Raw genomic sequence first — 113725 nt, forward strand, 5'->3', positions numbered from 1 at the left:
AGCCACCAACCTACACCACGCCGGCACGAATGGAATCCGGCGTCAGGGGACGCAGCGATGTTTTCCGGTTCAATCCCCGCACTTGTGACACCGTTCACCGCAGGCCAGGTCGACGAGGCGGCGTTTCGCGACCTGGTCGAATGGCAGGTCGCCGAGGGCTCCAGCGGCCTGGTGCCGTGTGGGACAACCGGCGAAGTGGCTACGCTCAATGCGGAGGAGCATGCCCGCGTGGTCGGCCTGTGCGTCGAGCAGGCACGCGGCCGGGTGCCGGTGATCGCCGGCTGCGGCAGCTATTCGACCGCGGCTTCGATGCGGATGATGAAGGTGGCGAAGGAGGCTGGGGCCGATGCGGCGCTGGTGGTCGTGCCCTATTACAACAAGCCGAGCCAGGCGGGGATTGCGGCCCACTTTCGCGCCCTGGCCGAAGCGTCCGACCTGCCGATCATCGTCTACAACGTGCCGAGCCGGACGGTGGCCGACATCAGCGTCGAGACGCTGGCCGAAGTGGCGAAGCTGCCGAGCGTCGTCGGGATCAAGGATGCCACGGGCAACCTCGCCCGGGTGACGGCGCAGCGGCTCGCCTGCGGAGTGGGTTTCTGTCAGCTCTCCGGCAATGACGACATGGCGCTCGGCTTCAACGCCATGGGCGGTGTCGGGTGCATCTCCGTCACCGCCAACGTCGCTCCGCGATTGTGTGCCGAATTCCACCAGGCGACGCTGGAGCGCGACTGGGACAAGGCGCTGGAGTTGCAGGACCGGCTCTATCCGCTCCACGCGGCGCTGTTCAGCGATGCCTCGCCCGGACCCGCAAAGTACGCTCTGGGCAAGGTGCGGCCCCGCTTCCCGCAGGATTTAAGGCTGCCGCTGACTGAAGCGAGCGAAGCGTCCCGTCGCGTGGTGGATGCCGCGCTCGCTCACGCGGAGCTTTAAGGCACGTTCTCCGTCAGCAGGTCGTAGGTCGCGACCAATTCATCGTTCTGGTTGAAGATCTCCACCGCCCACCGGACCACGCCCGTGTCCTCGCTTTTTAGCGACTTGGAGCGGACCGTCAGTTCGACTCGCATCGAATCGCTCGGATAGAGCGGCGTCAGGAAGCGGAGGTTCTCCAGGCCGGTATTGGCGAGCACCGGGCCGGGATCGGGATCGACGAACAGGCCCGCGGCAAAGCTCAGGATCAGATAGCCGTGGGCGACGCGGCCTTCGAAGATTGGCGAGGCCTTGGCCGCTTCGTCGTCCATGTGGGCGTAGAAGGTGTCGCCGGTGAAATGGGCGAAATGCTCGATGTCCTCGAGGCTGACGGTGCGGCTGGCGGTCTTCAGCGTGTCGCCGACCTCCAGTTCCGACATGCGGCGGCGGAACGGGTGGGCGTCGATGACGTGCTTGGGCCCGCCGGGGATGTACTGCTCGGTGATTGCGGCGATCATCGCGGGCGAGGACTGTATGGCGGTGCGCTGCATGTAATGCTTCACCCCGCGGATGCCGCCCATCTCCTCGCCGCCCCCGGCGCGGCCGGGACCGCCGTGGGTGAGCACGGGTAGGGGCGAGCCGTGCCCGGTCGAATCCTTGTGGTTGTCGCGGTCGATCACCAGCATCCGCCCGTGGAACGCTGCCGCGCCGAGCACGAAGTCACGCGCCGCCTCGGGTGAGTGGCTGAACAGCGACAGCGCCAGGCTACCCCGTCCCCGATTGGCGAGGCGGACCGCATCGTCGAGGTCGACATACGGCATGATGGTCGAGACCGGCCCGAACGGCTCGACGTCGTGCGCCGCGTCGCAGGTCCAAGGATCGTCGGTGCGGAGCAGCACCGGCTGAAGGAACGATCCGCCCGCCGGGCCGACTGAAGCTTCGGGATCGCCGGCAACGATCCGCGCGCCAGCAGCGGCAATCTCGGCGATGCGAGCCTTGACGTCGTCCCGCTGGGCACGGTTGACCAGCGCGCCCATCCGGCTGCCCTCGTCACGGGGGTCGCCGACCGTCGTTTTCGCCAGCCGGTCGCGTATCGCCGCCTCGACCGCGTCGAGGTGCTGCACTGGAGCAAGGGCGCGGCGGATGGCGGTGCATTTCTGGCCAGCCTTGACCGTCATCTCGGTGACGACCTCCCGCACGAACAGGTCGAACTCGGGCGTGCCCGGCGCCGCGTCCGGACCGAGGACCGAAGCGTTGAGGCTGTCCCGCTCGGCGATGAAGCGGACCGATTCGCGCGCGATCACAGGATGCGACTGGAGCTTCATCGCCGTGTGCGCCGAGCCGGTGAAGCTGACCACGTCCTGCAGCGACAGATGATCGAACAGGTCACCGACGCCGCCGACGATCAGCTGCACCGCACCTGGGGGAAGCACCCCGGCCTCGATCATCACACGGAACGCCGCTTCAGTCAGCCAGGCGGTGGCGCTGGCCGGCTTGACGATCGCGGGGACCCCGGCGAGCAGGGTTGGGGCGAGCTTCTCGAGCATGCCCCAGACCGGGAAGTTGAACGCGTTGATGTGGACCGCGACGCCCTGCAGCGAGGTGAAGACGTGCTGGCCGACGAAGGTACCGCTCTTGCTGAGCGGTTCCAGCGCGCCGTCGAGCAGGACATGCGCGTCGGGCAGTTCGCGGCGACCCTTGGACGAGAAGGAAAGCAGCGTACCGGCGCCGCCCTCGATGTCGATCCAGCCGTCCTTGCGGGTGCAGCCGGTGGCGTAGTTCAGCTCGTACAGCTCTTCCTTGCGGGCAAGAATGGCGAGGCCGAGCGCCTTGATCATCCGGGCGCGCTCGTGGAACGTCATCTTGCGCAGCGCGGGGCCGCCGACCTCCCGGGCGAACTGCGCCATTCCGGCGAAATCGAGCCCGCCAGACCCGGTCAGCGCCACCGGTGAGCCATCGATCGCGGACGGCAACTCCGCCAGGCTGCCGGCCTCTCCAGGAATCCATTGGTCGCGAGCGTAATTGAGAAGCTGGGGAGTTTTCATCGCATCGTCCTAGCCCGGATTGGCGGGAAAGAAAGGCCGAACCGCGCCCCGGTGATCCGCTCCGAAACGGTGGGAACTGCAACGCCTCCACAGGCATGACCCTGACACGCCGCACGCAAGGCTTCGTGAGGCAGGCGCAGAGATGACGGGACGGTTCAAGGCGCGCGAGGACCGGCGCAAGGTCCTGATCAAGGCGCGCATGCGGGAGGGATCACGCTGGTCCGACGTGTGCGTACTCAACATGTCGTCCCGTGGACTTGGCCTGCAGGCGGCGGATCCGCCGGTTCCGGGGAGCTATATCGAGGTCCGGCGCGGGGCCCACGTGGTGATCGCTCGCGTAGCCTGGGCGCGATCGCACCGCTTCGGGGTCGCGACCCAGGATCTGGTCCCGATTGATACGGTCGCGGAGGATGCTCCGGGGCAAGCGCGCAAGCCGACGCGGCTTCCCGTCGAGCGGCGCTCCGTTCCACGCCTCGCGGTTGCGCACGAGCAGAGCCGATGGAGGGCGCGGGCGATGGAGTTCGCCTGTCTGGTCGTGGGGGGTGGAGTCGCGGCGGTGCTGGCGTTCGGGTGGGTGGAGACCGTGCTCGCCGAGCCGTTGGCCCGGGTGGACAGCGTGCTCGCGTCCGGAAGCGCCGGGGCGCTTTAGCGCGACGCTCCGGAGGCGCCGGACACGACCCGGAAGGTCAGGGCGACCGGCTCGGCCGCGCGGCTGAGCTGGGGCGGGTAGACGAAGGCAGGCGATGCGCCGCCGCCGGATGCAAATGCGAAGTGGCTGTGATCGCCTTCATCCAGCGACTCGATCAGCCGGTAGCCGGACGCCCGGAATGCCGCCGCGATCTGGGCGTGAGTGACACCAGGACGACGAGCGATGTCGACAGCACGGCCCGAGAGGTGCCAGCTGTTGCGGACGCCCCCTACCGCGCGATTGTGCGCCGGAGTGCGCAAGGTGCTGGTCACCCGGCCGTAGCGGGCGCCGAGGCCCGCCACTCCGGAAAGTGAGAAGCGGCCGTTGCTCGTTCGGAGGGAAGATGGACCGGCGGCGGACGGACCGACGGACAAGGCGGTGGAAGGGGGCGGCGCTCCGAGAACGGCCGCTCTCGCAGGGGGCGGTGCTCCGACATAGCGGACGCCGAAGTCGGTGTTCGCGGAAGCGGCCGACGCGCTCACCAGCACGGCAACGCCGATCGATAGTCTCTGCATGACAGGGTCCCCCCGAGTCTGGCGGGGACCATAACGCATTAACCACGATCACGAAAGCTGAAGGTTAACGGCGTCCCGGGCTGGGTCAGCGGCCCACGAACCGTGCCGTCCGTTTCGCCAGGAACGCAGCGACTCCCTCGCGGTAATCCTCCGTGAAGCCGAGGCGCCTCATCTCGTCACGCTGCAGGTCGAGCTCCTGGTCCAGGGTTCGCTCGCCGGTAGTCCGGATGATCCCTTTGATCGCTGCCAGCCCCAGCGGCGGCAAACCGGCGAGCTTGCCCGCGATGGCGTCGACCTCCGCGTCGAGTTCGGCATCGTCCACCGCTTTCCAGATCAGGCCCCACTCGGCCGCCTTGTCGGCCGGCAGCGGCTCGCCGGTCAGCGCAAGGCCAAGCGCCCGGGCCTGACCGACGAGGCGGGGAAGATGCCAGCTTCCGCCGCTATCGGGAATGAGGCCGAGGGCCGAGAAGCTCTGGATGAACCGGGCCGAGCGCGCCGCCACCACGATGTCGCAGGCGAGCGCGATGTTCGCACCGGCCCCCGCCGCAACCCCGTTGACCCGGGCGATCACCGGCTGCGGCATGGATGCCAGGCGGCGAATCAGCGGGTTCCAGCTTTGCTCCACCGTCTCGCCGAGATCGACCGCTTCGCCGGGGGCAACGGCCCGGTCGTTTAAGTCCTGCCCGGCGCAGAACCCGCGCCCTGCGCCGGTGAGGATGATGACCCGCGAATCGGCGGCTTCGTCGAGCGCGGCGGCGAGCTCCCCATGCATTTGCCGGGTAAAGCTGTTCAGTCGGTCGGGGCGGTCGAGCGTGATCCGGGCGACACTATCCCGCTGGTCCAGGACGATGGTTTCGTAGCTCACATGGCCTCCGTCAGGCTGGGCGTGACCCGGTGACCCGGCATCCCGCCTTGTTCTGACGCGCATTGAAGGAAGGCGGACCCCGGCTCAAGGCCCGGGTGACGCGCGTTCAGGCCGAGACTGGCTCCATCGCTTCGGCCAGCAGGCTGTACGACCTGAGCCGCGCGGCAGGATCGAAGATCTGCGAGGTGATCATCAGTTCGTCCGCTCCGGTGCGTTCGGCAAAAGCGTGGACGCCGTTCCGAACGGTCTTCGGCTCGCCGATGGCCGAGCAGGACAGCACCTGCTCCAGGATGAGCCGGGCCTCCATCGGCAACCGGTCCGGAAAGCCGGCGCTTGGTGGTGGAAGCTGCGTCGGGTTGCCGGTGCGCAGATTGACGAACGCCTGCTGCACGGAGGTCGCCAGCAGTTGCGCCTCCTCGTCGCTGTCCGCGGCGAAGACGTTGAACCCCAGCATGACATAGGGCTTCTCAAGCTGCTCCGACGGCTGGAACTGCTCGCGATACACACGGATCGCGTCCATCATCTGACCCGGCGCGAAGTGCGACGCAAAGGCGTAGGGCAGGCCCAGCATCGCCGCCAGCTGGGCCCCGTACAGGCTGGAGCCAAGGATCCAGACCGGGATGGACAGGCCTTCGCCGGGGATGGCGCGGACGCGGCGGCCGCTGCCCCCGCGGAAATAGTCGATCAGTTCGACGACGTCGCGGGGGAACTGGTTTTCATCGGCCTGGAAGTTACGCCGCAGCGCATAAGCGGCGGCCTGGTCCGTCCCGGGTGCGCGGCCAAGACCGAGGTCGACCCGCCCCGGGAACAGCGATTCGAGCGTCCCGAACTGCTCGGCGATGGTGAGCGGCGCGTGGTTGGGCAGCATGATTCCGCCCGCGCCGATCCGGATCGTCCTGGTGCGGGTTCCCACGTAGGCGAGGGCGACGGCGGTTGCCGCACTCGCGATGCCCGGCATGGAGTGGTGCTCCGCCATCCAGAAGCGCCTGAAGCCGAGAGCTTCAACATGGGCGGCAAGATCTCCGGACTGGCGGAGCGACTCGGCGGCGGTGGAGCCGTCGGCAATGGGGGACAGATCGAGGACGGAAAGCTGAACCATCCCCGCAAGATGGGGGCACCCGGCTCGAATTGAAGCGCGCCGGTACAAGCGCTACATGTCGATGATGTACACGACCGAACTCAGCAAGAGCGCGACCGTCCAGTCGATCGAGGATCCCGAACTGCTCGCCGCCTTCGAGGCGCGCGTCGCAGCGGACGAGTTTATCGAGCCGAAGGACTGGATGCCGGAGGCGTATCGGCGAACGTTGACCCGGCAGATCAGCCAGCATGCCCATAGTGAAATCGTCGGCATGCTTCCGGAGGGCAACTGGATCACCCGCGCGCCGTCCCTGCGGCGCAAGGCGATCCTGCTCGCCAAGGTGCAGGACGAGGCAGGGCATGGCCTTTATCTCTATTGCGCGGCGGAGACGCTGGGTACCAGCCGCGAGGAGATGATAGAGGCGCTGCACTCGGGCAAGGCCAAGTACAGCACGATCTTCAACTATCCGACGCTCACCTGGGCCGATATCGGCGCCATCGGCTGGCTGGTCGATGGTGCGGCGATCATGAACCAAGTCCCGCTGCAGCGGACCAGCTATGGCCCTTATGCGCGAGCGATGGTCCGGGTGTGCAAGGAGGAAAGCTTCCACCAGCGCCAGGGCTATGAGATCATGATGGCGATGGCGAACGGATCGCCGGACCAGAAAAGAATGGCGCAGGACGCGTTCAACCGCTGGTGGTGGCCGTCGCTGATGATGTTCGGCCCGCCGGACGACAATTCGCCCAACACGGCGCAGTCTCTACGCTGGCGGATCAAGCGCGAGACCAATGACGAGCTGCGTCAGAAGTTCGTCGACATCACCGTTCCGCAGGCGGAGTATCTGGGGCTGACGGTGCCCGATGCCGACCTCAAGTGGAACGAGGAAAAGGGCGGCTATGAGTTCGGCGAGATCGACTGGGATGAATTCTACGCCGTGGTGAAGGGCGAGGGCCCGGTCGCCAGGGAGCGGATGACGGCGCGGCGCGAGGCGTGGGAGACGAACGCCTGGGTGCGGGAGGCTGCGGCGGCGTACGAGACGAAGCGCAAAGCACGCAGCGCCGCTTGACCTCGTCATTGCGAGGAGCGAAGCGACGAAGCAATCCAGTCACTTCGATCTGAGACACTGGATTGCTTCGCTGCGCTCGCAATGACGAGAGAGAGTTGAATGTCCGACTGGCCGCTGTGGGAAGTGTTCGTTCGTAGCAAGGGGGGGCTGGCCCACCGCCACGTTGGCTCCGTTCATGCGCCCGACGCGGAACTCGCACTCCGCCATGCGCGGGACACCTATACTCGCCGGCAGGAAGGCGTCAGCTTGTGGATCGTGCGCTCGGCCGACATCATCGCCAGCGACCCGGACGAGGCAGGCCCGTTGTTCGAGCCGGCCGCCGACAAGGTCTACCGCCACCCGACATTCTACGACATTCCAGACGTGGTGAAGCATATCTAGTGGTCATGCGTCGCCAATGTCCGTTCGGTCCGAGCGAAGTCGAGGACCCGAGCCGAGCGAAGCCGAGGCATTCTCGACTGCGCTCGAAAAGGCTTCTCGACTTCGCTCGAAGCAAGCGGAACCTTTAGTGCCCTCTCTCCCCCCCATCCGTCCCGAGGACGAAGCCGTGGCCGAGAAGATCCGGCCGCATGGCGCGTTCGATGCTCCCGCCGAAGCGCCACACGACCCGGTCCGCGTCGACTACCTCCTCAGGCTGGGTGACGACTCCCTGATCCTGGGGCAGCGCCTGAGCGAATGGTGCGGGCACGCGCCATCCGTCGAGGTCGACCTCAGCCTTGCCAATCTGGCGCTCGACCTAGTGGGCCAGGCCACTCTGCTGCTGGGCGAAGCGGGCGATGCGGACACCCTCGCCTTCAAGCGCGACGTGCTCGACTTCCGCAACTGCTGGCTGGTGGAGCAGCCGAACGGCGACTTTGCACGGACCATGGTGCGGCAACTGCTGTTCTCGACATACCAGCACCTGCTCTACCTGCGGCTGGAGCGCTCGGCCGACCCGCAGATCGCCGCCATCGCCGCCAAGGCAGTCAAGGAGGTTGCCTACCACCGCGAACTCGCCGCCGAATGGGTTGTGCGACTGGGCGACGGGACCGAGGAAAGCGCGCGCCGGACCGCCGATGCCCTTGCCTGGTGCTGGCGCTTCGTGCCCGAACTGTTCGAGGTCGACGAGCAGCTTGCGATGGCGATCGAGCGCGGCATCGCGGCGGACCCGCGCGGCTTCGAAGAAGAGTATCGCGCCGCGATCGCCGGAGTGCTGGCCGACGCGCGGCTCGATCAGCCGGCGGACCAGCGACCGATCCTCGGCGGCCGGCGGGGGCACCATAGCGAGCACCTCGGCCATCTGCTCGCGATCATGCAGTACCTCCCCCGGACCTACCCAGACGCCACATGGTGACCAAGGATTTCCACCGGCTGACGGTTGCCGAGGTCGTGCCCGAGACCGATGAGGCGCGATCCATCCGCTTCGCCGTGCCGGGCGAGCTTGCCGACCTGTATCGCTTCCGCGCTGGCCAGCATCTGACCCTGCGTACTTTCATCGAAGGTGAGGAAGTGCGCCGCAACTACTCATTGTGCACCGCGCCGGCGGACGGCGACCTGATGGTGACGGTGAAGCAGATCGCCGGCGGTGTCTTTTCCAACTGGGTGGCGCGGGACCTGAAGGCGGGCGACGAGATTGACGTCATGCCGCCGCATGGCTCGTTCACCGTCGACTTCGATCCGGGGCAGGCGCAGCGCTATGTCGGTTTCGCCGGCGGGTCCGGCATCACGCCGGTCATGTCGTTGATCCGGACCGCGCTCAGCACGGAGCCTGAGAGCCGCTTCACGCTCTTTTACGGCAATCGCGACGCCGGTTCGATCATCTTCCTGGAGCAGCTGGCGGCGCTGAAAGACCGCTATCTCGGCCGCTTCGAACTGTTCCACTTCCTGTCGGACGAGGAAGGCGACGTCCGCCTGTTCAATGGCATGCTCGACCGCGAAACCTGCGATGCTGCGATCGCCAGCCTGGTGCCGGAGCCGGAGGAGGTCGCCGCCTGGTTCATCTGCGGACCGGGACCGATGATGGACGCGGCGGAAGCGGCGCTGACCGAACGGGCCATCGCTCATGAGCGGATCCACGTCGAGCGGTTCACCGCCGGGCGGCCCTCCGCCGCGCTCGCCGCCGAGATGGCGCAGCTTCAGCAGCAGGCGAGCGGTCTGACGATGAGCGTCACACTCGACGGGCGCACCCGAAAGGTGCCCTTCACGCACGGCAACATCCTCGACAGCGCGCGCGAGTCCGGCTTGCCCGCGCCCTTCGCCTGCAAGGCCGGCGTCTGCGCCACTTGCCGCGCCCGGGTGACTGCGGGCGAGGTGAGCATGGCGGCGCGCTACGGCCTGACCGACGAGGAGATTGAGGCGGGCTATGTCCTGACGTGCCAGTCGGTGCCCAAGGGCGAAGGCGTGGCGGTGGATTATGATGCCTGACCGCGGTGCCTCCCGCCGGAAGCTTCCGCCAAGTCACAAGTCGCGCTAGAGCCCGCTCATGCTGAGCACTACCGCCGTTCCCGGCATCTCCGACCTCCCACCAATGCAGAGCGATTCGCTGCTGGCGCTGATTGCGCTGGCCGACGCAGACCCGCGGCCGGAGAAGATCGACGTCGGCGTGGGCGTCTATCGCGACGGACAAGGACGCACCCCGATCCTGCGCGCGGTCAAGGAAGCCGAGCGGCGCCTGTGGGAGCAACAGGAAACCAAGTCCTATCTTGGCAGCGTGGGCGACAAGAGATTTGCCGAACTGCTGCGCCCGATCCTGCTGGGCGACCATGCGGGGGACGAGCGCATCGCGGGGGTGCAGACGCCTGGCGGCTGCGGGGCGCTGTTCCTGGGCTTCAAGCTGGTCCGAAGCGCTAATCCCGACGCGCGACTGTTCGTGGGCACGCCGACCTGGCCGAACCATGTGCCGCTGGCACGCGGCGCGGGGCTCGAGCTGGTCGAATACCCGTATTATGACCGGGAAGCCGGAGAGATCCGCTTCGACGAAATGCTGGCCAGCTTGGGCGAAGCGCGGCGCGGCGATGTGGTGCTGCTGCATGGCTGCTGCCACAATCCGACCGGCGCGGACCTGACCGATGCGCAATGGGACGAAGTGACCCGGCTGGTTGCGGAGCGTGGGCTGCTGCCGTTCATCGACATTGCATACCAGGGGCTCGGCCGTGGGCTGGACGAGGATGCGCGCGGGCTGCGCGGCATGCTGGCAGCCTGCGACGAAGTTCTGATCGCGCAAAGCTGCGACAAGAATTTCGGTGTGTATCGCGACCGCGTCGGGGCCTTCTACCTGAAGGCCAAGCGTCGCGAAGCCAGCGCCACCGCCATGGCCCACGTGCTGCAACTCGCGCGCGAGGCCTGGTCGATGCCGCCCGATCATGGCGCGGCGGCGGTGCGGATCGTGCTGGAGGACGAGGGGTTGCGGGCCGACTGGCTGGCTGAACTGGACTCGATGCGCGAGCGGATCGCCCGCGTCCGCGAGCAGCTGGCGGCGGCGGACGAGCGGCTGGCCTTCATCGCCGACCAGTACGGCATGTTCTCCATGCTTCCGTTGAGCCGCGATCAGGTGCTGCACCTGCGTGAGCGCCACGCGGTCTACATGGCCGACAGCGGCCGCATCAACGTCCTTGGGATGGCGGACGAAGCCGTCGATCGCTTCGTGGCGGCGGTGGTCGAGACCCTGAACGACCCTGCCACCCATGGCTGACGCGGACCCGCAGTTTACGACCGACACGGACTGGCGGGAGGTTGCCCGGCTGGTCCTGACCAGCCGGGAAATGGACCGGATCGAGGAAGAGATCCTCGTTCCCGAGAAGAAGGTCCTCTACCAGTTCAGCGCTCGCGGCCACGACATGGCGCAGGTGCTGCTTGGTCTCAAGCTGCGCGACGGCGATGCGGCGTGTGGCTACTACCGCTCGCGGCCGCTGCTTCTAGCGCTCGGGGTGCCGCTGGCCGACGCGCTGGGATCCGGCATGGGCCGGGCGGGCGGTTATTCGGGCGGGCGCGATATTGGCGTGGTGTTCAACTATCCCAATCCGGGCGGCGCCCATGCCCTGCCGATGTGCGGCGGGGTGGGGGCGCAATATACGCCGGCGGCCGGCTGGGCGCAGGCGATCCGCTACAAGGCGGAGGTGCTCAAGGATGGTCCGGCGGACGCCATCGCTCTGGTGCTGGGCGGGGATGCCAGCTGCGCGACCGGCGGTTTCTGGTCGGCACTGACGATCGCTACGACGCAGGCGCTGCCGCTGCTCTTCTATGTGGAAGACAATGGTTACGGCATCTCAGTGCCTTCGACCTACCAGACGCCCGGGCAGGACATCGCCGCCAACCTGGCGAGCTTCCAGGGCCTGACGATCTTCAATGGTGACGGCACGAATCCGGTGGAGGCGGCCCGGCTGATCGATCAGGCGGTAGCCTATGTTCGCTCGGGCAAGCCGGCGCTGCTGCGGCTGACCGTGCCGCGGCTGGAAGGGCACAGCTACCAGGACACGCAGACCTACAAGCCACCTGAAACGATCGCCGCCGAATGGGCGCGCGACCCGCTGCCCAAGCTAAAGGCGCATTGCGCCGGGCTGCAGATCGGCGACAGCGACTGGGAGCAGTTGGAGAACGAGGTCGCGTGGGAAGTGGATCGCGCCCGCGAGGAGGCGGAGGGTCGTGGCGTGCTGCCGGCCGACCAAGTCGCCGACGACGTCTTCTTCTCCGGCAAGCATTCCGAGGTCGGGGGCCGCGCGGGGCTGGAGGCGGACGGCACCGACCAGCCGCGGCCCGAGGGCCAGCGGATCAACATGGTCACTGCCATCCGCCGAGTGCTCGATCAGGAGCTCGAAGCGAACCCCAAGGTGCTGGTCTTCGGCGAGGACGTCGGGCCCAAGGGCGGGGTTCATGCGGTGACGCTCGGGCTGCAGGAGAAATTCGGGCACGACCGGGTATTCGATACCTCGCTGAACGAGGAAGGGATCGTCGGGCGCGCCGTTGGGATGGCGCTCGCCGGCCTCATGCCGGTGCCGGAAATCCAGTTCCGCAAATATGCCGAGCCCGCCACCGAGCAGATCAACGATTGCGGGACGATGCGCTGGCGCACCGCCAACCGCTTCGCCGCGCCGATGGTGCTGCGGGTGCCGGGGGGGTTCTTCAAGTGCGGCGACCCGTGGCACAGCCAAACCAACGAGGTGCAGTTCGTGCACAACCCGGGCTGGAAGGTCGCGGTGCCGTCCAATGCCGAGGATGCGGTCGGGCTGCTGCGCGGAGCGCTCCGCGGTAACGACCCGGTGCTGTTCTTCGAACATCGCGCCATGCTGGACGACAGCTGGGCGCGGCGTCCGTGGCCGGGCGATGCGTACGTGCTGCCGTTCGGCCGGGCGAGAAAGACTCGGGAGGGCGACCGGATCACGATCGTCACCTGGGGAGCCATGGTCCCGCGCTGCGAAGCGGCGGCGGAGGGCGTCAGCGCCGACGTGATCGACCTGCGCACGCTCATGCCGTGGGACCGCGAGATGGTGCTCGACAGCGTCCGCCGCACCCGCCGCTGCCTGATCGTCCACGAGGATCTGCGCACCGGCGGTTTCGGCGCGGAGATCGCGGCTGTGGTGGCGGACGAGGCGTTCCTCGACCTCGACGCACCGGTGGCGCGAGTGACGATGCCGGATATCCCCTCACCGCATCATCCGGCGCTGCTGGAAGCGGCGGTGCCGAGCGTTATCCGCATCCGCGCGGAAATCGACCGGTTAGTGGGGTTCTGAAGTGAGCATCGAAGTCCGCGTTCCGGACGAGCAGGAAGGCACCAAGGCCGTCGTCCGCGCCTGGCTGAAGAAGGTCGGCGAGGCCGTGGCGGAGAACGATCCGCTGGTGGAGCTTGAGACCGATAAGGTCACGCAAGAGGTGCCGGCGCCGGCTGCGGGGGTGCTCAGTGAGATCTTGCTCGATACGGACGCAGAAGCGGTCCCGGGCGCGCTGCTGGGCCGGATTTCAGTGGGAGAAGGGAAGCCGACTCCAACTCCGTTCGTGTCGAGCGAAGTCGCGACACGTCTGCCTGCGCAAGGAGAACGTCCCTCGACTTGGCTCGGGACGAACGGTGACATCGAGACGCGGCTCTCTCCCTCCGTCCGCCGCGCGCTCCTCCAGCACGACATCGACCCGTCCCGCATCCACGGCACCGGCCGCAATGGCCGCATCACCCGCGAGGACGTCGACCGCGCCGTGACCATGGCGACCGTCAGCCATGTCGACGGCGGCGACAAGGCGATCGCCCAACCGCGCGTGGCCGAGCCGTTCGCCGCCAGCGACATCCCGCACGACCGCATGCGGTTGAAGATCGCCGAGAACATGGTCCGCGCGGTCGCCGATGCGCCGCACGTTACCGCCCTGTTCGAAGCCGATTTCTCCGCCGTCGCGGCGCACAAGAAGGCGCTGGCTGAGCGAGGCGTGAAGCTCAGCTACACCGCCTACATTGTCAAGGCGGCGGCCCAGGCGATGGCGATCGCGCCAGCGATCAACGGCCGCTGGATGGACGATCGAATCGCCGTTTCCTCAACCATCGATATTGGCGTTGGCACCGCGCTCGGCGACAAGGGGCTAGTCGTGCCGGTAGTCAAGGACGCCGGATCGCTTTCCCTCGAGGACGTCGGCGCCAAACTCGACGATCTCACCCGCCGCGCGCGCGAAGGCCAGCTGACTGGCGGCGATGTGTCGGGCGGGAGCTTCACCATTTCCAACCACGGCGTCTCCGGCTCGCTCCTCGCCGCGCCGATCATCATCCACCAGGGCCAGGCCGCGATCCTCGGCGTCGGCAAGCTGGAGAAGCGCGTCGTGGTGCGCACAGTCGGCGGCCAGGACGCGATCCTGATCCGCCCGATGGCCTATGTCACACTGACCATCGATCATCGCGTCGTGGATGGTCACCAGACGAATGCCTGGCTGACCCGTTTCGTCGAGATCCTCGAAAGCTGGCCGTCGGCATGAGCGAGAAAGCCGACTGGATAGCGATCCTGTCGGCGCTGTCGTCAATCGCCGTGGCGGTGATCGGCTTTTCGGGACTGCTGACGGCATTCCGTTCCGCCAGTGCGCCGCTGACGCGGCTCGACATGGTTTATATCCGCATCCTGCTGATCTTCGGCCTGGGGGCACTGACCTTCGCGCTCCTGCCATTGCCGTTTGCCGCCGTGGCCCCTGAGCGGCTCTGGCCGACGCTGACCATCCTGCTGGCGCTGTTCCTGCTGTTCTGGCCGGTCCGCAGTCCGATCTGGAACCGGGCCCGGGGCATCAGGCCCCGCAGACCTCGACTCTTCTACGGCATCCTTGCCGCCCAGGCTCTTCTCGGCCTCCTGTTGCTCCTGCTGGGGATCAGGGGCGACAGCGATGGCGGCGCCTACGCCGCTGGCGTCGCCTGGTGCCTGCTGGTCGCGATGGTGACCTTCGTCGCCCAGGTGTTCAGCATGTTGCCGGTCGACGAGGACTGATCCACCCCTGCTCGAAGCCGCTTCGTCGCTAATCGTCGGGACGGTGGCTGGCGGACGAAACCCTCTGGTAGCCGCATCGTTAACGCGGGGCAGTGAAGAGAGGCATACCGTCCATGGTTAACCAAACGCAGGATCGAGATCGACGAGCGTCGGTCGCAGACGAGGTCGCGCGCAACAATCGCGACGAGGCGGAGCGGGCGCATCGCAAGGGGCCGGATCGCAGCCGAGTCGATCGCGACACCGGATCGTCAGGTACGGGCCGCACGCTGATCGGCCTTGGCCTGGCCGCCGCGACCGCCGGCGCGGCGATCTTCTTCGCGCGCAGGATGAACGAGGACCAGGAGCCCAACGGCCCCTTGCTGTCCGACGCCCCGGACCATGTGCTGCGCGGAAAGGCCAGGCAGGGCTCCACCAACAACCAGGACGGCAAGGCGCTGATCGGGCGAACCCTGACCATCGGCAAGCCCCGCCACGAGCTCTACCAGGTGTGGCGGGACTTCACGCGCTTTCCCGAGTTCATGGATAATGTCCGGGAGATCAGCAAGCTCGACGAGACCCGCTCGCGCTGGACGATCGAGGCGCCGGCCGGCGCCACCGTCGAGCTGATCACGCGGATTGTCGAGGACAAGCCGGGCGAGACCATCGCCTGGGTGTCGGAGCCGGACAGCCAGATCGAGACCGACGGCCGGGTTGAGTTAGCCGACGCACCGCCGGGCCGCGGCACCTATGTCCGGCTGCTGGTCCGCTACAAGCCGCCCGCGGGTGCGGTTGGCCGCCTCGTCGCCAAGGTGCTCCAGCGCGAGCCGAACGTGCAGGCGCGCCGCGACCTGCGCCGCTTCAAGCAGCTGATGGAAACCGGAGAAGTGCCGGTCAACGCCTCACCGTCGGCGCGCAAGTCCGAAACCCCGACCGAAGCCCGGATCTAAGGAGTTCAATCCATGCGTGCAGTCACCTGGCATGGCCGTCACGACGTCCGCGTCGACACGGTCCCCGATCCGCAGATCGTCAATCCGCGCGACGCGATCATTAAGATCACCTCGACCGCCATCTGCGGGTCCGACCTTCATCTTTATGACGGCTACATTCCGACCATGCGGGCCGGCGACATCCTCGGTCACGAAAACATGGGCGAAGTGGTGGAGGTCGGCGCCAAGTCAACGCTGAAGAAGGGACAGAAGGTCGTTGTCCCGTTCACCATCAGCTGCGGCGACTGCTTCTTTTGCAAGAAGACGCAGTTCAGCGCCTGCGACAATTCCAACCCAGCCGAAACCTCCGACGCGTCCGAAACGCTGATGGGTCACCCCATGGGCGCCGCGTTCGGCTATGCCCACCTGACCGGCGGCTATGCCGGCGGCCAGGCGGAATATCTGCGCGTGCCGTTCAGCGACGTTGGGCCGATCGTCATCCCGGACGGGATGGAGGACGACAAGGTGCTGTTCCTGTCCGACATCCTGCCGACCGGCTGGATGGCGGCGGAGAATGCAGACATCGAGGAAGGCGATACGGTCGCCGTCTGGGGCTGCGGACCGGTCGGCCTGTTTGCCATCCAGAGTGCCAAGCTGATGGGCGCGCACCGGGTGATCGCGATCGATCACTACCCCAACCGGCTGAAGCTGGCCAAGCAGATGGGCGCGGAGGTGCTCGACTATCGCGAGGTAGAGGTGCTCGAAGCACTGACCGAGATGACTGGGGGGATCGGCCCGGACGCGGTAATCGACTGCGTGGGCATGGAAAGCCACGGTCTGGCGATCGACAACATCATCGATACGGTCAAGGCCCACACCTATCTCGGCACCGAGCGGCCGCATGCGCTGCGCCAGGCGATCCTTGCCTGCCGCAAGGGCGGGCGGGTCTCGATCCCGGGCGTGTACGGCGGGTTCGCAGACAAGTTCCCGCTTGGCCAGCTGATGGAGAAGGGGCTGACGCTCAAGTCCGGCCAGACGCATGTGCAGCGCTACACGAAGACGCTGCTGGAGATGATCCAGCAGGGCAAGCTCAACACCACCTTCATGATCTCGCACCGTGCGAGCCTGGAGGAGGCGCCCGACATGTACCGCCACTGGCATGACGAGCAGGACGCCTACACCAAGATCGTGCTCAAGCCGGAGATGGCGAAGCCCCGCACGGCCGCGGCCGAGCCGGCCATGGCGACCGCCTGAGGAGGACAACATGGCCAACAAACTTGCAATCGTGACCGGCGCCAGCAGCGGCATCGGCCTGGAGATTGCCCGGCTGGCCGCGGCGGACGGCTACGACCTGATCGTCGCTTCGGACACGCCGTTGGTGGATGCGGCCGCGGGCTTGGAGGGCAGCGTCCGCTCAATCGAGGCGGATCTGTCCACCGAGCAGGGCGTCCGGCAGTTGCTTGATGCCATTGGGGAGCGCCAGGTGGATGTGCTGGTCGCCAATGCCGGGCACGGGTTGGGGGACGCGTTCCTGACCCAGCAAGCGCGCGACTGGCGGCACGTGATCGACACGAACATCACGGGCACCTTGTTGCTGATCCAGCCGATCGCCAGGCGAATGGTCGAACGTGGGGAGGGCCGGATCCTGATCACCGGCTCGATTGCGGGTCATCTCGCCGGCTCGTTCCATGCGGTCTACAACGCGTCCAAGGCGTTCATCGACAGCTTCGCCGCGGCGCTCGGCAATGAGCTCAAGGACACTGGCGTGACCGTGACCTGCCTCAAGCCGGGGGCGACCGAGACCGAGTTCTTCGGGCGGGCCGGCATGGAGGACACCAAGGTCGGGCAGGCGAAGAAGGACGATCCGGCGGATGTCGCCAAGACCGGCTGGGAAGCGATGCTGAAGGGCGAGCATGCGGTGGTCCACGGCTTCAAGAACAAGGCACAGGTGCTCGCATCGGGCGTCTTGCCGGAGTCGGCGACCGCGGAAATGCACCGCAAGCAGGCGGAGCCCGGCAGCGACGGATAGCTCGTTGCGGAACCGCAAGGACTCTCAAGCGCTTCTCCTGCCGTAACTGGCGGGAGACACGTGTTGCGGGACGGGGTAGGGGCAGGGACCAGCGAAGCGCAGTTCGTCCGGCGAGTGCTGATCGTCATCGCGCTGGTCGCACTGGCGCTGCTGGCATGGATGCTGCGCAGCATCCTGCTGATGGTCTTCGGGGCTGTCGTTGTGGCGACCCTGTTCCGCGCGTTCGCAGAGGCGATCGGCCGCTGGACCCGCCTGCCGCCGAACCTTTCGCTCCTGCTGTCGGTGCTCATCGTCGCAACCGTGATCGGGTCAGCCGGCGCCCTGTTCGGCGGCCAGATCATAGCCCAGGCGGAGGGGCTGTCCGAGGCAATCCCGAAGGCATGGGAGTCGCTCAAGCAACGGCTCGCCGGCTTTGGCCTCGGCGGCCAGCTCGACCAGCTGACGGGGACCGCCAGCAAGGGCGGGGGCATGGCGTCAACCTTGGGCTCCTTCGCCATGTCGCTCGGCGGAGGGCTTACCGACGCCCTGTTGATCGTGGTCGGCGGCATCTTCCTCGCCGCGCAGCCTGCATTCTACCGAACCGGGCTGATCAAGCTGGTGCCCGATGGCAAGCGCGACCTCTTCGCCAATGCGCTGGAGGAGAGCGGGCAGGCGCTGAAGCTGTGGCTAAAAGCGCAGCTGCTGACCATGCTGATCATCGGCGTGCTGACCGGGCTCGGCTTGTGGCTGATCGGGGTGCCGTCGGCACTCGCGCTGGGGCTGCTCGCGGCCTTGCTGGAGTTCATTCCGTTCGTCGGGCCGATCCTCGCCGCGGTGCCTGCGGTGCTGCTGGCGCTCGCCATCGATCCGCAGCTCGCCCTGTGGACGGTCGGGCTCTACGTGGTCATCCAGCAGATCGAAGGTTACGCCCTGTCCCCGCTGATACAGCAATGGGCGGTCGATCTGCCCGGGGCGATCCTGATTTTCTCGCTGATCGCCTTTGGCACGCTGTTCGGAGCCCTGGGGATCGTCTTCGCCGCACCCCTGACGGTGGTCTGCTACGTCCTCGTAAAGCGGCTCTACGTTCGCGAAACGCTGCACACCGAGACCCCAATCCCGGGCGAGGAAAAGGTCTAACGTTCGCCGGCTGGGCCGTTCTCCTTCTCGCGTCCGCGGCGCTGCCACGGCCAGCAGCCTTCGATTTCGGTCTCCAGCGAGAAGCTCAGGAACGTGCGGATGAGCACGATCAGGCCAAGCAGTCCGACGCTCTGGTAGGTCAACGGCGCGGTGATCGTGGCGATGATGTCCGCTCCGACCAGCAGTTCCAGGCCGAGCAGGATCCCGCGGCCAAGGTTGGCGCGGTAGCGCTCATAGGCTGCGGTCCAGCCGATTCCGCGCGTTCCCTGGTGCACGAACAGCCCCGTAGCGAGCAGCACGCCGCCAAGGATGACGCCGACACCCGCAATCTCGAGCAGTCCGGCAAGCTGCTCGATCAGGGCATGAACATCGCTCACGCGCTCAAAACGCCCGCCGCTGCGCCGCGACCAGCATCCGCAGCAGCATGGCCACTGGCCGCGGGACGCCGACCTTGCCCTCCAGCCACAGGCTGACCGCGGACCGGCTGACCCCGATCGCCCCGGCAAGGTCGGCCTGTGTGCGGTAGCCAAGCGCGCGCATCGCCCGGCGGAGCTCTTCTGGGGACATGGAGGCGAGGCGGGGATCGCTGCTCATCGGCTAGATCGCATCTGCCCCCCGGTCGCCGGTGCGGATGCGGATCGCCTCGTCCACTGTCGAGACAAAGATCTTCCCGTCCCCGATCCGCCCCGTCCGGGCGGCGGCGGCGATCGCCTCGACCACATTGTCGACCAGGCCGCTCTCGACCACCACCTCGATCTTCACCTTGGGGAGGAAATCGATCACATATTCGGCGCCCCGATAGAGCTCGGTGTGGCCCTTCTGGCGGCCAAACCCCTTGACCTCCGTCACCGTCATGCCGGTCACGCCGACCTCGTGAAGGGCGTCCTTCACGTCGTCCAGCTTGAACGGCTTGATGATCGCCTCGACCTTTTTCATGCCTTCCCCCGAATGCCGGCCCAACCTCTTGTAAGGGTCGCCACCGGTTTGCCGCAATCGTCGCGCACATGGGAGGGGTGAAAAAGGCAATCATCCTTTCCGCCGGCCAGGGATCGCGGCTCGGAGCGCTGACGGCGAACCGGCCCAAGTGCCTGATCGAGTTCGCAGGACGAAGCTTGCTTGACCGGCAACTGGACACCCTGGCCGCCAATGGGGTCGATGAGGCGGTGGTCGTGACCGGCTTCCGCGACGACCAGATAGAGGCCGCGCTGCAGCGCCGCCGCGCGGCAGGCGAGGGGCCGCGCGTACGGACGCTGTTCAACCCCTTCTACAAGGTCGCCGACAATCTCGGCTCGCTGTTCATCGCCCGCGAGGAACTGGCGGGCGACCTGCTGGTGTGGAACGGCGACACGATGGTGTCGGAGGATCTGATGGCCCGGGTTGTCGCAAACCGCGGCGCCGGAATCTGCGTCACCATCGACCGCAAGGACGGCTACGACGCCGACGACATGAAGGTGATCGTCGCGGCCGACGGAAAGCTGCGCGCCATCGGCAAGCGGCTGAACGAGGGCGTGAACGCCGAATCGATCGGCCTGCTCGCCTTCCGCGATGGTGGCGCAGAGCGCTTCCGCGATGCGATCGAGCGCGCCATGCGGACTTCCGAGGGCACCAACATCTGGTACCTGCGGGTGATCCACCACCTGGCGCAGAACGGCCACGTCGGCACGCTGGACATCAGCGGTGATGAATGGGGCGAAGTCGACTTCCCTGCCGACGTCGAGCGCGCCGAGGAACTGGTGCAGGCATGGGATGCGGCCAACGAGCCGGAGCGCCTGACCGGCACCCGCTAGGCTCAGGCGTAGGGCGGCTTGTCGAGCTCAGCCGGGCTTTTCGTAAAGATCTCGCAGGCGTCTTCGGTGATGCCGATCGAGTGTTCGAACTGCGCCGACAGCGAGCGGTCGCGGGTGACTGCGGTCCAGCCGTCCTCCAGGATCTTGCAGTCGGCGCGGCCGATGTTGATCATCGGTTCGACGGTGAAGAACATGCCGGGCTTCAGCTCCGGACCGGTGCCGGGGCGGCCGGCGTGGACCACCTCCGGCGAATCGTGGAACAGCCGCCCGAGACCATGGCCGCAGAAATCCCGCACGACCGAGTAGCGGTGCTTTTCGGCGTGGCGCTGGATGGCGGCGGAAATGTCGCCCAGCCGGTTGCCCGGACGTGCCTGCTCCAGCCCGAGCATCAGGCATTCGTGGGTGATGTCGACCAGCTTGCGCGCCTTCAGGGACACGTCGCCGACCAGGTACATGCGGCTGGTGTCGCCGTGCCAGCCGTCGAGGATCGGGGTAACATCGATGTTGACGATGTCGCCATCCTTGAGCGGCTTGTCGGCCGGGATCCCGTGGCAGACCACGTGATTGATCGAAATGCAGCAGCTGTGGGTATAGCCGCGATAGCCGAGCGTCGCCGGAACCGCGCCGGCGCTGCGCATATGATCGTGGACGATCCGGTCCAGCGCGGCGGTGGTCACCCCGGGGACCACGTGCGGCACCAGCCCGTCGAGGATTTCCGCCGCCAGCCGGCCTGCCCGGCGCATTCCTTCGAAGCCGTCGGGGCCATGCAACTTGATCACGCCATTACGCGCCTCGCTGCGGTCGTCGGCAGCAACGGTGATATATTCGGTCATAGCGCTTAGATAGGGCGTCGGCGCGGAAAAGTCGAAGGGAGCGGGGACCGGTGAGCGAGCGAAAGACGGTCTGGACAGCTGCCCTGGTCGTGATCGGCGACGAGATCCTGTCCGGCCGCACCCAGGACCGCAACATCGCACAACTCGCTCGCTGGCTGAACGTGCAGGGCATCCGCCTGGAGGAGGTGCGAGTCGTGCCAGACCGGCAGGAGCGGATCGTCAAAGCGGTAAACGTCCTTCGCGCCGCGCACGATTACCTCTTCACCACCGGCGGGATCGGGCCCACGCACGATGACATCACCGTGGACGCGATCGCCGCCGCGCTCGGCACCAGCGTCGTGGTCCATCCGGACGCACGGGCGGCGCTGGAGACCTATTACGCGACGCGGGGCGGCATCAACGAAGGCCGCTTGCGGATGGCGCGGGTGCCCGAGGGAGCCGACCTCATTCCCAACCGCATGTCGGGCGCACCCGGCATCCGCATCGGCAATCTCTTCCTCCTTGCGGGGGTGCCCCACATCACGGCGGGGATGCTCGACGCGCTGACCGGTACGCTGGAGGGCGGGCGGCCCCTGGTGTCGGTGACGATCGGCGCAATGGCCCCGGAAAGCGAGGTCGCCGACCTGCTGCGAGAGGCGGAGCTGACCCACGCGGGGGTGGCGGTCGGCTCCTATCCCTTCTTCCGCGACGGGCGCGTCGGGGCGAATTTCGTTGTTCGTTCGGAAGACATGACGGAAGCGCAGGCCTGCGCCGACCTGCTCGCCTCTAGCCTGGAGAGCGCCGGCTATCCGGCCGTGCCCGGAGGGATCTGAAGCGCGGCATACCAGTCGGCGTAGGGAGTGTTGCCGACGAGGTAGCGGTTCCAGTCCGGTGCGCCGTCGGTCCACCATGGCTCGCCGCGTTCTCCGAGCGCGCGCTTGGCCCGGTCAACCGCTGCCTTGGCCGACTTGCCTGCCGCCCGGTCGCCCGAGCGGCGTGCCTCGCCCATCGCTCGCCGCGCACGCATCAGGTCGCGGACGAGCTCCGCCCGGCGCTCCGGCGCGAGGCCCGGGTTCGCGCATCGCCACACGCGGCCGCGCACGACGAAATAGCGCCCTTCGGGCGTGACGGCATGCTCGCTCAGGCGCGTCCACCGTCGCGGATCAACCCCTTGAGCGGAACGACCTGGCTGTGTTGCACCACCGTCCAGTCGTCATGGCCGCGTCGCCGCAGGGTCGAGCTGGCATAGCAGCGATAGCTCGCACCGCCTCGGCTGGCATCGACCTTGTAGCCGATCACGATCAGCCCTTCTGCGGGTCGCGACACCTTCTGGTCGGAGAAGCGGACCTGCTCCCACCGGGGCGTGTTCCTGACCGCGTCGATGGCCTGCTGGCGGGAGAAGATGAACGGCTCGGCCGGCAGGGCCATCACCACCTCCTCATCGACCAGCTGCTGGTAGACGTCCTCGCCGCCGTGCCACAGCTGTTCCTCCATCTCCCAGATCCGCCCGTCGTCCATGCTCGCCTCCTCGTGTGAGGGGAGAAAGGCTTCGGTGGGGAGAGGTTCCGGCCGGGCAGAGGAACTCGCACCGGAAGCGCTCGCGTGCCGGTCGCCGCCGGGCAACCCGCTTCGTGCAGGGCGCTTTCAGGCTGGAGCGGGTAGCGGGAATCGAACCCGCGCGTTCAGCTTGGGAAGCTGACAGGCTACCATTACATCATACCCGCGCTCGAGCCGGGGCCGATTGCCACAGGCCGGCCCGCCCGGTCAACGCGGCCCGACCATGGCAGCGCAAAAGAAAAGGCGCCGCTCCGGTGGGAGCGACGCCTTTCCCGCCTTGGCGGTTGGCTGAGCTTAGAAGCCCAGCGTCAGCGTGCCCTGGAAGGTTCGCGGCGAACCGACCGAGAAGCGCGGGTTCTGGGCCAGCGTGTTCTGGGTGTTGATGTTGCCGAAGTAATATCTGTCGAACAGGTTGATCACGCTGAAGCGCAGGTTCGACCCCCTGAGCGACGGGGCAAGAGTGTCGAGCGCGATCCGCATGTCGGCATCGATGACCGTATACGCATCCGTCCGGCCGCGATCGTTGATCGGCAGGTCGTCCGTGTTCGCCAGCCGGTTTACGCCCCGACCATTGTCGTCGGTCGAATAACGCTTACCGGTCCACTTGCCCTGAACGCCGAGCGAGACCGGGCCAAAGTCCTTCTGCACGCGGCCGCCGAAGCTGAACTTAGGCGTTTCGACGAACTCGGCGCCCTTGGTGTTGACGGCGACGATCTGGCAGGTCGTGCCGACCGGGGTCCCTGCCGGGCAAGGCGAGGTCGCAAGGGCGGTAGCAGTAGCGGTGCCGAGCACGTCTTCCTTCAGCTTGGAGTCGATGTACGACGCATAAGCATAGATGCTGAAGTCGCGGACCGGGCGATAGCTGACCTGGCCGTCCAGGCCGTAGGCGCGGGCATCGCCGACGTTGCGGTCGAGAGTCGAACCAAAGGTCTGGCTGGCCGGATCGAGATCCTGCGCAGTGACGATGCGGTTCTTGTAGTCGACGTAGTAGCTGGCCAGCTGCGCCTGGACCTTGCCCGAGCGGAAGCGATAGCCCGCTTCGTAGCTGTTGGTGAACTCCGGCTTTACGTCGATGTTGACCGAGCGATACAGGTTGTCGGTCGACGGTGAGGAGAAATTCCGGCCGTAGCTGGCGTACACGCTGTGACCGCCGTCGAAGTCGAACGACACACCCCCCGAGGGCAGGATCGGGCTGTACTTCACGGTCCGTTCGTACGGGCTGTAGAAGGCATTCGACGGGATGGCACCGGTCCGCGGCACGTTCGGGTCGATGATGACCACGCCGGCCGGAACCGGCTCGTCGGTGCAGCGAACGTTGCCGTTGGAGACCTGCGTAAAGCAGAACTGGTTCAGCTCACGCCGGAAGAACGGTGCCCGGATGCCGGCGGTGAAGGTCAGGCGATTGTCGAGGTAACGGCCGAAATATTCGGCGCTGACCTGGTTCAGCAGCGCGACCGACGCGCGATCGCGGTTCTGCAGGGTGGAACCATCGGCGGTCAGGATTCGGGCGCGGTCGTTATACTTGCCGCCGAACACGTCGATGGTGTCACCGTTGGCTTCGACCCGGCCGAACTCACCGGTCTGGCGGTGGTTGCCCCGGTCGTAGGTGTAGGCGACGCGGAACCGGTTCTGCTCGTTCAGTTCCCAGATGAGCGACGACAGGAAGGTATAGCGCATCGTCCGGGTGTTGCTGGGCTGATAGACCCGCACGCTGTCGAGAATGTCTCCGTCGCCATTCAGGTCGACACCGCGATTGACCACCTGGTTGATGCCGCGCAGGCGGGTGTCGTTCTCGGCGAGGGTGGTCGTGCCGCCGCCGTTGGCGACCGTGCTCTGGTAACCCGGATCGGCGGTGAGGGTGAGGTTGTCGGTCAGCGACAGCTTCACCGAGCCGCGGACGTTGCCGGTATCCGACGGATTGATCCGCAGGTTGTAATAATTGGTGCAGCTTGCCGGCGCGAGATTGTTGGTCGAGCTGCCGGCGCCGTCATTGTCGGCCACGCCCGCGGTCGGGGCGTCGCGGACGCAGGTGTCGATGTTGTCGAACTCGCGGTCACGAATGTAGTCGGCGACGGTTCCGTTGTTGTAGCTGTTGTTGCGGTTGCGATTGAAGTGCCCGGCGATCGAGACGAAGTCGCCGTTGGAGCCGATCGGCTGGTAGATGCGGCCGTTGAACTGGCGCTTCTTCAGCTCGCCCGGGCCCTTGAACTTGTCATACTTCTGGTCGGATGCGGCGATGAAGGCGCGGGTGCCCAACTCGTTCAGCTCACCCGACTGCAGCATGCCGAACAGCCGGTGGTAGTCGAACGAGCCGAGGCTGCCTTTCAGCATGCCGCGGAAGTCGGTCGAGGGGACAATAGTGCGATAGCTGACGACGCCGCCAGCGGCCGACGGCGTCGGGCTGTCGACATCGGTGGTGCCGAGGTTCACCGACACCTGGTCGATGATCTCCTGGTCCATCTGCTGGTTGGAGAAGATGGAGTAGTTGCCGGTGTCGTTCAGCGGCAGGCCGTCGAACAGCAGGGCGACGCGGTTGCCCGGGAAGCCGCGGATACGCAGGTTGCCGCCGGCCGAGCCGTAGGGGTCGGAGTTGGTGAAGTTCACGCCCGGAACGAGGTTGATCGACTGGAGGACCGACTGGCCTTCCGACTGCCGCATCAGGATCTCGTTCGTCAGGATCGAACGGGTCTTCGGCACGTCCGGAACCACCACGCCGGCGACGCCGCGGCTGCGGGTGCCGGTGACCACGATGGTCTCAGCGGCGTTCTCGGTCGCTTCGGTACCGGTGGACTGGGCATAGGCAGTTGCCGGCATTAGACAGACAGCGGACGAGCAGAGCAGGATCAGCTTTTTCACGTTCAACCCCAAGAGAAGGAAACCCGAGCTTCGTTTCAAGCACTTGGGGGCCGCTAGAGGGTGAGTATGACAGAAGGGTGACCCCCGACCGGGAACCACCCATCCGAAATCTCACTGTTGCAAAAGAACAACGTCTTGCCGGTCGCCACCCCCGCGACTCGCGGGGAGGAACAGCAGATCAGCCGTTGTTATTCAAGCCGAACGCCGGTCGAGCGACCGCCCGATGCCGACAAAAATGTAAATGAGTGGCGGAACCAACACAATCGACAGCACGACCTTGGCCAGCATCTGGCCAAGCAGCAGTTCGCCGATCGGGAACACGCCGTAGAAGGCAATGGTGATGAAGATCAAAGTATCGACGATCTGGCTGAGCACGCTTGCCACTGCCGAGCGCAGCCACAGCATGCGCGAGCCTTCGCTGCCCTTCAGCCGGCTGAAGATGGTGACGTTGAGCAGAGTCGAGATGCCGTAGGCCAGGATTCCCCCCAGCCAGATCCGCGGCGTCCCCGTCATCATCGTCTCGAACGCCGATAGCCGCGCCGGGTCCATCTCTTTTGCGGCGGGCGCGGCGAGCACCAGGATGGTCAGCGCAAGGCTGACCAGCAGGGGCACGAAGCCGATCAGCACCAGCCGGTTGGCGGTGTCGCGACCGTGCAGTTCGGCGATGGCGCTGGACGTCACCACCAGCAGGAGGAAGGCGAAGATACCTGCCTCCACCGCCAGCGGCCCGAGCGCGACCTGCTTGTTGCCGAGCACGCCCGCGATGCAGACCATCCCGCCGTAGAAGATGCCGAACGCGAACAGCGACGGCGATATCCGCCAGCCGCGGGTTTCGCCGGGATCGGCGGCGGAAAGCGGTTCGGCGTGGGCGGCGGCGGTTGCGGTGCTCATGGGCGGGGAGGGGTAGCGGGTTTGCCGCGCCGTTCAAGTCCCGCCAAATCAGGGACTTTCTTGACCAGTTCGTTCGCGGTCCTTACCCGCGCCGACTCGTGACTTCCCGAGCCCTTGATATCGTGGCCATCGGCGATGCGATCGTCGATGTCATCGCCACTTGCGACGACGCCTTTCTGGAGCAGCACAAGCTGCCCAAGGGCTCGATGCAGCTGTTGTCGACCCAGCAGGCGGACGCCCTCTACGGGGCGATGGGTTCGGCGCGCGAGACCAGCGGCGGTTCGGCCGCCAATTCGATGGCCGGGTTCGCCGCGATGGGTGGGCGCGCGGCATTCATCGGCCAGATCGCCGACGATCAGCTCGGCACCATCTTCGCGCATGACATGCGGGCGCTCGGCGTGGCGTTCGACACCGCGCCACTGACCAACGGCCATCCCACCGGCCGCTGCCTGATCCTGGTTACGCCAGACGCCCAGCGGACGATGCACACCTGCCCGGGCGCGGCGCATCAGCTTGCCCCCGAAGCGCTCGACGAAACGCTGATCCGCGATGCCGCCATCCTGTTTCTCGAAGGCTATTGCTGGGGTCCCGAGCTGCCGCGCAAGGCAATGGGCCGAGCGGTCGAGATCGCCCATGCCGCCGGCAACAAGGTCGCCTTCACCCTGTCCGAAAGCGTCTGCATCGCGGGCCGCAAGGAAGGCTTCCAGGGCATGATCGACGGCGGCGGGGTCGATATCCTCTTCGCCAACGAGGATGAGGCACTGCAGCTGACCGGCACCAGCGACCTCGACGGCGCGATCGCAGCCCTCGCGCCCAAGGTGCCGACGTTGGTGCTGACCCGCGGGGCGGCCGGAGCGCTGGCCTATGAGGGTGGGGTATGCACGGACGTACCCGCCGTGCCCGTGCGCGAAGTCGTCGATACGACTGGCGCGGGCGACCTGTTCGCCGCCGGCTTCCTCGCCGCGCGCTGCAGGGGGCACGGGACCGATCGCCAGTTGATGACGGGCGGGATCGCCGCCGCGGAAGTCATTTCTCACTTCGGCGCCCGCCCGATCGCGGACCTCGCCGAACTGGTGCGGCTGTGATCAAGCGCCTCGCGGTCTACTGCGGTTCGGCCATGGGCGCCGAGCCCGCCTTCGCCGATGCCGCGCGCGAACTTGCCCGCGAGATGGTCGGCCGCGGGATCGACCTTGTTTACGGCGGTGGGCGGCTCGGCCTCATGGGCGTGGTCGCCGACGAGGTGCTAGCCGCCGGCGGCCAGGTGTACGGCGTGATTCCCGCTGCCCTGGTCGACAAGGAAGTCGCGCACCTCGGCTGCACCGAATTGCATCAGGTCGCCAACATGCATGAGCGCAAGGCCAAGATGACCGAGCTGTGCGATGCCTTTGTCGCACTTCCGGGCGGCATCGGCACGCTCGATGAACTGTTCGAGGCCTGGACCTGGAACGCGCTCGGCTACCACGCCAAGCCGTTCTGCCTCCTCAATGTCAACGGGTTCTGGACTGCCCTCGACAGCTTCATGGACCATGTCAGCGCGTCGGGCTTCCTGTCCGCTGCTCGCCGTGAACAATTGCTCGTCGCACAATCGCCTGCCGAAGCCATTGAAAGACTGGACGAAGCAGCAAAGGCCGCTACGCAGGGCATGGTCTGGTAAGGCCGGGGGGCTTAGAAAAATGACTCAGTTGTTCGGCCTGGTCGGGGTCGTCGCCATTCTGGCGCTCGCGTTCCTGCTATCCACAGACAAGCGCGCCATCCGTCCGCGGGTGGTCGGTGCGGCGTTCGCGCTGCAGGCCGCGATCGCGTTCCTCGTGCTGTGGACGCCGTGGGGCCGTTCCGCGATCGCGGGCATGGCTCAGGGCGTCGCCAACCTGCTCGGCTATGCCGGAAAAGGCACCGAATTTCTGTTCGGGCCAACCGCGTCCAACCCGCTCGCCAACACCTTTGCGATTGCCGCGCTGCCCGTCATCATCTTCTTCGCGGCGCTGGTCGCGATCCTCTACTATCTCGGGATCATGCAGCGGATCGTGCGCTGGTTCGGCGGCGCCATCGGCTGGATCACCGGGGTCGGTCGGGTCGAGGCGCTCGGGTCCGCCGCCAACATCTTTGTCGGCCAGTCGGAATCGCCGCTGGTCGTCCGGCCTTACCTCGCCGCGCTCCGGCCGGCGCAGCTGTTCACCCTCATGGTGGTCGGCATGGCGGGTGTGGCCGGCACCATCCTCGCCGCATACGCCAGCCTGCTCGGCGAAGCCTATCTGCCTTACCTGCTCGCGGCCGCCTTCATGTCCGCGCCGGGCGGAATCCTGATGGCCAAGATCATGATGCCCGACGGCGCGTCCGCGGAGGGCGAGCTTCCGCTGGGTGATGAGGGCGACGGACAGGTCGACGTCGCCGAGACGTTCGAGGAGGGCGAGCGGCCGGCCAATATCATCCAGGCCGCGAGCGCCGGGGCCCTGACCGGGGTCCGGCTGGCCGTCGCGGTTGGAGCCATGGTGCTGGCGTTCGTCGCGCTGGTGGCGCTCGCCAATGGCATCCTGGGCGGGATCGGCGGCTGGTTCGGCTTTCCGAACCTCAGCTTTCAGCAGCTCGTCGGCTACATCTTCCAGCCGTTCATGTTCCTGATCGGCATTCCCTGGAACGAGGCGGGCGTTGCCGGCGGCCTGTTCGGGACCAAGATCGTCCTCAACGAGTTCGTGGCGTTCATCGACCTCGGCAACGCCACTGGCCCCGCCGCGGCGCTGACCGATCGCAGCCGCGCCATCGTGACCTTCGCGCTGTGCGGCTTCGCCAACTTCAGCTCGATCGCCATCCAGATGGCGGTGACCGGCGGCCTTGCGCCCAACCAGCGTCCGGTGATCGCGCGGCTTGGCATCCGCGCCCTGATCGCGGGCAGCCTCGCCAACCTGATGAGCGCGGCACTGGCAGGGATCATGCTGCCTTAGGCCGCGCTGCCTGCTCGCCCGTCTTGAGAAGTCGTCCTTGCGAGCGTAGCGGTTGGAACAGACCGTAGGGCAAGCAATCCAGTTCACTTTCGAAGAGCACTGGATTGCTTCGTCGGTCCGCTCCTCGCAATGACGGGAATACCATGACCGACACCCTCACCCCCGATGCCATCGCTTCCGTTTCCCTCACCGAAGCCGAGCGCGACCGCGACGCCTTTGCGCAGAAGCTCGGTCGAAGCTTCGAGGAATATGGTTTTGCGGTCCTCGCCGATCACGGCATCCCCGACGACCTGATCCATCGTGCCGAGGAGAAGGCGAAGGCCTTTTTCGCCCTCCCGGAAGAAGTGAAGCGCAACTATGCGCTTGGGCAGGGCGGCGCGCGCGGCTACACGCCGTTCGGGATCGAGACGGCCAAGGGTCACAAGGCGCACGACCTCAAGGAATTCTGGCATGTCGGCCGCGAACTGCCGCAAGGCCACAAGTTCAGCGACGTCATGGCGCCAAACGTGTGGCCCGACGAGGTGCCCGGCTTCAGGGAAACCTTCCTTGAATTGTACGACACGTTCGACCGCACCGGCCTGAAGGTGCTCGCCGCCATCGCCCGCTACCTGGGCGTGGACGAGGATTATTTCACCGACACTGTGCGCGATGGGAACAGCGTCATGCGCCTGCTCCACTATCCGCCGCAGACCGAGCCCACCGGCGAGCATATCCGCGCGGGCGCACACGAGGACATCAACACGATCACGCTGCTGCTTGGCGCGGAGGAGGCGGGGCTCGAACTGCTGACCAGGGACGGCCGCTGGATCCCGGTTTCGCCCAAGCCTGGCGAGCTGGTCATCAACATCGGCGACATGCTGCAGCGCCTGACCAACGGCAAGCTACGCTCGACCTCGCACCGGGTGGTCAACCCGTCACCCGACCGGGCCAGCAACGCGCGCTACTCGATGCCCTTCTTCCTCCACTTCCGCCCGGACTTCATCATCGAAGCGCTGCCCGGCACGGTCCGGGCGGGTGAGGAGCCGAAGTGGCCGCCGATCAGCAGCCACGATTACCTCATGGAGCGCCTGCGCGAGATCAAGCTGGCGTAAGACGATCCTTCCCGCCGTGCGGCGCAGGGTAGGGATCAGGGGGTGCGCACGGTGCCCGGGTTCCTTGCACAATAGGATTGCGCCTGCTTCAACGCTTTCGCGCTAGATCCGCCCGGCTCTTTCTCAACGTTGCACACCCTGCTGGCGCGACTGCACGAAACCTGACCCTTGCCTCAGCGTTGGCGGTTTTCCGCCCTCGTTACCGTGAACATTGTGAACATTCGCGGTGCAACGAGGACGGAAATTGGAAGCCTTAGCGAGCGCCGACCACCACCAACATCGCCACAGGTGGACCGATGGCCAGACCCGCCACCCTCATCTGCGCCTGTTTGACGGCGGCTGCGAACTGACCATCGGTGCTGCGAACTGCGTCCCACGAACAGGCCCCATTCTCGTAGAAACTGATGTAGCCGAGGTCGTCGCAGAGATCGCGTGCGGTGCCGTTGATCCGGCGCTTCAAGGCTTTCCGGTCCGAAGCGAGTGCCAGGTTGAGGTCCTTGTAGGAGACGATCCGCTGAAAGTCGGGGTCAATCCGGCGCCCCTCGACAATGATGTCGTGACCCTTGGGAGGTGCGCCGAGCACCGCCGTTGCGCTTGCCGCGAGCGCCAAGGCAACAAAGCTGGCGGCAGCGGCAGATGCTATCTTACGTCCGTCCATGGTACCCTCCACTGACCAAATGGTCCTTCATGGAGGCGACCTCTCACTGAATGCCCTTGGAATCATGCGCGTTTCGGTGAAGTTTCCCGGCTTTTCTTTTGGTCGACCGTCTTGCAGGCGAACTGCCCATGGTCTGTCGTTGAAGAAGGTGAAGAGGCCGATCGGGTCGACTGGTGGCCGTGCGGTGCCGCTTCGAACCTCCTAGCTCGCGCCCGCCAGGTTGGCCGGGCCGAAGCCATGCGGGATCAGGCTGAAGATGGTGTGCTCCTCGACCTCGTGACCGTCACCGCTGGCGCAGAGGATGGCAATGTCGCCGCCGCCGAGTTGCGCGGCTTCGAGGATCGCCTGCCGGCACCCGCCGCAGGGCGTGACGGGCTGCTCCCCGGTCAGTTCGCCCGCGACAACGCCGCCGGCCACCGCAATCCGGGCCACCTTGTCCAGCCCGAACGCATGCTGCGCCGCGGTCAGCGCGCTTTGCTCCGCGCAGATGCCGAGCCGGTAGCAGGCGTTCTCCATGTTGGCGCCGGTCACCACCTCGCCGTCGGCACTCAGGATCGCGCAGCCGACGTGGAAACGGGAGTAAGGGGCATAGGCCTTGAGCGCGGCAGCGCGCGCGCTTGCAATCAGTTCGTCATCGTTCATGGGCATGGCTCTAGGCCTGCCGCCGCCCTGACCGCAATCCAAGAGGTCGTTTTGTGACTCGTCTGCCCGTTCTGCTTGCCGCTTTGCTTCTGTCTGCGTGCACCACAGCCGATCAACTCGCCGCGCCGGTCAAGCCCACCGGTCCAGCGCCAGCGTCCGCAATGGAGGTGCAGCTGCTCGGCATCAACGATTTCCACGGCAACCTCGAAACCCCGACAGCGCCCGTCACGGTCGTCGGTGCCGGCGGCGCCAAGCAGGAGGGCCGCTTCGGTGGAGCCGCGGCGCTTGCAGCGACGCTTGAGCGGCTCCGGGCGGAGGGGCGGCCCAGCGTTACCGTCGCGGCGGGCGACCTGATCGGTGCAACGCCGCTGGTGTCCGCCTATTTCCTGGACGAGCCTACCATCAAGGCCCTGTCGCTGATGAAGCTCGACGTCGCTGCCGTCGGCAACCACGAGTTCGACAAGGGCAGCGCCGAGCTGCTCCGGATGCAGAACGGCGGGTGCGAGAAGCATGGCAGTCGCGAACCGTGCCGTCTCGAGCCGTTCGCCGGAGCTGGTTTCCAGTATCTCGGCGCCAACGTGATCAAGGCGGACGGCACGACCCTGCTGCCGGCCACTGCGATCAAGCAGGTCGGGGCGGTCAAGATCGGCTTTGTGGGGATGACCCTCAAGGAAACCGCGACCCTCGTTACGCCGGCCGGCGTCCGCGGGCTGGCCTTTGCCGACGAGGCGGCCACAGCCAACGCCTGGGCCAAGTGGCTCAAGGCGTCGGGCGCGCATTCGGTCGTGCTGCTGATCCATCAGGGTGGCCGCGTTCCGGAAACGTACAAGCTGGGCAGTTGCGAGGGCCTGTCCGGCGACATCCTGCCGATCCTCGCCAAGCTGGACGACACGATCGATGCCGTGGTCTCGGGCCACACCCACAACAGCTACGCCTGCCACGTTCCGGTGCGCGGCCGGAATGTCATGCTGACCAGCGCCGGCAAGAACGGCTATCTCGTCACCGACATTCGCCTGACCTTCGACCCGAACACCCGGAAGCTAATCGGCACATCGGCGGTGAATGTCCCGGTCACCGGTACAGGCAGCCCGGAAGTGTCAGCGCTTGTCGACCGCTACCAGAGGGCCTCGCGGGAAGCAGCTAACCGGGTTGTCGGCCGGCTTTCCGGTCCTGCAATGAGGTCGGAAACGGACGACGAATCGCCTGCAGCCAGGCTGATCGCCGACGCGCAACTCGCCGCCACGCGCAGCCCTGATCGGGGCGGCGCGCAGCTCGCCTTCATCAACGCCACCGGTGTGCGCACCAACCTTATCCCCGGAGAAGGCGGTGCGATCACTTACGAACAAATCTTCGCGCTCCAGCCGTTCGGCAACGGCCTGGTGGTGAAGACACTCACCGGTACGCAGCTGCTGGAGCTTCTGGAGCAGCAGTTCCGCACCGGTGCGGACGGAAAGGCCAAGACGATGCTGCTGGTGCCGTCGTCCAATCTCCGCTTCAGCTACGACCTGACGTTTCGCGAAGGGCAGCGGCTGCGGGACGTGCGGCTGGACGGCCGCCCGATCCGCCGCGACGCGACCTATCTGGTAGCGGTGAACAACTTCCTCGCCAGCGGGGGCGACGGCTTCACTCTTCTGTCTCAAGGGCGCGACCCGTTCGATGCAGGGCTCGATCTCGACGCGCTAGAGGCCTGGCTCAAGACCAACCCCAAGGTGCCGGCGGACCAGCGGACTACCGACCGAACGCCAAAGACCTAGCGCAGCGGCGGTTCGTCGAAGCTCCTGAGCTTGCGGCTGTGGAGGCTGTCGCCTTCGTCGCGCAGCAGGTTCAGGGTTTCGATCCCGATCCGCAGGTGCTGACTGATCGCCCGTTCGTAAAAGGCGTTGGCCTGGCCAGGCAGCTTGAGCTCGCCATGCAGCGGCTTGTCGGACACGCATAGCAGTGTGCCATAAGGGACGCGGAAGCGGTAGCCCTGCGCGGCAACGGTGGCGCTCTCCATGTCGATCGCGACCGCCCGGCTCTGGTTGAAGCGCAGCGCGGACTGCGTGTAGCGGAGCTCCCAGTTGCGGTCGTCGGTCGTGACCACCGTCCCGGTGCGCAGCCGCCGCTTGAGGCTGTCCTCGTCCTCGCTCGTGACCTTGGCCGCGGCGTTGAACAGCGCCGTCTGGACTTCGGCGATGGCGGGGATCGGGATTTCGATCGGCAGCACGTCGTCCAGGACATGGTCGTCGCGCAAATAGGCGTGGGCGAGGACATAGTCGCCGATGGTCTGGCTGGGCCGGAGGCCGCCGCAATGGCCGATCATCAACCACGCCTCGGGCCGAAGCACGGCGATATGGTCGCAGATCGTCTTGGCGTTGGACGGGCCGACCCCGATGTTGACGAGAGTGATGCCGTCATCCCCGTTCGGCCCAATGAGGTGGTAGGCCGGCATCTGGTAGCGGCGCCACGATCCGGCAGCGATCTCCGCCTCGGCATTGTCCGGCATCCCGCGATCATAGTGTCCCCCGGGGACCGAAAGCCCTTGGTAGGGTGTGTTCGGCATTCGCAGCGCGTCGGCGGCAAAGCGGACGAACTCGTCGACGTAGCGGACGTAGTTGGTGAACAGGATGTAGCGCTGGAAATGGGCGGTCGGGGTGCCGGTGTAATGCCGCAGCCGCGCCAGGCTGAAGTCGGTCCGGGGCGCATCGAACAGGGCCAGCGGCCGGGCCGAATGGATGGCGAAGTCCCACAGTCCGTCGGCAATCTCATCGCCGATGTGGACCAGCTCGGTGGTTGGAAACCAGCGGCCGAGCTCGGCGCTGGCGACAGCGCCGAGCTGCAGGTCCTCGCTTCCGTCAAGCACATATGGGTAAGGGATCTCGCTTGCCGAGCGGCCGACCGAGACGGTGACGTCATAGTCGCGGAAAAGGTGCTCCAGCTGGATGGTAAGATATTCGCGGAACAGGGCAGGGCGGGCGATGCTGGCGCTGTAGATTCCCGGCTGGTTGAGCCGCGCGAACGCCCGGGCCGGCACCGGCGGCGGCGTATCCGGATCATATTCGATCCGCAGCTCGGGGTACGCGAACGAGCCGTTGGCACGCGCTTCACCGTCGGGGCGGGTGCCGAGCTGAACGTACGCCAGCAAAGCCCGGCGGAGGTTGGCGACGGACTCGTCGAAGATGCTGCAAAGATCGTCGAGGATCTCCGGGATATGTTCGGCTTTGGTCGTCATCGGACATGCGATTGAGGCAGGCGGGGCGGACTGGCAAGCCCTGGGCACCAGCGGACGTTGCGGACAGCGCCTGGCTGCGCCACAAATGAGCGCAGGGGGTGCGGTCATGCGGAGACAGGAACGAAGCGGTGCCGGGGCGGGACTTGCCTGGCTTGCGCTGGCCCTGGCCGTGGGCGCAATCAGCGGCGCCCTGCTGGCCGGGCTGGGGACGGGCGAGGGCTGGTGGAGCTATGCTTCTGGCTTGTACGCGCTGCGCTACCTGTTCTTCATGGCCCTTGTCGGGGCGGTCGTGGGACTGATCGCACGCTTTCGGCGAAAAGAGGGACAGATGCTTGCAGTCGGAGCGGTGCTGCTAGGCCTGCTGTTCGCGGCCTACCTAGGCAACTACTACCGGATCGCGGGGTCGGTGCCGGCGATCCACGATGCGAGCACCGATCTTGCCGACCCGCCGCAGTTCCAGACGCTGAAACTGCGCGCCGACAATCTCGACAAGGTGCCCGACATGGGACGTCCGGGTTGGGCGCAGCTTGGTCCGCTTGAGCGCTGGCGGGCGGTTCACTCCGAAGCCTATGGGGACCTCAGGACGGTGCGCCTGCCGGTCGCTCCAGCCGAGGCGCTCCGCCGGGCAGAGCAACTCGCCCGCAGCCGGGGTTGGCAGATTGCCGCCGTCGACCCCGCAGCCGGTCGCCTCGAGGCGACTGCAACCACCCGTTTCTTCCGCTTCAAGGACGATGTGGTGGTCCGCATTCGCCCGGCACCAGGCGGCGGGAGCATCGTCGACGTCCGCTCCGTTAGCAGGGTGGGCGTGAGCGACCTTGGCGAAAACGCCAGGCGTATCCGCCGCTTCCTTGCGGACCTGACCGCATGACCCTCGCAGCACGACCGGAGCATTTGATTTACTAAGCCAGCTTATTATATGCGGGGCTATGGAAAGTCTCGGCTGGCAGATTGGTGAAACGGCGAACGCGCTGAAACGGCTGTTCGGCCGCCGCGCAGCGGAACTGGGTGTCACCAGCGCGCAGTGGCGCGTCATGGGGCAGCTCATCCATCATCCAGGGACTCGGCAGGCGGCGCTAGCCGAGCGCCTCGACATCGAGCCGATCACCCTCACCCGGACCGTGGACCGGCTTGAGGAGGCCGGGCTGGTGGAGCGCCGTCCAGACCCGGCCGACCGGCGGGTGCGCCAGCTGCACCTTACCGCCGCTGCGGAGCCGTTGGTAGAGAAGCTGCGCGCCATTGCGGCGGAACTGAACAGTCAGGTCTTTGCCGGGCTGCAGCCGAACGAGCTGGACGCCTGCCAGCGCATGCTGGCGCTGATCCGTGAGAACATCGCCGTGAGCGAATGCGTCAAGAAGGCCAAATCCGCATGAACAAGATGACCAGCGAGCCACTGATTGGCGAGGAAGTTCAAGCCGTTCGGCCCGCACGCAACTGGAAGCGGCTGGTGCTGCTGCTGATCGTGCCGCTGCTGCTGCTTGGCGGTGGCCTGTATGCCTGGCTGGCGGGCGGCGACACGGTTTCGACCGACAATGCCGCGGTGAAGCAGGACATCGTCACCATCAGCGCGCAGGTCAGCGGCCCGATTGCCCAGGTGTATGTTGCGGAAGGGGACCGCGTGAAGGCGGGCGACCTGCTGTTCCGGATCGATCCCGCACCGTTCCAGGTGGCACTTGCACAGGCGGAAGCGCAGCTCGCGGGGGCGCAGCTGCAGGAGCGCCAAGTGGTCGCCCAGGCGGCGGGGACAGGCGCGGATATCACCGGCGCCGCGGCGGCGCTAACGATCGCCCGGCGGGCGCTGGGCCGGCAGGCCGAGCTGCTGAAGCGCGGCTTCACCACGCGGGTCCGGTACGATGAGGCCTTGGGTGATCTGGAACAGGCCCGGACGGCGCTGGCCGACGCCCGCTCCCGCGCGGCCAATGCTCAGGCGGCCATCGCCCCGTCGGGCGAGCAGCCGGGCGAAGCCGCCGCCCGCGCGGCGATCGCCAAGGCCCGGCTGGACCTTGCCCGAACGAAGGTTCGGGCTCCGACCGCTGGCATCGTCGCCAACGCGGATCGCCTGCTGCCCGGACAGTCGGTCGTTCCCGGCATCGGCATGCTGGCGATCGTCCGCGGCGATGCGGCCTGGGTGGAGGCGAACTTCAAGGAAAAGGACCTCGCCCGCATGGTCCCGGGGCAAAAGGTGCAGGTCGAGCTGGACGCCTATCCGGGAGCCGACATCGCCGGTCATATCGCCAGTATCGGCGCTGGCACTGGCAGCGAGTTTGCGATCCTTCCGGCCCAGAACGCCAACGGCAATTGGGTCAAGGTGACGCAGCGTGTGCCGGTGAGGATCGTCTTGGACCAGACGCCGAAGCGACCGATGATCGCCGGCCTGTCGGCGACGGTTACGGTGGACCTGGGCAGCGGCCGCTAAGCCGATGGCGTTGCCGACGGCCGAGACGAGCGGGCACGTCCTGGAGCCCGGCAAACGCCTGCTGGTGACGGTCGCGGTGATGATCGCCGTGCTGATGCAGGTGCTCGACACCACCATCGCCAACGTCGCCTTGCCTCACATGCAGGCGAGCCTTGGGGCGACGCAGGAAAGCATCAACTGGGTGCTGACCAGCTACATTGTCGCTTCCGCCATCGCCATCCCGATCAGCGGCTGGCTGTCCGACCGCATCGGCCGCAAGCGGCTGATGCTGCTATCGGTGGTCGGCTTCACGATTGCCTCCCTGCTCTGCGCGATCGCCACGTCGCTGCCGGAGATGGTGCTGTTCCGCTTGCTCCAGGGAGTCAGCGGCGCGTTCCTCGTGCCGCTCGCCCAGGCCACGTTGTTCGACATCAACCCGCCGGAGAAGCACGGGCAGGCGATGGCGACGTTCGGCGGCGGGATCATGATCGGGCCAATCCTCGGACCCGTGCTTGGCGGATGGCTGACCGACAGCTTCGACTGGCGCTGGGTGTTCATCATCAACCTGCCGGTGGGCGTGCTGGCGACGGTCATGCTGCTGCGCTTCATGCCGAAAGGCGAAGTGACTCGAGAGCGATTTGACCTGTTCGGCTTTGCCTTGCTGGCTGTCGCGCTGGGCGCCTTGCAGATGTTCCTGGATCGCGGCGAGCAGCTCGACTGGTTCGAGAGTTGGGAGATCATTGTCGAAGCCGGCCTGGCGATTGGTTTCTTGTGGATGTTCGTGGTCCACACCCTGACCTCGGACCGGCCAATCTTCGACAAGCGTATGTTCGCCGATCGCAACTTCGTCACCGGCCTGCTGTTCATGGTCGTCACTGGCGTGCTGCTGCTGGCCGGGCTTGCGCTGCTGCCGCCGCTGCTGCAGCGCTTGTACGGTTATTCGGTACTCCAGTCGGGCATTCTGACCGCGCCGCGCGGGATTGGAACGCTGATCGGGATGCTGGCCGCGGGCAAGCTGATCGGGCGTATCGACCTGCGGGTGCTGGTCACGCTCGGGCTGGCCCTCATGGGTGTGTCATTGTGGATGATGACCGGCTTCGCACTCGACCAGCCGGCCGGACCCGTCATCTGGAGCGGCTTGGTCCAGGGCCTGGGCCTGGGCCTGGTCTTCGTCACCATGCAGAGCCTCGCCTTTGCGACGCTGGTGCCGCAGTTCCGCACCGATGCGGCAAGCCTGCTGAACCTGGCTCGCAACATCGGCGGCTCCGCCGGCATCGCGCTGGTCGGCGCTCAGCTGGTTCGCAATACGCAGATCGCCCATGCCGACATGGCCAGCGGCATCACCGAGAACACGATTCCGATGGCCGATCCGAACCTCTTGGCCCGGATCGGTCAGCAGGGGGATATTGCGCTGGCGATCATCAATGCCGAGATCAACCGGCAGGCGCTGTTCATCGCCTATCTCGACGACTTCAAGTTGATGATGATCCTGACCTTCGCCGCACTTCCGCTTGTCGTGCTGATGCGCAAGGCCCGGCCCGGCGGAGCTAAGCCGCAGATGGTGGTGGACTGAGGCTTAGGTCTCGTCGGAGATCAGGCTCATGCAGGTAAGCCCTGCTTCGGCCTTCTCCAGCTCGCTGATGTCCACCTCTTCCACGGCGAAGCCAGCTGTGCGCAGGCGCTCGGCGGTGCGCGGGTAAGCGGCAGGGTAGATGAGTCGGTCGCCGGCCCGCAGGGCATTGGCGGCAAATGGCTCCAGCGGATGGTTGGGGATCAGGGCGACATCCTCGAACACGGAGGGGTCGATCCAGTCCGGGTTGATCAGCACCGTCGGCCGGCCCGCGTCGTCGGGACCGACGAATGTCGCTCCGGTCTTCAGGTGCAGGCAGCGGTCGTGCGGCACCGCCACCACCTCATAGCCGAGCGGCGCCGCGGCGTTGGCTAGGGCAACGATGCCGGCGCAGTCGGTCCGGCGGGACTGGCCGACGTAGATAGTCCTTCCGATGCGTAACACGTCGCCGCCATCCAACGTTCCCCGCTTCAGCCGGTGAACGGTGAAGCGACCGGCCAAAGCCCGTGCGGTGGACTCCACTTCGGATCGGCGCGTTGGTGCGCCGGGGCGGGTCACGATGGCATGGTCGTCCAGCAGGATGGCGGTGTCTTCGACGAATACCGCATCGGCATGCTCTTGCAGTTCGGGCAGGCGGCAGACCTCCAGGCCGCTGGCCCGGAGCGCACGTTCGTAAGCGGCGTGCTGGGCGGCGGCACGGTCAGGATCGATGGGAGATCGGCTGAGATGGGTAAGCTCGCAATCGGCGATGCGGGGACTGACGGGCCGAGTGAATGCGATGCTCAAGCTGCTCTCCTTTGCGTTGCATGAGGAAAGCGGGGCCTCGACGTATGTTCCGGTGTTCCGGCGGAAACAAAGAAAAAGGACGGCCCCGCGGAGGGTCGTCCTTCTTCGTTTGCGGGCGGGCTGCACGGGAATGATCCCGTGCCAATCCACCGATCGGAGACTTAGCGCTTTGAGAACTGGAAGCTGCGGCGAGCCTTGGCGCGACCGTACTTCTTGCGCTCGACGACGCGCGGATCGCGGGTCAGGAAACCGGCGCGCTTCACAGTGGTGCGCAGGGCCGGTTCGTACCGCGACAGGGCCTGGGCGATGCCGTGGAGCACGGCGCCAGCCTGGCCGGACAGGCCGCCGCCCTTGACGGTCGCGATGACGTCGAACTGGCCGACGCGATCGGTGATCCCGAACGGCTGGTTGATCACGAGGCGCTGGGTCGGACGAGCGAAGTAGACGGCCTGGTCGCGGCCGTTGACTTCGATCTTGCCCGAGCCCGGCTTCAGCCAGACGCGCGCAACGGCGTCCTTGCGGCGGCCCGTCGCATAGGCGCGGCCGAACTTGTCGAGCTGCTGCTCGCGAAGAACGGCTTCGATCTGCGGGCCTTGCGTCGAAATAGGAGCTTCATCGACGGCGTCAGCGGCCGAGGCGTCGGTTGCGTCGGCAGCGGGTGTTTCGGCCGGAGCGGCTGCCGGCTCGGCAGCGGCTTGGCTGGTCAGCGCGCCCAGGTCGGAAAGAGACTTCTTGTCGGCCATGTTATGCGCCCACCTTGTTCTTGCGGTTCATGCCCGCGACGTCGAGGACTTCCGGGCTCTGTCCGGCGTGCGGATGCTCGGTGCCGTTGTAGAGGTGCAGGGCACGCATCTGGTCGCGGCCGAGCGGACCGCGCGGAATCATACGCTCCACGGCCTTTTCGAGCACGCGTTCCGGAAAGCGGCCTTCGAGCACCTTGTCGGCCCGAGTTTCCTTGAGGCCGCCGGCATAGCCGGTGTGCTTGTAGTAGATCTTCTGCTGCAGCTTGCGGCCGGTGAAGCGCACCTTGTCCGCGTTGATGACGACGACATGGTCGCCGCAATCGACGTGCGGGGTGAAGCTCGGCTTGTGCTTGCCGCGCAGGATGTTGGCGATGATCGACGCGACGCGGCCAACCACCAGCCCGTCGGCATCAATCAGATGCCACTTCTTTTCGACCTCCGCCGGCTTGGCCGACTTGGTGGTCTTCATCAGCGCCTTCATGGGGCTTGGACCTTTTGCTAAACGAAGGAGCGCCGCCATTGCGGGCAGCGACTGTGGCCGCGCTATTTGCCGGCAAGGGCAAGAAAGTCAAGCAAAAGTGGGACTTTGCAGACGGGTAAAATGATACCCTCCTTCTTCCCGAGGCGTGTTGCGGACCAGCCACCGCCCCAGCGTCCACAAGGCGAGAACGCTGCCGACCATCGTCGAAAAAGCTAGGAGCGCGTTCCAGTCGGCCGGTCCCTTATAGTTGGCTCGGCTGGCCGCAAAGCCAAGGGCGACGCAAAAAGCCCCGAAACGCGAGGGGTGCAACGGAGCGAACAGTTCAAGGAAAACCTTCGCAACCGCACCAACCGCGAGGGTCGACAGGAGCGAGACGAGAAAAGCAAATAGAAGGGTCATGAGCGCGTCTCCGCTTCGACCCAATCGCCATAGCTGGCAAGCAGCTTGTCGATCGGCCAGACGGTGATCGCGGGCACGTCGTAGCTATGGAGTTCGGCGATGCGGGCGATCAGCGCGTCGGCTTGCTCCCTCGTCGTCTTGAAGATGGCGGGCACTTCCTCGGCTTCCTCGACCTCGCCTTGCCACCGGTAAATGCTCCGGCACGGGGCAAGGATGTTGATGCAGGCGGCTAGGCGGTCTTCGACGGCAGTTCGGCCGATGCGCTGTGCTTCGTTCGCGTCGGCGAAGATGCAGTAGACGGAAACGATGGGCATTGCAGTTCTCGCACAGCGTCCCTCGACTACGCTCGGGACGAACGGATCTCTTGATCAGTCACTATCCCGTTCGTGTCGAGCGTAGTCGAGACACCTTGGCCGCCTGCCACAGCTAAGCGGTGCGCCGCCATCAGCGTGGTGGCGATCAGGAGGACGGCGACCGCTTGGTGGGCCGCCGCGACGTGCAGCTGCATGCCCGACAGGAGAGCCCAGATGCCGAGCAGGATCTGGGTGCCGATCGCCGAATGGACGAGGATCGATTCGCGCCGTCCGCCTACACGCTTCACCTTCCGCGCGAGCACCACGACGAAGGCCAGCACCACGAATGCCCACCAGCGGTGAACGAATTGCACGATGATCGGATTGTCAACGAAGTTGCGGAGCAGCGGCTCGAGCCAGGGCGCCTCGGCCGGATACAGGCTGTCGCCCATGAGCGGCCAGCTATTGAAGGCGTAGCCGGCATTCAGCCCCGCGACGAACGCACCGAACATCAGCTGCAAGGCCAGCGCCGACAAGGTCCAAATCGCCAGTGTGGGCATTCGGCGGCGGACCGAACCGGGGGAGAGCAGGTCGAGCGCGGTCCACACGATCAACCCAAAGATGAACAAGGCCAGCAGAAGGTGGACCGCCAAGCGGACGTGGCTGACGTCGGTGCGCCCGACGAGCCCGCTGGCCACCATCCACCAGCCGATTGCTCCCTGAAGGCCGCCAAGGAGAAGCAGGACCAGGAGCCGCGGACCGTAGCCTTGCGGGATGGCCTTCTTCGCGGCGAACCACAGCAAGGGCAAAGCGTAAGCAAGCCCGATCAGCCTGCCAAGCAGCCGGTGCAGATATTCCCAGAAGAAGATCGTCTTGAACTCGCCCAGGCTCATCCCGCGATTGATCTGCTGATATTCGGGGGTCTGCTGGTAGAGCGCGAAGGCGGCGTCCCACTGCGCCTGGGTCAGTGGCGGGATCGCCCCGGTGATCGGCCGCCATTCGGTGATGCTGAGCCCACTCTCGGTCAGCCGCGTGATGCCGCCAACCACGACCATCAGGAAGATCAGCGCCGCCACGGCCAGCAGCCAATGAGCGACGGCTCGTGACCTTGCCGTGGACAGTGGTTCGGCTGACCCGGTGACGGTCGGAGCGGCGGCGGTCATGGGCGGCGCATATGGCCCGCTGGGCGATCTCCGGCAAGCGCGGCAGTTCGGCTCAGTCGCTGGAATGTGATGTTGTAACTTCGTGGATGAGGCAGTATATCAATTCCCGGGATGCTGCAGCTTACGTCCTCGACTCACCGGCTCGACCGGATGGCGATCGGCCTGTCCGGCCTGTGCCTGGTCCACTGCATCGCCACCACCGTCCTGCTCGCTTTCCTGTCCGCCGCGGGCGGCTTCTTGGGAGCGCATTGGGTTCATGAGGTAGGCCTGAGCCTGGCGATGATCCTGGGTGCGTTCGCGCTTGGGCGTGGGATCGTCGACCACGGCTTCATGATGCCGAGCGCGGTCGGAGGCCTTGGCCTAGGGGTGATGGGCGGGGCCTTGACGCTGCCGCACGACGGGACGGAGGCGGCGTTCACCGTACTCGGCGTGTTGATCCTCGCGCTCGGCCACGACCTCAACCGCCGAGGGACCCAGCACCCATTCTAGGGTCTAGGACTCCACTTCTCCTTCCACGACGGGCGCTTCGGTGACGTAGCGCGGAGTCGCCGGTGGCCATAGCAGCGACAGCGTCAGCAGGCTGGATAGCGCCAGCCCGATCCGCCAGTCGAAGAAGACGAGGGCAGCCGCCACCGTGTTCAGCGCGGCAAAGGCGACGTACCGCCGGTTGAGTTGCTTGACGTAGTTCGCCTCCAGGCGGGCATCGACCTGACGGCGCTTCCAGCCGACGGTCCACTTGAACACCCACGTCCAGGCCAAAGCGGCGAGTCCCACCACCCAATATCGGGTGGCAGCCTCTCGGGCGGCAGTGTCGGCAAGATGTTCGGCGAAGACGCGGGCGGGAAAGGCGATGAAGCCGATTCCGGCGAGGAACACCACGGTGGCAATCAGGAACCAGTGGCCGGTCGTCCGGTAGATGGCACCCGAGAAATGGTGATGGACCCAGTAAAGGCCGATCACGAACGAGGCGAGCAGGTAGCCGAGGTACGACGGCCACAGCTTCAGCAACTCGGAACCTAGCTTCGCATCTTGGCCATCGAGCGACGGCAGGACGATCTCCACCACCGGGAGAGTGAAGGCGATGGCGAACACTCCGTCGGCAAAGGCCTCCATCCGTGCCGTCCCGCGCACTGCCCCTTCGCCTTGATGCTCGTCGCGTCGGGCGGGGGCGTTCAAATCGGCGACAGGACTGGCGGCTTGCGTTGACATGGGCTGCTGAACGCAGCGGCGAGTCGCTTGTTCATTGGCCTCCAAGCGCTTATTTCCCGACCATGGCCGGGCACGATCACAATCTTCATCACGGCGAGTCCCTTCGGGATGCCGCCAAGTCCCAGCTGACCGAGCAGGGCGAACAGTGGACCGGCATGCGCGAAGCGGTGTTCGATGCTCTGGCCGGGTTCGATCGGCCGGCGAGCGCTTACGACATCGCCGAAGCCGTCTCCAAAGCCCAAGGCAGGCGGGTCGCGGCCAACAGCGTCTACCGGATCCTCGACCTGTTCGTGACCAACAATGTCGCGATGCGGGTGGAAAGCGCCAACGCCTATGTGGCGAACGCCCATCCGGGCTGCCTCCACGATTGCATCTTCCTGATCTGCGACACGTGCGGCCAGACCACCCATCTGGACGACGATCGCCTGGCAGGCGGCGTGCGCCAGGCCGCGGCCGATACCGGCTTTGCACCGACCCGGCCGGTGATCGAGGTCCATGGCAAATGCGAGGATTGCAGCTGACGCGACGGTTCGACATGCCTCGCTCGTGCGTTTACAGGCGTTGACATGTCCGATCGCCCGCTGACTCCGCTCCTTGACACCATTCAAAGCCCGGCTGACATCCGGGCGCTGACCAAGGAGCAGCTGCCCCAGCTCTGCGAGGAGTTGCGGCAGGAGGTGATTTCCGCCGTGTCGGTCACCGGCGGGCACCTCGGCGCCGGGCTGGGCGTGGTCGAGCTGACCGTCGCGATCCATTACGTGTTCGACACGCCCCACGACCGGCTGGTGTGGGACGTCGGCCACCAATGCTATCCGCACAAGATCGTCACGGGCCGGCGCGAGCGCATCCGGACGCTTCGGATGGGCGGAGGCCTGAGCGGTTTCACCAAGCGGAGCGAGAGCGAGTACGACCCGTTCGGAGCGGCGCACAGCTCCACCTCCATCAGTGCGGCGCTGGGCTTCGCAATCGCCAACAAGCTGGCCGGGGACAAGGGCCGGGCAATCGCGGTGATCGGTGACGGCGCCATGACCGCAGGCATGGCTTATGAGGCGATGAACAATGCCGAGCCTGCGGGCAACCGGCTGATCGTCATCCTCAACGACAACGACATGTCGATCGCGCCTCCGGTGGGTTCGTTGCGCAACTCGCTCGCGCGGCTGGTGTCTTCCGGTAAGTATCTCACCCCGCGCCGGCTGGCAGCCAAGCTGGCGAGCCATATGCCGAAGCCCGTGCAGCGTGCCGCCGAGCGGTTCGAGGAATATGCTCGCGGGATGGTCACGGGCGGGACCCTGTTCGAGGAATTGGGCTTCTACTACGTCGGCCCGATCGACGGGCACGACGTGATCAGCCTGGTCGAGATCCTGGAGAATGTCCGCGAGGCGCCGAAGGGTCCGATGCTGATCCATGCGGTCACGCAGAAGGGCAAGGGCTACGCGCCAGCGGAGAGCGCGGCGGACAAGTATCACGGTGTGGTCAAGTTCGATGTCGTCTCCGGCAAGCAGGACAAGGGGCCGTCGGGTCCGCCGAGCTACACGCAGGTGTTCGCCGATGCCCTGGCTCAGGAGGCCGAGCGGGACGAGAAGATCGTTGCCATCACCGCGGCGATGCCGTCGGGGACCGGGCTCGACCGGTTCGAGCAGCGCTTTCCCAAGCGCACCTTCGACGTCGGAATCGCCGAGCAGCATGCGGTGACCTTCGCCGCCGGCCTCGCCGCGCAGGGCTACCGGCCGTTCTGCGCGATCTACTCGACCTTCCTGCAGCGCGCCTACGATCAGGTCGTGCACGATGTGGCGATCCAGAACCTCCCGGTGCGCTTCGGCCTCGACCGGGCGGGGCTGGTCGGCGCTGACGGCGCGACCCACGCCGGGTCGTTCGATCTGGCGTACCTCTGCACGCTGCCGAACTTCGTGGTGATGGCGGCGGCGGACGAGGTCGAGCTCACGCACATGGTCCACACCATGGCGTTGCACGACAGCGGGCCGATCGCGGTCCGCTACCCACGCGGCAACGGCAAGGGAGCGGACCTGCCAAGCCAGCCCGAGCAGCTGGAGATCGGCAAGGGGCGGGTCGTGCGGGAGGGCAAGACGGTTGCGATCCTGTCGCTCGGCACCCGCCTGGGGGAGGCGGAGAAGGCGGCCGAGCAGCTGGAGGGCATGGGACTGAGCACCACGGTCGCGGACATGCGCTTTGCCAAGCCGCTCGACGAGGCGTTGATCCGCAAGCTTCTGACCACGCACGAAGTCGCGGTCACCGTCGAGGAGGCGGCGGTCGGTGGGTTCGGCGCCCATGTCCTGACGCTGGCCAGCGACGAAGGCCTGATCGACGCCGGTCTGAAGCTTCGCACCATGCGCCTCCCCGACCGCTTCCAGGACCAGGACAAGCCCGAGAAGCAATATGACGACGCCGGCCTGAACGCCCCGCACATCGTCGATACGGTGCTGAAAGCGCTCCGGCGGAACAGCGTTGGAGTTGAGCTGCAAGAGGGCTTCCGCGCCTGAAACTGCGTGCCGACCAGTTGCTGGTTGCCCGCGGCCTGACCGACAGCCGCACTCGCGCGCAGGCGTTGATCATGGCGGGCGCGGTGTTCGCTGGCGAGCGCAAGGTCGCCAAGGCGGGGGAGATGCTCACCGAGGACGCTGCGCTGGAGGTGCGGGGCAAGGATCACCCGTGGGTGTCGCGCGGCGGGATCAAGCTGGACCATGGTCTCGCTCACTTCGGCATCGACGTGACCGGAGCCGTGGCGCTGGACGTGGGCAGCTCGACCGGGGGCTTCACCGACGTGCTTCTCACCCGCGGCGCAGCGAAAGTGTATGCGGTGGACGTGGGGACGAACCAGCTGGCGTGGAAGCTGCGGCAAGACCCGCGCGTCATCGTTCACGAGCAGACCAATGCGCGCACCCTGTCTCCCGAACTCGTCCCGGAGCCGGTCGACATCGTCGTGTGCGATGCCAGCTTCATCAGCCTCGCCAAGGTGCTCGATGCGGCGATCAAGCTCGCCCGGCCGAGCGCGCATCTGATTGCGCTTGTGAAGCCTCAGTTCGAAGCGGGACGTGCCGAGGTCGGCAAGGGCGGGGTGGTCCGCGATCCTGCCGTCCACGAGCGGGTGTGCGCCGAGGCTGCGCAATGGATCGCAAGCCGCGGCTGGCATGTTCTGGGGATTACGCCCAGCCCGATCACCGGGCCCGAGGGCAATATCGAGTTCCTGCTGGCGGCGAGGAAAGAGGATAAAGATGGCGACACAGGCAGGTAAGCGGAGGCCGTGGTGGAAGGTGGCGCTGGTCGCGGTCCCAGCCATCGTGGTTGGCGGCTCCCTGATCGGCTATCTGTCGAACAGCGGCTTTGCGAACCACTGGTACGGGCCTCTCGCAAAGCCGTCGTTCCAGCCGCCGAGCTGGGCATTCGGGGTCGTTTGGACGACGCTGTACGCGTTGATGGGCGTTGCACTCGCGCTCGTGTGGACCAGCCCGCCTTCAAAGCCGCGGAGCAGGGGGCTGACCCTGTTCTTCGCGCAGCTTGCGCTCAACTTCCTGTGGTCGCCCGTGTTCTTCGGCGCGGGAATGATCGATGGTGCGTTGCTGATCATTTTGGCCATGAACGTGCTGGTGACGGCAACAATCATCGCCTTCTGGCGCGCGAGGCCACTGGCGGGACTTCTCCTGCTGCCCTATCTGGCATGGTTGTGCCTGGCGACCGCGCTTAATCATGAGACGGGCCGGCTCAACCCAGGCGCCGATCGAGCGCCGCTGGGCTTGACGGGAGCTTGAACAATGCAGTCGCAGAACCGTTTCTTCGACGATTTCGTGAAGATCATGAACGGAGCGGCCGGAACGGTCGCGGGGATGACGCGCGAGGCGCAGGACGGCATGCGCGAGCGGATGCGAGAGTTCGTCGGCGGGATGGACTTCGTGTCCCGCGACGAGTTCGAAGCGGTAAAGGCAATGGCCGCGGCGGCGCGTGAAGAGGCCGAGAGCCTGAAGCTGCGCATGGCCGCGCTGGAAGCGGCAGGCGGCGGCAAGGCCCCACGCAGGACCCCCGCGGGGGATGCGAAGACTCCTCCCGCCGGAGTCACGGGCATCGAGACTCCGGAGGAGTGAGCGCCGGCTTGAGCGACGAGGATGGCCCGGAGGAGCGCGACGACGGCGCTCCGATCGAGGTGCTGGAAGCCTATTTCGAGGCACGCGGCTGGGCCTGCGAACGGTCCGGGGAGGGCGAGATCATCGCCTCGGCGCCTGGCAGCTGGGCGCAGTACGAACTCCGCGGCGTGTGGCGCCCGGACGATCAGGTCCTGCAATTCCTCACCTTTCCCGATATCAAGGTGGGCGCGGAGAAGCGTCCCGCCATCTACGAGACGATTGGCCTGATCAACGAGCAATTGTGGATCGGCCATTTCGAATTGTGGTCGGGGTCCGGGCTGATCGTGTTCCGGCACGCCGCACTGATCGATGCGGGCGAGGAGGATGGCTTGAGCTTCGAACAGGCGGAGGCCATCGCGGAAGCCGCGATCGAGGAATGCGAGCGTTTCTACCCGGTGTTCCAGTTCGTCCTCTGGGGCGGCAAGTCGCCGTCGGAAGCCATTTCGGCGGCGCTGATCGATACGGCCGGCGAGGCCTGAGGCCGCTTCTCCCAAAAAAAAGGATGATCCGATGGAAGTTGTGAACCTGACTGGGTCCTCGCCCGAGCGGGGGCACGATCCTGATGCCCTCTGGCTCGTTGGGTGCGGTAGCATGGCGGGGGCGATGGTCCAGGGGTGGCGGACGGCGGGCCTCGACCTGTCACGGACCGCAGCGATCCGGCCGAGCGGAACGCCGGTTGAGGGCGTCCGAACCGTTCGCAGCATCGGCGAGGCCGGCGTTGCGCCGGGCGTCGCCCTGCTCGGTTTCAAGCCGCAGAAGCTTGGGGACATCGCTCCGGAACTCTCGGCCGCGATCGATGAGCGGACGATCGTGCTGTCGATGCTCGCCGGAGTTGAGCTCGCAACCCTTCGCGCTCGGCTTCCAAGCGCGGCAGCCATTGTTCGGATCATGCCGAACCTTCCGGTTTCGATCCGGCGCGGCGTGGTCGCGGTGTTCGGTGAAGAATTGGAAGCGGCCTCGCGCAACCGGGTGGCGGCGCTGCTGGTGCCGCTCGGCTTCGTTGCCTGGTGCGACCGCGAGGCTGAGCTGGGCGCCGTCGGGTCGGTCGCCGGCGCTGGCCCCGCGTATGTTGCAAGGTTCATCGCGGCGCTCGCGGCTGCGGGCGAGGGGAAGGGGCTGAACCCCCAGCTGGCGCTGACCGTCGCCCGTGAAACCGTGCTCGGCACCGGGTGGCTGGCGGCGGCGACCGGCGAGCCGATGGACGAGATCGTGCGTGGGGTTAAAAGCCCCAACGGCACCACCGAGGCCGGCCTCGCCGTGCTGGATGCCGAGCTTCCGGATCTGGTCGAGCGCACCATCGCTGCGGCAGGGCGGCGCGCCGCCGAGTTGGCCGCCGAGGCTCGCGGCATTGATTCGCCCGTGACCCCCCTCTAAGCCCCGCGCGACTTTCCAACGGGGACCTCATGGCGGACACGCGCAGCTTCGACGATCGCGACGGCTCGATCTGGATGGACGGCAAGCTCGTTCCCTGGCGCGAGGCCAACGTCCACATCCTGACCCATGCGATGCATTACGCCAGCTCGGTGTTCGAAGGGCAGCGCGCGTACGGCGGCACCATCTTCAAGCTGCACGAACATAGCGAGCGTCTCCGGCGGAGCGCTTCCATCCTTGGCTTCGACCTGCCCTGGTCGGCCGACGAGATTGACGAGGCGTGCAACGCGGTGCTGGCGGCGAACGGCCTCACCGACGCTTATGTTCGCCCCGTGGCATGGCGCGGGTCGGAGCAGATGGGCGTCTCGGCGCAGCGGACCCGCCCGCACCTGGCGATCGCAGCCTGGGAATGGGGCAAGTATTTCGACCCGGCGCTGGCCGCGAAGGGCATTCGCCTCGACATTTCGCCGTGGCGCCGTCCGGCGCCGTACACCGCGCCGACGGAATCGAAGGCCGCGGGCCTGTACATGATCTGCACCATGGCCAAGCACCATGCGGAAAACCGCGGGTACAACGACGCGCTGATGTTCGACTGGCGCGGCCGGATCGCCGAGGCGACCGGGGCCAATGCCTTCTTCGTCAAGGACGGCGCTCTGCACACGCCCACGCCCGACTGCTTCCTCGACGGGATCACCCGGCGGACGGTGATCGATCTGGCGCGCAAGCGCGGGATCGAGGTGATCGAACGAGCGATCTGGCCGGAGGAGCTGGAAAGCTTCCAGCAATTCTTCCTGACTGGAAGCGCGGCGGAAGTGACCTTCGTCGGCTCCGCGGGGCCATGGAATTTCGAGGTCGGCGATCTGTCTCGTCAGCTTGCGCGCGACTATGACGATCTGGTGAACCGCCGGCAAGTCTGAGCAGGCGCGAGCACTTGTCCCATGGCGCTCCGCACGCCTAAGCTCCCCGCGGGGGGAGTGGTGATGAGCAGCAATGCAGCCGTGAATGCAGCCGCCGCGGCGTCGGCGGACTATGTCGTGGACCCAAAGCGCGACCGGTTGGTGATCACCGCCTCGGCGCTCGGCACCGTATTCGAGTGGTACGATTTCTTCCTGTACGGCATCCTTGCCGCGCTACTCGGCAAATTGTTCTTCCCGACTGACAATCCTACCGCGGCAACGCTGGCCAGCCTGGCTGCGTTCGGAGCCGGGTTCGGCGTGCGGCCGTTGGGCGCTCTGTTGTTCGGCTGGTTCGGCGATCGGGTCGGGCGCAAATACACGTTCCTCATCACGATTACCCTTATGGGCGGAGCCACTGCGGCGATCGGCTTTCTGCCGACCTACGCCAGCGCCGGGTTGCTTGCCCCGACGCTGCTGGTGCTGCTGCGGCTGTTGCAGGGACTGGCTCTCGGCGGGGAGTATGGCGGGGCGGCGATCTACGTCGCGGAGCATGCGCCGCCCGGCAAGCGCGGGCAGTTCACCAGCTGGATCCAGGTGTCGGTGGTCGGCGGCTTCCTGCTCTGCCTGTTCATGGTGCTTGCCTGCCGGTACGCGCTGACCCCGGAAGAGTTCGATGCCTGGGGATGGCGGATCCCGTTCCTGGCGAGCATCGTCATGCTCGCCATCTCCCTCTACATCCGTCTGAAGCTAGCCGAGAGCCCCGTGTTCCAGGCGATGAAGGAGGCCGGGCAGACGTCGCGCAACCCGTTTCGCGACAGCCTGACCTACCCGGGCAACAAGGGCCGTGTGCTGGTTGCATTGTTCGGCGTCGCTGCGGGGTTGACGGTCATCTACTACACCTCGCAGTTTGGAACGCTCTACTTCCTGCAGGGCACTGCCCGCGTCGGTGAGCAGGAGGCGCTGCTGTACATGGCCCTCGGCGCAGCCTTGGCAGCTCCGTTGTATGTCGGCTTCGGCGCGCTCAGCGACCGGATCGGGCGCAAGAAGATCCTGCTGACCGGATACGCACTTACCTTGCTGCTGCTGTTTCCATTGTTCCACATGATGGCCGACGGGGCCAACCCGGCGTTGGCGCGGGCTGCCAAGGCCGCGCCCGTGACACTGGAACTCCCCGGCGACTGCCGCTTCAACGTCTTCTCGAGCAAGCATAGGACGCCGTGCGGCCAGGCGCTCAACTACCTCAGCAAGCGCGGCGTGCCCTACACCAAGGTCACGGCGCCCACCGCCTCACTTACGGTGGGACAGCAGCGGATCGAAGGCTTCAACCAGGACGCCTACACCGCAGCTCTGGTCGCAGCAGGATATCCGGACAAGGCCGACCCTGCCCAGAAGACGCCGTGGAAGATCATCCTGGCGATCGCGATCATGGTAGCGCTGTCGGCGATGACCTACGGCCAGGTCGCGGCAATCCTGGTGGAGATGTTCCCGGCGCGTATTCGCTACACCTCCATGTCGGTGCCCTACCATATCGGCAGCGGCTATTTCGGCGGGTTCCTGCCGCTCATCTCGCAATATATCGTGGTCCGCACAGGTGATCCTTATGCCGGTCTCTGGTACACGGTCGCGGTGGTGGCCATGGCATTGGTTGTGAGTGCCATCTGGCTTCCGGAAACTTACCGGAAGGCGCTGGATTAAGGCTGGGGCGGGCGGCCCTTCACCATTTGTTTGGTTATCCCGCGCAAGAAGAAGCTGCCCGTTGAGTTACAAGGTGTGCGTTCGCTGGGGGTTGAGGTGGTTCCAGGCAGGTTGTCGAGACTCCTCAGCCCATTCCGTCGTCGGGCGGAAGATGTGGACTCAACTGCGACCGACCTGACCCTGGGAGCGCTGCTGAGCTCGGCCGAGCCGACCGACGAGACATCTCGCGCCGTGCGCCGGGCTCAACTGGCGGCGCTTGTCCGCCTGGGTCCGGCGACGATCAGCATTCAGCTGCTTGCGGCGGCGATCGTGTGTGTGGCGCTCAGGGGCGAAGTTCCGGTCTGGGAGCTCGCGCTGTGGCTCGTCTGCTCCTTCATGATCTGTGTCACTCGCGGAATGCGGGCCTGGCGGCTGCGGCAGGACGAGGACTATGCGCGCCGCCGCCCGGCGGAGTTGCGCGCCGTGACTCTGGTCATTGCTGCTCTTGCGGCCTTGTGGCTGGTTCCGCCGCTTGTCTGGTTTGCGCGGGTCAGCCTGGATCTGCAGTTGCTGGTCTGCCTGCTGTGTGCCGGCCTGATGAGCGCGGGGAGCGTGACCCTGGCGACCGTGCCCCAGGCCGCCACCATGTATGTGGCGATCCTTACGGTGGGGACCACCGCGATGGCCCTGCACTTCGGCAACAGCGCGCAGGTGCTGCTTACATGGCTTTATGGCTTTGTGCTGTGCTGGGGAGTGCTCGCCAACAGCCGGCAGTTCGTGTCCAACGTGCGCGCGCGGCTGGAACTTCAGGAACAAGGCGAATTGATTGCTCTCCTGCGGGAGTTCGAGGCGAGCGGCAGCGATTGGCTGTGGGAACTGGATGCCGAAAAGCGGGTCGTTCACGTGTCGAGGGCCATGGCGGAGGCGCTTGGCTGCACGCCCGACCAGCTGGTCGGTCGGCCCGCGGCGAGTGTCCTCGACCCGGACGGCGCGGTCGCACGAATATCCGCCGGCATGCGAAGCCTGTTCGATCACGCCCGCCGCGGCGCTGCCTTTCGCGATGTTGCCGTGCCGATGTTCGGCGGGCGGCGCTGGTGGACCCTGTCAGGCAAGACCCTGGTCGATTCCACGGGCCGCTTGATCGGATGGCGGGGAGTGGGTTCGGACATCACCGACGTCCGGCTGACCGGATCGGACGCCGTTCGGGCCGCGCGAAAGGACCCGCTGACCGCGATCGCCAACCGCTTGCTGGTGCGCGAGCAGCTGGAGGAAAGTCTGTTGCAGCAGGCCGGCGGGGGACCCTGCTGCGCACTGCTGCTGGTCGATCTCGACCGGTTCAAGCTCGTCAATGACACGCTGGGCCATGCGGTTGGCGATGAATTGCTTTGCGAGGTCGCGAGTCGGCTGGAGGGTGCCGCCGGCGGCGCAACCGTGGGGCGGCTGGGCGGCGACGAATTCGCCATCGTTTGGACCGGTTCCTGCGACAGGGCCGAGCTCGGTGGACTGGCCGAGCGGATCATGGCCGAGCTGTCGCGCGCCGTTCCGGTGGGTTCGTCCGCGCTGCACGTCGGCGCCACCATCGGGATCGCCACCGGCCGGGATGCGGCGTCCGAAGACCAGTTGATGCGCTGTGCCGACCTTGCGCTCTACAGCGCCAAGCGGGCAGGGCGGGGCAGCCATGCCTTCTTCGAGCAGGCGATGCGCGAAGAAGCGGAAGAGCATCGTCTGCTCGAGAACGACGTGCGCGATGCCCTCAATTCCAATGCTCTGCGGCTGGTCTATCAGCCGATCGTTGAGGCGGGGAGCGGCCGTCTGGTCGCGCGCGAGGCGCTGCTGCGCTGGGACCACCCCGTCCGCGGCGAGGTGTCCCCCGATGTGTTCATCCCCGTGATCGAGGATGCGGGGCTCATGCACCAGATCGGCGGGTGGGTGCTTCGCCAGGCCTGCACGGAAGCGGCAGAGTGGCCGAGCGAAGTGTCCTTGTCGGTGAACGTGTCCGCCTCGCAGTTGAACGGGCCGGGGCTCGCCAACACCGTCGTGAACGTGCTCGCTGCCACCGGTCTGCCCGCGTCCCGGCTGGAATTGGAGGTGACAGAGAACATCTTCATTGGCGACGATCCCGCCACCCTGTCCGCTCTCGATGCACTGCGACGTCTGGGGATCCGGCTGGTGCTGGACGATTTCGGCCGCGGCTATTGCTCGTTCGGCTATCTGCGGCAGGCGCGCTTTGCCAAGCTGAAGGTCGACCAGAGCTTCGTCCGGGCCGCCGCCAACGGCGATGCCGACTGCGCTGCCATCGTGAGGGCGATCTTCGCCCTTGCCCGAAGCCTCGGCATCTGCACCACCGCCGAAGGGGTCGAAAGCGACCGGGAAGCCGAATTGATGCGGCAACTCGGCTGCGACCAGTTGCAGGGCTTCCACCTCGGCCGTCCGGAACCCGCAGAGGTGTTTCGCCCCCCGACGGAGGAGTGGCAGCATAGGCGTTCCGGCAAAGGCGCCTGACCTCTTTCCCCAGCGGCGATCATCGCTATAAGCCGCCCCGCTGGTGGGGCGTCGCCAAGTGGTAAGGCACCGGTTTTTGGTACCGGCATTCGCAGGTTCGAATCCTGCCGCCCCAGCCAGCTCACGCCTGGTGATTGACCGGCCGGGGGAGCCGGGTGCAGAGCCGCTTCTATGGCGGACACCAAGGGCAACCAGATGTGGGGCGGACGGTTCGCGGCGGAGCCGTCGGCTCTGATGCAGCGGATCAATGCGTCCATTCCGATCGACAAGAGATTGTGGCGGGATGATGTGGCAGGCTCCCGGGCGCACGCAGCGATGCTGCGCGATTGCGGGATCCTCTCGGCGCAAGATGCAGAAGCGATCCTTCGTGGGCTCGACACGATCGCCGCCGAGTTCGAGCGGAACGGCGTTGCCGAAGACCTCGCGCTCGAAGACATCCACATGCATGTGGAGCATCGCCTGGCCGAGCTGATCGGGCCTGCGGCCGGAAGGCTGCACACCGCCCGTTCGCGCAACGACCAGGTAGCGACCGATTTCCGGCTCTGGGTACGAGAGGCGAGCCGGGAAGCCGTTGCGGTGATCCGGCATTTCCAGGCCGTGCTGGTCGAGTTGGCGGACGCGCATGCCGACACCGTGATGCCGGGCTTCACCCACCTGCAGACAGCGCAGCCGGTCACCTTGGGCCACCACCTGCTGGCCTATTACGAAATGCTCCGCCGCGACGCCTCGCGCTTCGCCGCCGCGCTGACGCGGCTGGACGAGTGCCCGCTGGGAGCGGCGGCGCTGGCCGGCACCGGCTTTCCGATCGACCGGGAGGCGACGGCCCGTGCGCTCGGCTTTGCGCGGCCGACAGCCAACTCGCTGGACAGCGTCTCCGATCGCGACTTCGCGCTCGATTACCTTGCCGCTGCCGCCCAGTGCAGCCTGCACCTATCGCGATTGGCGGAAGAACTGATCATCTGGTCGAGTGCGCCCTTCGGCTTCGTCCGCCTACCCGACACGTTTTCGACCGGATCATCCATCATGCCGCAGAAGCGCAACCCGGACGCGGCCGAGCTGGTGCGGGGACATAGCGGGCGGATCAGCGGTGCACTGGTCAGCCTGATGACCACCATGAAAGGGCTGCCGCTCGCTTATTCGAAGGACATGCAGGACGACAAGGCGCCGGTGTTCGAGGCGCACGACCTGTTGATGCTGTCGCTGGAAGCGCTGGCTGGAATGGTCGGGACGACCGAGTTCGACAAGGCACGGCTGCGCGCCGCCGCCGAACAAGGCTTTTCCACCGCCACGGACCTCGCGGACTGGCTGGTCCGGGAAGCGAATGTGCCCTTTCGCGAGGCGCACCACATCACCGGGCGCGCGGTTCGGGCAGCCGAGGAGCGGGGCCGTGGGCTGGCGGACCTCTCGCTGGAGGAGTTGCGCGGGATCGACCCGCGCATCGACGAACGCGTGTTTGGCGTTCTGACCGTCGATGCGTCGGTCGCCAGCCGCCTCAGCTACGGCGGAACGGCACCCCAGCGGGTTCGCGAGCAGGTTGCGGCGGCGCGCCAGGCGCTGGCCGCCGCCACCCCCTAACGCAACGCGCTTTCCTTGGCGCCGCTACCCTGCTCGATCATCTTTGCAAGCAGGGGCGCGTCTCGCTCGTAGGGATCTGCCCGGAACGCAATGGCGCCATTCTCCACACCTACGGTGAGATAGGTAAGATAGACGGGGAGCGGCTCAGGCAGGTCGACCCGTTGCTCCGCATCGGGGCTCTGTGCGCGCGGGATGTCGCCGAAGATCCATCGGGCCAGTGCTCGGGCGTCCTCCAGCCGGACGCAGCCATTGCTGATGAAGCGGTTGTCCTGCTCGAACGGAGCACGATTGGGCGTGTCATGCAGGTAGATGCCATATTCGTTCGGCATCATGAACTTGATCTCGCCCATGCTGTTGGTTCCGCCGGGCAGTTGGCGCACCCGCAACTCCAGCCGGCCGGCGGCGACCGCCTGCCAGTCGACTTCGCTCGGGTCCATCACCCTGGCGTCCTCTTCCCAACTGTCGAGTACCTGATAGCGGCGGTCGGACAGGTAGGTTGGGCCTTCCGCCAGGACCTTGGGGGCGATCAGGGCCTGAACCAGGTCCGGCGGGATGTTCCAATAGGGATTGACGTTCACGTAGCGCATCAGCGCGGCCATCATCGGCGTGCGGGATGCCGCTTTGCCGACAACCACCTTCATGCTCCCTACGGGGCGACCGTCTTCCATCATCCACAGCCGCGCGGCACCGGCGTCCACGAGGATGTACCTACGGGCGGTACCGGGAGCGGGAAGGCGGCGCGCCCGTTCCATATTGAGCACGATCAGGCGTTCGTAATAGCCAGCCCCGCGATTGAGTGACCGAATCGTCCCGCTTCCAGCGACCCCGTCGACCGGAAGACCATGTGCCTGCTGATACTCGCGCAGTCGTTGCTCCAGCCCGCCATCGAATGGGGCGGGAGACAGCGGGTCGGCCGCACCGAGGCCGAGCCGCTTGCGCAGCAGTTCGGCACGTTCTCCGCTGGCACCGGCCTTCAGCGGGGCGCCCGCCGGGATCGCGACCTGCGGAAGGCTGCTCCATTTGATTTGGTAGCGGACGAGCCCGCGGCGAAGCTCAGTGTACAGCGGATTGATCGGCCGCAGCAGGTCGACCGGCGCGCCGCTCCATTGCTCGTCGGGTGTTTCCGGCATGTCGCGAGCCAGTTCCGGCTCCTGCGGCATACCTTCCGCATCGACCATGATCATGTCCAGACCGCGCTGGCCGCCAGGGGGCAGGGCTGCCGCGCTTGGCACAGGCTGGGCCCGGGCGAGCGCCGGCTGCGCGGCAAGGGAGGCAAGCAGGACTAGTTTTACGAAGGTCATGGGACCGGTCTGGCGGCTCGCATCTGAACGGAACCGGAATCCTGCGGACGCCTTGATGCACAGTCAATTCGTTTCAACGCTGGCAACAGACAATTAACCTCCCACGGCCATAGCGGTCGGATGCAGGCTGCAGCCCAACGTACCTCCGCCGCGGTGGAGACGGTTGCCCGGTCGCCATCGCCGGCGGCTGACGACACATTGCTGTTCGCCTTGCCGATCGCCGCGGCCATCATTGGCCGCGAAGCGGATGAAGGACTGGTCGTCCTGGCCAACAACAGTCGGTTCACCTCCCTGGTGGAGGGCTCGACCTGTATTTCCGACGATTGGAACAAGGCGGAATGCCTGACGAGTGGCGCCATCGGCCGGCTGGTGCATGCCTATTTCGACGGCGAGGCCGGCGACGAACTCGACTTCCGCGACCGCGAGGGGATCGAAGCGCGCTTCTATCGGGTGAAGCTGGCTCCCCTGTCGCCCCTGGCGTCCGGCGTGCCTCGGTGTTTGCTGTCGATTGTCGACCGGACGGTGGAAGTGCAGGCCGAACGCAGCCTGCGCGCCGAGATGCTCCGGGACAGCCTAACTGGTCTTCCCAACCGACTTGCCTTTTCGGAGATGATCGAACAGGCCGGGCAAGCGCCTGCGATGGGCGAGGCACAGGCCCTCGGGTCCGCCTGCGGTCATGCGGTGCTCGTCGTCGACATGCTCCGCTTCTCCCGAATCAACGAAAGCATGGGCAGCCTGGCAGGGGATGAGCTGCTGATCACCTTTGCCCGGCGCTTGATCTCGGCGCTTCGGGCCGGCGACTGCCTGGCGCGGACCGGCGGCAACGAGTTCGGGATCATGGTCTCGCTCCGCCGCGGGATCGACGACGCGATGCGTGCCGCCCAGCGGATCCAGGACGTGATGACCGCCCCGTTCAAGCTGAGCGAGCTGGAAATCCGCATCGAGTGCGCCATCGGCGTCGCCCTGATGCACCCCGGGCAGGAGCCGGAGGAGCTGTTTCGCAACGCGCAGTTCGCAGTCAAGCAGGCCAAGCAGGCCGGACGACCGCAAGTCTACGAGCCGCGCGAGGCCAGCCTGGCGCGGCGGCGCTTTTCCATCGAAACAGAGCTTCGGCGCGCGCTCGACAATGACCAGCTCAAGCTTTGCTACCAGCCGCTCATCGATCTCAAGAGCGGCCAGGTCGCCGGGTTCGAGGCACTTGCGCGCTGGACGCACGCTGATCGCGGCGAGATCAGCCCGGCCGAATTCATCCCGGTAGCGGAGGAAAGTGGGCTCATCCTGGCGCTCGGCCGGTGGGCGATGGACAAGGCGGCGCGGACCCTCGCTGACTGGGACCAAAGCGCCGGTGAGGAGTTGCCCCTCTATGTCGGAGTGAACCTCAGCGCCATCCAGGTCGCGAGGGACGACATCGCAGACGTGGTGTCCAGCGCGCTCCGCTCGAGCGGCCTGTCGGGCAAGCGAGTGACCCTGGAGCTGACGGAAAGCTCGATCGTCCAGGACCCCGGCCGCGCTACCCGCGTGTTCGATGCCTTGAAAGCGCTCGACACGACAGTCGCCATGGACGACTTCGGGACGGGCTATTCCAGCCTCGCCTATCTTCAGCGGCTACCCATCGACGTCCTCAAGATCGACCGCAGCTTCGTCAGCGGCATGATGGTGGACCGGGACAGCGTCGCGATCGTGCGCGCGGTCCTGAGCCTTGCCGAGGCGCTCGGCATGTCCACCACCGCCGAAGGGATCGAATCGCAGGAACTGGCGACCACCCTGGCAACGTTGGGCTGCGCTTCGGGGCAGGGGTTCTACTTCGCCCGGCCGCTGGAGCCGGAAGCCGCGCTGGACTATTGGCGGTCGGGCCGCCAGACGGCGCAGCGCCGTGGCGTGGCGGTCACGCCCGTTCACTAACTTCTCCCCGACGGCCGGTTCACTTGCCCGTCAGGGTCCGCGCCCTAGATAACGTCCTGTAGTGGAGTGATCCAAGGGGCGTTGAACCGTGAAACATGTATTGCTTGCCGCGACTTTGCTGACTGCCCTCGTGCCGGCTGCCGCCGACGCGCGGAAGCGGCCTGCTCCAGCTCCTGCCTATGTTCCGGCCGCCCGGCCTGTCCCGAGCGACCCGGTCGATGCCGTCTATTTTCACCGCAATGAAGCCCGCATCTGGTTCCGCGATGCCGCGACCCGTGCGGCGGCCGCTTCGGTGCCCTCCCTTCTCCGTCGGGCCCAGATCGAGGGCTTTGCCGCCGGTCCGCAGCTTGCCGCCCAGATCGACGCCGCGATTCAGCAGGCTTCGAGCGGCAACCCGGCCGCCATCGCGGCGGCAGACCGCGCCGTGTCGCGCGCCTGGGTCACTTATGTGCAGCATTTGAAGCGGCCCACCCCGGGGATGGATTACGCCTACCCAATGCTGAAGCCGCAGGGCGCACGCCCGGACCAGATCCTGCTGACCGCCGCCGCCGCTCCCTCCTTGCAGCAGCACGTGGTGCAGGCGTCGAACGTCAATGCGATGTACGCCGGCATCCGCGATGCGGCGTGGGCGGAGGCGCAGGCCAGGGGCAACGCCGCGCCCGATCCGCGGGTCCTGATCAACCTGGATCGCGCGCGGTCGATCCCCGGTGCCGGCAAGTTCGCGGTGGTGGACGTCGCGGCCAAGCGCTTGTTCATGTTCGAGAATGGCCGGCCTGTCGATTCCATGCGGGTGATCGTGGGTGAGCCCAAATACTTCACGCCGATGATGGCGAGCTATATCCATTACATCACGCTCAACCCTTACTGGGATGCGCCGGACCACCTGGTGCGCAAGAACATTGCGGACAAGGTGCTGAAGGGCGGGCGGGCTTACTTCGAGAGCAGCGGCTATGAGGCGATGGCCGACTGGACCGCGAACAGCGCGGTGATCCCATTCGAGCAGGTCGACTGGAAGGCGGTGTCCGCCGGCAAGACTCAGCTTCGCGTTCGCCAGAAGCCGGGGCCCAAGAACTTCATGGCCAGCATGAAGATCCCGTTCGTCAACGATCATGACATCTACCTGCACGATACGCCGGCCAAGGAGGCGTTCGCTCGGCCTGAACTGGCTCAGAGCAACGGCTGCATCCGGCTGGAAGATGCAAAGCGTTTCGCCCGCTTCCTGACCGGCGGTTCGGACCCGACCACCGCGTCCCGCGAGCCTGAGCAGCACATGCAGCTGCGGCAGGGCATTCCGATCTACGTGACCTACCTTACGGCTCAGCCGAGGGACGGCAAGCTGGTCTACGTGTCCGACGTTTACGGTTGGGACAAGGCTGGCGGAGCGAGGGTCGCCGACGCTCGCTGATTGACTCCCTTCCCGGGATCGGAAAGGCCGCTGCGCTGGTGCGTGGCGGCCTTTTTCGCGACTGCGCGCGGTGCAGGGATGCGTTTTGCTGCGGCTCCGTGCCGATGGTTCTGGCGGTCCTGGCGCACCGCCAAGGCTCTACCCCCGATCTCGTGTCATACCCGCGAATGTAGATAGCGCGGTTCTGCCTTCGTAAAGGCTGCGGTCACAGGCATACATACAGCCTTTGTCGTCCTGCGCTCCTGCCGGGCCTCGCAATCCGCGCAGGTCGATCATGCAAGCACAAAGAAAAACCGGCCCGGGATCGCTCCCGAACCGGTCTTTCTTGTCCCTGCCGTCAGCCCGAGCTGACGCCAGCGCACTTACCCGCGGACGGGTTGCGGCGGCGGCGGCGGCGGCGGCGGCGGCGGCAGCGGGCAGCTGTCCGTCGCCAGGATCACCGAACCGTCCGGGCACGTCTGCGTCGCCGGAGGCGGCGGAGGCGGCGGGGGCGGGGGCGGCGGGGGAGGCGGCGGCGGCGGCGGAGCCGCACCGAAGTTGAAGATCAGGCTGGCGAGCAGCGAGTGCGAACGGAAGCGGGTGTCGAATTCACCGCTGTCGTCGAAATCGAAGTCGTCGGCGCCAAAATCGTCGTTAAGGTCGGCGTTGAAGAAACGATACTTCAGGCCGAAGTCGATGTTGTCGCTGATCGGGCGACGCACGCCCGCGATCAGCTGCCAAGCCAGGCCAGTGTCCTTGAGCCGGCCGGTGTCGACGCCGTCGTCAAAGCGAGCCTTGACGCGAGCAACACCCAGACCGCCGCCGACGTAGCCATTCCAGCCGTCGTCGTCACCGAAGTCGAGCAGGACGTTGCCCATCAGCGACGCTGCGGTGCTGCGGCCATCAGCCTCAGTACCTTCGTCGGTGATGCCGAACGAATATACGTCATGCTTGGCGCGCTTGTAGCCAAGCTCGGCTTCGGCACGGATCATGCCGAAATCGTAACCGGCGATCAGGTCGACGTCGTAGCCAACCTTGTGATCGACCGTCGCGAAGTTGTCGACAGTGACGTCGCCAGCATTCGCATCGATGTTCATGTCTTCGACGATCATCAGACCGCCCTCGACGCCGACATACCCCGAGCCGTCTCGGGCCATGGCGGGCGTCGCAATTGCGGCCGCAGCGACTGCGGCCATGAGGTAATTGCGCATTGGTTCCCCTTCTCGCTCCTGTTGATGGCGCTTGGAACCTGTAGAGCAGATGGAAAGTTTCCGCCAAGCGAAAGCTGCAATGCAATGGTCTAAACACCGTTGCAGGAATGTCACAGTCCCGCGAGGCCCAGATCCGACGTTCCCGGTGCCAAGTTGCGGGGCTCAAAAGGTTTTGTGGCATTTCTCGCCGCCCTGGCAGGGCCCAGGTGCCGACAGAAACGCTTAAACTGGCCTAGCCCAGTGCGGAGGCGAGCGCCTCGTCCACCAGTTCGGCAAGGCGACCTTCGTCGGGAAACCCTTCGGCGACCCAGCGGGCCTCGATAGCCTTCAGGGTGCGTGCCACGGCCGGTCCGGGGAGGAGCCCGCGCTTGATCAGCAAGCCGCCACTGAGCGGCAGCACTGGCACCGCCCAGCCCGCGATTGCACGGGCCTGAGCCGCGTCGCCGGCAAGCAGCAGCCGATCGACGGCCGCTTCCTGCCCGATCGAGTAAGCGAGGGCCCGCGCATCCGCTCCGGATGCCGCCACCGCAGCGCTGGCCAATCGTTGCCGCGCCCTGTTCGAAAGTTTCAGGCGAGCCGCGATCTTCTCCGCGACAGGCGGAACGGGAGGCAGCAGTGCGGCAAGGCGGCGCAGCGGATGCGCCTGGATGCCCGCCTCTCGCTCCGCTGCGAGCAGCCGCTCCAGCCGCTGCGCACCCGCTTCCTCGATTTCCGGAAGCACGGCGCGCAGTATGCTGTTCGCAAGCATGACCCGCACGGTGTGGGACGGATCGGGCAGGGCGAGCAGCTTGAGCAGTTCGTCGGCGATTCGCTCCCGTGACAAGGCCATGAGATCATTGGCCCGGGCGGCGCAGGCTGCGAGGTCCGCCGGCTCCGGGTCGCCCGATCCAAAGCGGGCGTGGAAGCGGAAGAAGCGCAGGATGCGCAGATGATCCTCCGCAATCCGCTGCAGCGGCTCGCCGATGAACCGGACTCGGCGCTGCTCCAGGTCAGCGAGGCCGCCGACCAAGTCGTGGATCGCACCGGTCATAGCCTCGGCGAACATCGCGTTGATGGTGAAGTCCCGCCGTTCAGCGTCGGCCCGCCAGTCGTCGGTGAACGCGACCTTCGCTCGGCGGCCGTCGGTGCTGAGGTCGCAGCGCAAGGTGGTGATCTCAACAACGGTGCCGTTGCTGACCGCAGTCACGGTGCCGTGGTCGATGCCGGTCGGGATCGCCTTGATGCCAGCCGCCTCGAGCCTGCTCACCACCTCCAGGGGAGGGATGCGGGTGGCGAGATCGAGGTCGTTGTGCGGAAGCTGGAGCAACAGGTCTCGAACCGCGCCCCCGACCAGGCGGGTGGAATCCCCGCCGGCGTCAAGCGCTTCCAGCATTTGCGGAACCCCCGGCCGGCTGGTCCACAGGGCAGGGTCCAGTCTCACGTCCATCCGATCCGCCGCGACAGGTTGACCAGCATTGCCGCTGTCGCGCCCCAAACCCGGCGACCCTCCCATTCGATCTCGTGGCAGGTACGCATGCGCCCCTGGAACTCCGCGGTAACCGCGCGCTGATTGGCCGGGTCGAGCAGGAAGGCAAGGGGCGCTTCGAAGACTTCGGCGACCTCATGCTGATGCGGGGTGAGCGGCAGGTCCGGAGCGACGGTGCCAAGGATGGGGATGACCCGGTAACCAGTGACGGTGCGATACGGATCGGCCGCTCCCCACAGGGTCACGGCATCGGGCGCCAGGTCAATCTCCTCCTGCGCCTCCCTCAGGGCAGCAGCGGCTTCACTCGCATCACCGGGATCGACGCGGCCGCCGGGGAGGGCGATCTGGCCGGCATGCTGGCGCAGATGCTCCCGCCGCAGTGTCAGGATGAGCCCGGGGTTCGGCCGCCGGGTGATCGCCACCAGCACTGCCGCGGCCTTGGCTGGTGCAGGATCGCCCTCGATCAGGTCGCCAGTCAGCAGGCCCGCCGGCGCGGGGGCAGCGAGGGAGGCGCGAAGCCGCTCGAGCAGCGTCATTGCGCCGACAGCGAGAAGAAGGCGCCGTCGCTCCACACGCCGGGCGCGTCGCCACCCTCGGCAAGGGCCAGCTCGGCAAGCTCGTAATACACCGGCCGCGCAAGGCTCGCTTCGAGCCTACCACGAACGCCGATCAGCGGCACGGGCCCGGTCGGCTCGGACACCAGGCGCAGTGGGTGCTCCGGGCCGAGCAGCACGGCGTCGCCGCTGTTCAGCTCAAAGGCGATCCGGCGGTCCCGGCCGTGGCCTTCGGTCCTCATGGCTGTCGCGACAAAGGGGGCGAGATCGACCTCGATGGTCAGCTTCTCGGTCGGGGTGACGAGCACGTGGCTGCCGTCCTCTTCCCGCCGCAGCACGGTGGAGAACAGCCGAACCATCCCCGCACGCTCGATCCGATGTCCCTCATGGTACCAGGTGCCGTCGCGAGCGATCCGCATCCCGCTGTGCCCACAATGGCTGGGGTTCCATTGCTCGACCGGTGGTAAGCGACGGCCTTCCATCGCGCGGGCGATGTCTGCCAGGGATCGTCCGGCAATCTCCAGGGGTGGGCGGCTTTCGGGCATGCCCGCTTGATGGTGGCTCATGTCCCGCGTGTCGAGGGGCGAGCCGGCCACGCAGGTTCGACAAGCCGGCGGGGGCGGGTATGAGTGGCGCTATGGACATGGCCGCCAACCGGACTGCAATCGTGACCGGAGCCGGAAAGCGGGTCGGCCGTCACATCGCCGAGCAGTTGCTCGCCAAGGGCTGGACGGTGATCGCTCATGTGCACGGGCCAGCGGACGAGGTGCCCGCCGGAGCAGTCCGGGTCGTGGCGGATCTGGCCGAGCCCGACTGCGGAACGACCGTCATGGCGGCGGCGAAGGGCCTTCCGCCAGTCACGCTGTTGATCAACAATGCCGCGCGCTTCGCCCACGACACGCTAGACAGCTTCTCGCCGGAGGAATTCGACGCCCACATGGCCGTGAACGTGCGCGCCCCAGCCTTGCTGATCGCGGCCTTTGCCCGGCTGGGGGGCGAGGACCGCTCGGTCGTCAACCTGCTCGATGCCAAGCTTGCCGCCCCGAACCCCGATTTTCTGAGCTACACCCTGTCCAAGGCGGCCCTGGCCAGCCTGACCGAACTGGCCGCGCGGGCGCTGGCCCCCAAGCGGATCCGGGTCAACGCGATCGCCCCTGCGCTGATGCTTCATTCTGCCGGGCAATCGGCGGAGAATTTTCGGCTCGCCCACGTCTTCAATCCGCTGGCTCGCGGCGTAGAGCCCGCCGACGTGGTCGCCGCCATCCAGTTTTGTCTGGACTCCCCCGTGCTGACCGGCGAGGTGCTCACCCTTGATGGCGGGCAGCGCTTCTGGAGCCTGGATCGCGACGTGCAATTCCTGGATTTCGAGTGAACGACATCATTCCCTTCACGCCTCGCCTCACCGGCCTCGTTCCGGAGCATCTGTCGCCGCGATCGGTGAAGATCCACCTCGATTCGCTCGACGTCATGGCGGACATCGGCTTTCACGAATTCGAAGTCGGGGTGCCGCAGCGGCTGTTGGTCAGCGTCGAGGTATGGCTGGAGGACGCCACGGTTCCGGCCGACGACGAGGCGGGCAACGCGTGGAACTACGATTACCTCAAGCAGGAGATCGAGCGAATCGCGGCTTCGCGACGGTTCAACCTGCAGGAAACCCTGGCCGCGGAGGTCTACAACTGGATCGCCGCGCGGGCTGGCGTGAAGGGCTTGCGGGTCGGTACCTGCAAGCCGGACATCTACCCGCACGCCAAGGGGGTCGGGGTGGAACTGGCCTCTTTTGAAGGGGCTAGACCATAAGCATCGCACAACATGCTTGCAGAGGTGGAACAATATCGTTGCGCCGCCATTGAGGCATGATTAAGGAAGCGCGCCGGCCGCCGATGATATGTTGATACGTCGGTACGCCTGACCGAATTCGCGGCTTCTCCATTGCTGCGGTTCGGACGGGTGCCGGGGCCCGCTTAAGGAGAATTGCGGCAGGATGTCTTACGCCAATCGCAGGCAAATGAGCTCGAACCGGACGGTGGCGATCGTCATCGTCGCGCTCCTGCACGTGTTGCTGGGGTACGCGCTTATCACCGGGCTCGCCTACAACGTGATCAAGAAGGCTGCGGAGGATCTGAAGACCTTCGACGTCGAGGACGAACCGCCGCCGCCGGAGGAGGTGCCACCGCCGCCTCCGCCTGAAAACGTGCCGGAAACTCCGCCGCCGGTCGTCAGCCCGCCGCCGCTGGTGCGCACCAACGTGGCCCCGCCGCCGGTGCAGACCACCAACGTGGCGCCGCCGCCGGTGGTGACCTACACGGCACCGCCAGCGCCGCCCGCGCCTCCGGCACCGCCGCCACCGCCGCCTCCGCCGCCCGTGCAACGGTCGGAACCGAAGAGCGCCTCCGGCAATCTGCAGGGGCTGATTCGGGCCGACGATTACCCGCAGAGCGCGCTCAGCAGCGAGGAGCAGGGAACGGTCACCGTATCGCTGCAGATCGGGACCAACGGCCGGGTGAGCGGATGTTCGGTCAGCCAGTCGAGCGGATCGCGGGCACTGGACAGCGCGACCTGCCGGATCCTCACTTCGCGAGCGAAGTTCACGCCCGCTCAGGACAGCAATGGCAATCCGACCACCGGCAGCTTCCGGCAGCGGATCACCTGGCGTTTGGAATAGCACATTCGATCAAGCCTGACCCAAGCAAGCATCAGAAGGAAAGACGAAGATTATGGCAGCTCCAGCAGCACCCGGTGGCGAAAGCCCCTATGGCCTCCTGGCGGCCCTCAACGAGGGCGGTCTCATTTCCTGGGCGACCTTCATCATCCTGGTGGCGATGTCGGTTTTCTCGTTCTACATCCTGTTCACCAAGCTGTTCGAGCAGCAGAAGATCATCAGCCAGGGCCGCAAGGTCCGGGCGAGCTTCTGGAACTCGCCCAACCTCAAGGAAGCGGCGACCAAGCTCGATCAGCGTAGCGCTTACCGCGCGATCGTGGACGATGCGCTCGTCGCGCAGGAGCAGCACAGCAAGCTGACCGATCCGATCGACCAGCACGACTGGATGGCGAACAGCCTGGCTCGCTCACAGGGCGGCATCGGCGCCCGTCTCGGCGAAGGCTTGGCCTTCCTCGCGACGGTTGGTTCGACCGCGCCGTTCATCGGCCTGTTCGGCACCGTGGTCGGCATCTACCGCGCGCTGATCAAGATCGGTGCCGCGGGTCAGGCGTCGATTTCGACGGTCGCCGGCCCGGTCGGTGAAGCGCTGATCATGACCGCTCTCGGCCTCGTCGTGGCGGTTCCGGCCGTGCTCGCCTACAACTGGCTGATCCGCCGCAACAAGTCGATCATGGAGGACCTCGCGGCCTTCACCAACGACGTGCACGGCTACATCATGTCGGACGGCCGGGTGAAGCCGGCGATGGCCGGAGCCGGTGCGCCTGCCGCGGGTTCGTCATCCGTCAGCCGCACCGCACAGACCCGCACGGGTGCTGCGCCGACCCCCGCCGGTTCGGAGCCGCTGCGCGCGGGCCAGACCCAGACCGGCCAACAGGCGTCGGGCACCGGCACTTCGACGGTGGATCGCCGCTAAGACCAACTGCTGCGCGGCCGGCGGTTCGCCGCCGGCCGTGAGATCAAGACGGCAAGTCGCAAGAGAAAGCGTCACTCCATGGCTATGAACGTAGGCAACGAAGGCGGCGACGACGTCCCGATGTCCGACATCAACACCACGCCGCTCGTCGACGTGATGCTGGTGCTTCTCATCATCTTCCTGATCGCCATCCCGATTGTGGTCGAGACGGTTCCCCTGACCCTTCCCAAGGTCGCCTACGAACCGACCGAGACCAAGCCGGAGAACGTGTCGCTGTCGGTGCGGTCCGCGCCGGATGGCACCTGCGAAGTCTATTGGGGCATGACCCGGATCAACTCCGAGGATCTCCTCGACCGTGCGGTCAAGAAGTTGGAGGACGAGATCGAAAAGCAGGGCGGTGTCGAGAACATCACTGAAGAGAATATGCCCGAGGCGCACATTCGCGGCGACGTGAATACCCAGTACAAGTGCATCGGGGGTGCGATCTTTACGATGCAGCGGGCCGGCTTCGCGCGGGTCGGCTTCGTCTCCGAGCCGCCAGCAGGCTACACCACCGGCCGCCTGTAAGAGAAGGAACTGCCGCGATGGCGATGCAGACCACGAGTAACAATTCCGAAGGCGAACCGATGATGGAGCTCAATATGACTCCACTCATCGACGTGATGCTGGTGCTCCTCATCATGTTCATCATCACGATCCCGATCCAGAGCCATGCGGTGAAGCTCGACCTTCCGCAGAACTCGGACCAGAACAACCCGCCCCCGATCGACCCGGTGAAGAACAAGATCGTGATCACCCAGGCGGGTGCGGTGTTGTGGAATGGCGCTCCGGTGAACCTCACCCAGCTGCGCCAGTACCTCGATATCACTCAGCAGATGAACCCGGTCCCCGAATTGCACCTGCAGCCGGAGCCGACCGCGCGCTACGAACTGGTTGACCAAGTGCTGGTCGTCACCAAGCAGGCACAGGTCCAGAAGATGGGCTTTGTCGGCAACGAGGCGTATAGCACGTTCTGACGCTTGAAGACACGATAGCCGGTTGTGGCTGACGTTTAGATCGGGCCATCCCGATCCAACTGGGGCGGCGCTCGCAAGGGTGCCGCCCCTTTCTTGTGTGGCCTCGCGAGTGGATCAGGTGCTTTGCCCTGCGCACTTTCGGGCCTGATCAGCAGAGAAAGCCTCTTTTCACCCCGTGCATGTTATGTAACAACATACCTGCCTGGCGAGGAGATGGATTATGCAGATGACGCGCAGTTCCGATGCTACTCCGATGGTGGAGATGAATACGACGCCGCTGATCGACGTCATGCTGGTTCTGCTTGTCATGTTGATCATCACGATCCCGCTGCAAAGCCATGCGGTAAAGCTGGATCTCCCAAACGGCTCGCCGCCGGAGATTGGCGTGAGGGCAACCAAGAACAAGCTGGTCGTCAGCAATGCCGGTCAGCTGTTCTGGAACGGCGCGGCGGTCGACCGTGCGCAGCTGCGCCAACTGCTGGACACGAGCGCGCAGATGACGCCGACGCCTGAACTCCACCTCCAGCCGGACGCTCTGGCGCCTTATGCGGTGTTGGATGAGGTGCTGGCCATAACCAAGCGCGCCCAGGTCACCAAGGTCGGCTTCGTCGGCAACGAGGCCTACGCGCGATTCTGAGGGTGGGGCGCTCCCTGCAACCTCCCTCCCATCTGCATCCCACCTTGCAGACGCTCGCTCCTTAGCTCCCCTTGTCAGCGCTAGCGGAAGGGGCAGGACTTGGCGGTTTCAGTGATCTGATCGACCGGACCTGAAGGCTTGTCAGCACGTCACGCCGCCTCACCCTGGAACTGCAGCCGCGCCAGCCGTGCGTAGAGGCCGTTCTCCCGCGTCAATGCGGCATGCGTCCCTTCCTCGACGATCCGCCCGTCGTCCATGACGATGATCCGGTCGGCGGCGCGGACCGTCGCCAGGCGGTGAGCGATCACTACCGTGGTGCGAGTGGTCATCAGCCGCTCGAGCGCGTCCTGAACAAGCGCCTCGCTCTCGGCGTCCAGCGCGCTGGTGGCTTCGTCGAGCAGCAGGAGAGGGGCGTCGCGCAGGAGCGCGCGGGCGATGGCGATACGCTGGCGCTGGCCCCCGGACAGGCGAGCGCCGCCTTCACCGAGGAAGGTATCGTATCCCTCGGGGAGCGAAGTCAGGAATCCGTGCGCATTGGCGGCGCGCGCGGCGGCCTCGATCTCTTCACGGCTTGCATCCCATCGCCCGTAGCGGAGATTGTCCAGCGCGGACGCGGCGAAGATCACCGTTTCCTGCGGCACCAGCGCGGTGCGCGCCCGGACCGCCGCCGGGTCCGCGTCGCGCAGGTCGACGCCGTCGAGCAGAAGGCGGCCGCCCTGCGGATCGTAAAAGCGTAGCGCCAGCTGGAACAGCGTCGACTTGCCTGCTCCCGAGGGCCCCACTACTGCCACTGTCTCTCCGGGGGCGACGGAGAGGCTTAGGTTGTGCAGCGCCTTGTCATCCGGCCGGGTCGGATAGCGAAACTCGACATTCTCGAAGGTGAGCGCGCCGCGGGCAGGCTCCGGGAGGGCAACTGGGTTGCCGGGAGCGCGGATCTCGGCCCGCGCGGCGATCAGCTCGGCAATCCGCGCTGCCGCGCCGGAGCCGCGCAGAAGGTCGCCGTAGGTCTCGGTCAGCGCTCCAAAGGCCCCGCCAACCAGCAGGCCCGTGAAGACGAACGCCGCGATCGAGCCGCCGGTCATCCGCCCCGCGGCAACGTCGCTCGTTCCTTCCCAGATGATGAGAACGATGGCTCCGAACACCAGGGCGATGATGGTTACGGTCATGACCGCGCGGAGCCGGTTGCGCTTTCGGGCGGTCACGAACGCACCCTCGACGGTCTCGGCGAAGCGTTGTTCCTCTCGATGCTCCTGCCCAAAGGCCTGGACGATCTTCATCGCTCCGAGCACCTCGCTGACGGTGGAGCCGACGTCGGCGATGCGGTCCTGGCTGGCTCGGCTGAGCGAGCGGATTTTGCGCCCGAACAGGAGGATCGGTCCGAACAGCAGAGGGATCCCAACCAGCAGCATCCCGGCGAGCTTCGGGGAAAGGAAGAACAGGTAGATCGTTCCGCCCACGCCGGTGACCAGGTTGCGCAGGGCGATGGACACGGAGGAGCCGACGACCTGCTCCAGGATGGCGGTGTCGGCGGTAAGCCGGGAAGCGATCTCGGAGGGGCGGTTTTCCTCGAAGAAACGCGGTGGGAGGGTCAGGAGGTTGCGCTGCACCTGGCGGCGGAGGTCGGCGACGGTGCGCTCACCCAGCCATGACACGAAATAGAAGCGAAAGCCGGTGGCAACTGCCAGGACGGCCACGATCAACAGCAGGTAGCGGAAGGCCTCGCCAACCGCGGCACTGCTGATCGCGCCGCCGCTGAACCCCTGATCGATGATCCGCTTGAATCCCGCGGGGATTGCGAGCGTCGCGCCGGAGGACAAGGCAAGGAAAAACAAAGCGGCGGCGATCCGCCCCGGATAACGGGCTGTGGCACGCCACACGAGCTTGAGATTGGCGATGCTGCGGCCTGACTTGTCGCCGTCTTTTGGATCGTCCGCGCTGGCCATGCGCGCCGGTTAGCAGGGGGGTAGGGAGCGGGCAATGCGACCTGCCCACGCCGCGGTTTGAGCCGACCTTTCCGCTTGCCGATGGACCCTTTCCGTCCCACACCGGTTTCTTAGGGAAACGCTTTTCGGGAATCTGGATGTTTTACGACGCGTACGAAATGCAGCGGTCATGGCTGGCGGGAGCAAGCCAGCTGGCAAATCTCTCCGCGAACTGGCTCAACAGCCCGGCAAATCCCCTCAGCTACAGTTCCATGGGCCCGATCGTCGCCGCAAGCCTGGATGTGTTCGCCCATGCATCGGCGCCCCGCGGCAAGCCCGCCTTCAACCTGTTCGATACGCCGATTGACGGCAAGCTGGTTCCCGTCCGCGAGGAGATCGTCCTGCGCAAGCCGTTCGGGCAGCTGAAGCATTTCCAGCGCGACGGTGCGCCCGAGGGGCAGCCAAAACTGCTGATCGTCGCCCCGATGTCCGGCCATTACGCGACGTTGCTGCGCGGGACGGTGGAACGGCTGCTGCCCGGGCATGAGGTGTTCATCACTGACTGGCGAGACGCCAAGTTGGTGCCGCTCGGCGAAGGCAGCTTCGACCTCGACGACTATGTCGATTATCTGATCGAATTCCTGGAGGCGATCGGCCCGGGCGCCCATGTCCTGGCAGTGTGCCAGCCGTCCGTCCCGGCTCTGGCCGCGACCGCGCTGATGAACGCCGACCGGCATCCGGCCCGGCCCAAGACGCTGACGCTGATGGGCGGGCCGATCGACACCCGTGAAGCTCCCACCGCCGTCAACACGCTGGCGACGCAGCGTCCGCACGCCTGGTTCCAGCAGAACGTCATCGCCACCGTGCCGCGGATCTACCCGGGCGGCGGGCGCAAGGTGTATCCCGGCTTCCTGCAGCTGGCTGGCTTCATGACGATGAACCTCGGCAGCCACCTCGTCAGCCATTGGGAAATGTTCAAGCATCTGGTGGTCGGCGACGACGAGAGCGCAGACGCGACCGGCGATTTCTACGCCGAATATCGCGCGGTGTGTGACATGACGGCCGAATTCTACCTGCAAACGGTCGACGCGGTGTTCCAGCGGCACCTGCTCCCGAAGGGCGAGTTCATGCATCGTGGCCGCCCGGTCGACGTCGCGGCAATCACCGACACGGCACTGCTGGCGATCGAGGGCGAGCGCGACGACATCTCGGGCCTCGGCCAGACAAAGGCCGCCCTGAAGCTCGCCACTGACCTTCCAGCCGCGAAGAAGAAATATCACCTCGCCAGGGAGGTCGGGCATTACGGCATCTTCAACGGCCGCAAGTGGCGCGAACGGATCGCTCCGGTCGTGGAGAACTGGATCGCCGCGAACCGCTAAAGCCGCTCCATCCGCAGCCAGTTCGGGTCGCCCATCCACGCCCGCCTGAGCGCGGCCTGCGCGGCGAGAGCCTGCGGCTTGTGGCCAAGCCTGGTCTCCGCCGCGGCGAGGCCGTAGAGGGCCCAGCCGTTGTTCGGAAATTGAGCCAGCGCGCCTTCAAACGCGTCGCGCGCCTCTTCGAAACGTCCCGCCCTGTACAGTGCAGCGCCGAGCGATTGCTTGACCGGATAATACCAGTAGGGCGGTTCCATGTAGGGGATGCGCTGCTCCAGCGCGGCCGCTTGCTCGAACAGAGTGACGGCCTCGCCATGCCGCCCAGCGGCGGACGCCAGCCGGGCGCGCGCAACTGTTTCCGCCAGCCCCAGCAGGTCGCGGGCGGGCACGCCCTGGTCGATCATCGTCTGCAGTCCCGGCGCTGCGGCGAGGGCGCGCAGGGCCGCAGTTTCCTTATCGAAGCCGGTGCGGTCGCCCTGCTGGGCGTGCGCCACAGCCCGGGCGTAGTGCCGCATGCCGGTCACATAGGTCAGCCGCGGGTCCGGCGCGGGCATCGCCAGGATGGTCGCTGGCCGGGCGAATTGGGCGGCGGCAAAGAAGGGCGCTGCGTGGATGGCCTGGGTCCAGGCGATCTTCGCGCCGGTTTCGGTATCGACGATTCCTTCCAGCCGTTTGGCTTCGCGGATGGCGAGGGGCAGATCGCCGGCCATCTGCGCCGAGGCGACGATGAAATGCACGTTGTGCGGGTAGTAGCCGAAGCGGACCATGCCCCGGTCGCCCGACTGCTTGATCCATGCTTCGTCGGCGCGTGCCGCAGCGATGTTCGCCTTGATCGAATCCTGCCACCTTCCGAGCCGGTAGTAGATGTGCGCGGGCATGTGGACGAGGTGCCCGGGCGTTGGCGCCAGCGGCTTCGCCAGCCGGTCGGCGGCGGCCTCGGCCTTCTTCGGGTCCGGCCCGTTCTCCATCAGGTGGATGTAAAGGTGCGCGGCTTGCGGATGGTCGGCGTTGCGGGCGAGAACGGTCTCGACCAGTTGCACCGCCTCACCGATGCGCGGATTGGGAGTGCGGCGGTCGGCCTGCCAGTAATCCCACGGCTTCGTGTCCATTGCTGCTTCTGCGGCGAGCAGCGCAAGGTCGTCGTTGGCCGGGTGGGCCGCTGCGGCAGCAAGCATGGCGTCGGCATAAGCGGCATCCAGTGCGGCGCGGTCCGCCTTCGGATCGGCGGAGTAGCGCTTTCCGATTGCCGCGATCAGTGCCTGTTCGGCGGGCTTGCTGCGGCCTGCGAGCGCCGTCGCGCGTGCAACGGCGGCGAGCGCCTGCCGGTTCGCCTCGGCATCCATCGGCGCGTTGATGTTCGGACCATGGGCTACCGCTTCGCCCCACCAGCACATGGCACAATCAGGGTCGCGCCGCTGCGCTTCCCTGAACGAGGAGATCGCCGCCGCATGGTTGAAGCCGTAGGCGAAGGCGAGGCCCTGGTCGAAATAAGCCTGTGCCTTTGGGTTGCTGGTGGTGACCGGGAAGTTCACCTTTCCCATGCCGTCGTAGATAGGCGGCGCCTTTGCTGCGGCGGGCGCCTTGCTGACAATGGCGGCAGCGAGCGCGAGTTGCGCCCGCATTCCTCGCCCGCCCTTGCCGCCGCACAGGCTCGCGAAGCGCGTGCTCGGGTCGAGGTAGGCCATCAATTGGGGTGAGTAACTCGGCGTCGGATCCACGCTCATCAGCGTACCGGCGGCCAGGACGAGCGCAGACACCCGCACCTTGCCAGTCATCGCCACCTCCACGATTTGGAAGCGGGGCACTATAGCAGATCAGGAAGCGAGTCGGCAGAAGGGTTAAGTGCCTGAAAGTCCTTGAAAAGGCCCGCTGCGGCCTTATCTGTCGACCAGTGTTCAACAACTGAAAGGAGGTGGTCGAATGTCTCATTGTCCCAGGTCGGTGAGCGTCGCCTCCGCCGGAGCGTTCGCTTAAGCGTCAGGCCCTCACCGGCTCGACAATGGAAAGGCCGCTCGGGTTCGCGCCCGGGCGGCCTTTCGACTGTCTGGCGGTCCCGCTGTGCTTCTCATCCGCAGCGAGGGCTGGTGCCCGAAGCCTTGTTGGCCAGTGCGTTCATTCCGCTTGCTTGATGGACGCTTCAACCATCCGCTGCCACACTTCCGCATCGCCGGCGGATGCGGCCGCGTCATCGGCTTCGCGGATCGCGTGCAGGACGGCGAGCGCCTGGTTGCGGTGCTTTGGCCAATGCTGATTGACGTGCTCGCCGGCGGAAGGCTCGCTGCCCTCCGCATTCTTGCTGTGCTCGGCCGCGCAGAGCACGCGTGCGATCCGTTCGACGAGGTTAGTGTTGGCGGTGTCGGCCACTGATGAATCCCTCCTGCTTGTGGAAGAGAGAACCTTCAAGCAGGGGTTCGGTTCACCGGCGGCAGGATCCGCCGCACCAGGCGCCGCGCCGCCAGCACCAGCCACAGCGAAAGCAGCACCAGGATCAGCGCGATCAGGGCAGCTGCGACCGGGTTCGCGATGGCAAGCGCAAGCAGCCCGCCGGTCGCGACATCCTCCGCAGTCGATACGGCAATATTGCTGAAAGGTTCGGGGCTGGCGTTGACGATCGCCCGGGCTCCCGCCTTGCCGGCATGCGCCACGAAGGCCGCCCCGCCGCCGAGCAGGAAGCTGCCGACCTGCCACGCCGGGTCGCCGGCATCGACGATCGCCAGGCTGAGCAATGCTCCGCCGATCGGCCGAACGACGGTATGGATGCTGTCCCATGCGCTATCGATCCAGGCGATCTTGTCGGCGAAGAACTCGAACAGCGCCGCGACGCCGGTCAGGCCGATCAGCCATGGGTTGGCGAGCACATCCAGGGCTGCGAGCTGCTGCGGAAGATCGACATAGCCCCATCGCATCGCAATGCCGGTGACAAAGGTCACGAGGTATAGCCGCCAGCCCGCGAGCAGGCTGGTCGAAGCGGCGAGGGCGAGCAGTTCGACGGCGGTCATGGGGGCAGCAACGCACCGCGATCGTTCCGGTGCCGTCAGGGTCTCGTCCCTCCGTTCGTCCCTTGATCGAACACGTGTTACGACGCCTCAGGACGTGCGCTACAGATGTAGCGTCTTCATCGGAGGTTCCCATGGTCGGTTTTCAAACCGCGCTTACGGCCGCGATCGTCGTGGCCGTCACATCCAGCACCGGCGCCGGCGCCCTGCACCTTCCGGCCGCGTCCGTGATCGCCGTGGGCCGTGGACCTGCTGTCGTCGGCAGCGGCCGGATCGTCAGTCAGCGCCGGCCAGTCGGTAATTTCAGGACAATAGAGGTGCGGGATGCCGCCGACGTCGCCGTGCGTGTGGGGCCAAGGCAGTCGTTGGTCGTCACCACGGACGACAATCTCCTGCCGCTCATCCGGTCTCAGATCCGGAACCGCGACAAGCTGGTGGTGGAAAGCGTGGGTTCTTATCGCACCGCGCGGGCGCCGCGGATAACGATCACAGTGCCTCGGCTCGCGGCCTTCGCCCTCCGCGGCAGCGGCGACGCCGTTATCGAGGGAGTGAACGGGGACAGCCTGGCGCTTGCGATAGCGGGTTCGGGAGACATCCGGGCACGCGGGCGTACCGGATCGCTCAGCGTGGCGATCAACGGTTCGGGCGACGTCGATGCCCGCCAGCTTGTCTCCCGAAACGCGGCCGTCGTGATCAGCGGCAGCGGCGACGCCACGGTCCGGGCAAGCGGGGCGCTGACCGGGGTGACGCAGGGCTCTGGCACCGTGAACTACATCGGCCGCCCGGCGATGATCTCCGTCCGCACTGCGGGAGCGGGCAGCGTTCGGCAGGCCCGGTGACAACCGCGCCTAGCATGATCTTGCGCGCCGACTCGCCTACAGGACCTCGAACAGCCCCGCTGCGCCCATGCCGCCGCCGACGCACATCGTGACCACGACGTACTGAGCTCCGCGGCGCTTGCCTTCGAGCAGCGCGTGGCCCGTCAGGCGCGCGCCGCTCATGCCGTAAGGATGGCCGATCGAGATGGCGCCGCCGTTGACGTTGAGCAGTCCGTCCGGGATGCCGAGCTTGTCCTGGCAATAGAGCACCTGCACCGCAAACGCTTCGTTCAGCTCCCACAAGCCGATGTCTTCGACCTTCAGCCCGAAGCGATTGAGGAGCTTGGGGACCGCAAACACCGGGCCGATGCCCATCTCGTCGGGCTCGGTGCCCGCGACAGCCATGCCGAGGTAGCGGCCGAGCGGCTCGAGACCCTTTTTCTCCGCCAGTGAGGAATCCATCACCACGCAGGCCGAGGCGCCGTCCGACAGCTGGCTCGCGTTGCCGGCGGTGATCAGCGCTTCGGGACCCATCACGGGCTGCAGGGAGGCAAGCCCTTCCAGCGTGGTCTCGGGGCGGTTGCCTTCGTCCTTGGCCAGCGTGATCTCCTTCATGGAGACCTCGCCCGTTTCCTTGTCCTTCACGCCCATTCTGGCGGTGACCTCGACGATCTCGTCGGCGAACTTGCCGGCGGCCTGAGCCGCCGCGGTGCGCTGCTGTGAGCGCAGGGCATATTCGTCGCAGCGGTCGCGGCTGATGTTGTAGCGGGTGCCAACCACCTCGGCCGTCTGGATCATCGGCATGTAGACGCCGTTATGCATGCTCAGCAGCTCGGGATCGGGGCCGACCCGCATCTCGGGGGTCTGGACCAGCGAGATGCTCTCCACCCCGCCGGCGACGCACACGTCCATGCGGTCGACGATGACCTGCTTGGCAGCGGTGGCGATCGCCATGAGGCCCGACGCGCACTGGCGGTCGATCGACATGCCGGCAACGCCGACACCCAGCCCGGCGCGGAGGGCTGCGGTCCGCCCGATGGTGGTCTGCACGCCCTGCTGAAGCGCCGCGCCGATCACGCAATCCTCGATCTCCTGCGGCTCCACACCGGCACGCTCGACAGCTGCGCGGATCGCGTGGGCGGCGAGGGTTGGCGACGGGGTGGCATTGAAGGCGCCGCGATAGGCTCGGCCGATCGGGGTCCGGGCGGTGGAGACGATAACGGCGTCGCGAGCGGCGGTGGGCATTGGTGGCTCCTTTCGAGAGGGTCCGCTGCCCTACGCCCGTGAGCGCTGAGCTTGCCGAAGCCCTGTCTTGGTACGGTGGCAGCTAGAGAAAGTAGCGCCCTTCGACAAGCTCGGGGCCATGGGCTTCAGACAAACAAGAGGCCCAGCCAGACTGCAGTCAAAGCCGGCTTGTCCCCGCCCTCGATCTCTACCGTCACGGCGTGGCGGGTGAGCAGCTGCCCTGGTGCCTTTTCGGTCGCGTCCTCCAGCACGAAGCGGCCGCGGACCCGGCTGCCGGAGCGTACCGGAGCCAGGAACCGGACGCGGTCGAAGCCATAATTGACGCCCATCTTGAGTCCCTCGGGCACCAGCATCACGTCATACGCCATCCGCGAAAGCAATGAGAGCGAGAGGAAGCCGTGGGCAATGGTGCCGCCGAACGGTGTCCTGGCGGCGGATTCGGGATCGACGTGGATGAACTGATGATCGTCGGTCGCGTCGGCGAACGCGTCGATCCGGCTCTGGTCGACCGTGATCCAAGCGGATACGCCGATTTCCGAGCCAACACGCGAGTGAATCTCATCTAGGCTGGCAATCGGCATTGTCGGTCCTTCTCAGAACGGGGCAAGCGGAGGCGGCGCTTCGGATGCTCGAAGCAGGGACAGCTCGCGGGCCTGCAGCGCGACGGCCAGCGCCCGGATGATATCGGAGCGGTGGCGCGCGACGCGATCGTTGTCGATCGTGCCGTCGTCATAGACCAGTTCATAGGCTGCTGCGCCCGCGCCGAAGCCGGTCACCGCGCAGCGGACCAGCTTGCATCCTTCCGGCGAGCCCACCGCCTCGGCGGCAGCCGTCTCTATTGCGTCCAGCTGTTCGATGCCGGTCTCGACCGCGAAGTGGATTGTGATCCGTCGGGCGCTGGCCTGCGCGAGATTGCGGATCTCACGTTCAAGCAGCTTCGTGTTGGCCATGATGACCTGCTCGCCCGAGAGCGAGCGAAAGCGGGTCGTCTTGAGACCAATCTTCTCCACCGTGCCGGTGGTCTGGTCGAAGCGGATGATGTCCCCGCGGCGGAACGGCCGGTCGAACAGTATGGCCAGCGCCGCGAAGAGGTCGGAAAAGATGCCCTGCGCCGCCAGGCCGATGGCGATGCCGCCGATGCCCAGGCCGGCGACCAGCGCGGTGACATTGACGCCCAGATTGTCCAGGATGACGATGATCGCGACAGCGAACAGCGCGACGCTGACCAGCACGCGGATCAAGCCCATCGCATTTTCGAGGGCATTTCCGCCGGGCTCGTCGCCGATCCGCTGGCTGATTGCTCCGAGGATCAGCTCGCGGCCCCACACGGCACCCTGCAGCGCGAACGCGACCACGAACGCCACATCGAACAAGCGGCCGATCCGTTGCGGCGGCTGCGCATAGCTGACGACGATCGCCAAGGCGGCGGAAACCATGAACAACAGGCTGGTCTTCGCCATCACCCGGCCGATTACCCCCCGCCAGCTTCGGCAGTTCGGATCCGAACGGACGACGCGATGGCCGACGTGGCGAAGCAGCAGCATGGCGGCAACGATGACGGCCGCGACGATGCTTCCGATCAGCAATGCGTCGAGGTTAAGGACGAGCCAGTCGAGGAAGCGGCGGAGTTTGATCATCGAGCGCGGGGATGACGGGCTTTGGCGGCGGGTTCAAGGGAGGCGCCGGTCACTCCGCGGCGAGCTTGCCTTCATCGATCTTCTCCGCAACCCGATCGACCTCGGCCGGTCCGCCAGTCTCCGCAGCCTGGATCGCGGCTTCGACCTCTGCGGGTACGGCCGCTTTTTTCGCTTTGGTCGCCCCGCGCTTGCGGCGGCCCTTCAGGAGGAAGTCGAGCAGGCCAACCTCACAGCTCGACAGCCACTTGCGCGCTCGCGGCCGTTCGAAGCCTCCCAATGGATCGAAGGGGTTGTCGCGAGTTGCCTCGATCAGCTTGGGATGGACGTAACTCTTGCGGCTGATCGCGGGCGTATTGCCCAGCGCTTCGGCAACCGGCTCCAGCATGGTCTTCAGGCTGAGCTTGCGCCGCTCCTCTTCCTGCGCCTCGAGCATCTGCTCAAAGGCGAGCACGCTGGCGCCCCAGGTCCGGAAGTTCTTGGCTGTGAAGTCGCCGCCGCTCGCCTCGCGAAGATATTCGTTCACGTCGGCCGAGGTGATCGCCACCGGCTCTCCATCCTCGCCGATGTACTGAAACAGGTTCTGGCCAGGCAGCTCGGCCACTCGGGATACCACGCGCTTGAGATTGGAATCGCTGATCGGGACTTCGTGGACAATGCCGTGCTTGCCCTTGAAGCGCATCTTCAGCTTGCTGCCTTCCTTCTTCAGATGGCGGTTGCGCAGCGTAGTTGCGCCGTAGCTCTTGTTCTCGCTGGCATATTGCTCGTTCCCGATGCGGATGAAGCTGGTATCGAGGAGGCGCACAACCGCCGCAAGAACGTTTTCGCGGCTGAGCTTTCGCTTTTGCAGATCGGCTTCCACCTTGCGGCGAAGCTTGGGCAGCGCGGCGCCGAATTCCAGCGTGCCGCTATATTTGTTCTTGTCCTGCCGGGCGCGGAAATCCTGGTGGTAGCGATACTGCTTCCGGCCCTTGGCATCGCGGCCAGTGGCTTGAATGTGGCCGTTGACGTAGGGGCAGAACCAGGCATCGGTGTAAGCCGGGGGCAGTGCGATCGCGTTCAGCCGGTCGATCTCGTCCCGGTCGGTAATCCGATTGCCGTCCGGCGAGAAGTAGGCCCACTTGCCTTTCACGAGCTGGCGGGTGATCCCGGGCTGGTCATCGTTGCAGTGCCGAAGCTGAACCATCTTGCCAGCACAAGTGCCGCTGAGGCACGGTTTGTTCCGTGACCGCCCCGAAAGTCCTGATCATGGCGAGCGACGGCTTCGAGGAGGCCGAGCTGTTTGTGCCGCTCGAACTGCTGCGCCAGCACGGCTGTAAGGTCGCCGTCGCCGCGCCGACGAACGCACCGATCCAAGCGACGGTGCTCGACGACCCCGGGCGAACGATCGCGCCCGACCTCTGCCTTGAAGAGGTCCAGGCCGCGGAGTGGGATGCGCTGCTGCTGCCCGGCGGGCTGATCAATCCCGATCATCTTCGGACCCGGCCGGAAGCGGTTGCGCTGGTCCGCAGCTTTGCCGAACTGGGCAAGGTGGTCGGGGCGATCTGCCATGGTCCTTGGCTGCTAGTCGAGGCTGACTTGCTGCGAGGGCGGCGCGCGACCTGCTGGCCTTCTATCCGAACCGACCTGCGCAATGCCGGTGCCGAGTTGGTCGACCTGCCGGTGGTGGCGGACGGGCGGATCGTCACTGCAGTTGGCCCAGCCGATTCGGCCCGGTTTGCCGAGATGATTCTCGACCTTCTCGACCAGGCCTCAACCGATCGGAAAGAATTGCCTGCCTAAGCCTCTCTTCATGGACGGGGCAGGGGAAGGCGGCATCGCTGCTTGGCTGATGGATGTGGCCGCAGCGCTGGCGTTAGCCTGCGCCTGCGGGTTTGCAGGCGCATCGATCAGCGGGGCGGAAGTGGGTCTCGCGGGCGGGAGCACGGCCATGGCGCTGACGCTTGTAGGCCTGCGCCGAATCACGCCGGAACCGCAGAGTTACGTCCTTCCGGCTATCGTTCCAGGGACCTTTCCCATCCGGGAACCAGACGTGCTTGAGCTCACGGAAGTCGAGCCGCTGCTGCTGGAAGACGCTTTGAGTGAGGTTGAGCCGGGCACCCGGGTGATACGGTTGTTTGCAGCTCCGACGATGCCGACCGCGGGCGAGTTGGTCAGGCGGATTGAGACCCACTTGGGCCGGCAGCAGGACGGCCCGCCAAGAGACTCTGCCGCGGTTGTGCACTTGGAGGCAGATGCCTCGGCTGCGCTGCGCGAAGCTCTGGCGAACCTTCGGCGATCGATCGGCTAGGCGGCCAGCGGGAGCGCTTCAACGACAGGTTGAACGCTCTGGCAGGGCAGCGTTCCCGCTATCGGTGAGGAGCAGTACCGCCGACGCAAGCTGACAGAGTCGGAGGATCGAACTCTGGCGGATAATTTTGTGCCGGGCTCTATGTTTGGTGGTGCGGAGAGCCGATGGCTCCATCGTCGGGAGGTGCCGCCACATCCAATTCCCTTTGGGTGAGACCTGAGTCTCCAACCTCGTTGAGGGACGCTTGAGGCGACTGGCTCTGATGCAACTCGAAACGAGCTACGGCTCGGACCCTCACGGAAGCGGCAATATCCTAATCGGCCCCCTCGATTGCGGAGCCCCGAATGCATGATGGCCGATCGCTGAGAGCCTTCTCAGCGAGGGGGGGTCATCCGGCGAGGCGGCGAATCACTTAATGGCGACGGTCCGCGAGCCACAGAAGGGCGGCAAGGGTGGCGCCCGCTAGCGTTCCAACCAGCACCCACCAGCTCGCATCTCCGAGAAGCAAGCCTGAGATGAAGCCGGCGAGCGCGCCGACGGCGATCAGGATGCCTGCTGCCCGAGGCGGTGGTCTTTGCATCAATCCTGCCTGCCAGATCCCTGCGGCGATCGCCAGCAATGGTGAATCAGGCGTTCAGCAAGCCTGTTGCGGCAAAAGGTAATGTCGCGTGCGATAACGGTCGCCGATGGACATGCTGTTTATCGCCGGACGCGCAACGCTAGCTGACGCCGCTGACCTGATGGACCGGTTTGGCGACGATGCGGGGTTCGAGGCCGCGAGCCGTGCCGAGACCAGCCGCGATGCAGGAAACCTGCTGCGCTTTTGCCACTGGCGGCAGATCGAACGCGTGATCGCGAGACTGTCGTGCGAAGAGATCGGCGGTACGCTTCACTGAATGCCTGCCTGCAACTCCACAGCAATAAAGAAATTTGGCACTTCGATCTATTCGCATGGTGTACGTGATTGCCCATCGGACATGATTTTGTGAAATCGGTGGAGGTCTAGAACTGATCGGCATGGGCTCGTGTATTCAGCAGTGTCGGGAACATCTAGGACTTGCGTATGCTGGTGATCGGTGTCCTCCAGCGGAACGGCTTCCCGGTGCGGCCGTGCTCTCGGACGCTGGGAGGGCCTCGCCCGATCGCTGCCGGCGGCGCTAGTCATCGGCAAGCCGCTGATCGGGACGTACTGGCCAATCTGAGATCGCGGAGCAGGAGCTACCGGACTGCGGCGTAAGGATCGGTTAACTTGATCGATGGCCAACACTAACCTGCACTACCTATCCTTGCCGAAGGGCGAGTGGCAGGCCATGGGCTGCGCAGCCGGCGTATCGCGGTGGAGCGGTGAAGCCAGGAGCACGTGATCCGGGCAGACCTTGAGCTCATCAATGCGTTTCGGGTCAAAGCATTTGGAGTTGAGCAAGCGTGTTAAGGCGGTTGTTGTTCACGGCGCGAAAGGCGGCGATGGGGCCCAAAGGTTGCCGCGCTTACGTCGTTGGAGACGTCCACGGCCGTGCAGACCTACTGGATACGTTGCTGTGGCGGATAGAGGAAGACAATCGGAGCCGCGCCCCGAAGGTCTGCTACCTGGTGTTTCTGGGCGATCTTATCGACCGCGGTCCGGCTTCGGCTCAGGTGCTTGAAAGGTTATGCAGCTACTCGCCTGAGGGGATTAAACCCGTATTCCTAGCGGGCAATCACGAGGAAGTGCTGCTTCGAGTGCTGAATGGCGACGGCGACCTGCTGCCGCGTTGGCTGCGTTTTGGTGGCGCTGAGTTCGCGGCCAGTTACGGGTTGAACCCTGATGCCCTTGTCAGAGTGGAGCCTGCCGAGGCAATCGATCGGCTGAAATCGGCCATTCCGCCCGAGCACCGCTCCTTTGTGGCGGAATTCGCCGATACGTTTCGCTTCGGGGATTACCTGCTCGTCCATGCAGGCGTGCGTCCCGGCGTGCATTTAGATGAGCAGGAGCACCAAGACCTGCGGTGGATTCGGGAGCCGTTCTTGTCCGACCGACGCGACCATGGGTTCGTCGTGGTGCATGGACACACCATCACGGAAGAGGTGCAGGAGCGGCCCAACCGCATCGGCATCGACACGGGCGCGTATCGCACTGGAGTTCTGACGGCCTTGGCAATCGAGGAGGGGGAGCGCTGGTTCATTCAGCAAAACCTGCCAGCGATCCCTGAGGTTGGTGAGTCGGTCGCTTTATGAGCGAAGCGGGGCTATGGGCGCTTGGCAAGCTCGCTGGCACGCTGGGCGCTCGCCCGCAGCGCTGGCTGGCGACCTGCGCTGCGAAAGCAATCGGCTGCAATCTGTTTGAAGCCCTGATGTTGCCGGCGCCGGAGGTGTTCCCCCCCGAAAATTCCGTGACTGGGCAGCGCCGCACCTTGGGTCACATGAGAACGCTGGTTGGGGAAGAGCGGTTCGACTGTTTCACACTGATCGATGGGGACACCCGCGGTCAGGCCGCTTGTGCAGTGGCGATCTGCTCTGACGGTCTGGAGACCGCGATTACATGGCCGGCCAAGGGGCCAAGACTGACGGTGTTCAATGCCGGCCGCGCCGCGCCGGCTCTTTCCTCCGTTGGTGCGGAGTTCTGAGGGGTGGAGCGGGTGCTGGTCACCGGCGGGGCGGGGTTCATCGGCAGCGCGGTCGTGCGGCTGCTGGTCACCCGGGGCTTGCGTGTCGTGACCGTCGACAAGCTGACCTATTCGGGGACGCTTAGCTCGCTGGGGAGCGTGGCGGGAGCGGCTAATCATCGCTTTGTCGAGGCTGATATCGCGGACGCGGAACGCATCGGCGCCTTGCTGCGTGAAGAGCGGATCCAAGGGGTAATGCATCTTGCCGCTGAAAGTCACGTTGACCGCTCTATCGACGGGCCGGCGGTGTTCGTGGAGACAAATGTCGTTGGCACGTTCCGGCTGCTCGAAGCGATATTGGGTTATTGGGACGCGCTTGCCGGTCAAGAGCGTGAAGCGTTTCGCTTTCACCACATCTCGACCGACGAGGTGTATGGCGACTTGCCGTACGACAGTGGCGTAATCACCGAGACAACGCCGTACGCGCCATCATCACCTTATTCCGCATCCAAGGCGGCTTCGGACCATCTCGTGCGAGCGTGGCACTACACGTACGGCCTCCCCGTGGTGCTGTCGAACTGCTCGAACAATTACGGGCCGTTCCACTTTCCGGAAAAGTTGATCCCGTTGGTTATCCTTAACGCGCTGGAGGGTAAGCCGCTGCCGCTATACGGCCGGGGCGAGAATGTGCGCGACTGGATGTTCGTCGAAGACAATGCTCGGGCCCTCGAGCTGGTGCTGACGCGAGGGCGGGTTGGGCAGAGTTACAACGTTGGCGGCCGGGCGGAACGCACGAACCTGCAGGTGGTGGAAGCGATCTGCGAGCTCCTTGACGAGCGGCTGCCGCTTGGCGGCGCACGCAACCGGCGCTCGCTCATCCGCTTTGTCGCGGATCGGCCCGGGCACGACCGACGCTATGCAATCGACCCCTCGAAGGCCGAGCTCGAACTCGGCTGGCAGGCGGAAGAAGGCTTCGACTCCGGGTTGGCGAAGACGGTCGACTGGTACCTGGACAACCCGTGGTGGTGGCGGCCATTACGAGAGAAGCGCTACTCAGGCGACCGTCTGGGGCGGACGATCCGGGCAGCAGGCCCGCAGCCGGGCAGAGGCTAGGGTCAATGACCGTGGACTGGAACTTGTCGCTTCGGGGCGCCCGAAGCTAAATATGGAGGTATTGGGCATCGGAGCTGCCGCTCTTGCAGAGCTGAAGCTGTATATTGTGGTTGATGCCGCCACTTAGGTCGCCGTCCACAATCGTGCCGGCATTGCCAGGGTGTGCACGGCCGAAACCGGTATCGACCTGTTCAACAAGCAGGAGCGGGCGGGCCGGAGTTCCCCGCTTCCCAGGGGCAGCAGGTAAAGGATTGCTGCTGGTCACCCCTACGCCCGCTGAAGCGCAGTTTGGACTGACCACCATCAACATGAGAGTTGGCGAGCTGATGCTCCGCTGCAGCGAGCACCGCATGTGTCAATTGAAACAGCCAGATGCGTTTGGGTGCTTGCGCGGGGGCGACGCTGCGATTAGAGACCCGCGACGCATCGTCCGTCGACACTGGTTCGGCGGGCCCCGGTGGGCGTGTAGCTCAGTGGTAGAGCACTGTGTTGACATCGCAGGGGTCGCAAGTTCAATCCTTGCCACGCCCACCATTTTTCCCGCGCCAAACTACTGAGCTGGCAGATAAATATCTACCCGGCTGCCCGGCCAGAAGCCGTAAGCTCGCGAGAGCTTGGGTGAAACTTGGGTGAATCATCACCGGCCAAGCATGGTATGGATGCGTTGTCGCACAATGTTGGCAAGCGGAAGGGCCGCTGGGCGCCGCACAGAATATACGGTCGCGATCGTGCTATTCGGGAAGACATTTTGCCTGTGCTTAGGGCATTTTGCAAAGGCTTTGATATCCCGGTAGCGACGACATGGATCAGCTGATCGCGATGTATCGGTCGGGTGGATCAGAGCTGGTGGAGTAGGCATAGCTCAAGAAGGCAGCGCTGCGACCAGAGCTCGATGACTCGCGACGATGGTCTCCGGGTTGATGACAAGGCGCTTCCCATAGTTCGCGCTCATCGCCTCCATCGCTTGGATGACGTCCTCGCCAAGCAGCTCCTCTTTCGTTGGCAGCGTGATGCGGTAGACCCGCTCCGCAAGCGGCTTCAGAAACTGATTCAGCCGCTTTCGCTCGGGCGCGGACAGAGGCGCATTAAGGCAGGCCTGCAGGCACCAATAGCATGTGGCCCAGCACTCGATGACGTCGTCTGGTAGCTGGTCATGCTCATTGCTGAGGTGCAGGGATTGTATCGCCGGCTGGTTGCCGCCGAACAGCTGGAACAGCGTACGGCCGATCAGCATTGGCCAACTCTCGGAATCGCCCTCAACCGGAAGCACTTGAAGGCCAGACTGCGGCCCGGTCGATCTGCTGGCGGGCTGAGGGTGGCCTGCCGTACATATGACCATCAGCAAGCCGCGAAGACGAATTAGATCGTGGCTGTCGAGCCCGCCGTTGGCCCGTCGGTCCCTAACCCGGTCGCGGAACGCGTTCACAGCTGCAGCGATGTGATCACTGGTCATCTTCCGGGCAGCTGCTCTCCGGCGCTCATCCGCGAGGCGGTCCTCTTCTTCGCGCTGCGTTCGCTCGGTGTCGAATTCCTCCCCACCCGCGAGAGCGCCTTCGGCATCGCCGGTTTCATCCCCCATGTCGAATGGGTTCGTCGTCCCATCCAGATCGTCCGAATCGTCGCTCGCGTCGCCCGTCGCCAAGCCTATGATGCGATTCAGAAACTTGCGGATGAGCGACACGTCGCTCCCGGCGAGACTGCTATGGGATATCTGAATGCCGGTGCGTTTGCGCCTGCCGGCGATGAACTGCTCATAGCTGAGCGTCTTGTATTCCGATTGAGCTGTTTCCTCGACCGGCCTCACCCGCCTGATCGAAAGCGGATCCCTCGTGGCATTGTCACTCTGTTCAAGTGTCTCGAGGAGGTTCAATATGTCGATCAGCAGAAGGCTCGCTTCGGTCTCCTGGTCCAGATCGCGTAATGCTTTGCCCGCGCGGCTCGATGAGCCGCCAACGCTGGCCCGCAGCTGCTCGATCAGCGTGACGATCGCTGGCGCCGAAGTATGTTCGCCGTGCTCGACCTTTGCAAAGGCCGGGTATTCCTGTGCGTCCGAAATCTGGTACCGCGCGGCACCTTCCTCGCCGGGCAGAGATGACAGCCGGCAGGGCAAGGACGCCCCATTCCTGTCGAACAGCATCACAGCGCTTGCTGACGGGTCATAAGATGCAGCCGGTCGCCAGATCAGCGTGTCGCCCCGGCATTCGAATGTCCCCGGCGTTCTTGCGGAGAGGTCATCGAGCGGCAATTCTTCATCAGCCTGCGGTGTCGGCAACTCAGCGGGGTCAATTTCGCGTTCAGGAACAAGGATGGAATCAAGGCCCAGGATGTGCGCAGCCGTGCCCAGCGGCAACCTTCGGTAAAGGCATACCTCCTCGTTCGAGCCGGGGTTGCCGGGGATTCCTAGGGCAGGCTCGGTGCAGTTCGCGCTTCCCAGCAAAACATGATCGGCCTTCTCAGTTTGGGCGATCACAAGCTTTGCGTGAATGAACCGGCCCTTGCGAAAATCTCCCCGGTCGTAGAGCCGCGCCCCAGCCACCCGGTTGAGTGCCTGCTTTGGGAAGGATGCGCTTCCCGGATCGAGCAGGACGCATAATTCACCTGGCGAGAGGCTGTCAGCTAGGCGAGACAGAGCCTGCAGCCCGAAGTCCCAATATGGGCTGACAACAACGAGCCGGGATACCGGGTCACCCACCAATTCCACGAACCGTCGGCCGATCCCTTCGGGCTCACGGGTCGTGAGCAGCGACGCGCTTGTCCCATCGGCCAGGACTACCAATTGCGCATCGGTGGGGGCCTTTGGCAGCCATGGGGTGCGCTCGAGCATCCAATTCAGCTGGCCTGAGGTGCTCGGCTGGGATCGATCGTCGGCAAACCGCTTCAGGTACGCAAAAGCTTGGCCGATTAGTTGTTGCTCGCCGGAAGCGTTGTCATCGCAAGCGATAATTCCCGCCAGCTCGAGATTGCCCGCGAGCCCTGGTGTAGTGAGGTTCGCGGAACTGACGATTATGCGGCCTCGGTGGCGGCCGAGCTGCAAGAAGAGCTTCGGATGAAAAACACCCGCCGCGTGCGCTGCCGCAACCGTGTAGAGCTTCCCTGCGTGGCGCGGCAGGGCCGATGCGCCATCGAGAGCGTGCGTCAGCATCCTGCCATCTGCGATGACGATGTTGTTGCGGCACCCAACGCCTCGTAGGCGCGGGAGAACGACGCCTTCATAGGCATCGAAGTCGATCCCGAAAGTCGTGGCTATGCTGGTGTGGAAGTCCTGGTCCGCGAACCGCTCGTACAGCCTCATGCGAGACCTGCCGCCACAGCGCCATGGGCCGTGAGACCCTTTTCATCGATCACGTGGATATCTTTCAAAAAGGTGATGGCCGGCCCCAGGCGCGGGTTCGTGAACACGGGACCGTCCTTCGCCCGCAGCCTCACCTTGCCTTCGTCGCGCTCGATCAGGAACGTGTAGTCGCCAGCTCGAAACTTCTGCAGCGCGACCCAAAGGTGCCGCTGAAGGACTCGTTGCTCCAGAAGGCGACCCAGCATCAGCGGTAAAGGAAGGTCTGTCCCGGTTTCGAGAAACCTCGTCTCTGTCAGCAGGGAATGGAAACCATCTGGGTTGAAGCTGCCCAACACGGTGGAGAGGTCTAGTTGGTCCTGATGCCGGACGCGTCTGTGCAGCGTCGCCAGCAAGCGGATAGACAGCCATGCCGTTGCCGCCGGACAGACCTGTGCATCCGAGCGGCCAGCGGTCCTCAAGATGTGGCCCGCAAGCGACCAGTCGGTGCCGTCGGTACGCCCATATGGGTTTTCCGTCGGTACAGTAGCCTCGAGGAGAGCTTCCCAGCTTCGCGGGAGAGGGCCGGCCGCCTGCACAATGCGTTCCACACAAAGTGGAATGAGGCGCGTCAGGGTGATGCCGCCGGGATGCTCGCCGAGCGCGTCAAGGCTGAACTTGAGCAGCGCTTCGAAGGCGATGTGGCATAAATCGTTGGCATGGTAGATCCACCAAAGCCGGCGTTGCGCCTGCATCTCGGGGGTAGGCAAGGAAAGCCGGTTCCCATCTTGATCGAAGCCCGAATAGAGAGTCCAGCGCACTTCTTCGACTTTGGGATGGCGCCCGAGGAGGGCGGCAATCTGCAGAATTAGCAGCATGGTGAGGCGGCGCGAGTGCGGCCCCACGCTGTCATCGTCTTCCGGATTGAGCAGCATATCCTGGTATAGCTGTCGCTCAGCGGTGGAGCGTCCGATCTCCGAGGGCGCGAGCGACGCGAACGCACTCAACTCCATACTTGTGATCTTGCCGCGCTCGATCGCGGTGAAGAAGCGTTCCGCGCCTTCGCCGACACTCTGCTCGAACGCCTCGGCGAGGCGCTCGCCAAAGGCGCTCGGCAACGGCAGATCGTGATCATCGGAGTCATCGAAGATACCGATCTCGAAAAGCTGACTGCGGTAGGCTGCCCCGTAGGCACCCCACGCCTGCTTCAAATAATAGTTCTCGCTTCCCGGTTCGGCTGCCGCACCGAAATCCACGCTTCCGCTGCTGCCCGCCATCTCGAAGGCTCTTTGGGCCCATTCGATACCGGCAACACCACCCTCCCCGCCGTGCCGCCACGCGATCAGGGCGTAAAGCGCCTCAGCGCGTCGGATGAAACGCTTCCAGCGTTCCGGATTGGTGTCGCCGATGCGCTTTGCGTAGATCCTGCACAACCAGGCATATAGACCATAGTAGCGCATCCGGAGCGTGACGTTGCTGACGCCCGGCAGCAGGCGTTGATAGAGAGCGATGCTGCTGTTCTGCATGCCGAGCGGATCGAGGCCGTTCTTCTTGCGATACTCGGTCCACGCCGGATAGTTGATCGCGTGCTCAATCGCAGATGCCATTGCCTCCCCCTCTTTCCTCGTATCGAAGAGATCGCCCGCTGATCCCACTTCGACCCAAGAGATAATCTGCTTAGAAGGGGCGGCCGTGCCTCTTCAACTGCAACGGCGGCTTAGGCGGCAGTTGGTGAAGGAAGTTAGGCGGCGGTTGGTGAAGGAAGTCAGCGGCTCAGATCCGCGTGATGCGGTCGCGCTTCCTCACGTGGTGACGCCATACTCCTTCATCCAATTCGAAAAATTTTGCCGGCTGGTCCCGATAAGTTCAGCGGCACGCGAGACCCGTCCGCCGGATGCCTTGAGGGCGCGCAGCATATAGTGCCGAGCTACCTCCGCCTGGACTTCTCGCAGGTTCAGACCGTGGCCCAACGGCCGATCAAGAACGCCATCATTGGCCTCTGCCACCTGCGGCATGGGCAGCAGCGCATTCTCAACATCGGCCGCCGTAAGCGCCGTGTTGTCCGAGAGAAAAACCAACCGTTGCAGCGTGTTCTGCAGCTCCCGAACGTTGCCTCTCCACTCGTGCTGCCTCAGCCTCTCTCGAGCGCCGGCCATGAGCACACGAGGCTGGTACTCCTGATCCACTTTCCCTTCTATGTTCAGGCCGTCGAGAAAGGCGTCTATGAGCAGGTCCAGATCGCCCGTTCGGCCTCTAAGAGGCGGCAAGGTAAGCTTCACGACGCACAACCGGTAGAAGAGGTCTTCCCGGAACCGCCCGTCGACCACCTCTTTCGCGAGGTCACGATTCGTGGCGGCAATCACCCGGACGTCGATCTTCCGGGGCTCCGTCGAACCGACCCGAACTATGGTTCGCTCCTGCAGCGTTCGCAGCAGCTTCACCTGAGCTGCCAGAGGCAGCTCTCCGATCTCATCGAGGAACAGCGTTCCTCCATTTGCGGCCTCGATATAGCCAATGCGTGTCGCCGTTGCTCCGCTGAAGGCGCCTCTCACGTGGCCGAATAGCTCCGATTCGATGAGATTCTCGGGTATTGCCCCGCAATTCACGGGAACGAATGGACCGTCTGCAACACGACTCTCCCGGTGGATCGCGTTCGCGAGCAGCTCCTTGCCCGTCCCGGATTCCCCCTCGACGAGAATGTTCATCGATCGCCGCGACAGCTTGCGTGCCTGTTCGACCAACCGGTTCATCTCGGGGCTCGCATAGATGATGTCGCCAAAGCCAGCACCCGGTGCGACCTTTCCCTCGCCTCGAGTGGCTAGCTTATCATCTGCGACCCGTATGACGTCAGGCAGGATGTTGGCGGCCAGGTCGAAGGGGACATCGAGGCGATTGAGCCTCCTCTGCGAAGATTCGAGGAAGCTGACATTCAAGCGAGCGTAACGCGTCTTACCGAGAATGAGCCAGGTGGCGGCCATCACCGGGGTCCCGGGCGAAAGATAGAAGAAGACCTGGTCGGCCCTCTCTAGGGTGTCGATGCGCTCATCGAGCGCAGTGGAGACGCCAGAGAACACTTCGGCAAAAGCGCTCGGGCTGCTCAGCGGCACATGAAGAGGCTCGGTCGTCACACCTGGCGCGATCGCAGCGAGCCAGTCGACGAAGGCATTAATGACCTCTCCGGTACGATCGGAGAGCAGATAGGCCCGGTCAAACTCGCCTGATTTGAGCGCCAGCCCAACGGGACCCAAGTCGGCTTCGTCCCCACGGGACGACGCCGCGAAGTCGGCGAGGCCAATCCAGCTGGCGAGAACGCGCATAGCCGCCGAGTGACAGAAATCTTGCCATTGCGCAATAAATCTTGCGCCTCGCCGCGTGCGCTGTCTCGGCACTTTCTTGGCTGGCCCATACCAAGCCACTGACATTAAACAATTATTAGATTACTCGGGCTCGGCGACGCTTTTGGCACGGTTCGTGTTTATGGAAGGGCATGCACAGCATTCAGCCAGAACTGCGACAGCACGAACTCGCCGGGGGAGGTTGCCGGGGGACGATTGCGTTATGTAACAACCTCTTGGGGGCGCTGCCGAATCCATGGTGCCGCAGCGGATGCAACTCGGGGGAGGAGCGGCCCGAACCTGTTTCGGGCATGCAGAACGATGACGCAGCGGTTGAGTAACTTCACCATCTTGGATCCGCTCTGGCCGGAACTCGCGACGGCGGCTCAGTTCGCCGAATCCAGCGCTACGCGCGATCCCGTGGGCTCGGCCATTCACCTGCGGCGATTCACCGAGCTGCTTGTCAACGGCCTCTACCGTCGATGGAAGCTGCCCCAGCCGGGCATCTCGCCGACGCTCTTCGATCGCATGCGTGCGGACGACTTCCAGGAGAGCTTGCCGGAATCAGTGCTGGGCAGACTCCATCGGCTGCGGCGGCTCGGCAACGAAGCGGCTCATGGCGGCAACGTCGATCCAGCAAATGTTCTCCAGGCAATTCGCGACGCTCATGACGTGGCGCGCCTTTTGCTGGCGCTACTCGACGAAGCGTCCCCCGAGTCTCTACCCGCCTTTGATCCCAGTCTGATCGAAGGGGCGCCTGCCCCGATCTCGCCGGAGCGCGTCGACGACGAAGGTGCCGCCGAGGCGCCGCCGGTTCCCCGTGGGCGCGCAGAGATTGGGCGTGCTGCCGAAGCATTGGGCTTGGACGAGGCGGCCACCCGCTGTGAGCTTATCGACCAGCTCTTGAAGGAGGCCGCCTGGAGCGGGAAAGCCATTGGACGCGAAGTCGTCGTCGGCGCCGAAAGGGCAGATTACGTCTTGTGGAACGAGCATGGGCTTCCGCTGGCAGTGATAGAGGCCAAGCGGACCGCGCGCGATCCGTCGGCCGGCGCGGAGCAGGCGAAAGGCTATGCCGACGGCTTGGAGCGGGACCACGGTCAACGACCGGTGATATTCCTCACCAATGGCTATGAAGTCTGGATCTGGAACGATCGTGCCGGTGAGACGCGCCGGAGGGTCTTCGGTTTTTATAGCCAAGGCAGTCTCGAGACCCTGATTTCGCGGCGTGCCGAAGCCAAGCGCCTGTGCGAGCAGCCGCTGAGCAAGGCGGTGCGCGATCGCCCTTATCAGCAGGAGGCCGTGCGTCGCGTCGCCGAACGTTTCGACGACGGTCATCGCCGCGCGCTTGTCGTACAGGCGACCGGCACCGGCAAAACGCGGGTTGCGGTCGCGATCACCGAAATGGTTCTTGCCGCCGGTCAGGCGAAGCGGGTGCTGTTTCTGTGTGACCGCCGCGAATTGCGAAAGCAGGCCAAGGACGCCTTCGCTGAGCTGCTTCCCTCCGAGCCGATCCGGATCGTCGACGGGCGAATCCCGGCTGATCCGCCGGAGCGCATCCTCTTCGCGACGTATCCGGCCATGATGGGCGTGTACCGGGCGTTCGACCCGGGTTTCTTCGACCTTATCATCGCCGACGAGTCCCACCGTAGCCTCTACAATGTTTACCGGGAGCTCATCGACTGGTTCGACGCCCGAGCCATCGGGCTCACGGCGACCCCGCTCGCGGCGGTATCGCGCAACACATTCGAGATGTTCGGGTGCGAGATCGGCCGGCCGACTTTCAGCTTTCCGCTCGAGGAGGCGATCGAAGGAAAATGGCTCGTCCCCTACGAGGTGTACGAGCACTCGACGCGCTTCTCGCGCGAAGGACTGCGCGAGGACGTCCTCACACTCGAGCAAATTAAGGCACTCGAGGAGCAGGGGATCGATCCGGCGAACCTCGATTATGCGTCCGAGGTGCTGGATCGCGCCGTCTTCAACAAGGACACCAATCGCCAGGTTCTCAGGACACTGATGGAGCACGGCATCCGCGACGCCGAAGGGGCTATGGTGGGGAAATCCATCGTCTTCGCCCGCAATCAGAAGCATGCCGAACTGCTGATGAAGCTGTTCGACGAGATGTATCCCCAATACGGCAGCGAAGCCGCGCGAGTGATCTCGAGCCAGGTTGAACGAGCCGATGATCTCATCGACCGCTTCAAGGATCGAAGCGATCCGCTGCGCATCGCGATTTCGGTCGACATGCTCGACACGGGCCTCGACGTCCCCGAGGTGGTGAACCTTGTCTTTGCCCGCCCCGTCAGGAGCTACGTGAAATTCTGGCAGATGATCGGCCGGGGCACGAGGCTGTGTGCAAACCTTTTCGGACCAGGAAACGACAAGACGCATTTCCGCATCTTCGATCACTGGGGGAATTTTGAACGCTTCGGCCAGGAGGCGCCGGCCGCTCCGCCAACCGAAGCCCAACCTCTGCTGTCGCGGCTGTTTGAAAAACGGGTCGAGCTTGCGGTGACCGCGCTCGAGCGCGGCCACAAGGACGCGCACGCGCTCGGCGTCAAGCTCATTGGCGAAGATATCGCCAATCTGGACGAGCGAACGGTCGCCGTTCGGGCGAAGCTGCGCGAGAAACGGATGGCCCAGTACGCCGAGTTGCTCGGGCGGCTCTCCCGTGAGGACGTCGCGCTGCTCAAAGAGGATATCGCCCCATTGATGGGCTGGCGGAAGCTGGGTGACGCTGCAGCCGTTCGCTTCGATCTCCAGATCGCGTCGATCGAGGAGGCGCGCCTTGCCGGCCGGTCCTCGGCCGAGCTCGAAGTGGGCTTGCGCGATGCCGTGGCTCACCTGCCGCTCGAGCTGACCCAGGTCCGAGATCAGGCCGAGCTCATCCGCCATGTCGCTCGTCCGGAATGGTGGGAAACTGCGAATATCGAGGACTTGGAACAGGTACGGACGCGACTGCGCGGCCTAATGAAGCTCGTCGACCTGGGCGGAGGGGCCGGACATGTGCGCACCTACGACGTCAAGGAAGACGAGAGTGCGATCCGCCTGGGGCGCCGTTCTTCAGGCCTGAAGTCGGTCGACATGCGCCAGTACGAGAATGAAGTGAATCGCGCGCTGAAGAGCCTGATCGACAGCGACCCCGCATTGCGCCGCCTGCGAGCGGGCGAAGCCATTGATCCATCTGATCTCGATCGGCTGGCCAAGTTGGTGCTGGTCCAGAACCCGAGTGTCGACCTCGACACATTGCGTGAGTTCTTCCCCGAAACGGACGCGCTTGCGGCCTTCTTCCGCCAAGCTGTCGGCGTCGATCCCGACGCCCTTAGGAAGCGGTTCGCCGACTTTGCGGCCGATCATCCTTCGTTCACCGGCACCCAGCGGCGCTTCATGCAGCTGCTCGAGGCCCACATACTGCGGCACGGAGCCATCAGCCTCGCCGCGCTCTATGAGCCACCCTTTACCGGGCTCGATGCATCCGGGCTTGATGGGGTCTTTGTCGGCCCGGCAGCCGATGAAGTCGCCGCACTCGTGGCTCCATTCGCGCCGGCCCTTCAACCCTCTTCTCAGTCCCCCAAGGAAAATCCGCAATGAACCCCGGACTTCGCCCCAAGATCGATCGGCTTTGGACCGACTTCTGGACAGGCGGCATCACCAACCCCCTGACCGTGATCGAGCAGATCACCTACCTCATATTCCTGAAGCTTATGGATGTTGCGGAGAGCCGCGACGAAGCGCGCGAGCGACGCACCGGCCAAAGCTTCCGGCGCCGGTTCAGTGAGGACCAGCAAGGGATCCGCTGGCATCGGCTGAAGGAGTTGGGCAGCAGCGACGAGATGTTACGTCGGATCCGGGACGAGGCGTTCCCGCACCTCAAGGTGCTTGGGGGCTACATGGCCGACGCCCAGTTCATGATTCCCAAGGCGTCGTTGCTCAAGACGGCAGTTGAGACGATCGATACGCTCCCGCTCACCGGCGGCGACGACAAGGGTGACATCTACGAATATCTCCTGTCGAAGCTGACCACCGCCGGCATCAACGGCCAGTTCCGCACCCCTAGGCACATCATCCGCTTCATGGCCGAGGCGCTGGACATCCGCGCCACGGATCGCGTCGCAGATCCTGCCTGCGGCACTGGCGGCTTCCTGGTCGCCGCCTACGAGCAGGTGTTGCGGTCGCACACCTCAGAGGCCGGACGCCACACAGATGGGGAAGGAGCCGAACACTTCGCCGGCGATGTGCTCACCAATGAGGAGCGGGTGCATGTCTATGGAGACTTGCTGCACGGCTTCGACTTCGACGTGACGATGCTTCGCATCGCGGCGATGAACCTGATGCTGCATGGCATTGAGCAACCAAACATCCACTATCAGGATGCGCTATCTGCCAACTTCGAGAAGGGCCCTAACGTTCGGGACGCGGCAAACGCCTTTACGGCTGTCCTTGCTAATCCACCCTTCAAGGGGAGCCTCGATTTCCCAGACGTCGCGCCGGACCTGCTGCGCACGGTAAAGACGAAGAAAACTGAGCTGCTGTTCGTGGCCCTGATCCTGCGCATGCTGAAGGCCGGCGGCCGTTCGGCGACTATCGTGCCCGACGGGGTGCTGTTCGGCTCCTCGGCGGCGCACCGCGCGCTGCGCCAGCACCTGGTCGACAAGCATCAGCTCGACGGCGTGATCTCGCTGCCCGCCGGCGTGTTCAAGCCCTATGCCGGCGTTTCGACCGCCATCCTGCTCTTCACGAAGGCCGGCGAGACGCGCGACATCTTCTTCTTCGATGTCGAGAAGGACGGCTTCAGCCTCGATGACAAACGCACCAGGCTGGCGCCGGGCAATGACGATCTGCCCGCCGCGCTGGGGGCATGGCACGCGCGGCGCGAGGCCGACCTGTCCGATCGCACCGCCCAGGCTTTCGCCGTCCCGGCCGAGGAGGTGCGCGCGGCGGGATATGATCTTTCGGTCGGCCGCTGGCGCCAACGCGTCCATGTCGAAGCCGAATATGATCCGCCGGCGGTGATCCTGAAGCGCATGCAGGAAGCGGAGCGCGCGATCCTGCGCGAGCTGGACGAGCTCGAGGGGATGATGGGGTGAGCAGCGTCCAGTTGTCCGAAGTTTGTGAGATTGTCATGGGGCAGGCGCCAGATGGCGCCAGCTACAACGGCGATGGGAACGGCCTGCCACTGATTTCCGGTGCGGGCGATTTTGCCGGTGGCAAAGTTCGAGCCAAGAAATTTACGACGAGTCCCGGCAAAATTTGTCAGCCAGGCGACATCATTCTCGGAATTCGCGCCAGCATCGGTGAGCGGGCTTGGGCAGACGCCGTTTATTGTCTCGGACGTGGAGTGGCTGGGCTGCGACCGTATGCGGATCACTTGGATTCAGGTTACCTCTGGCATTTACTCGATGCGCGAGTTGCTGAGCTGGCCGACAAAGGGCGGGGTTCGACTTTCAAACAGATCAGCCGAGACGATTTGGCGGAGCTTTCCTTTCCGAAGCCTTCGCTGCCCGAGCAAAAGCGGATCACGGCGATCCTCGATAAGGCCGACGCCATCCGCGAGAAGCGCCGCGCGGCGCTGGCCGAGGCCGACGCGCTGCTGCGCGCCACCTTCCTCGATCTGTTCGGCGACCCCGTCGCCAATCCGAAGGGGTGGGAGGAAACGCGGCTCGACTTGGTCGCCGATATACGTTCCGGCATCACCAAGGGTCGCAAGTCCAACGGGGAGCCATTGCGCGCCGTTCCCTATATGCGCGTGGCCAATGTGCAGGACGGGCACATCGATCTGTCCAATATCAAGACCATCGATGCCAGCGAAACAGAGATCGCCCGCTACGGGCTGCGCCCTGGCGACATCCTCCTCACCGAAGGCGGCGACCCCGACAAACTGGGACGCGGAGCCGTATGGTTTGGCGAAATCAGCGAATGCATCCACCAGAACCACATCTTTGTTGCGCGGCTGAACGAAACCGGCATCAGTCCTGAATATGCGAGCGCGCTGCTTTCCAGCGCGCGCGGCAAACAGTATTTTCTGCGAAGCGCCAAGCAAACGACCGGCATCGCCAGCATCAATCGGACGCAATTAGCGGCCTTCCCGGTCCTGTTACCGGACCGTGCGGTGCATGATCGTTGGTTAAGGATGAACCGAGCTGCCGTGTCAGCGAAGGATGAGTTGGCGCGGCTCTCCACCGAGGCTGCCACTCTCTACGCTTCGCTCGCGCAGCGGGCGTTCCGGGGGGAGCTGTAGCGGCACGCACCAGGACAACTAGGACCAATTTCCAACGAGACCTGCGCATGGAGTGCGCGGCGGGGGCGAAAAATGGCAACGCTGGTAGGCATCAGAATCAAAAACTTTAAGGCCGTGGGCGAGGCACCCGTCGAGCTGAAGCTGGCGCCGATCACCTTACTGTACGGCCCCAACGGCGCGGGCAAATCCACGATCCTGCACGCGCTCCACTACGCACGTGAAATCCTCGAACGCGGTAACCTCGATCCCGACCGCACCCTCGCCGGTGGGGAGCTAGATTTCGGAGGCTATCACAATCTCGTCCACGCCCGCGCGTATCGGGAACGCGAGATCGTTCTCGGCTTCGACCTCGATCTGCTCGATGACGGTCTGCCGAGCTTCGGAATCGCTGGCGACGAGCGTGAGGATATGCGTCTCGTGGGGCGTCTCAAGTCGCTCGACGTGGCTGAGGCAGTGTCACTCGAGATCACGATTGGCTGGAGCCGCGAGCGACACATTCCGTACGTGCGGCGCTGGGCGGTAAGCCTGGATGGCGAGCCATTTGCCGCCCTGTCTGCCACCGACCCGATGAACGTCGCGTTCAGTGATCTGAACACGAATCACGCATTTCTCAACGACTGGGACGACGAGAGTTTGACGGCGGAAGATCGCGCATCCGCTGCAAGCCTCGACACCATACTGTTCGGCGAGGAAGGCTCGGGCGCGCTGGGAGCCTATGGTACGGAGGGCGCGCTCCCAATCCTTGACCAGCCGCTTAGCCTCGAAGTTCTCTATCGGGGATCGGCCGATGACTTTTTTGCCATTCCAGACGATCCCGAAGCAGCAATCCGCCTCCGGGAGCAGGCTCACCAAGCTGCCTTGGCGGAGCGAGCGGCAATCCTCTACGTCTCGCGCGTCGTCGTTGGCGCGGGGCAGCTTCTGCGCGATGCACTGCGTCGTCTGCTCTACATCGGCCCGCTGCGTACCTTGCCGCCTCGCGACTTCACGCCAGTGCGCTCCCCCGACCGCACCCGCTGGGCCAGCGGGCTGGCGGCATGGGACCGACTGCACAGCATCGAGCAGCCTCGGCTCTTCGTGGAGGTGAGTCACTGGCTGACCGAACGCTTGCGATCGGGCTTTCGTCTGCACCATCGCGAAGTCCGCGAGAGTGAGCGGGGCGACCCGCTGGACGTGCTCATTCGTCGAGGCCCCTTGCTCGACGATCTGGAGAACATTCCTGAGGCTTATCGTGGCTTGCGACGGCGGCACGAGATCAGCCTGTTCGACGTACGGCGTAACGTACCGGTGCAACCGCACGACGTCGGCATCGGTATCTCCCAACTGCTGCCCGTGGTTGTGGCGGCGCTCGACGCGCGGGAGCCCTTCGTTGCGATCGAGCAGCCTGAGCTGCACGTCCATCCGGCGCTACAGACGGAGCTTGGCGACCTTCTCGTCGAGGCAGTCGGTGCGATCCGGCTAGGCAACGAGCAGTCGCCGGCTGAAGAGGATCACTGGTTCACGCCCGATCCCGCGAACCCCGGCTACAAGACCAATTCGCGGATATTGCTGGTCGAGACCCACAGCGAGCACCTGATCCTCCGCCTGCTCCGCCGCATGCGAGAGCTGGCTGAGGGCACGCTGAAAGAGGGCGATCGGATCGTACTGCCCTCACTGCTAGGCGTCTATTACGCGGAGCCCACCGATGACGGCGTGCGCCTCCACCACCTGCGTGTGGACGAATCCGGCGAGTTCATCGACCGCTGGCCGGAAGGCTTTTTCGCGGAACGGCGTAAGGAGCTGTTCTGATGTTTGCGGAGTTCGCCGTCGAGCCGGCGGCCATGGTGACGAGCGTTGACCGCTTCGTGGGTCTGATCGACCGGTTCGGCGTCGATCAGGGACGGATCATCTCGGATTTCGCGCAAGGGCGCTGGTCGGGTGAGGTCATTGAACTGGCTAAAGCTAATGGCTTTCGCGATGTCGCTCTCGCCAGCGTAGAAGAGCGGTTGCGGGAAAAGCGCAATGAGAAAGGGATTGCTCGCTTCGGGCGAGCCTATCCAGGGAAAGCCGGCGGCTGGACCCCGAACGCGTTGGAAGCTGACAAAATCGAGCCCTTCGCCGGGATCGTCTTGGAAGCCAAGTGTGGGCACGCGCTCGAGATTTGCGCTGCCGAAGCAAGAACCGACCGGTCGCCGCTCCGAATCCCCGACATCGCCGACGTCCCACGCACGGCGGGCGACATCGTCGCGGCCGTCAAGCCACTGATCCGCATCAGCAGGACGCTCCACCTGATTGATCCGCACATTGGGTTCTCGCCCCGCTGGCTGAACTCGATCCGGGCGCTGATATTGGCCTGTCGCGCGCCCATGGAGGTTGTTGTGCATACTTGGCTGTCGGCCGGTGACATGCTGACCCCGGCCCAGTTCGAGCAAAACGTTAGACACTACTACAAAGTGTTTCCTGCTGGGGTTCGGGTCACATTCCGCCGGTGGAAAAAGCGCCCCGGGGGTCAAGAATTTCATGATCGTGCGATTCTCTCCGACGTGGGCGGCATGACGTTCGGCCACGGGCTCGATGAGGGCGCGGCTGGAACCACAGTACATGTCCACCGGCTCGGCCGGGACGGGTGGGAGACGTTGCTCGCTAAGTTCACTCCGGAATCATCGCCCTACGATTCGGATCCGCCTATCACCTTGCAACAGGCCGGCGCAGCGTGACGCTCCGTCCCTGTCTCTCTGCCAGCATAGAAGAGCTCGAGGCAGCCTTCGACAGGGCGACGGAGTTCGCCGAGTTTAAGGCGCTCGCCGACGAATTGCAGCATCTCAAGACGCCTCGTGCGGGCAAGCTGCGGATTAGGGCTGTCATGGCCATGGGGCGCACGCGTAAGGCTGAGGCCGGGGCGCCAAGGCCGAAGCTTCCGTCGTTCGCGGCGGCAGACGCGCCACCACCGGCTCGGCCTCCAGGAGGCTCCCCTCTTGCGGTCCTTCTCGCCAGCTTCGGGCTCGAAGCTCCGGACGGCCGCCCACTACATCAGTATCGGTTGGGCGCGCATCGATACGGTGAGCTGCTGGCCTATCTCCGAGCACGAGCCGCACAAGGTGGCCTGGAGCAAGGAAACGGCTCCTTAGCGGCGCTGCTCGTCCTTTGGGCGTCGGCGTGGTTCCGACGGGAGTATGGGGGAGGCATTCGTCGTTACGAGGATCTTGGACAGGCACTTGGCGGCAGCGCCACGCGGCTGTCCCACCCGCAATGGCAAGCGCTGATAGAGACCGGGCTGAAATGGTGGCGGCGCCCGCTAATAAGAAGGACGAGCGGCCGGCACCGTCTTCTCACGATTGCTGTCGAAGGCGGCTTCCCTGTCCGGGTTCTCGAGGCGGGCGAGGGGTGGTTGTCGCGTTACCTTAATCAGGTCGTTGGCCGCCTGCTCGGGGTGGACGACCCTCACGAGGAGGATGCCTTCGCGTTTGCTCAGGCGGCGCGGGATGAGCTGAGGGACACATACCGCCAGGAGGCGTTCGTCGCTCTCGCCGCCGATCTCGCACTCGCCATCGTCAAGCTCCGGCGCGAGGCGGAGCGCTTCCAGCCGGGAGCCAAGCCGTCGCTCGTGCTCGATCAGATCCGCCCGGACTGGCGCGCCGAGCTGCCCATCACGAACGATACCGAGGCGGCCCGCGCCATCGTCGACGGCATGCTCTCGGCGGCGAAGATCGCGCGCGGTCTCAGCGGCGCAGCGGGCTGTGTCCGTGTGCTGATGCGCGGCGAGCAGGGATGGCGAACGGGATTGCGGCTTTCGCTCGCTGGAGACATGCCGGGAGCGGCACTGGAGGGTCTTGCTGCTCCCGGCGTTCGGCTCGGCGTGCACCCTTACGGGATACTGGCCCAGGCTGTCGGTGAGGAGCTCGCCTTCCTCGACCCCCCCGGCGAGGATGGATCGAGTTGGCAGCTGCGCCCGCTCACGCGCCGCACCGAGGTCCTTGGGGTGCCGCTTACGGCAAGCGTGGACGTACAGATCCAGGCACCTAACGGAGCGGCAAGACTCATCCGTTGGCCGGGCGGTGATCCGGAACGCAGTGACGTCCTCTCGTTCGAGATCGATGAGGAGCAAGATGGTGAGCCGGTATCGCTCGTGCTCGCCGCACGCGGATCTGCGCGACTGAGAGCATCACGCGTGGTCGTCGCCGCACCTGCGGATTGGGGAGTGGTCAGCGGCGAGGAGGACGGGACCGCTGTAGCACAAGTAGGCGTCACGGACGATGGTAGGAGCCTTTGGCTGGCTGAAGGGCCTGTGCTCATCACGAGTACCGACGGCGGCCTCGTGTACAGCATCGAGCCCGGGGCGAATGAGGAGCTGCGCGATTCTATCCAGCTTGATGGACCCGCGCCGCGCGACTTCGAGAGTGCCGACCAGTCGCTGCTGATCGCCGGCAGGCCACGGGTTTGCTGCTATCGGGGCCGCACCACAGTGCAGCCGGCGTCGAACGAGCTACTGTGGAGGAGAAGCCGGAGCGAGCCTTGGCGAGAATTGGCGCGCCATCCGCTTGGTACCGGCACAGTGGAAGTCATGTGGCGCGATGCAAGGACCGGTTTCGTCCGCGACAGAGTCCGCGCAGCGATCGTACCCGCCGGATTGACCGTCAGCCGGGAGCGAGATGGGAACGGTTGGCGGTATCGGTTCGTCGGCCTCGACGATCTTAGCGTCCACCCGGACGCGAGCGACGGATTGCTGGTGGAGCAGCGTTCCGGGACCACATTCGCATTGAGCTTCCGGCACACGCCGAGCCGTCGAGTGCACTTCCTGCTCGACCATCCTCACGCTGGCCGTCCCATAAGAATCAGTCTTCCGTTCCCGCTTCGAGATGGCCTTGCCCACTGGGATGGCAGGCTGGTCCCGCCGGGTAGCGTCCTCACGCCCGCCGACCTTGCCGAGCTGGTCGCTTTCGGTGATGGCCAATTGAAGCTCTGCGCCGAGCTCAAGCCCGCCAATATCGACGTGCCGGCGCACTACACTTTGGGCGACCGTGAACTCGGGCTGCGCCCGCTGGCCAGTCGGATTGCGAGCGACCTTTCGGCTGCGGGCATAGACGCCTGGGTCGAGCTGAACTTCTTCGGTGCTGCCTCTCGTCCCTATCGGATCCAACCCTTCGACAGTTCGCTTCGGTGTGAACCGGGCTTTGCCACCATAATGTATGCGCCAGGCTTGGCCGGGTCGGCGTTGCAGATTGTCGGGCGCAGCATCGCCGCGCCTCATGAGGAACGAGTGCTCGTCGAGCCCTCTGTCGAGGAGATTCTAAATCACAGACAGCTGGCACTCCCGCCGGACTTGAAGGGTGCGTGGCTCGTCTATCTCCGGAGCGGTCATCTCGTTCGGTCCAGGCCCACGATCCTTTCGTGCGGCCATGCAGAACCGGCGCCGGGCGACGGCTTGTCAGCCGCGACTTCCATCGTTTGTGGGAGCGAGCGTCGAGCTGCGATCCGTTCCTGTCTGGATCGACTGTGCGGAGCGACCGAAACGCTTGCAGAGGATCTTGCCTGGCTGCACTGGCAGATCAGCTCGCTGAATGGCGTTCCTGCTGCGACGTTCGACGTCCTGGCGGCCCTGCAAGCGTGCCCGAGCTCGCTCGCTCTGCTGTTGCTCGCTGCGCCCGACGAGTCGGTTCAGGCGTCCGTCTGGAGGCTGGAAACCGAGATGCCATTCCTCTGGTCGGCAATCCCGCTCGATGCGTGGAAATCGGCAGCAAACGCGCTCGAGCGGATGACAGCGGAGCCTCTGCTTAGCGCAAGCTTCGAGCCCGCAGCAGCTGCCGCGATCGCGCGCGAAGTTGCTTCAGGAGCGGCCGCACGGGCGGCCAGCCTCGACTCCGCCTTGGCTAGTTGCCTGTCAGCTGTCGGCCTTATCGAAGGGCCCGGAACCGCGCCGACGCTAATCGAAGCTGCCAGCGGGTATGTGAGGCGGACCTTCGATCGTGGCGAGACTGCGATAGCCATGCCGTCCGATCGCAGCCTCTTCCGCGTGGGTGATCTGGCCCAGCAGCTTCCAAGCTGGTTCGAAGATAGGTTCGACCGAATGCACCTCGAAGCTTTGGATGCCCCGGTTGCAGTCGCTGAGGCCGCGAAGGGCTTGGCCGGGCTTTCGCGGGCGCAGCTGAGACGCTGCAAGTCGGCCCGTACTGAAGATCCCATCTATTTCGCAGAGGGCCTCGCGGCCGCTCTGAATCATAATCAATAAGGAATTCAGGGAATTGCGTACTCTCACGCCCTTTCAGGTTGCCGAAGAGCTGCGACAACGTTCGGTCGAAGCTGTTCTCGGCCAGAGCGGATTGAATCATCCTTCGCTGGCAGCGGAAATTCGTCGCCGCTTCGGCAGCCGGGACATCGCGGCGGGAGCTCTATTGCAGGAGCCGGTGCTCGAGCCGGCATTCCCCTTCGTCGAGGCCGAGGAAACGCTCGACTCACTCGCCGGATCATTGCTGCGTCCGATTGTGGTGGACGCGTTGGACCTTCCGGGCGATCCACGTATCGGACGTGATTGGCATCCATACGAGCACCAGCTGAAATCGTGGAAACTCCTCAGAGACCCGACCCCTCAGTCGGTTCTCGTCACGAGCGGAACGGGGTCGGGCAAGACCGAGTGCTTCATGGTTCCCCTGCTCGATGACCTCGTCACAGAAGCGGAGAAACAAGGACAGGCGCTGAGCGGGGTCAGGGCGATCATGCTCTATCCGCTAAACGCACTGATCGCGAGCCAGCAAGAGCGGCTCACCAAGTGGACGGCGCCGTTCAAGGGCAAGCTGCGCTTCGCTCTCTACAACGGCGAGATGCCGGAGGACGACAAGGAGGGGCGTGAACGGCTGACACCTGAGCAGGTGATCTGCCGACGCACCCTGCGTGGCGATCCGCCACCGATCCTCGTCACGAACGTGACGATGCTCGAATATCTGACCGTTCGGCGCAAGGACAGGCCGATTCTGGAGAAGTCGCGCGGGCAGCTCCGCTGGATCATTCTCGATGAGGCGCACAGTTACACGGGCTCCAAAGCGGCTGAAATCGCGCTCCTCCTGCGGCGTGTCCTGCTCGCCTTTGGAGTGGACTCGGACCAGGTCCGATTCGTCGCAACCTCAGCGACTATCGGCGAAGGCAAGGACGTCACCGACGAGCTACGCCGTTTCCTGCGTGACGTGTCGGGAGCTGGCGAAGAGCGCGTCCACGTCGTCTTCGGCCATCGTAGGCGACCGCAACTGCCTGCGATTGATCACGCCAATAACCTCCGGGCTCTCCAGCTGAATGCCATGAGTCCAACCGAGGCGTTCGAGACGCTCGCTTCAAACCCAGTTGTTCAGAACGTGATCACGAACACGGGCGAGCAACCGCGCGCTTGGTCGGAGCTTGCTCCGAAGCTGGCGGAGACCGGCGCGGAGCCGGAAGCCCTTGCGCTTGCGCTTGCCCGAGCAGAAAAAGACGGAGAGCGACTGCTGCCCTTCCGCGCGCATCTCCTCCATCGCGCCATTCCCGGCTTGTGGAGCTGCATCAACCCGGTCTGTCCCGACAAGCCAGAGGGGTGGCCGTTCGGAGCCGTCCTGCCCGAAGCCGGAGCTCAATGCCCCTCCTGCGATTCAGTCGTTCTGCCTATCGTCTCGTGCCGGGGATGTGGCGAACCCTTCCTGGATGCTGTCGAGACCGCGCGCACTCTACATGCCCCGGACCAGGAGCTAACTGAAGACGAATTCGCGCAGGATACCGATGAGGAGGCAGCGGCTTCAGGCGAAGGCGACGGCGCTCCAGTCCCCCCGCTTCCACTGATCGAGCGGCTGATAGCGTGCAGGCCTCTGCCCCAGGCGCGACCTGTCCACGTGGACGCAAAGAGCGGCTCGATCGCAGATCAAGCGACCGACAACCTTGTGACACTGCCAGCGCACGATCGCGAAGCGCCGGAACGGTGCCCGGCCTGCGAACTATCGGGGACAACGAAGCAGCCGCGAGTGCTGTGGCCCTTCCGCTTTGGCGCGCCGGCGGTCTTGAGCAATGCGAGCCCGATTCTGCTGGAAAGCACGGAGGCTTTCCAAGGCCCGGTCGACGCAACGCATTCGCTGCCCGCCGACGGGCGCCAGCTGCTTTCGTTTACCGACAGCCGTCAGGGAACCGCCCGATTTGCCGCGAAGCTGCAGAATGCGGCGGAGAGAAACCGCGTCCGATCGCTGGTCTATTTCGAGGTGCAGGACTCCTCAAAACCGGACCCAGCCATCACGGAGAAAATCGCGGAATTCGACTTGGCGATCAAGGCAACGCAGGACCGTGGGGGGGCGGGTGCCGAGCTTACGTTGCGCCTGCTTGAACAACAGCGTGCAGAGCTAACTAAGTCGTCCGGGGGACTTAGCTGGGAGCGCGTGAGGCAGCGCCTGGCCGAGCAGGATGAGGTCAGCCATTGGATGCGCAAGGTCTGGGCCAAGCGCGATCCCGACCGGTTCCGCGACGAGGTAAATGGGCCAAGTCGGCTCTCTGAGCTCATGCTCCTCCGCGAGCTCGCCCGCCGAACGAAGCGTGCGAATTCGCTTGAGACGATGGGCCTTGCAATGCTCCGCTTTGCGGCGATCGAGAATTTGAAGGGCGCTCACCTTCCCGATGCGCTCCGCTCGCGCGGGAAGAAGATCGAGGACTGGCGGGATTTCCTGTACCTCGCACTGACCATCGCGGTTCGCGACTATTTCGCGATCCGGATCGACCGGAGGGATGCCCATTGGCTACAGCCAGGCGTGCCGTTGAAGCGGCTGATCGGCCCATACGACGCGAGCAGCGGTCCATCGGATCTTCGTTGGCCGCAGATCCGGGCTGACTACGTCGGGCAGAGGGGTACGCTGCCTAGACTACTGGAAGTTGGCCTCCGACTCGACGCCGCAGAACGAGGTGACCGAGAAACGATCAACGAGCTGCTTGCCCGAGCATGGGACCAGCTACGGCCGCTGATTGCCGCCGGCACGGATAATCGGCTGGATCTGAGCCTAGGCATGATCGAGCCAGTGTCCAAGGGCTGGCGCTGCCCGGTAACGCGACGAGTCCTCGATACGGTCTTCTGCGGCTATTCGCCCTACGGCCTCCGGACCGGGGCAACACGAGGGGTCGGTGCTCGCGCGGAAGAGCTCGAGATACCCCGTCACCCGGCGCCATTCTTACGGGAGGCCGGCGACGAGGATCGGGTTCGGGCTTGGCTCAGTGAGGATGTGGCGGTGTCCGAGCTACGATCGCGCGGCATTTGGACGGATCTTCATGACAGGATCGCGCTCGGCTCCCCCTATGCGCGGTCGGCGGAGCACAGCGCGCAACAGCCGTCTCGCCGGCTTCGCGGATACGAGGCGGAGTTCAAGCGAGGCGAGATCAACATCCTGAACTGTTCGACCACCATGGAGATGGGCGTCGACATTGGCAGCGTTTCCACGGTCATGATGACAAACGTGCCGCCATCCATCGCCAACTACCGACAGCGCGTCGGGCGTGCAGGCCGACGCAGGCAAGCGACCGCGCTGGCATTCACCTATTGCAAGGATTCGCCGCTCGAGCGCGAGGCCTTCCGGAACCCGCAGCGCTTTCTAACGCGCTCCGTCGCGGCTCCTCGCGTCTCGCTCGATGCGCGCCCATTAGTGCAACGACACGTCAATGCGCTGTTGTTGGCGGCTTTCATTCGCGAACAGAGCGGGGACGCGACCACCGCAAAAGCTGGAGTCTTCTTCGGCTACCCCGCAGATCTTCGGACCGAGCGGCTGCCGGACCCGCCTTCGGTCGCATTCCAGCAATGGCTGACCAGGCCGTCGACCGAGGCTGCGCTTAAGGTGTCCGTCGAGGCTGTGGTGAAGGGTTCGGCGCTTGAGGGGGATACCGGCCTGTTCGTCGCTGCCGCCGAGGCCGTCGGGGCGGCAGAAGCCGAATTTGCGAGCGAATGGCAAGGCTTGCAGTCACAGGCTGTCGGGCTCGATCGGGCAACGGCGAAGAAGGCTATCGGCTTTTCGCTGAAGAGGCTCTGCGACGAATTCCTGTTGTCCGACCTCTCCAACCGAGGTGTCCTACCCGGCCACGGATTCCCCACCGCCGTGGTCCAGTTTGTCCATTCGGATGAGCCGGACGGCGACGAAGGCATGGGTGAGGAAGGCAACCCGATGCGCCGGCGGCACTTTGCGAGCCGCAACCTCGATCAGGCGATGCGCGACTACGCGCCTGGCGCGGACGTCGTGATTGATGGCCTCGTTTATCGATCTGCCGGAGTGACGCTCAATTGGAAGCGCCCTGCCGGCGAGAGCGAACGCGATGTGCAAAGCCTTGCGTGGGTATGGCGCTGCTCGAGCTGCGGCACGGCAGGTACGACTCATCGCCCCCTCGACCAATGCGACGCGTGTGGTGCGGCTGCGATTGAGCAACGCGAATACCTGAAGCCCGCTGGCTTCGCAGCGGAGAAGCAGCCACCGCACGCAGAGGCAGACCTCGTCTCCTATGTACCTTCGGAACCGCCGGTGGTGGTGGCACGCGGCGCTGGGTGGCAGCCGCTCCGCGTGCCGGAGCTGGGAAAGATGCGCGCGAGCCGCGATGGTCTTGTCTTTCATTCGAATGCCGGAGGCGAAACCGGACAGGGGTACAAGCTCTGCCTGCACTGCGGACGCGCGCAGCCGGAGGGGGGAACTCGCCTTCCAGCTTTCGACCAACACGAGCCGCTTCGCTACACGAAAGCCGACGATGACGGCCGATGCCCCGGCGCGAGCCGGCCCTTCGCGATCAAGGACGGGCTGCTGCTGGGCTACGATGTGCGGACCGACGTCTTCGAGTTGCATCTGGCCGGGTTGGACAATCTAGGCGCGGCATGGGCATTCGGGTCTGCGCTGCGCGCGACGCTGACGCGCGAACTCGGTGTCGAGGTGGGCGAAGTCGGGCTTGTGGTCGAACCCCGAGCAGCAGATCTCGGTGGAACAACTTACGCAATCCTGCTCTTTGACCAGGCCGCTGGCGGCGCCGGCTTTTCGCCCCGTGCGGCAGATCTGCTGCCCAAGCTGATCGAGCCGATCAAAACTCTGCTGGATTGCAAGTCCGAGGGTTGTGAGCGCGCCTGCTCTGCTTGCGTGTTGACGTCTGATCTCCGCGATCAACAAAAGGTCATTGACCGCGTCGCTGCGCTTGCATTCCTCGACGATCGGCTGGGGCGGATGTTGACACCGGAGCAAATCGACCGGTTTGCCGATGGCGCTAGCTTTAGCGATTCCCTTGCTGACGAATTGCTGGCGGGAAAGGGGCCGATCACGGTCTGGAGTTCGCTCCTCGATCTTTCGGACCTCCAACATGGCTCTTTCCGGTCGTTTGTCGCGGCTGCTCAGCGCGCCGGCAGGGCTGTCGCGCTGGTGCTGCCACCTGAAGCCTGGGCGGCTTTGGACGATGCGACCCGGCTGGGTCTACGCGATTTCGCCACTCGGTTCGATCTTGAGCTGAAACGCGGATCTGCTCCCGACTTCGAAAACGGCGCTGTAACCTTGGCGGCACTCCCAGCGGAACAGCAGGTCTGGGCAAGCCGGGACCGGAATGCCGCCCGCGCAGGCGCGTCCTGGGGCGTGCCGTTCGAAGCCCCGGTACTTCGTGCAATGCATACCGTTTCGGACCTCGGTGACCAGGTCGATCGATCAGAGCTGGAACTGCGGCCTGACGCAGCCTTCTTCCGCTTCACAAACGACGTTGACGGACCTGCGCTCGGTTTCGGCGAGCGAATGGTCGCTGCGGTGGAGCCGTTGCTGAGACGCGTCGGGGCCTGGAAGCCAGGGCAATTGATCGCGATCAACTACTACGACCGGTACCTGAAGTCGCCGATGACCGTCCGCTTGGCCGTGGATTTCATCGGCGCCGCAGCGAGGGCGCTGGCGAATGGCGAGCCAATCCAGGTGGGTTTGGTCAGCGAGCCCTACAGACCCGACCCTCGCCGCACGGGATCGCCCTGGCAGGCGGTCCACGATTGGCAGGACGACCGCGTGCGCATCGCTGTCGCAGCGGCCTTGGGCGAGATGTGCGGAGTGGATGCTTCGCTTGCGCTGAGAAGGGATCGCCACGCACGCGAGATGGAGCTCTCATTTGCTGGGGGGGGCACTGTTACACTCGTCCTAGACCAAGGATTCGGGTGCTGGCGGGGCCCGCAGGGCATCTCGCTGCCCTTCGATTTCGGAAGATCTCCGGAGGAACAGGCTTCGAGACTACGTAGCCTAAATCCGCTCCTTATCGGTCCCGAGGAGGCCTCGTATGTGGTCGCCATCAAGCCATAGTTTGAGGGACCTATGATGGATCGAGCTTCCATGCAGCCGGCCGCGATCCTGAGCCGGTTGCTCGACGCAACACCGATGCGTCTGAGCGCAGCCCCACGAGGGCCTGGCATATACGCGCTCTACGATCATGCGGGCGAAGCCCGTTACGTGGGGATCACCGCCAAGTGCCTACGTGACCGCATCTTTAACCGTCACGTTGGGGGAGACGACAACAGTCACAAATTTTCGTCCGCCTACAATGCTGGCCGCATGTTCCATAGCCGGCGCCATGCAGGCTCGTGTGCGAAGGACGGGCCAGTAGCCAAGGAGTTGAGGAGACTGTTCGCACGGGAGCACTGCCGTGCAGTCGCCATTCCGTTGCCGGCCCTGGAGAAGAAGGATCTTCTCGCCCTGGAATCGGAGGTGATCGCACTGGCACCTGCAAGCGCGTTAAGCTGGAACAATTCCAGACAGATTGATGCCTTCGAGCCAGAGGACATGGTCGATGCCTTCGTTGAGAAGTTAGGATGGCCTCGCGAGAGGGTTACCGTTCTCGAGCGACAGAGAATGCGTTGGCAGGCTTGCAATCCGAGTGGGGGAGCTCGGTGGTGGAACATGCCACTGGGCGATTAGGACGACAGGCCCCGTGTATCAGCAGTTCAAACCGTTGCGAAAACGACTTGGCGGTACGAATGCTTTGGCCGCACTCGCGGCGGTCTTTCGCCTTTCTTAGTTTCTAAGTTTTCATCAGCCACTCCCGCCGGAGCTGCGGCACCCGCACTTAGCCGTAGGCATGCCTCCAATGAAGGTCGGGTTGTTCCCGTGGGACATGGAGCAGCTGGCCATTGCGGTTGGTCGAGTGCAATCGCATGATCACGCAAAGGGGTGGCGCGCGTGAGTAGGAAGGCAACAAGCAGCAACATTACCGCCTTCAAGCGTAGAGGCGCACGATCCTCCAGGAACAGGTTGCCTCAAGCCAGCTTTCGCAGAAACCGATCCACTAAGCGCATCGATTCACAGGTCCTACTGCTGGCGGTTCTCTTGTTCCTTGGAGTGTTCGGCAGCGGTTGGTTGTACTTACAATCGGTGTGGCGCACGTCCGAGGGATCGGTTGCGACTGCTTCAACTGCTGGTTTCTCCTGCCAGGTGGCGCACATTACGGACGGAGACACCTTCCGCTGTGTTGATGGTACAAGAGTGCGTTTGTCTGGGGTCGCGGCGCGGGAAAGTGACGGCACCTGCAGACCTGGACACCCTTGCCCCGTGGCCTCCGCTGAAGCTGCGACAGCAGCTTTGCACAATCTGGCAAGCGGGCAGGTTTTGATGTGCCGGGCGGTTGGTGAGACTTACGGCCGAGTGGCCGCTTTCTGCCGCCGTAAGGATGGCCTCGATCTTAGCTGTGCGATGATGCAAACTGGCACCGTCAAGAAGTGGTGGCGCTACTGGGGCCTTCATAGCTGCTGACGAAGGTCCGCTCTCCAACCGGCGCCCACATTCAGAGGAAAGCCATCCGGGTTGCGGCAGCTGGTGGAAAGCGGAACAGCTGCTTTCGGGTACGCACCGGCAGAAAGTAGACGTTCGATCGACGGAATGCCTCCGGCAACCTAGCACCTAAGCGCCGCTGCCTTCGGTAGTGCATCAGGGTCTTCAAAGGCTTACGTTCGCTCCGTCATGACCCCCTTTCTCGAAGTCCGACCCACCATCGAGAATCACTGGCGTGCTATCGTCCTGTTCGGGCGAAATGTCGCAACCTACAAATTTGCCCTCGCCAAAGCGCTGCTCGAGCTTCGCGCCGTTCCGAACGATCTCTTGAAGCTGGATGACCTTGCTGTCCCCTTTGCACGTAATGTGTGCGAGCATCTTCAGCTGGCGCCCAAGCAAGCCACCAGCCGTTCGAGCCGGTTCCTCGAGGCCTGCCGCAAGGCGAACCTCGGGGAGATTAGCGACGATCAGTTGCGCTCAACGACGGTTGCACTCGGGTTCAACAATGTCCTCGATGCCTTTCATCGGTTGGGTCCCAGTAACATCTCGCGTCGCTTCTTCGTCGATGAGCGAAAGACGCACGACGGCATCCGGCTGACGGACGAAGCGCGGGCGCTGGGAGAGCTCGCCTACGTAAACGACCTTATGCACGAGACCGAGGCTCGCTGGCGCCTAGTCGAGACTGCCTGGGAAGTGGGGCTCAGCCGCTCGCTTGTCGAATTCGATCGGCACACTGAAAACCTGCTCGCGCGGGGTCGGAGGATCACAGTTACATCGTCCCGGTCGGCCCTGAACGGCTACCAAAAAGGTCACTGCTTTTATTGTTTTGCTCCTATCACAACGGAGCCCGGAGACATGAACGCCGATGTCGACCATTTCTTCCCGTGGGCAGTTCGCGCTCACTTGATCGGGAACGTAGATGGAGTTTGGAACCTCGTATTGGCATGCCGGACGTGTAATCGTGGTGCCAACGGCAAGTTCGACCTGGTTCCAGCCAAACCGCTGGTCGAGAGGCTACACAAGCGTAACGAGTTCCTCATCACGAGCCACCATCCGCTTCGCGAAACGCTGCTATCGCAGACCGGTGCCAGCGAGCGCGACCGTGCCAAGTTCCTGCAGAAAAACTATGCGGCAGCGGTGACAAACCGGATTGCGGGCTGGACGCCGAAGCCGCGGGCGGAGCCTGTTTTCTGATGTCACTTAGCTTCTATGACGGGACTGCAGCCGCCTACTTCCAAGACACCGTTGGTGCAGACGTTGCACCATTACGGGCCCGCTTTCTCAAACAGGTCAGAGCCGGGGGGCGCATCCTTGATGCTGGTTGCGGGTCGGGTCGTGACGCGCGAGCCTTCTCCGATGAAGGCTATGACGTGTCTGCCTTCGATGCATCAGCCGAATTGGCCAAGTTGGCTTCGGCCTATGCTGGGATCGCCGTACAGCATCTAACTTTCGCGGAGATGGATTGGCGTGAGGCCTTTGATGGTATCTGGGCAAGCGCCTCGCTGCTTCACGTGCCGCGCGCGGATCTCGACGGCATTTTCCTGCGGTTTGCTCGTGCGCTGAAGCCTAATGGAGCTTGGTATCTATCGATGAAGCTCGGCTACGGCGACCGCTTGGTGGACGGGCGCCTCTTCACGGACATCACCGAGCCGGAGCTGCGGGATCGTCTGGAGGCGCTTGGCCTCCATGTGTATGACGTTTGGTGCACTGACGACGTCCGGCCAGGTCGAAGCGACCGCTGGGTAAACGCAATTGCAGTTCACTCCTCGGGCTGACTGACTGTTGGTGGTGGAAAGCGGAACGGCGGCTTTCGGGTGACCGCACGGCAGAAAGCAGACGTCGCCATGTGAAGCCCGCTCGAGGGCTTTGCGCGCTCCTCAGTCATACGGACCTGA

At 65.2% G+C, this 113725-nt stretch carries 102 protein-coding genes and 3 tRNA genes; 65 read left to right on the plus strand and 40 right to left on the minus strand.

Annotated features, from left to right (window positions below; all coding sequences use genetic code 11):
* Positions 1-57 precede the first annotated feature (57 nt).
* Entirely contained in the window at positions 58-930 is an 873-nt protein-coding gene (gene dapA, locus ACFQPG_RS06795; RefSeq protein WP_380811278.1) for a 4-hydroxy-tetrahydrodipicolinate synthase, read from the plus strand.
* Here dapA and paaZ read toward each other — a convergent pair.
* Positions 927-2951, minus strand: a complete 2025-nt coding sequence (gene paaZ / locus ACFQPG_RS06800) for a phenylacetic acid degradation bifunctional protein PaaZ (RefSeq protein ID WP_380811280.1) — start codon at positions 2949-2951, stop codon at positions 927-929. The two genes, dapA and paaZ, sit on opposite strands and share 4 nt — an antisense overlap.
* Before the next feature lie 142 nt (positions 2952-3093).
* Between paaZ and ACFQPG_RS06805 the strand changes: the two genes are divergently transcribed.
* Positions 3094-3600, plus strand: coding sequence for a hypothetical protein (locus ACFQPG_RS06805; RefSeq protein ID WP_380811282.1), 507 nt, complete (start codon positions 3094-3096; stop codon positions 3598-3600).
* Here the strand turns inward: ACFQPG_RS06805 and ACFQPG_RS06810 are convergent.
* From ACFQPG_RS06810 to ACFQPG_RS06820, 3 genes are all read right to left on the minus strand, one after another.
* Entirely contained in the window at positions 3597-4154 is a 558-nt protein-coding gene (locus ACFQPG_RS06810) for a D-Ala-D-Ala carboxypeptidase family metallohydrolase (RefSeq protein WP_380811284.1), read from the minus strand. The genes ACFQPG_RS06805 and ACFQPG_RS06810 overlap by 4 nt on opposite strands.
* 85 nt (positions 4155-4239) lie before the next feature.
* Entirely contained in the window at positions 4240-5019 is a 780-nt protein-coding gene (gene paaG, locus ACFQPG_RS06815; RefSeq protein WP_380811286.1) for a 2-(1,2-epoxy-1,2-dihydrophenyl)acetyl-CoA isomerase PaaG, read from the minus strand.
* Positions 5020-5125: 106 nt separating this feature from the next.
* A complete protein-coding gene (locus tag ACFQPG_RS06820; protein WP_380811288.1) occupies positions 5126-6118 on the minus strand; it encodes an LLM class flavin-dependent oxidoreductase in 993 nt (330 codons plus the stop codon).
* A 55-nt stretch (positions 6119-6173) separates the two neighbouring features.
* Between ACFQPG_RS06820 and paaA the strand changes: the two genes are divergently transcribed.
* The 12 genes from paaA to ACFQPG_RS06880 all read left to right on the plus strand — a co-directional run bounded on the left by paaA (position 6174) and on the right by ACFQPG_RS06880 (position 18634).
* Positions 6174-7163 (plus strand): 1,2-phenylacetyl-CoA epoxidase subunit PaaA, encoded by a 990-nt coding sequence (gene paaA, locus ACFQPG_RS06825; protein ID WP_380811290.1) that lies wholly within the window; start codon positions 6174-6176, stop codon positions 7161-7163.
* Positions 7164-7262: 99 nt separating this feature from the next.
* Positions 7263-7544 carry a 1,2-phenylacetyl-CoA epoxidase subunit PaaB gene (gene paaB / locus ACFQPG_RS06830; protein WP_380811292.1) on the plus strand — a complete coding sequence of 94 codons (282 nt, stop codon included), beginning with the start codon at positions 7263-7265 and terminating at the stop codon, positions 7542-7544.
* A 166-nt stretch (positions 7545-7710) separates the two neighbouring features.
* Positions 7711-8496 (plus strand): 1,2-phenylacetyl-CoA epoxidase subunit PaaC, encoded by a 786-nt coding sequence (gene paaC, locus ACFQPG_RS06835; RefSeq protein WP_380811294.1) that lies wholly within the window; start codon positions 7711-7713, stop codon positions 8494-8496.
* Complete coding sequence (locus ACFQPG_RS06840; RefSeq protein WP_380811296.1) at positions 8490-9566, plus strand: 2Fe-2S iron-sulfur cluster-binding protein; 1077 nt, start codon at positions 8490-8492, stop codon at positions 9564-9566. The genes paaC and ACFQPG_RS06840 overlap by 7 nt, the downstream gene beginning before the upstream one ends.
* A 58-nt stretch (positions 9567-9624) precedes the next feature.
* A complete protein-coding gene (locus ACFQPG_RS06845; RefSeq protein ID WP_380811298.1) occupies positions 9625-10833 on the plus strand; it encodes an aromatic amino acid transaminase in 1209 nt (402 codons plus the stop codon).
* The gene (locus ACFQPG_RS06850) at positions 10826-12868 is read left to right on the plus strand and encodes a transketolase C-terminal domain-containing protein (protein WP_380811300.1); all 2043 of its coding nucleotides are present in this window, start codon (positions 10826-10828) and stop codon (positions 12866-12868) included. Before ACFQPG_RS06845 ends, ACFQPG_RS06850 begins: the two co-directional genes overlap by 8 nt.
* 1 nt (position 12869) lies before the next feature.
* On the plus strand, positions 12870-14087 hold the full coding sequence (locus ACFQPG_RS06855) for a dihydrolipoamide acetyltransferase family protein (RefSeq protein WP_380811302.1): 1218 nt from the start codon (positions 12870-12872) through the stop codon (positions 14085-14087).
* Positions 14084-14584, plus strand: a complete 501-nt coding sequence (locus ACFQPG_RS06860; protein ID WP_380811304.1) for a hypothetical protein — start codon at positions 14084-14086, stop codon at positions 14582-14584. Before ACFQPG_RS06855 ends, ACFQPG_RS06860 begins: the two co-directional genes overlap by 4 nt.
* 113 nt (positions 14585-14697) lie before the next feature.
* The gene (locus ACFQPG_RS06865) at positions 14698-15510 is read left to right on the plus strand and encodes an SRPBCC family protein (RefSeq protein ID WP_380811306.1); all 813 of its coding nucleotides are present in this window, start codon (positions 14698-14700) and stop codon (positions 15508-15510) included.
* Between the two features lie 12 nt (positions 15511-15522).
* Positions 15523-16743, plus strand: coding sequence for a zinc-dependent alcohol dehydrogenase (locus tag ACFQPG_RS06870; protein ID WP_380811308.1), 1221 nt, complete (start codon positions 15523-15525; stop codon positions 16741-16743).
* A 10-nt stretch (positions 16744-16753) separates the two neighbouring features.
* Positions 16754-17518, plus strand: a complete 765-nt coding sequence (locus ACFQPG_RS06875; protein WP_380811310.1) for an SDR family NAD(P)-dependent oxidoreductase — start codon at positions 16754-16756, stop codon at positions 17516-17518.
* Positions 17519-17581: 63 nt separating this feature from the next.
* A complete protein-coding gene (locus ACFQPG_RS06880) occupies positions 17582-18634 on the plus strand; it encodes an AI-2E family transporter (RefSeq protein ID WP_380811312.1) in 1053 nt (350 codons plus the stop codon).
* Here the strand turns inward: ACFQPG_RS06880 and ACFQPG_RS06885 are convergent.
* From ACFQPG_RS06885 to ACFQPG_RS06895, 3 genes are read right to left on the minus strand one after another with little or no spacing between them, the layout of a single operon-like run.
* Positions 18631-19011: a DUF1622 domain-containing protein gene (locus ACFQPG_RS06885; RefSeq protein WP_380811314.1), complete on the minus strand. Its 381-nt coding sequence runs from the start codon at positions 19009-19011 to the stop codon at positions 18631-18633. The genes ACFQPG_RS06880 and ACFQPG_RS06885 overlap by 4 nt on opposite strands.
* Positions 19012-19015: 4 nt before the next feature.
* On the minus strand, positions 19016-19228 hold the full coding sequence (locus tag ACFQPG_RS06890) for a helix-turn-helix domain-containing protein (RefSeq protein WP_380811316.1): 213 nt from the start codon (positions 19226-19228) through the stop codon (positions 19016-19018).
* Between the two features lie 3 nt (positions 19229-19231).
* Entirely contained in the window at positions 19232-19570 is a 339-nt protein-coding gene (locus tag ACFQPG_RS06895) for a P-II family nitrogen regulator (protein ID WP_380811318.1), read from the minus strand.
* Positions 19571-19647: 77 nt separating this feature from the next.
* Here ACFQPG_RS06895 and ACFQPG_RS06900 point away from each other — a divergent pair, with 77 nt between their 5' ends.
* Positions 19648-20421: an NTP transferase domain-containing protein gene (locus ACFQPG_RS06900; protein ID WP_380811320.1), complete on the plus strand. Its 774-nt coding sequence runs from the start codon at positions 19648-19650 to the stop codon at positions 20419-20421.
* Between the two features lie 2 nt (positions 20422-20423).
* Here ACFQPG_RS06900 and map read toward each other — a convergent pair whose 3' ends face one another.
* Complete coding sequence (gene map / locus ACFQPG_RS06905) at positions 20424-21254, minus strand: type I methionyl aminopeptidase (RefSeq protein ID WP_380811322.1); 831 nt, start codon at positions 21252-21254, stop codon at positions 20424-20426.
* 50 nt (positions 21255-21304) lie between these two features.
* Between map and ACFQPG_RS06910 the strand changes: the two genes are divergently transcribed.
* Entirely contained in the window at positions 21305-22066 is a 762-nt protein-coding gene (locus ACFQPG_RS06910; protein WP_380811324.1) for a competence/damage-inducible protein A, read from the plus strand.
* Here the strand turns inward: ACFQPG_RS06910 and ACFQPG_RS06915 are convergent.
* From ACFQPG_RS06915 to ACFQPG_RS06935, 5 genes are all read right to left on the minus strand, one after another.
* On the minus strand, positions 22039-22335 hold the full coding sequence (locus ACFQPG_RS06915) for a hypothetical protein (protein ID WP_380811326.1): 297 nt from the start codon (positions 22333-22335) through the stop codon (positions 22039-22041). The genes ACFQPG_RS06910 and ACFQPG_RS06915 overlap by 28 nt on opposite strands.
* A 38-nt stretch (positions 22336-22373) precedes the next feature.
* Positions 22374-22751, minus strand: coding sequence for a DUF4440 domain-containing protein (locus ACFQPG_RS06920; protein WP_380811328.1), 378 nt, complete (start codon positions 22749-22751; stop codon positions 22374-22376).
* A gap of 132 nt (positions 22752-22883) precedes the next feature.
* Positions 22884-22957 (minus strand) — tRNA-Gly (locus ACFQPG_RS06925).
* A gap of 127 nt (positions 22958-23084) precedes the next feature.
* A complete protein-coding gene (locus ACFQPG_RS06930) occupies positions 23085-25646 on the minus strand; it encodes a TonB-dependent receptor (RefSeq protein WP_380811330.1) in 2562 nt (853 codons plus the stop codon).
* Between the two features lie 192 nt (positions 25647-25838).
* The gene (locus tag ACFQPG_RS06935) at positions 25839-26537 is read right to left on the minus strand and encodes a queuosine precursor transporter (protein WP_380811332.1); all 699 of its coding nucleotides are present in this window, start codon (positions 26535-26537) and stop codon (positions 25839-25841) included.
* Positions 26538-26635: 98 nt separating this feature from the next.
* Here ACFQPG_RS06935 and ACFQPG_RS06940 point away from each other — a divergent pair, with 98 nt between their 5' ends.
* The 4 genes from ACFQPG_RS06940 to ACFQPG_RS06955 all read left to right on the plus strand — a co-directional run bounded on the left by ACFQPG_RS06940 (position 26636) and on the right by ACFQPG_RS06955 (position 30567).
* Entirely contained in the window at positions 26636-27622 is a 987-nt protein-coding gene (locus ACFQPG_RS06940) for an adenosine kinase (RefSeq protein WP_380811334.1), read from the plus strand.
* Positions 27622-28191 carry a TIGR00730 family Rossman fold protein gene (locus tag ACFQPG_RS06945; RefSeq protein WP_380811740.1) on the plus strand — a complete coding sequence of 190 codons (570 nt, stop codon included), beginning with the start codon at positions 27622-27624 and terminating at the stop codon, positions 28189-28191. Before ACFQPG_RS06940 ends, ACFQPG_RS06945 begins: the two co-directional genes overlap by 1 nt.
* 19 nt (positions 28192-28210) lie before the next feature.
* The gene (locus ACFQPG_RS06950) at positions 28211-29476 is read left to right on the plus strand and encodes a NupC/NupG family nucleoside CNT transporter (protein ID WP_380811336.1); all 1266 of its coding nucleotides are present in this window, start codon (positions 28211-28213) and stop codon (positions 29474-29476) included.
* Between the two features lie 143 nt (positions 29477-29619).
* Positions 29620-30567 carry an isopenicillin N synthase family dioxygenase gene (locus tag ACFQPG_RS06955; protein ID WP_380811338.1) on the plus strand — a complete coding sequence of 316 codons (948 nt, stop codon included), beginning with the start codon at positions 29620-29622 and terminating at the stop codon, positions 30565-30567.
* 253 nt (positions 30568-30820) lie between these two features.
* On the opposite strand, the gene ACFQPG_RS06960 is transcribed toward ACFQPG_RS06955, so the two are convergent.
* Both ACFQPG_RS06960 and ACFQPG_RS06965 read right to left on the minus strand, forming a co-directional pair.
* Positions 30821-31225 (minus strand): UrcA family protein, encoded by a 405-nt coding sequence (locus ACFQPG_RS06960; protein ID WP_380811340.1) that lies wholly within the window; start codon positions 31223-31225, stop codon positions 30821-30823.
* A gap of 201 nt (positions 31226-31426) precedes the next feature.
* Positions 31427-31867 carry a cytidine deaminase gene (locus tag ACFQPG_RS06965; protein ID WP_380811342.1) on the minus strand — a complete coding sequence of 147 codons (441 nt, stop codon included), beginning with the start codon at positions 31865-31867 and terminating at the stop codon, positions 31427-31429.
* Positions 31868-31920: 53 nt separating this feature from the next.
* Between ACFQPG_RS06965 and ACFQPG_RS06970 the strand changes: the two genes are divergently transcribed.
* Positions 31921-33621, plus strand: coding sequence for a bifunctional metallophosphatase/5'-nucleotidase (locus ACFQPG_RS06970; RefSeq protein WP_380811344.1), 1701 nt, complete (start codon positions 31921-31923; stop codon positions 33619-33621).
* On the opposite strand, the gene ACFQPG_RS06975 is transcribed toward ACFQPG_RS06970, so the two are convergent.
* Positions 33618-35078 (minus strand): AMP nucleosidase, encoded by a 1461-nt coding sequence (locus tag ACFQPG_RS06975; RefSeq protein ID WP_380811346.1) that lies wholly within the window; start codon positions 35076-35078, stop codon positions 33618-33620. The two genes, ACFQPG_RS06970 and ACFQPG_RS06975, sit on opposite strands and share 4 nt — an antisense overlap.
* A gap of 106 nt (positions 35079-35184) precedes the next feature.
* Between ACFQPG_RS06975 and ACFQPG_RS06980 the strand changes: the two genes are divergently transcribed.
* Genes ACFQPG_RS06980 through ACFQPG_RS06995 form a run of 4 tightly spaced genes read left to right on the plus strand, consistent with a single transcriptional unit; the run spans position 35185 to position 39043 of the window.
* Positions 35185-35946 (plus strand): DUF1499 domain-containing protein, encoded by a 762-nt coding sequence (locus ACFQPG_RS06980; RefSeq protein WP_380811348.1) that lies wholly within the window; start codon positions 35185-35187, stop codon positions 35944-35946.
* 58 nt (positions 35947-36004) lie between these two features.
* Positions 36005-36448 (plus strand): MarR family winged helix-turn-helix transcriptional regulator, encoded by a 444-nt coding sequence (locus tag ACFQPG_RS06985; protein ID WP_380811350.1) that lies wholly within the window; start codon positions 36005-36007, stop codon positions 36446-36448.
* Positions 36445-37491, plus strand: a complete 1047-nt coding sequence (locus tag ACFQPG_RS06990; protein ID WP_380811352.1) for an HlyD family secretion protein — start codon at positions 36445-36447, stop codon at positions 37489-37491. Before ACFQPG_RS06985 ends, ACFQPG_RS06990 begins: the two co-directional genes overlap by 4 nt.
* A 4-nt stretch (positions 37492-37495) precedes the next feature.
* Entirely contained in the window at positions 37496-39043 is a 1548-nt protein-coding gene (locus tag ACFQPG_RS06995; protein ID WP_380811354.1) for a DHA2 family efflux MFS transporter permease subunit, read from the plus strand.
* A 3-nt stretch (positions 39044-39046) separates the two neighbouring features.
* Here the strand turns inward: ACFQPG_RS06995 and ACFQPG_RS07000 are convergent, their stop codons facing one another.
* The 6 genes from ACFQPG_RS07000 to ACFQPG_RS07025 all read right to left on the minus strand — a co-directional run bounded on the left by ACFQPG_RS07000 (position 39047) and on the right by ACFQPG_RS07025 (position 42905).
* Positions 39047-39826, minus strand: a complete 780-nt coding sequence (locus tag ACFQPG_RS07000; RefSeq protein WP_380811356.1) for a dimethylarginine dimethylaminohydrolase family protein — start codon at positions 39824-39826, stop codon at positions 39047-39049.
* 161 nt (positions 39827-39987) lie between these two features.
* The gene (gene rpsI, locus ACFQPG_RS07005; RefSeq protein WP_380811358.1) at positions 39988-40569 is read right to left on the minus strand and encodes a 30S ribosomal protein S9; all 582 of its coding nucleotides are present in this window, start codon (positions 40567-40569) and stop codon (positions 39988-39990) included.
* A gap of 1 nt (position 40570) precedes the next feature.
* On the minus strand, positions 40571-41050 hold the full coding sequence (rplM, locus tag ACFQPG_RS07010; protein WP_380811360.1) for a 50S ribosomal protein L13: 480 nt from the start codon (positions 41048-41050) through the stop codon (positions 40571-40573).
* Positions 41051-41137: 87 nt separating this feature from the next.
* Positions 41138-41449 (minus strand): hypothetical protein, encoded by a 312-nt coding sequence (locus ACFQPG_RS07015; protein ID WP_380811362.1) that lies wholly within the window; start codon positions 41447-41449, stop codon positions 41138-41140.
* Positions 41446-41763: a divalent-cation tolerance protein CutA gene (gene cutA, locus ACFQPG_RS07020; RefSeq protein ID WP_380811364.1), complete on the minus strand. Its 318-nt coding sequence runs from the start codon at positions 41761-41763 to the stop codon at positions 41446-41448. The genes ACFQPG_RS07015 and cutA overlap by 4 nt, the downstream gene beginning before the upstream one ends.
* A gap of 26 nt (positions 41764-41789) precedes the next feature.
* Positions 41790-42905, minus strand: a complete 1116-nt coding sequence (locus ACFQPG_RS07025; RefSeq protein WP_380811366.1) for a COX15/CtaA family protein — start codon at positions 42903-42905, stop codon at positions 41790-41792.
* A gap of 111 nt (positions 42906-43016) precedes the next feature.
* Here ACFQPG_RS07025 and ACFQPG_RS07030 point away from each other — a divergent pair, with 111 nt between their 5' ends.
* The gene (locus ACFQPG_RS07030) at positions 43017-43394 is read left to right on the plus strand and encodes a MerC domain-containing protein (protein ID WP_380811368.1); all 378 of its coding nucleotides are present in this window, start codon (positions 43017-43019) and stop codon (positions 43392-43394) included.
* Positions 43395-43397: 3 nt separating this feature from the next.
* Here the strand turns inward: ACFQPG_RS07030 and ACFQPG_RS07035 are convergent, their stop codons facing one another.
* Positions 43398-44114: a TMEM175 family protein gene (locus ACFQPG_RS07035; protein ID WP_380811370.1), complete on the minus strand. Its 717-nt coding sequence runs from the start codon at positions 44112-44114 to the stop codon at positions 43398-43400.
* Positions 44115-44176: 62 nt separating this feature from the next.
* Here ACFQPG_RS07035 and ACFQPG_RS07040 point away from each other — a divergent pair, with 62 nt between their 5' ends.
* The 12 genes from ACFQPG_RS07040 to argH all read left to right on the plus strand — a co-directional run bounded on the left by ACFQPG_RS07040 (position 44177) and on the right by argH (position 56265).
* Complete coding sequence (locus tag ACFQPG_RS07040) at positions 44177-44635, plus strand: Fur family transcriptional regulator (RefSeq protein WP_380811372.1); 459 nt, start codon at positions 44177-44179, stop codon at positions 44633-44635.
* Positions 44636-44680: 45 nt separating this feature from the next.
* A complete protein-coding gene (dxs, locus tag ACFQPG_RS07045) occupies positions 44681-46612 on the plus strand; it encodes a 1-deoxy-D-xylulose-5-phosphate synthase (protein ID WP_380811374.1) in 1932 nt (643 codons plus the stop codon).
* A 17-nt stretch (positions 46613-46629) separates the two neighbouring features.
* On the plus strand, positions 46630-47364 hold the full coding sequence (locus tag ACFQPG_RS07050; RefSeq protein WP_380811376.1) for a TlyA family RNA methyltransferase: 735 nt from the start codon (positions 46630-46632) through the stop codon (positions 47362-47364).
* Entirely contained in the window at positions 47345-47878 is a 534-nt protein-coding gene (locus tag ACFQPG_RS07055; RefSeq protein ID WP_380811378.1) for a TspO/MBR family protein, read from the plus strand. The genes ACFQPG_RS07050 and ACFQPG_RS07055 overlap by 20 nt, the downstream gene beginning before the upstream one ends.
* Positions 47879-47881: 3 nt before the next feature.
* Positions 47882-48208, plus strand: a complete 327-nt coding sequence (locus ACFQPG_RS07060; protein WP_380811380.1) for an accessory factor UbiK family protein — start codon at positions 47882-47884, stop codon at positions 48206-48208.
* An 8-nt stretch (positions 48209-48216) separates the two neighbouring features.
* Positions 48217-48726 (plus strand): YbjN domain-containing protein, encoded by a 510-nt coding sequence (locus tag ACFQPG_RS07065; RefSeq protein ID WP_380811382.1) that lies wholly within the window; start codon positions 48217-48219, stop codon positions 48724-48726.
* A 31-nt stretch (positions 48727-48757) separates the two neighbouring features.
* Positions 48758-49621 carry a pyrroline-5-carboxylate reductase family protein gene (locus ACFQPG_RS07070; protein ID WP_380811384.1) on the plus strand — a complete coding sequence of 288 codons (864 nt, stop codon included), beginning with the start codon at positions 48758-48760 and terminating at the stop codon, positions 49619-49621.
* Between the two features lie 29 nt (positions 49622-49650).
* Positions 49651-50535, plus strand: a complete 885-nt coding sequence (locus tag ACFQPG_RS07075; protein ID WP_380811386.1) for a branched-chain amino acid aminotransferase — start codon at positions 49651-49653, stop codon at positions 50533-50535.
* A gap of 63 nt (positions 50536-50598) precedes the next feature.
* Positions 50599-52209, plus strand: a complete 1611-nt coding sequence (locus ACFQPG_RS07080; RefSeq protein ID WP_380811388.1) for an MFS transporter — start codon at positions 50599-50601, stop codon at positions 52207-52209.
* 153 nt (positions 52210-52362) lie between these two features.
* A complete protein-coding gene (locus ACFQPG_RS07085) occupies positions 52363-54690 on the plus strand; it encodes an EAL domain-containing protein (protein ID WP_380811390.1) in 2328 nt (775 codons plus the stop codon).
* Between the two features lie 44 nt (positions 54691-54734).
* Positions 54735-54809 (plus strand) — tRNA-Gln (locus tag ACFQPG_RS07090).
* Between the two features lie 76 nt (positions 54810-54885).
* Entirely contained in the window at positions 54886-56265 is a 1380-nt protein-coding gene (gene argH / locus ACFQPG_RS07095) for an argininosuccinate lyase (RefSeq protein ID WP_380811742.1), read from the plus strand.
* Here argH and ACFQPG_RS07100 read toward each other — a convergent pair.
* Complete coding sequence (locus ACFQPG_RS07100; protein WP_380811392.1) at positions 56262-57566, minus strand: L,D-transpeptidase family protein; 1305 nt, start codon at positions 57564-57566, stop codon at positions 56262-56264. The genes argH and ACFQPG_RS07100 overlap by 4 nt on opposite strands.
* A 120-nt stretch (positions 57567-57686) precedes the next feature.
* Between ACFQPG_RS07100 and ACFQPG_RS07105 the strand changes: the two genes are divergently transcribed.
* Both ACFQPG_RS07105 and ACFQPG_RS07110 read left to right on the plus strand, forming a co-directional pair.
* Positions 57687-59468 (plus strand): putative bifunctional diguanylate cyclase/phosphodiesterase, encoded by a 1782-nt coding sequence (locus ACFQPG_RS07105; RefSeq protein ID WP_380811394.1) that lies wholly within the window; start codon positions 57687-57689, stop codon positions 59466-59468.
* Positions 59469-59556: 88 nt separating this feature from the next.
* Positions 59557-60873, plus strand: a complete 1317-nt coding sequence (locus ACFQPG_RS07110; RefSeq protein ID WP_380811396.1) for a L,D-transpeptidase family protein — start codon at positions 59557-59559, stop codon at positions 60871-60873.
* Positions 60874-61235: 362 nt separating this feature from the next.
* Here the strand turns inward: ACFQPG_RS07110 and ACFQPG_RS07115 are convergent, their stop codons facing one another.
* From ACFQPG_RS07115 to ACFQPG_RS07130, 4 genes are all read right to left on the minus strand, one after another.
* Positions 61236-62063, minus strand: coding sequence for an outer membrane protein (locus ACFQPG_RS07115; protein WP_380811398.1), 828 nt, complete (start codon positions 62061-62063; stop codon positions 61236-61238).
* Positions 62064-62295: 232 nt separating this feature from the next.
* The gene (locus ACFQPG_RS07120; protein ID WP_380811400.1) at positions 62296-63489 is read right to left on the minus strand and encodes a CCA tRNA nucleotidyltransferase; all 1194 of its coding nucleotides are present in this window, start codon (positions 63487-63489) and stop codon (positions 62296-62298) included.
* Positions 63480-64064 carry a CoA pyrophosphatase gene (locus tag ACFQPG_RS07125; RefSeq protein WP_380811402.1) on the minus strand — a complete coding sequence of 195 codons (585 nt, stop codon included), beginning with the start codon at positions 64062-64064 and terminating at the stop codon, positions 63480-63482. The genes ACFQPG_RS07120 and ACFQPG_RS07125 overlap by 10 nt, the downstream gene beginning before the upstream one ends.
* Positions 64061-64648: a DUF1285 domain-containing protein gene (locus tag ACFQPG_RS07130; protein WP_380811404.1), complete on the minus strand. Its 588-nt coding sequence runs from the start codon at positions 64646-64648 to the stop codon at positions 64061-64063. The genes ACFQPG_RS07125 and ACFQPG_RS07130 overlap by 4 nt, the downstream gene beginning before the upstream one ends.
* Before the next feature lie 77 nt (positions 64649-64725).
* On the opposite strand from ACFQPG_RS07130, the gene ACFQPG_RS07135 reads away from it, so the two are divergent.
* From ACFQPG_RS07135 to ACFQPG_RS07165, 7 genes are all read left to right on the plus strand, one after another.
* Positions 64726-65454: an SDR family oxidoreductase gene (locus ACFQPG_RS07135; protein ID WP_380811406.1), complete on the plus strand. Its 729-nt coding sequence runs from the start codon at positions 64726-64728 to the stop codon at positions 65452-65454.
* Positions 65451-65879, plus strand: a complete 429-nt coding sequence (locus tag ACFQPG_RS07140; RefSeq protein WP_380811408.1) for a dihydroneopterin aldolase — start codon at positions 65451-65453, stop codon at positions 65877-65879. Before ACFQPG_RS07135 ends, ACFQPG_RS07140 begins: the two co-directional genes overlap by 4 nt.
* Before the next feature lie 208 nt (positions 65880-66087).
* Complete coding sequence (locus ACFQPG_RS07145; protein ID WP_380811410.1) at positions 66088-66744, plus strand: energy transducer TonB; 657 nt, start codon at positions 66088-66090, stop codon at positions 66742-66744.
* Between the two features lie 52 nt (positions 66745-66796).
* Positions 66797-67654 (plus strand): MotA/TolQ/ExbB proton channel family protein, encoded by an 858-nt coding sequence (locus ACFQPG_RS07150; protein WP_380811412.1) that lies wholly within the window; start codon positions 66797-66799, stop codon positions 67652-67654.
* A 78-nt stretch (positions 67655-67732) separates the two neighbouring features.
* Positions 67733-68221, plus strand: a complete 489-nt coding sequence (locus ACFQPG_RS07155) for an ExbD/TolR family protein (protein WP_380811414.1) — start codon at positions 67733-67735, stop codon at positions 68219-68221.
* 23 nt (positions 68222-68244) lie between these two features.
* Positions 68245-68670 (plus strand): ExbD/TolR family protein, encoded by a 426-nt coding sequence (locus tag ACFQPG_RS07160; RefSeq protein ID WP_380811744.1) that lies wholly within the window; start codon positions 68245-68247, stop codon positions 68668-68670.
* 226 nt (positions 68671-68896) lie between these two features.
* Positions 68897-69307 carry an ExbD/TolR family protein gene (locus tag ACFQPG_RS07165; RefSeq protein WP_380811416.1) on the plus strand — a complete coding sequence of 137 codons (411 nt, stop codon included), beginning with the start codon at positions 68897-68899 and terminating at the stop codon, positions 69305-69307.
* Between the two features lie 149 nt (positions 69308-69456).
* On the opposite strand, the gene ACFQPG_RS07170 is transcribed toward ACFQPG_RS07165, so the two are convergent.
* Entirely contained in the window at positions 69457-71250 is a 1794-nt protein-coding gene (locus tag ACFQPG_RS07170) for an ABC transporter transmembrane domain-containing protein (protein ID WP_380811418.1), read from the minus strand.
* Between the two features lie 137 nt (positions 71251-71387).
* On the opposite strand from ACFQPG_RS07170, the gene ACFQPG_RS07175 reads away from it, so the two are divergent.
* Positions 71388-72608, plus strand: coding sequence for a polyhydroxyalkanoate depolymerase (locus ACFQPG_RS07175; protein WP_380811420.1), 1221 nt, complete (start codon positions 71388-71390; stop codon positions 72606-72608).
* Here the strand turns inward: ACFQPG_RS07175 and ACFQPG_RS07180 are convergent.
* From ACFQPG_RS07180 to ACFQPG_RS07190, 3 genes are all read right to left on the minus strand, one after another.
* Positions 72605-74377, minus strand: coding sequence for a tetratricopeptide repeat protein (locus ACFQPG_RS07180; RefSeq protein WP_380811422.1), 1773 nt, complete (start codon positions 74375-74377; stop codon positions 72605-72607). The genes ACFQPG_RS07175 and ACFQPG_RS07180 overlap by 4 nt on opposite strands.
* A 337-nt stretch (positions 74378-74714) precedes the next feature.
* Positions 74715-74966 carry a hypothetical protein gene (locus ACFQPG_RS07185; protein WP_380811424.1) on the minus strand — a complete coding sequence of 84 codons (252 nt, stop codon included), beginning with the start codon at positions 74964-74966 and terminating at the stop codon, positions 74715-74717.
* A 35-nt stretch (positions 74967-75001) separates the two neighbouring features.
* Positions 75002-75601, minus strand: a complete 600-nt coding sequence (locus tag ACFQPG_RS07190) for a DUF4126 domain-containing protein (protein ID WP_380811425.1) — start codon at positions 75599-75601, stop codon at positions 75002-75004.
* Between the two features lie 131 nt (positions 75602-75732).
* Between ACFQPG_RS07190 and ACFQPG_RS07195 the strand changes: the two genes are divergently transcribed.
* Complete coding sequence (locus ACFQPG_RS07195) at positions 75733-76437, plus strand: head GIN domain-containing protein (RefSeq protein ID WP_380811427.1); 705 nt, start codon at positions 75733-75735, stop codon at positions 76435-76437.
* A 36-nt stretch (positions 76438-76473) separates the two neighbouring features.
* Here ACFQPG_RS07195 and ACFQPG_RS07200 read toward each other — a convergent pair whose 3' ends face one another.
* The 4 genes from ACFQPG_RS07200 to ACFQPG_RS07215 form a co-directional block, all read right to left on the minus strand.
* The gene (locus ACFQPG_RS07200; RefSeq protein ID WP_380811429.1) at positions 76474-77661 is read right to left on the minus strand and encodes an acetyl-CoA C-acyltransferase; all 1188 of its coding nucleotides are present in this window, start codon (positions 77659-77661) and stop codon (positions 76474-76476) included.
* A 125-nt stretch (positions 77662-77786) separates the two neighbouring features.
* Positions 77787-78242, minus strand: a complete 456-nt coding sequence (locus ACFQPG_RS07205) for a MaoC family dehydratase (RefSeq protein ID WP_380811431.1) — start codon at positions 78240-78242, stop codon at positions 77787-77789.
* Between the two features lie 12 nt (positions 78243-78254).
* Positions 78255-79298 carry a mechanosensitive ion channel family protein gene (locus ACFQPG_RS07210; protein ID WP_380811433.1) on the minus strand — a complete coding sequence of 348 codons (1044 nt, stop codon included), beginning with the start codon at positions 79296-79298 and terminating at the stop codon, positions 78255-78257.
* Positions 79299-79347: 49 nt separating this feature from the next.
* Positions 79348-80481 carry a DNA topoisomerase IB gene (locus ACFQPG_RS07215; RefSeq protein WP_380811435.1) on the minus strand — a complete coding sequence of 378 codons (1134 nt, stop codon included), beginning with the start codon at positions 80479-80481 and terminating at the stop codon, positions 79348-79350.
* Positions 80482-80519: 38 nt separating this feature from the next.
* On the opposite strand from ACFQPG_RS07215, the gene ACFQPG_RS07220 reads away from it, so the two are divergent.
* Both ACFQPG_RS07220 and ACFQPG_RS07225 read left to right on the plus strand, forming a co-directional pair.
* Positions 80520-81077, plus strand: coding sequence for a DJ-1/PfpI/YhbO family deglycase/protease (locus tag ACFQPG_RS07220; RefSeq protein WP_380811437.1), 558 nt, complete (start codon positions 80520-80522; stop codon positions 81075-81077).
* Positions 81078-81087: 10 nt separating this feature from the next.
* On the plus strand, positions 81088-81585 hold the full coding sequence (locus tag ACFQPG_RS07225) for a hypothetical protein (protein WP_380811439.1): 498 nt from the start codon (positions 81088-81090) through the stop codon (positions 81583-81585).
* A gap of 412 nt (positions 81586-81997) precedes the next feature.
* On the opposite strand, the gene ACFQPG_RS07230 is transcribed toward ACFQPG_RS07225, so the two are convergent.
* Positions 81998-82165 (minus strand): hypothetical protein, encoded by a 168-nt coding sequence (locus tag ACFQPG_RS07230; protein WP_380811441.1) that lies wholly within the window; start codon positions 82163-82165, stop codon positions 81998-82000.
* A gap of 106 nt (positions 82166-82271) precedes the next feature.
* Here ACFQPG_RS07230 and ACFQPG_RS07235 point away from each other — a divergent pair, with 106 nt between their 5' ends.
* The 5 genes from ACFQPG_RS07235 to ACFQPG_RS07255 all read left to right on the plus strand — a co-directional run bounded on the left by ACFQPG_RS07235 (position 82272) and on the right by ACFQPG_RS07255 (position 85814).
* The gene (locus ACFQPG_RS07235) at positions 82272-82481 is read left to right on the plus strand and encodes a hypothetical protein (RefSeq protein WP_380811443.1); all 210 of its coding nucleotides are present in this window, start codon (positions 82272-82274) and stop codon (positions 82479-82481) included.
* Between the two features lie 541 nt (positions 82482-83022).
* Complete coding sequence (locus ACFQPG_RS07240) at positions 83023-83799, plus strand: metallophosphoesterase (protein WP_380811445.1); 777 nt, start codon at positions 83023-83025, stop codon at positions 83797-83799.
* Positions 83796-84188 (plus strand): hypothetical protein, encoded by a 393-nt coding sequence (locus ACFQPG_RS07245; RefSeq protein ID WP_380811447.1) that lies wholly within the window; start codon positions 83796-83798, stop codon positions 84186-84188. Before ACFQPG_RS07240 ends, ACFQPG_RS07245 begins: the two co-directional genes overlap by 4 nt.
* Before the next feature lie 3 nt (positions 84189-84191).
* Positions 84192-85280 carry a dTDP-glucose 4,6-dehydratase gene (rfbB, locus tag ACFQPG_RS07250; protein WP_380811449.1) on the plus strand — a complete coding sequence of 363 codons (1089 nt, stop codon included), beginning with the start codon at positions 84192-84194 and terminating at the stop codon, positions 85278-85280.
* 459 nt (positions 85281-85739) lie between these two features.
* Positions 85740-85814: transfer RNA gene (locus ACFQPG_RS07255), tRNA-Val, on the plus strand.
* Between the two features lie 328 nt (positions 85815-86142).
* Here the strand turns inward: ACFQPG_RS07255 and ACFQPG_RS07260 are convergent.
* From ACFQPG_RS07260 to ACFQPG_RS07270, 3 genes are all read right to left on the minus strand, one after another.
* Positions 86143-88572 (minus strand): hypothetical protein, encoded by a 2430-nt coding sequence (locus ACFQPG_RS07260; protein WP_380811451.1) that lies wholly within the window; start codon positions 88570-88572, stop codon positions 86143-86145.
* A complete protein-coding gene (locus ACFQPG_RS07265; protein WP_380811453.1) occupies positions 88569-90155 on the minus strand; it encodes a hypothetical protein in 1587 nt (528 codons plus the stop codon). Before ACFQPG_RS07265 ends, ACFQPG_RS07260 begins: the two co-directional genes overlap by 4 nt.
* A 195-nt stretch (positions 90156-90350) precedes the next feature.
* Positions 90351-91865 (minus strand): sigma-54 interaction domain-containing protein, encoded by a 1515-nt coding sequence (locus ACFQPG_RS07270; RefSeq protein ID WP_380811455.1) that lies wholly within the window; start codon positions 91863-91865, stop codon positions 90351-90353.
* Positions 91866-92204: 339 nt separating this feature from the next.
* Here ACFQPG_RS07270 and ACFQPG_RS07275 point away from each other — a divergent pair, with 339 nt between their 5' ends.
* From ACFQPG_RS07275 to ACFQPG_RS07315, 9 genes are all read left to right on the plus strand, one after another.
* Positions 92205-95471 carry a DEAD/DEAH box helicase family protein gene (locus tag ACFQPG_RS07275; RefSeq protein ID WP_380811457.1) on the plus strand — a complete coding sequence of 1089 codons (3267 nt, stop codon included), beginning with the start codon at positions 92205-92207 and terminating at the stop codon, positions 95469-95471.
* Complete coding sequence (locus ACFQPG_RS07280; RefSeq protein WP_380811459.1) at positions 95468-96967, plus strand: N-6 DNA methylase; 1500 nt, start codon at positions 95468-95470, stop codon at positions 96965-96967. Before ACFQPG_RS07275 ends, ACFQPG_RS07280 begins: the two co-directional genes overlap by 4 nt.
* Entirely contained in the window at positions 96964-98118 is a 1155-nt protein-coding gene (locus ACFQPG_RS07285; protein ID WP_380811461.1) for a restriction endonuclease subunit S, read from the plus strand. Before ACFQPG_RS07280 ends, ACFQPG_RS07285 begins: the two co-directional genes overlap by 4 nt.
* Positions 98119-98190: 72 nt before the next feature.
* Positions 98191-99903 carry an AAA family ATPase gene (locus tag ACFQPG_RS07290; protein WP_380811463.1) on the plus strand — a complete coding sequence of 571 codons (1713 nt, stop codon included), beginning with the start codon at positions 98191-98193 and terminating at the stop codon, positions 99901-99903.
* Complete coding sequence (locus ACFQPG_RS07295) at positions 99903-100811, plus strand: hypothetical protein (RefSeq protein ID WP_380811465.1); 909 nt, start codon at positions 99903-99905, stop codon at positions 100809-100811. Before ACFQPG_RS07290 ends, ACFQPG_RS07295 begins: the two co-directional genes overlap by 1 nt.
* 152 nt (positions 100812-100963) lie before the next feature.
* Positions 100964-104320 carry an STY4851/ECs_5259 family protein gene (locus ACFQPG_RS07300; RefSeq protein WP_380811746.1) on the plus strand — a complete coding sequence of 1119 codons (3357 nt, stop codon included), beginning with the start codon at positions 100964-100966 and terminating at the stop codon, positions 104318-104320.
* A 13-nt stretch (positions 104321-104333) separates the two neighbouring features.
* Positions 104334-110369: a DEAD/DEAH box helicase gene (locus tag ACFQPG_RS07305; RefSeq protein WP_380811467.1), complete on the plus strand. Its 6036-nt coding sequence runs from the start codon at positions 104334-104336 to the stop codon at positions 110367-110369.
* A 1650-nt stretch (positions 110370-112019) separates the two neighbouring features.
* Positions 112020-113024 (plus strand): hypothetical protein, encoded by a 1005-nt coding sequence (locus ACFQPG_RS07310; protein ID WP_380811469.1) that lies wholly within the window; start codon positions 112020-112022, stop codon positions 113022-113024.
* The gene (locus ACFQPG_RS07315; protein WP_380811471.1) at positions 113024-113605 is read left to right on the plus strand and encodes a class I SAM-dependent methyltransferase; all 582 of its coding nucleotides are present in this window, start codon (positions 113024-113026) and stop codon (positions 113603-113605) included. Before ACFQPG_RS07310 ends, ACFQPG_RS07315 begins: the two co-directional genes overlap by 1 nt.
* The last annotated feature ends 120 nt before the right edge of the window (positions 113606-113725 follow it).

Source organism: Sphingomonas sp. GCM10030256 (assembly GCF_042666415.1).
Taxonomy (GTDB): domain Bacteria; phylum Pseudomonadota; class Alphaproteobacteria; order Sphingomonadales; family Sphingomonadaceae; genus Sphingomicrobium.

What these genes read in the sequence shown, in the direction of transcription:
- cutA (WP_380811364.1), bottom strand. Translation starts at nt 41,763, where the DNA reads ATGCCCATCGTTTCCGTCTACTGCATCTTCGCCGACGCGAACGAAGCA.
- ACFQPG_RS07040 (WP_380811372.1), top strand. Translation starts at nt 44,177, where the DNA reads ATGGCCGGGCACGATCACAATCTTCATCACGGCGAGTCCCTTCGGGAT.
- paaZ (WP_380811280.1), bottom strand. Translation starts at nt 2,951, where the DNA reads ATGAAAACTCCCCAGCTTCTCAATTACGCTCGCGACCAATGGATTCCT.
- ACFQPG_RS06870 (WP_380811308.1), top strand. Translation starts at nt 15,523, where the DNA reads ATGCGTGCAGTCACCTGGCATGGCCGTCACGACGTCCGCGTCGACACG.
- ACFQPG_RS07055 (WP_380811378.1), top strand. Translation starts at nt 47,345, where the DNA reads ATGGCGACACAGGCAGGTAAGCGGAGGCCGTGGTGGAAGGTGGCGCTG.
- ACFQPG_RS07075 (WP_380811386.1), top strand. Translation starts at nt 49,651, where the DNA reads ATGGCGGACACGCGCAGCTTCGACGATCGCGACGGCTCGATCTGGATG.
- ACFQPG_RS07315 (WP_380811471.1), top strand. Translation starts at nt 113,024, where the DNA reads ATGTCACTTAGCTTCTATGACGGGACTGCAGCCGCCTACTTCCAAGAC.
- ACFQPG_RS07160 (WP_380811744.1), top strand. Translation starts at nt 68,245, where the DNA reads ATGCAGACCACGAGTAACAATTCCGAAGGCGAACCGATGATGGAGCTC.
- ACFQPG_RS06895 (WP_380811318.1), bottom strand. Translation starts at nt 19,570, where the DNA reads ATGAAAAAGGTCGAGGCGATCATCAAGCCGTTCAAGCTGGACGACGTG.
- ACFQPG_RS06820 (WP_380811288.1), bottom strand. Translation starts at nt 6,118, where the DNA reads ATGGTTCAGCTTTCCGTCCTCGATCTGTCCCCCATTGCCGACGGCTCC.
- ACFQPG_RS07210 (WP_380811433.1), bottom strand. Translation starts at nt 79,298, where the DNA reads ATGATCAAACTCCGCCGCTTCCTCGACTGGCTCGTCCTTAACCTCGAC.
- ACFQPG_RS07310 (WP_380811469.1), top strand. Translation starts at nt 112,020, where the DNA reads ATGACCCCCTTTCTCGAAGTCCGACCCACCATCGAGAATCACTGGCGT.
- ACFQPG_RS07215 (WP_380811435.1), bottom strand. Translation starts at nt 80,481, where the DNA reads ATGGTTCAGCTTCGGCACTGCAACGATGACCAGCCCGGGATCACCCGC.
- ACFQPG_RS06810 (WP_380811284.1), bottom strand. Translation starts at nt 4,154, where the DNA reads ATGCAGAGACTATCGATCGGCGTTGCCGTGCTGGTGAGCGCGTCGGCC.
- ACFQPG_RS06975 (WP_380811346.1), bottom strand. Translation starts at nt 35,078, where the DNA reads ATGACGACCAAAGCCGAACATATCCCGGAGATCCTCGACGATCTTTGC.
- ACFQPG_RS07120 (WP_380811400.1), bottom strand. Translation starts at nt 63,489, where the DNA reads ATGGACGTGAGACTGGACCCTGCCCTGTGGACCAGCCGGCCGGGGGTT.
- ACFQPG_RS06845 (WP_380811298.1), top strand. Translation starts at nt 9,625, where the DNA reads ATGCTGAGCACTACCGCCGTTCCCGGCATCTCCGACCTCCCACCAATG.
- dapA (WP_380811278.1), top strand. Translation starts at nt 58, where the DNA reads ATGTTTTCCGGTTCAATCCCCGCACTTGTGACACCGTTCACCGCAGGC.
- ACFQPG_RS07170 (WP_380811418.1), bottom strand. Translation starts at nt 71,250, where the DNA reads ATGGCCAGCGCGGACGATCCAAAAGACGGCGACAAGTCAGGCCGCAGC.
- ACFQPG_RS06950 (WP_380811336.1), top strand. Translation starts at nt 28,211, where the DNA reads ATGACTCAGTTGTTCGGCCTGGTCGGGGTCGTCGCCATTCTGGCGCTC.
- ACFQPG_RS07165 (WP_380811416.1), top strand. Translation starts at nt 68,897, where the DNA reads ATGACGCGCAGTTCCGATGCTACTCCGATGGTGGAGATGAATACGACG.
- paaB (WP_380811292.1), top strand. Translation starts at nt 7,263, where the DNA reads ATGTCCGACTGGCCGCTGTGGGAAGTGTTCGTTCGTAGCAAGGGGGGG.
- ACFQPG_RS07235 (WP_380811443.1), top strand. Translation starts at nt 82,272, where the DNA reads ATGGACATGCTGTTTATCGCCGGACGCGCAACGCTAGCTGACGCCGCT.
- ACFQPG_RS06805 (WP_380811282.1), top strand. Translation starts at nt 3,094, where the DNA reads ATGACGGGACGGTTCAAGGCGCGCGAGGACCGGCGCAAGGTCCTGATC.
- ACFQPG_RS07280 (WP_380811459.1), top strand. Translation starts at nt 95,468, where the DNA reads ATGAACCCCGGACTTCGCCCCAAGATCGATCGGCTTTGGACCGACTTC.
- ACFQPG_RS06955 (WP_380811338.1), top strand. Translation starts at nt 29,620, where the DNA reads ATGACCGACACCCTCACCCCCGATGCCATCGCTTCCGTTTCCCTCACC.
- ACFQPG_RS06890 (WP_380811316.1), bottom strand. Translation starts at nt 19,228, where the DNA reads ATGAGCAGCGATCCCCGCCTCGCCTCCATGTCCCCAGAAGAGCTCCGC.
- ACFQPG_RS06850 (WP_380811300.1), top strand. Translation starts at nt 10,826, where the DNA reads ATGGCTGACGCGGACCCGCAGTTTACGACCGACACGGACTGGCGGGAG.
- paaA (WP_380811290.1), top strand. Translation starts at nt 6,174, where the DNA reads ATGTCGATGATGTACACGACCGAACTCAGCAAGAGCGCGACCGTCCAG.
- ACFQPG_RS07260 (WP_380811451.1), bottom strand. Translation starts at nt 88,572, where the DNA reads ATGAGGCTGTACGAGCGGTTCGCGGACCAGGACTTCCACACCAGCATA.
- ACFQPG_RS07300 (WP_380811746.1), top strand. Translation starts at nt 100,964, where the DNA reads ATGGGGCGCACGCGTAAGGCTGAGGCCGGGGCGCCAAGGCCGAAGCTT.
- ACFQPG_RS07175 (WP_380811420.1), top strand. Translation starts at nt 71,388, where the DNA reads ATGTTTTACGACGCGTACGAAATGCAGCGGTCATGGCTGGCGGGAGCA.
- dxs (WP_380811374.1), top strand. Translation starts at nt 44,681, where the DNA reads ATGTCCGATCGCCCGCTGACTCCGCTCCTTGACACCATTCAAAGCCCG.
- ACFQPG_RS07295 (WP_380811465.1), top strand. Translation starts at nt 99,903, where the DNA reads ATGTTTGCGGAGTTCGCCGTCGAGCCGGCGGCCATGGTGACGAGCGTT.
- ACFQPG_RS07230 (WP_380811441.1), bottom strand. Translation starts at nt 82,165, where the DNA reads ATGCAAAGACCACCGCCTCGGGCAGCAGGCATCCTGATCGCCGTCGGC.
- ACFQPG_RS07265 (WP_380811453.1), bottom strand. Translation starts at nt 90,155, where the DNA reads ATGGCATCTGCGATTGAGCACGCGATCAACTATCCGGCGTGGACCGAG.
- ACFQPG_RS07190 (WP_380811425.1), bottom strand. Translation starts at nt 75,601, where the DNA reads ATGACCGCCGTCGAACTGCTCGCCCTCGCCGCTTCGACCAGCCTGCTC.
- ACFQPG_RS06920 (WP_380811328.1), bottom strand. Translation starts at nt 22,751, where the DNA reads ATGGACGACGGGCGGATCTGGGAGATGGAGGAACAGCTGTGGCACGGC.
- ACFQPG_RS07030 (WP_380811368.1), top strand. Translation starts at nt 43,017, where the DNA reads ATGCTGCAGCTTACGTCCTCGACTCACCGGCTCGACCGGATGGCGATC.
- ACFQPG_RS07025 (WP_380811366.1), bottom strand. Translation starts at nt 42,905, where the DNA reads ATGACCGCCGCCGCTCCGACCGTCACCGGGTCAGCCGAACCACTGTCC.
- ACFQPG_RS07070 (WP_380811384.1), top strand. Translation starts at nt 48,758, where the DNA reads ATGGAAGTTGTGAACCTGACTGGGTCCTCGCCCGAGCGGGGGCACGAT.
- ACFQPG_RS07100 (WP_380811392.1), bottom strand. Translation starts at nt 57,566, where the DNA reads ATGACCTTCGTAAAACTAGTCCTGCTTGCCTCCCTTGCCGCGCAGCCG.
- ACFQPG_RS07130 (WP_380811404.1), bottom strand. Translation starts at nt 64,648, where the DNA reads ATGAGCCACCATCAAGCGGGCATGCCCGAAAGCCGCCCACCCCTGGAG.
- ACFQPG_RS07155 (WP_380811414.1), top strand. Translation starts at nt 67,733, where the DNA reads ATGGCTATGAACGTAGGCAACGAAGGCGGCGACGACGTCCCGATGTCC.
- ACFQPG_RS07245 (WP_380811447.1), top strand. Translation starts at nt 83,796, where the DNA reads ATGAGCGAAGCGGGGCTATGGGCGCTTGGCAAGCTCGCTGGCACGCTG.
- argH (WP_380811742.1), top strand. Translation starts at nt 54,886, where the DNA reads ATGTGGGGCGGACGGTTCGCGGCGGAGCCGTCGGCTCTGATGCAGCGG.
- ACFQPG_RS07290 (WP_380811463.1), top strand. Translation starts at nt 98,191, where the DNA reads ATGGCAACGCTGGTAGGCATCAGAATCAAAAACTTTAAGGCCGTGGGC.
- ACFQPG_RS06865 (WP_380811306.1), top strand. Translation starts at nt 14,698, where the DNA reads ATGGTTAACCAAACGCAGGATCGAGATCGACGAGCGTCGGTCGCAGAC.
- ACFQPG_RS07060 (WP_380811380.1), top strand. Translation starts at nt 47,882, where the DNA reads ATGCAGTCGCAGAACCGTTTCTTCGACGATTTCGTGAAGATCATGAAC.
- ACFQPG_RS07035 (WP_380811370.1), bottom strand. Translation starts at nt 44,114, where the DNA reads ATGTCAACGCAAGCCGCCAGTCCTGTCGCCGATTTGAACGCCCCCGCC.
- ACFQPG_RS06980 (WP_380811348.1), top strand. Translation starts at nt 35,185, where the DNA reads ATGCGGAGACAGGAACGAAGCGGTGCCGGGGCGGGACTTGCCTGGCTT.
- ACFQPG_RS06935 (WP_380811332.1), bottom strand. Translation starts at nt 26,537, where the DNA reads ATGAGCACCGCAACCGCCGCCGCCCACGCCGAACCGCTTTCCGCCGCC.
- ACFQPG_RS06840 (WP_380811296.1), top strand. Translation starts at nt 8,490, where the DNA reads ATGGTGACCAAGGATTTCCACCGGCTGACGGTTGCCGAGGTCGTGCCC.
- ACFQPG_RS07080 (WP_380811388.1), top strand. Translation starts at nt 50,599, where the DNA reads ATGAGCAGCAATGCAGCCGTGAATGCAGCCGCCGCGGCGTCGGCGGAC.
- ACFQPG_RS07225 (WP_380811439.1), top strand. Translation starts at nt 81,088, where the DNA reads ATGGACGGGGCAGGGGAAGGCGGCATCGCTGCTTGGCTGATGGATGTG.
- ACFQPG_RS07135 (WP_380811406.1), top strand. Translation starts at nt 64,726, where the DNA reads ATGGCCGCCAACCGGACTGCAATCGTGACCGGAGCCGGAAAGCGGGTC.
- ACFQPG_RS06985 (WP_380811350.1), top strand. Translation starts at nt 36,005, where the DNA reads ATGGAAAGTCTCGGCTGGCAGATTGGTGAAACGGCGAACGCGCTGAAA.
- ACFQPG_RS07150 (WP_380811412.1), top strand. Translation starts at nt 66,797, where the DNA reads ATGGCAGCTCCAGCAGCACCCGGTGGCGAAAGCCCCTATGGCCTCCTG.
- rplM (WP_380811360.1), bottom strand. Translation starts at nt 41,050, where the DNA reads ATGAAGGCGCTGATGAAGACCACCAAGTCGGCCAAGCCGGCGGAGGTC.
- rpsI (WP_380811358.1), bottom strand. Translation starts at nt 40,569, where the DNA reads ATGGCCGACAAGAAGTCTCTTTCCGACCTGGGCGCGCTGACCAGCCAA.
- ACFQPG_RS07015 (WP_380811362.1), bottom strand. Translation starts at nt 41,449, where the DNA reads ATGACCCTTCTATTTGCTTTTCTCGTCTCGCTCCTGTCGACCCTCGCG.
- ACFQPG_RS06860 (WP_380811304.1), top strand. Translation starts at nt 14,084, where the DNA reads ATGAGCGAGAAAGCCGACTGGATAGCGATCCTGTCGGCGCTGTCGTCA.
- ACFQPG_RS07275 (WP_380811457.1), top strand. Translation starts at nt 92,205, where the DNA reads ATGACGCAGCGGTTGAGTAACTTCACCATCTTGGATCCGCTCTGGCCG.
- ACFQPG_RS07270 (WP_380811455.1), bottom strand. Translation starts at nt 91,865, where the DNA reads ATGCGCGTTCTCGCCAGCTGGATTGGCCTCGCCGACTTCGCGGCGTCG.
- ACFQPG_RS06965 (WP_380811342.1), bottom strand. Translation starts at nt 31,867, where the DNA reads ATGAACGATGACGAACTGATTGCAAGCGCGCGCGCTGCCGCGCTCAAG.
- ACFQPG_RS07200 (WP_380811429.1), bottom strand. Translation starts at nt 77,661, where the DNA reads ATGCCCACCGCCGCTCGCGACGCCGTTATCGTCTCCACCGCCCGGACC.
- ACFQPG_RS07105 (WP_380811394.1), top strand. Translation starts at nt 57,687, where the DNA reads ATGCAGGCTGCAGCCCAACGTACCTCCGCCGCGGTGGAGACGGTTGCC.
- ACFQPG_RS07205 (WP_380811431.1), bottom strand. Translation starts at nt 78,242, where the DNA reads ATGCCGATTGCCAGCCTAGATGAGATTCACTCGCGTGTTGGCTCGGAA.
- ACFQPG_RS07125 (WP_380811402.1), bottom strand. Translation starts at nt 64,064, where the DNA reads ATGACGCTGCTCGAGCGGCTTCGCGCCTCCCTCGCTGCCCCCGCGCCG.
- map (WP_380811322.1), bottom strand. Translation starts at nt 21,254, where the DNA reads ATGACCGAATATATCACCGTTGCTGCCGACGACCGCAGCGAGGCGCGT.
- ACFQPG_RS06990 (WP_380811352.1), top strand. Translation starts at nt 36,445, where the DNA reads ATGAACAAGATGACCAGCGAGCCACTGATTGGCGAGGAAGTTCAAGCC.
- ACFQPG_RS07180 (WP_380811422.1), bottom strand. Translation starts at nt 74,377, where the DNA reads ATGACTGGCAAGGTGCGGGTGTCTGCGCTCGTCCTGGCCGCCGGTACG.
- ACFQPG_RS07195 (WP_380811427.1), top strand. Translation starts at nt 75,733, where the DNA reads ATGGTCGGTTTTCAAACCGCGCTTACGGCCGCGATCGTCGTGGCCGTC.
- ACFQPG_RS07115 (WP_380811398.1), bottom strand. Translation starts at nt 62,063, where the DNA reads ATGCGCAATTACCTCATGGCCGCAGTCGCTGCGGCCGCAATTGCGACG.
- ACFQPG_RS06960 (WP_380811340.1), bottom strand. Translation starts at nt 31,225, where the DNA reads ATGGACGGACGTAAGATAGCATCTGCCGCTGCCGCCAGCTTTGTTGCC.
- ACFQPG_RS06995 (WP_380811354.1), top strand. Translation starts at nt 37,496, where the DNA reads ATGGCGTTGCCGACGGCCGAGACGAGCGGGCACGTCCTGGAGCCCGGC.
- ACFQPG_RS06875 (WP_380811310.1), top strand. Translation starts at nt 16,754, where the DNA reads ATGGCCAACAAACTTGCAATCGTGACCGGCGCCAGCAGCGGCATCGGC.
- ACFQPG_RS07145 (WP_380811410.1), top strand. Translation starts at nt 66,088, where the DNA reads ATGAGCTCGAACCGGACGGTGGCGATCGTCATCGTCGCGCTCCTGCAC.